Genomic DNA, 112,516 nt, shown 5'->3' on the forward strand with positions numbered 1-112,516 from the left:
GGCTGGCGACATGGGTGATGAGCGTGCGACGTCGTTCGGCGCCGAGGCGGGGAGCTACGAGGCGGGCCGTCCCGAGTATCCGTTCGAGGCCGTGGCCTGGATGCTGGAGACTATGCCGGAAGGCGTGAGACGGATCGCGGACGTCGGTGCAGGGACCGGAAAGCTCACCAGAGCACTCGCGAATGCGCCGGATGCCGAGGTCGTCGCGATCGACCCGGATCCGACGATGTTGGCGGCACTGCGAGACCGCGTCCCCGGCATCCCCACTTTCGCCGGGACGGCGGAGCATCTTCCCCTGCCCGATGCGAGCGTCGACGCGGTCGTGCTCGGCCAGGCCTGGCACTGGGTCGACCCCGTGGCGGCGTCCGCGGAGATCGGCAGGGCCGTGCGCCCGGGCGGAGTGCTCGGACTGATCTGGAACATCCGCGACGAGCGCGCCGACTGGGTGCGGCGCCTCACCGAGATCATGCACAGCAGTCCGGCGGAGAACATGGTGAACGGCCCGCACGGGCCTCAGGTCTCTGAGCCGTTCGGCGAACTCGAATCCGGGTCCTGGGAGTGGAACCGGGCGATGAGCCGGACGGAGCTGCACCAGATGGCGTTCTCGCGCAGCTACCTCATCACTGCTGCGGAGGATGAGCGGACGCTCATCCGGCGGCGCATGGACGATCTGTTCGACGAACTGGGTCTCGGCGACGGCACGATCGACTTGCCCTACATCACGACGGCGTTCCGCACGACACGGAGCTGAGCGGATGCCCCTGAGTCCACAGAGTCGGGGCATCCGCGCCAGGTAGACTCGTACCCCGTGGCTCTCACTATCGGCATCGTCGGCCTGCCCAACGTCGGCAAGTCCACCCTTTTCAACGCACTCACCAAGAACGACGTGCTCGCGGCGAACTATCCGTTCGCGACGATCGAGCCGAACATCGGCGTGGTGAACCTGCCGGACCCGCGACTGAACAAGCTTGCGGAGATCTTCGGCAGCGAGCGCATCCTCCCCGCCGCGGTGTCGTTCGTCGACATCGCCGGTATCGTGCGCGGTGCGAGCGAGGGCGAGGGCCTGGGCAACAAGTTCCTGGCGAACATCCGCGAGGCCGATGCGATCGCTCAGGTCGTACGCGGCTTCGCCGATGACGACGTCGTGCATGTGGACGGTGCGGTGAACCCGGCATCCGACATGGAGACGATCAACGCCGAGCTCATGCTCGCCGACCTCGAGACCGTGGACAGGGCGATCACCCGCTACGAGAAGGAAGTGCGCGGCAAGAAGGTCGAGCCGCTCGTGCTCGAGACGGCCGTCGCCGCGAAGGACGCGCTCGAGCGCGGCATCCTGCTCTCCGTCTCGGGTCTCGACCTCGCACCGATCCGCGAGCTGGGCCTGCTGACCTCGAAGCCGGTCATCTTCGTCTTCAACGTCGACGAGGGTGTACTGACGGATGCTGCGCGCAAGGAGGAGCTCGCGGCCCTCGTGGCGCCGGCGAAGGCCATCTTCCTGGACGCGAAGATCGAATCGGAGCTCATCGACCTCGACCCGGAGGATGCCGCAGAGCTCCTCGCGTCGACCGGTCAGGAGGAGTCCGGCCTCGATCAGCTCGCCCGCATCGGATTCGACACCCTGGGCCTGCAGACGTACCTGACCGCGGGGCCCAAGGAGGCTCGCGCCTGGACGATCGGCAAGGGCTGGAAGGCGCCGCAGGCCGCGGGCGTCATCCACACTGACTTCGAGAAGGGCTTCATCAAGGCTGAAGTCGTCTCGTTCGAAGACCTCGTCGAGACCGGCTCCGTCGTGGAAGCCCGCGCCAAGGGCAAGGCCCGCCTCGAGGGCAAGGAATACGTGATGCAGGACGGCGACGTGGTGGAGTTCCGGTTTAACGTCTAGTCCTCTCGCCAGGGCACCTGTCACAACACTACCGTTTTCGGTATAGTTGTGACATGGCTACTGACGTCAAGTACCGGGACATCGTGCGCGAGGTGGCGCTCGATCACTATGGCTATGTCACCACTCGGGATGCGGTCGAGGCTGGCGTGCCTGCCGTTGAGTTGCCCAAGCTTGCCGCTCGTGGCGGCGTGGAGCATGTTGCGTACGGTCTGTACCGCGTACCTGAGGTTCCTCCTACGAGACTCGACAAGTTCGCTGAGGCGCTCCTGCGCGCTGGTGAGACGGCGTACCTCCACGGCGAGTCGGTGCTGGCAGTATTCGGGCTCGCCAACGTGAACCCTCGGCGCATCAAGGTGGCGGTTCGCAGGCGCGCGCGCCCGGCGCTGCCAGCATTCGTCGAGTTGACGCAGCGGAGCGGTGACGTGAGCACCACGCTCTACGAGGGGCTCGAGTCGCAGACCGTCGCCGATGCGCTCCTCGAGTGCCGCGGACGCATCGAGACTGAACGTCTCCTGGAAGCCGCTAGGCAGGCGCGAGCAGAAGGCTTGCTCACCACTGTCGAATGGCAGCGGGTGGTGAAGGGGCTTCGACAGTGAGATATGCAGGTGCGCCGACGAGTGTGCGCTCTCTGGAGCAGCGGATCCGCAACCTCGAAGGCGACGATGGGCTGGCGCTGCGTCGCCGGGTCAGCATGGCGTTGGTTGTCGTAGGCCAGATGCTTCCCGGAGGGGTGGTGAAGGGTGGCAGTTCGATGGCGCTGCGCTACGGGCGTGGAACGCGCTTCACCCAGGACCTCGATGCCGCACGTGTGCAGACGCTTGCCTGTTTCCGTCAGGAGTTCGAAGAAGCGCTGGTGCGCGGCTGGGCGGGTTTCACTGGTCGTTTGATCGAGAGATCGGCACCGCGGCCGCCAGCTGTTCCGACCGCGTATGTCATGCAGCCCTTTGACGTGAAGCTCGACTATCGGGGCAAGTCGTGGTGCTCAGTGAAGTTCGAGCTCGGTCACAACGAGATCGGCGACGCCGACGAGCCTGAGTTTCATCTCGCGGGCGACTTGGCTGAGCTCTTCACCGAGGTCGGTTTGGAGTCGCCGCGGCCGGTGCCGGTGATGCGCGCCGACCACCAGATCGCACAGAAGCTGCACGCGGTCTCCGGCGAGTCGAGCGAACGCGCCCGGGACCTCGTCGACCTTCAGTTACTCGATGCGGATGAAGGGCTCGATCTGGAGCAGGTGGCTGTGACGTGCGCACGGCTCTTCGGCTATCGGCGGCAGCAAGTGTGGCCTCCGACCATTGTCGCGGGAGCGAGCTGGGGCTCCCTGTACGTTGAGGCCGCGGACGGACTGTCTGTTCTGCCCTCTGCTGCGGAGGCCGTTGCCTGGGCCAATGACTTCGTCCGACGCATCGCAGCGGCAGGCTCAAAGGATGTCCTGTGACCGGGGATGTATCGATTGCCGTGACCGACGTCGGAGGCGATGGCCCTAACCTGATCTTGCTGCATGGTCTCGCTGGCAGCTCGCGGGAGATGCTGCCGACCGCCGTAGCACTCCGTGACGAGTTCCGGGTGCTGCTCATGGATCAGCGGGGGCACGGCGCGAGCACTCGACGACCAGCGGATCTGTCCCGGGATGCCTATGTCCGTGACGTCACCGAGGTCATCGAGCGCTATGCGTCTGGCGAGCCGAGCATCCTCGTCGGCCAGTCGATGGGTGCGCACACGGCATTCCTCACTGCTGCCGCGCGCCCGGATCTTGTCGGACGCCTCGTCATGCTCGAGGGCCATGTCGCTGGCAGCGAAGACCCAGGTGAGGCAGTCTCGCTGGGGCGGTACTTCGCGTCGTGGCCGGTGCCATTCGCAGACGAGGACGCGGCACGCTCCTTCCTCGGATCGGATGCGGTCGTCGATGCGTGGATCGCCGACCTCGAAGCGACCCCCGATGGGTTGCGCCCGCGCTTCGACGCCGACGTCATGGAGCGCACCATTGAGACAGTGCACGAACCGCGCTGGGACGATTGGGAAGCGCTGCAGATTCCGACACTCGCGATCTTTGCAAAGGACGGGATGTTCACCGATGCGGACAAGGGCGAGTTGATCCGCCGACGGCCATCGACCGACCGGATCGACCTCGCTGCCGGCGGCCACGATGCACACCTCGATGCGTTCGATCTCTGGATCTCTGCGCTTCGAGGATGGCTGCTTCGCACCGACGATCGCGCCGAGACGTGATGATGTTCCGCAAGCAACGAAACTCGGTGGAGTTCCGCTTCAACAACTGACCGCGTTCGACTAACGCCTAGCGTCAATAACGCATCTCGTTATACCCTTGTCTCGTGATCAGATCGTTCGGCAGCAAAGACACCGAACGCATCTGGCATGAGCAGTACGTCAAACGAATCGACCGGACCGTCCAGCGGGCAGCCCTGCGGAAGATGGAGCTGATCCATGCGGCGAAGGATGTCGAGGATCTCCGGATCCCGCCAGGGAACCGGCTGGAGCAACTCGCCGGTGATCGGCGTGGGCAGCACAGCATCCGGGTGAACTCCCAGTGGCGTCTCTGCTTCGTATGGGGACAAGGAGGTGCAGAAGATGTCGAACTCGTCGACTACCACTGAGAGCGAGCTGATCGAGCCGATCCATCCGGGGGAGATCCTGATGGAGGACTTCATCGACGGCTTCGGGATCACGCAGAACAAGCTGGCGGTATCGATCGGAGTGCCACCGCGGCGGATCAACGAGATCGTGCACGGCAAGCGCGGCATCACGGCCGACACGGCCATCCGCCTCGCGAAGTACTTCGGCACGTCCGAGGAGTTCTGGATGAATCTGCAGTCGCACTACGAGCTGCGGATCGAGCGGCGGGCGCTCCGCGACAAGGTCTCGGAGATCACACCCCTGAAAGTCGCCTGAACGGCGGCCTTCTCAGACGGGACGGCACCCTTCACGGAGTCCGAAGCAATCCTGCCGGTGCAGCGAATTTTTGAAGTGAGCACTATGCGCTCTGCCGTCGCAGTTGCGAGTGTGTGTCGCAGAGAGTCCAGATCCATCCGCGGAGAGTGACCTGCTGGCCAGGGGCGCCGCATTCCTCGCAGATGTTGGTGCTCTCGTCTTCGGCGTTGTGGATGATCTCGTTGAAGGTCATCTGGCTGTCGATGTCGTCGATGTCTTCCGGGCGGGCGTAGTAGCGGAGGGTCCCATATTTGGTCTTCCATTGCTCGACGGCGTATCCGGGTGAGAGGTGAGCGAGTTGCGCGTCGAGGCGGGTGATGAGGTCGAACCAGCCGGGGCCGGCCTCGATGATCTCGCCCCAGCCGTCCGCGATGCGGTCGGCGATCGCCTGGACCGGCGGAGGCAGTCGCTCATCCATGTCAGAGTTCCGTGGGTGCGTCGGCAGCGATCGAGTCGCTCTCGTTGATGAACGCGAGGAAGTGCTGGCCCTTCGCGGAGGTACGGGATTCGAAGATGCCCTGACGGTAGAGATCTCGTGCCTGGAGCCAAGCTCTGGGGTTGGTGAAGTAGTGCAGGAGCCAGATGTGGAGGGCGTCGAACTCATCGACGAGGCGAGTGAACTGCTCTCGTTCGGTGGCGGCGAAGGGCGCCCAGCTGCCGCCGTTCGCGACCGCGGCAGCGAGGCGCTGCCGCTTCTGCTGGCTCGCCGTCTCTGCTGAAGCCCGTTGCGCCCGGGTGACTGCCGCGATGAACTCGTGTTGGCGCTGCGTCTGCCGGCTTTCGAGGGCGTGCGCGAGCGTCTCGGCCGCGAGCGGCCCGAGGACGGGGATCATCGACAGCGCTGCCTTTCCTGCGAACGCGAGTGTGTCCTCGTCTTCTTCCCGAAATCCATGCCCGGCCAGGCCCGTTCATCGAACGGGCTTTTTTTATGCCCGTAGGCCCCATAGCTCCGCAGCTGATCTCAGCCGCGGTTCTCGCTCGCCCATTGGCGAGCACCACCCTGAGGGGAGGTCGCTTGATGACGTTGCTCAACGACATCACGGCGCTCTTCGCTTCGCTGACAGGTCTGGTTCTTGCTGCGAACCAGACCATCTCTGCTCCGCAAGCCGAACGGCAAGCCGAAGCGCAAGGGCAGCCGTCGGCGTCGCTAGGAGCCTCGAAAGAGCGTCAATCGCCAATGGCTAGGGAGAACTCTGCCCAGAATCAGGCCTCAGGCTGGCGCCTGCCCAGAGCTCTCCGCGTCGTGTCGACGGCGTCAGGCAGTCAGGATCTCGTCGCGAAGGCGGGCGGTGACGGCTTCGCGGAGTGGGCGGACGTTCTCCGGGGTCCAGTCCGTCGGGTCTGGGAACGACCACTCGAGGAAACGGCCCGACGGTGCCGCGGGCAGCGCGAGGCCGGGCTTCATCGCGACGACGATGTCCGCCGTGGCGAGATCCTCGGGAGTGACAGCCCGCGGGATGCGGCTCGTGATGTCGAGGCCCACCTCGGCTATCGTGGCCGCGATCGCGGGGTTGACCGCGTCGGCGGGCGAGGTGCCGGCGGAGGTGACAGAGTAGTCGCCGGGGGCGAGGATCTCGAGCAGGGCTGCGCCGAGTTGGGAGCGGCCGGCGTTGTGCTGGCAGAGGAACAGGACGGTGGGGGTGCTCATGCGGGTGCTCCAAGCAGTGCGGGAAGGGAACGGGTCCAGGACTGGGTCGCGGCCTGGACGGCGTCCCAGGGCGATCCGAGCGGGGGCGTGTAGGAGAGGTCGAGGTCGGAGACCTCCGCGACCGTGAGGCCCGCGTGCAGGGCGGTGGCGAACGTGTCGACGCGTTTCGCGGTCTCGGTGCCGAGCCTGCCGACCAGCTGCGCGCCGAGGAGACGCCCGGTGCTGGTGTCGCCGGTGATCCGGAAGGTGATGGGCTGCGCTCCCGGGTAGTAGCGCTTGTGGTCATCCGCCGCCGACTGGACCGTAGCTGGGGAGTAGCTGGCGGCCGCGGCGTCCTGATCGCGCAGGCCGGTGCGGGCTGCCACGAGGTCGAAGACCTTCACGACCTGCGTGCCGACGGAGCCCGCGAACCGGGCGAGGCCGCCGACGGCGTTCTCACCGGCGACTCGGCCCTGCTTGTGCGAGGTGGTGCCCAGCGGCAGGTAGGTGGTGCCGAGGAGGCGGTGGTGGGTGATGATCCCGTCGCCGGCCGCGAACACGTGCGGGAGGCCGGTGCGCATCTGCTCGTCGACGACAACCGCGCGTCCCGCGCCGAGGCTCGCTCCGGCGGCTTCGAGGAGGGAGGTGTTGGGGCGGACGCCGACGACGGCGAGGACCAGGTCCGCCGTGTGCGTGACGGGCTGCCCGTTCCGGGTGCCGGTGACGACGAGCCCCGCGGATGTCTTCTCGACTCCGGCGACGAGGGTGCCGGTGTGGACGTCGACGCCGTGCTCTTCGAGTTCGGTGCGGACGAGACCTGAAAGTTCGGGGTCAAGGGTGGAGAGAACCTCGGGGCCGCGCTGCAGTTGCGTGACCTGCATGCCGCGGGCCACGAACGCCTCGGCCATCTCAAGGCCGACGTAGCCTGCGCCGATGATGATCGCCGACGCCGGGTTCCGTTCGGTCAGGTGCCGGTCGAGGGCGAACGTGTCGCCCATCGTATGGATGACGTGGACGCCGTCTTCGGGGCCGAGGTGGTCGAGCCCGGCGATGCCCGCGTGGGAGGGGAGGGCCCCGGTGCCGACGACGAGCTCGTCGTAGGCGATCGTCGACTCGAGGCCTGCCTGGTCGCGGACGGTGAGGCGGCGGCCGGCGACGTCGATGCTGGTGGCGAGCGTGTTCAGCCGCAGCCGCATGCCGGTCGCTTCGAGGTCCGCGTGGGTGCGATGTGCGAGGGACTGCCAGGGTACGACGTCGCCGGTGAAGTAGTAGGGGATCCCGCAGATCGAGTAGTTCGGGTAGGCGTCCGCGACGACCACCGTCACCTCGACCTCTGGGTCGAGTTCCCGGGCGCGGAGGGCGGCGGAGATGCCGGCATCGCTGCCGCCGATCACGGCGATGTGGGTCATGCGAGGGTCTCCTTCGAAACGGCGGCCGCGGGGTGCGAGCCGACCGGGGCAGACGGGGTGAACAGGACGACGGCCGCGGCGACGCCGATCGCTGCGCCGAGGATCTGTGCGGCGAGGAACGGCAGGACCGAGGTGTGGGCGATGCCGGCGAACGTGTCGGTGAAGACCCGCCCGATCGTGACGGCCGGGTTCGCGAACGACGTCGACGACGTGAACCAGTAGGCCGCGCCGATGTAGGCCCCGACCGCGGCTGCGATCACGGGAAGGGTCTGACCGGCCCGGGTGAGGCCGGTGATCAGCAGCACGAGGCCCGCGGTGGCTACGACCTCGCCCAGCAGCGTCCCCGCGGTCACCCGTTCCGTGATGGAGATCGCGGTGGGGATCTGGAACATCAGGTTCGCGAGCACCGCCCCGCCGATCCCGCCGGCCACCTGGGCGACGATATAGACGGCCAGGTCCCGGCCGGGAAGGCCCGTGCGGGTGCGGCGGCCGAGGATGGCGTCCGCGACGGAGACGACGGGGTTGAAGTGTGCGCCGGAGACCGGGCCGAGCAGCAGGATCAGCACCGCGAGACCGAACACGGTCGCCGTCGAATTCTCCAGCAGCTGCAGCCCGACATCCGCAGACAGGCGCTGCGCGGCAATCCCGGACCCGACGACGACCGTCACGAGCAGTCCGGTGCCCAGGAACTCCGCCAGCGCCCGACGAGCCAGGGCAGGGCGGGCGGTCATGCGTTGGTCGCCGTCGACGGCGGCAGCAGTTCGGCGAGCAGCTGCTCGACGTGCGCCTGGATCTGGTCGCGGACCGCGCGGACGCCATCCAGATCGAGACCGGACGGGTCGGTGAGCTGCCAATCCAGGTAGCGCTTGCCCGGATAGAGCGGGCAGGCGTCGCCGCAGCCCATCGTCACCACGGCATCTGCAGCCCGCACCACGTCATCGGTGAGGGGCTTCGGGAACTCCTCGCTGAGGTCGATCCCGGCCTCCTCGAGCACCGCCACGACCCCGGGAAGCAACCCGGCTGCGGGCTGGGAGCCGGCGGAGCGGACGTGGACGCGATCGCCGGCGAGCTGCCGGGTGATCGCCGCCGCCATCTGGGACCGGCCGGAGTTCTGGACGCAGACGTAGAGGATCTCGGGAACGGCCTTCGCGACCTGCCCGCGGGACTGGGTGAGGGCAACGAGCCGATCCCGAGCGAACTTCTCCGCCAGCGGCGGCAGATGGGAGGTGACCGTGGCGGTGCGGGCCAGCGCCGTGTAGGACTCGAACACGACCCGCTCGACGGTCTCCTCGCCGACCAGCCCGGTGAAGTGATGTGCGAGGCGCTCCGCGGCGCGGTGCAGCACCGAATCGGGTGAGAGCAGTCCGTCCTGCCCGCGCTGCGCGTTCATGCCGGACTCCCGGTCGGGAGCAGCACGCTGATGAGGGTCTCGACGCGGCCGCGGATCTCGTCCCGGATGCGGCGGACCGTGGCCTCGTCTTGGCCTGCCGGGTCATCCAGTACCCAGTCCTCGTAACGCTTCCCGGGGAAGATCGGGCAGGCGTCGCCGCACCCCATGGTGATCACCGCATCCGACTCCCGGACCGCCTCGACCGTGAGGAGCTTCGGGGTGTTCGAGGCGATGTCGATACCCTCTTCCGCCATCGCGGCGACCGCGATCGGGTTGATCTGGTCCTTCGGCGCGGAACCGGCCGAGAGTACCTCGATCCGATCTCCGGCCAGGGCCTGCAGGTAGCCGGCGGCCATCTGCGACCGGCCCGCGTTGTGCACGCAGACGAACAGCACGGTGGGCTTGTCGGTCATGGTCGGATCCTCTCGATACGCGATTCGCGTGTTCATCTTGACGAACCGACTATAGCTCAGTCAAGATTGAGTCAATGAACAGTGAGCGAATTTTCTCAGTGGAGGAGCGAGCCCGCAAGCACGCCGCTCTCGCAGACCCTGCCCGGTTGCGGATGCTGGACCTGCTGACCTTCGGCGACCTTTCGCCGACCGAGCTCCGCGAAGAGCTCGGCGTGCCCTCCAACCTGCTCGCCCATCACCTGAACGTCCTCGAACGGGAAGGGATCATCACACGTGGCCGCTCGGAAGGCGACGGGCGGCGGACGTATGTGAAGCTCGTCCCTGATGCGCTCCTGGGGCTCGGGTCATTCGCGGCCGCCGGGGCCCGGCGGGTCGTGTTCATCTGCTCCGCGAACTCCGCCCGCTCCCAGCTCGCCGAGGCCCTGTGGGCGTCCGTTAGCGACGTCCCCGTCGACAGCGCCGGAACTCACCCCGCGGTTCAGGTCGCTCCCGGCGCGATCGCCGCCGCAGCCCGGCATGGGTTCGATCTCACCGGTGCGGTGCCACGACTCGTCGACGACACGATCCGCGACGACGACTTCATCATCACCGTGTGCGACCGCGCCCACGAGGAGTACCCGACCGGGACCGTGCACTGGTCTGTGCCCGACCCCATCACCCTCGGGACCGATGCGGCGTTCGAGTCCGCGTTCACCGACCTAGAACGTCGCATCCACCAGCTCGCCCCGAGAATCCTTTCCGTCGCTTGACGGTCCAGGGGTGGCTTGTATGCCGCGTATCGTGAGTGCACCGCGGCTGCGGGGAGATCCGCGGCTCCACTTCAGGGGCGGCGCCGAATATCCCGTCGCCCATGTCGGAACCCGGTGCGAGGATGGACGCATGCCCGAGTCTCCGGAGGTGCAGGCGCTCGTCGAGTTCCTCGATGAGCGGATCGAAGGCCGTCTGATCGCAGAGCTGGACATCGCCGAGTTCCGTGTCGTCAAGACACGGGATCGTCCTCCCGCCTCGCTCGTCGGCGCCCGGATCGCACGGATGCGGCGTTTCGGGAAGCATCTCGGTTTCGACACCACAGCCGGCTGGCTGATGATCGGCTTCGGCCGCAACGGGTGGATCCGATGGCGGGCACCAGGGGCCGCGCCTGGCGATGAGCCCGCACCCGAGGTCGCCCGGATCGTCCTCGACGACGGTGCCGTGATGCAGGTCGTCGACACCGGCGACTTCCTCGCCGTCACCGCTTCGGTCGTCGACGCCCCGACCGACGTCGCCGGCGTCGCGGCACTCGGGCCGGATCCGCTCTCACCGGACTACTCCCGCGACGACTTCGAGCGTGCACTCGGTGCGCGGCGGAAGCAGATCAAGGCCCTGCTTCAGGAGCAGGCATCGCTCGCCGGAATCGGCAACGCCTACTCCGACGAGATCCTGCACCGGGCACGCCTGCCGCACGCCGTGCATGCGGCAGCTCTGGATGCAGTGGACAGATCTCGGCTCTTCGACGCCGTAGTCGAGGTCCTGCGGTGTGCGGTCGCCGACCGTCGCGGGCTGCCGCCCGGTCGTCTCAAGCAGGCGAAGGTCGAGGCGATGGCCGTGCACGGGCGTGGCGGGGAGGCGTGCCCGGTGTGCGGCACGACGATCGTCGACCACACCTCCGGGGGAGCATCCGCGCAGCTGTGCCCGCGCTGTCAGCCGGAACCCGCCGCAGGGTGACGCCGCAAGGTCGTCCCGCGCGGCGCGTTGGGCGCACCGCAACCTGAACCGCACTCGTCCGTGCTGTGGCACGATCTCCTGATGGCTTCGATCCAGACCCTCACCGATGAAGAGCGGCGCGTCGCTGCGCGCTGGGCGACCGACTGCGCCGAGCGCGTCCTTCCGCTGTTCCAGGCGGATGCGGCATCCGAGCAGGTGGTGAAGGATGCCCTCGCCCGCACGCGCGCGTACAGCGCGGGGGAGAGCACCGCCGCCGCGGAGATCAGCAGGCGGCTCGGGGCGGGGCGGGTCGCCAAGGCTGCGAGCACGCCGGCGGGAGCAGCGGCCGCGAGGGCCGTCGGCCAGGCATCGGCCGTGGCGCACATGGCGGCGCACGCGCTCGGGGCGGCGGGGTACGCGGTCAAGGCGGTCTCGCTCGCCCATCCGGAAGAGCCTGATGCGGTGCAGGACGAGATCGACTGGCAGCTGAGCCGGCTCACCGCTCGCGAACGATCCGTCCTCCGGCAACTCCCGCCCCTCGGCGAGAACTCGTCGGGCCCGCTCGGTCCCGGTCTGCTGTCGCAGGGGATCGTCGGCGCGACCATCCGCGAGCTCCAGGCGCGCATGGCGTGACGGCACGTGCGACGTGCCGGCTCCGCCCCCGGAATCACGACACAGGGGGTCTCGGGGCGGGGGAGACTACGCTTGATGGGGCTTCGCCCGATCAGACCAGCACAAGGAGACTGACGCAGATGACCGACACCCAGATCTTCGAGCCGGACGGCCGTGCGATTCCCTTCGTCGACGAGGGAGACGGTCCGGTCAAGCTCGTGCTGATCCAGGAGCACGGTCTCGCCGCCGACGTCCTCGGCGTCGTCTCGCACTACCTCGCGGAGGAGGCGGGCTTCCACGTGCTGCGGATCGGGCACCGCGCCGACGGCGCCGACGCGAGCTTCGACGAGCGTGTCGCGGACGCGCTCGCGGTCATCGATCACGCCGGCCTCCAGGAAACCTGGATCGGCGGGCACGGCTTCGGCGGAACCGTCGCGCGCGCGCTCGTCGAGGCGCACCCTGACCGGGCGAACGGACTGCTGCTGCTGGGCGTCGAGGGCACCGACATCCCCGTGCCTCCGGCGATCCCGGTGCTCATCATCCAGGGGACCGAGGACTCGATGACCCCGGCGGCGAACGCCGAGCGCCTGCAGTCCACTGTCCCCGATCGCTCGAGCATCAAGACGATCGCGGGCGACCACCTGTTCCCGATGACGCACCCGATCGAGACCGCGGTCGTCATCGAGGAGTACCTCGACTGGGACTAGAGCGAGGTCAGCGTCCCTGACGCTTCTTGTACGGCTTCGGCTGTCCCTTGACCGCAGGCGTGCGGCCCTTCCCCTTGGAGGCCTTCGCCTTGCCGCCGGACGGCGCGGGCTTCGGAGGCGGCGTCGGCGCGGCGGCGATCATCTCCCGCGCCTCCGGGAGCAGGGCCGTCCCGGCCGGAGTGAGCCGGGTCTCGCCTCCCCGAGTGATGAGCGGATGCCCGACCTCTTCCTCGAGCTTCTCGATCGACGAGTAGACGGCGGCGAGCGAGGTGCCGAGCGCCTCGGCGGCACGCGGGAAGTGGAGGGTGTCGGCGACGGCGACGAAACGCCGGAGATGGATGATCTTCACGGGGAGCTGTCCTTTCCCGCATGAGGCGCGGCCGGTATTCAGCGTACGCGGCCGATCCTCGATCGGCGTACGCTGTGCGTGTCAGCGAACGAAGGGATCCGCAGTGTCAGACCGCACCGAGCATCCTGCGCACGATCACGTTCCCGCTCCGGGGGAGCCGACGATCCCGGAGCTCGAGGACGACGAGACCATCGCGCCGCGTCCGGAGGAGGAGATCGCCGACGTGCTGCGCGCGGAGCCCGACATCGCGGACCACAGCGAGCACTCGGCGACCCCCTGAGGCACGCGCGTCCGTCCTACTTGAGCTGTCCGCGGACCTCTCCACCCGGGTACGTCGGAGTGTGCACGTTGACGTACCAGCCGCGCGGGTTCTCCTGGATCCCCGCGAGGATCGCCGGATCGGTGACCGTCGCGCAGTCATCCACCTCGAAGGAGGTCGCGCCGGGAACCGTGAGCGGGATGCGGACGGGACCGGCCGTTCCCTGCTCGCCGACGTGGATGTGCGCCGCGACAGCGGCCGTGGTCAGCCCCGTGACGTCGAGCGAGTAGCAGAACTGATCGCCCTCGATCGTGTAGCTGAACTTCCCGTGCGCGCCGCCCTCCGCCCCGGTGGTCTCCTGACCGTTGTTGACGGGGATCGCGGGGGCCGCGTTCGCGGCGCTGGCGCCGCCGCCGATGACGAGCAGCGCGAGGGCCGTTCCGGCGAAGGCGCGTGTGACGTTGTGCATGATGATGCTCACTTCCTTGTGGTCGCGCCCACGGCGCACCGCGGGCGATTGATCCGGCACCTGCTTCGGCGAGGCGCGCGTGACGCGCAGACCCGCTCATCATGGATCACGAGAACGAGGGCTCTGCGGTTCAGAATCCGCGCGTGCGATCGGTCCGCCCACCCAGTGACAGGATTGACCCATGACCGCAACACTCGTGGCCCAGGGCCTGGCCGGAGGGTACGGCCACCGCACCCTCTTCGATTCGCTCGATCTGACGGTCGCCCCGGGAGATGTCGTCGGGGTGGTCGGCGCGAACGGCGCGGGGAAGTCCACCCTGCTGCGGCTGCTCGCCGGTATCGACGAGCCGCAGGCGGGCAGCGTCGCCCTGGCTCCGGCCGACGCCTTCGTCGGCTGGCTGCCGCAGGAGCATGAGCGCGTCGCCGGCGAGACGGTCACCGGATACATCGCCCGCCGCACCGGGTGCGCGCAGGCGACGAGGGACATGGATGCCGCCGCCGCCGCCCTCGCCGACCCCTCGCTCGCGGCCTCCGGTGCCGAGCCGGCCGACACCTACTCGGCCGCGCTGGACCGCTGGCTGGCCAGCGGTGCCGCAGACCTCGACGAACGGGTCCCGGCCGTGCTCGCGGAACTGGGACTGGAGCTCGGAGCATCCGAGGCAGAGCAGGCGCTGATGACCTCGCTCTCCGGCGGCCAGGCGGCACGCGTCGGGCTGGCGGCCCTCCTGCTCTCTCGATTCGACATCGTGCTGCTGGACGAGCCCACCAACGATCTCGACCTCGACGGCCTGGAACGGCTCGAGTCCTTCGTTCGTGCGCTTCGCGGCGGGGTGGTGCTGGTCAGTCACGACCGCGAGTTCCTCGCGCGCTGCGTGACCCGCGTGCTCGAACTCGACCTCGCGCAGGGGTCGAACCGCGTGTTCGGCGGCGGGTACGACTCGTATCTGGAGGAGCGTGCCACCGTGCGCCGCCACCAGCGCGAGAAGTACGACGAGTACGCCGAGAAGAAGGCGGACCTCGTCGGACGCGCCAGGACCCAGCGGGAATGGTCGAGTCAGGGCGTGCGAAACGCGATGAAGAAGGCTCCGGACAACGACAAGATCAGGCGCAGGGCCTCGACCGAGTCCAGCGAGAAGCAGGCGCAGAAGGTGCGTCAGATGGAAAGCCGCATCGCGCGGCTCGAAGAGGTCGAGGAGCCGCGCAAGGAGTGGCAGCTCGAGTTCACCATCGCCGCAGCTCCCCGCTCGAGCTCGGTCGTCTCGACGCTCGGCTCCGCGGTCTTCCGGCAGGGGGCGTTCGCCCTCGGCCCGGTCTCGCTGCAGGTGAACGCGGGGGAGCGCATCGGCATCACCGGCCCCAACGGCGCAGGCAAGTCGACGCTGCTGCGTGCGCTGCTCGGACAGCAGCGTCCCGATGAGGGCACCGCGAGCCTCGGCGCGAGCGTGCGCATCGGCGAGATCGACCAGGCCCGCTCGCTGCTGGTCGGGACGCAGCCCCTCGCCGCCGCCTTCGAGGCACTGGTCCCCGAGATGGCGACCGGCGAGGTCCGCACGCTGCTGGCGAAGTTCGGGCTCAGGGCCGACCATGTGAACCGCCCGGTCGGCGAGCTGTCACCGGGGGAGCGAACGCGCGCAGGTCTCGCCCTTCTCCAGGCACGCGGCACCAATCTGCTCGTGCTCGACGAGCCGACGAACCACCTCGACCTCGCCGCGATCGAGCAGCTCGAGCAGGCACTCGAGTCCTATGAGGGGACGCTGCTGCTGGTCACGCACGACCGGCGGATGCTGGCGACGGTGCAGACCGACCGGCGATGGCGGGTCGAGGCCGGGCGGGTCTCCGAGCTCTGACGAGCGCCGTGCCGGCGCGTGCCCTCGTAATGCCCGCGGGGAGACCCCACCTGATCGGTAGAGTCGGAACCAGGGATGAGACGAGGGTGCCGTGGAAGTCATCGCGCTGACTCTGGTCGTCGCCGCGGTGTTCGGCACGGTCGCCCATCTGCTGCGCGTTCCGGCGCTCGTGGGCTTCCTCGCCGCCGGGTTCGTGCTGGGCGCGATGCACGTCGAGCCGTTCACCGGCATCGAGCGGATCGCCGAGATCGGCGTGACCCTGCTGCTGTTCACGATCGGGCTGAAGTTCGACGTCCGTGCGCTGCTGCGCCCCGAGGCGTATGGCACGACGACCGTGCACATGGTGCTCAGCGTGCTCGTCGGCGCGGGAGCGGTGGGGCTCGCGAGCGTGATCGGGCTCACCGGGGTCGACGGCTGGCGCACGCTCGCGCTGGTCGGATTCGCCCTGTCCTTCTCGTCGACGGTGCTCTGCGTGAAGGTGCTCGAAGACCGCTCGGACGACGGGTCGCTCTACGGGCAGACGGCGATCGCGATCCTCGTGCTCCAGGACGTCGCGGCAGTGACGTTCATCACGGTCAACGCCGACGAGCCGCCGAGCCCCTGGGCCTTCGCCCTCGTGCTGCTCCTCCCGGCGGCCTGGATGCTGCGCAGGCTCCTGGCGGTCATCGGCCACGGTGAGCTGCTCGTGCTCTTCGGCGTGGCGATGGCGCTCGGTCCCGGCTACTTCGCGTTCGAGGCCGTCGGGATCAAGGGCGACCTCGGTGCCCTGGTGATGGGTCTGCTGTTCGCCACGCACCCGCGCGCGATCGAGATGTCGAAGGCGCTGTTCAGCGTCAAGGAGCTGTTCCTGATCGGCTTCTTCCTGCTGATCGGGATGGGCGCCCGCCCCACCTGGGCGGATGCCGGGCTCGCTCTCCTGCTCTGCGTCGTCCTGCTGCCGCTGACCTTCATCGGCTTCGTCTGGCTCGGCCGGCTCTTCGGGCTCCGCAACCGCACCGCGATCAGGACCGGCCTGGTGCTCAGCAACTTCTCCGAGTTCTCGATCATCGTCGCGGCGTTCGGTGTGGCCGCCGGGCTGCTGACGGACCGCTGGCTGACCGTCATCGCGATCGCCGTCGCGCTGAGCATGGTGGTCTCGTCGATCGCCAACGCGCACGGGCTGCGGCTGATCACCGCGCTCACCTGGCTGCCCGCCCAGCAGATCTCGAAGCTGCGACCGGCCGATCGGCCGATCGACACCAGCGGATCCGACGTCGTCGTACTCGGCATGGGGCGCGTCGGGCGCGCGGCGTACGAGCGGCTCGCGGAGGAGGGCGGACTGCGCGTCCTCGGCATAGACAACGACCACGCGGTGATCGCCAGGCTCGAGGCCGACGGCCTCAACGTGCTGGAGGGCGACGCCACCGACCTCGAGTTCTGGAGCCGGCTCGTCAGCGGCGGGTTCGTGAAGACCGTGGTCCTGGCGATGGCGTTCCACGGCTCCAACTCGTTCGCTCTCGACCGGCTCCACGAGGCCGGTTTCGACGGTCGCGTCGTCGCCGTGGCGCAGCATCCGGACCAGGTGGAGCACCTGGCGACCAACGGCGTCGACGGCGTCCTCAACATCTACGCCGGAGCCGGGCACACGCTGGCCGGACTCGCCCTGGAGCCTCAGGACGAGGACCCGCCCTCGCCGACGACGGCCGGATAGCATCAGGCATGAGCATCTCCGCGCACACGATCGTGCGACTGCGCGCGATCCTGTCGGTCGTCGCCGGCGCAGCCGTCGGATGGCTCACCCTGACCGTCTTCGGATTCGCCGCCGGAGTCCTCGCCGCCTGGGGCGCATTCGCCCTCGTCAACGTGGTGTGGGTGCTCCTGCTCGTCTGGCCGATGGATGCCGCGGCCACACGTGCGCACGCGATGCTGGAGGCACCGGGGCGACGCGTGGCGCGACTGATCTCGATCGCCGGGAGCCTGGTGAGTCTCGGGGCGGTGCTCGTCGTGATCACCGAGGCGCGCCAGGCCCCCGGCCTCGACGAGTACGTGCTCGCCGGGATCGCGGTGGTCAGCGTCGCCGCGTCCTGGACGCTGATCCAGATCGACTACGTCCTGCGCTACGCGCGGATGTACTACACGGATCCGGTCGGGGGGATCCTGTTCAACCAGCAGGAGGATCCCGAGTACACCGACTTCGTCTACTTCTCGCTGGGGCTCGGGATGACGTATCAGGTCGCCGACACGAACGTGACCCGCAACGAGTTCCGGAGGGTCGTGATCGCGCAGACGGTTCTCGCGTACCTCTTCGGCACGGTGATCCTCGCGACCATCATCAATCTGGTCGCGGGTCTCGGCTGACACTCACGGGTCAGCCCCACACGGCCCGCGCCCCGGACTCGCCGATGAGCACCACCATGATCGTGCTCCCGGCCGCGACGACGAGCGACAGCACCGCGAACACGGCCGCCGCGATGCGATCCGCCCGAGCCGGCGGCCCCTGAACCGCCGTGCCCTCCGCGGTCCGGGCCTGCGCAGGCCGCGCTCCGAATCGGTACCAGCTCCATTGCGCCGCCGCGACCAGGAACAGCGAGATCGTCCAGGGCGGCAGCATCCGTCCCAGCGCCTCATGCTGCAGGACCTGCGGGATCGGCCCCACCTCCTCCATCAGCGACTCGCCGGCCAGGATCGTCACCGGCACGAGCGCCGCGACGATGAGCGCCGCCACCGGCGTCACGATCCCGAGCCGCCGGCGGACCGGAGGGAACAGCGCGCCGAGCACGAGCGCGAGGGCGGTCAGCGGGATCAGCACCACCACGGCGTGCACGATGAGCGGGTGGAGGGGGAGCCCGGCGATCTCGAACAGGTCCATACTCGTGACACGAGACGACGCCGTCCGCGGTTCAGATGAACCCTGCGCGCTTCGATCTCGTGTCCCTGCAGGGAGGTGGCGGATGCCGAGCGACGACGCGGCGCGACTGGGTGCGCTCTACGACGCCCACGCGACGCCGATCTGGCGCTACGTGGTGCACCTCACCGGGGACCACGCGGCGGCGGACGACGTCGTGCAGGAGACGCTGCTGCGCGCCTGGCGCACTCCGCACATCCTCGCCGAGGATCCGGAGTCGACGCGGTCGTGGATGTACACGGTCGCGAGGCACCTGGTCGTCGACGAGGCGCGAAGCGCGCGGCGCCGACGCGAGATACCCGTGGAGGAGCCGCCGGAGTCCGCGGTGCGCGACGCCACCGATGCGATCTTCGACGCCATGCTCATCGAGGAGGCGCTCGCCGGCCTCTCGGATGCGCACAGGGACGTCGTGGTGCGCGCGTACTACGGCGGGCTCACCGTGGCCGAGATCGCCGACGAGCTGACCGTCCCTGAGGGCACCGTGAAGTCGAGGCTGCACTACGGGCTGCGGGCGCTGCGCCTCGGCCTCCAGGAGAAGGGAGTGACGCGATGACCGCCGATCACCTGCGTTTCACCGACTGGGACGCCGCGTACCTCCTCGGCGCGCTCAGCCCCGCCGATCGCGCGCTCTACGAGTCGCATGTCGCCGAGTGCGAGCGCTGCCGCACGGCGATCGCCGAGCTCGCGCCGACGCTCGGCCTGCTGGCACGAGTCGATCAGGGCCGGGGCCGCACGCTGCTGCACTCCGCAGATGACGCGCAGGACGACGGGCCGGACGGCGGGCACCGAGCGCGGGTGATCTCACTGGGCGCCGCGCGCGCCAGGGCGCAGCGTCGTCGCCGACGGGTCGCGTCGGTCGCCGCGGCGGCCGCGATCGTGATCGCCGCCGTGGCGATCCCCGTCACGGCCTCCCTGCTCCGCCCGTCGCCGGAGACCGTGGCGCTCGAGCAGGTCGCGGACCTTCCGCTGTCGGCATCCGTCGAGCTCACCGACGTCGCATGGGGAACGCGGATCGAGATGTCCTGCGAGTACGGTGAGATCGCGGATGCCCCGGCCGAAGGCTGGGCGTACGCGCTCGTCGTGATCGGCGACGACGGCGCCGAGAGCGTGCTGTCGACCTGGCGCGCGCACCCGGGCTCCACGGCGAAGGTGAGTGCGGGCACCGCGCTCGCCGCCGCCGACATCGACTCGCTGGAGATCCGCGCGGTCCTGTCCGGCGATGTCCTGATGAGGGCGGACGGGGGAGCCCTCGGCGGCGATTGAACGCGGCGCGCGCTCCTCTCGTGTCCCCGATGACCGACTCGCGGTCACGCACAGGAGGTTCGACATGTTCGCCAAGGTCAGGAAACCCGCAATCGCCGCAGCCCTTCTCCTCACGCTCGCCATGGCGGGCTGCTCCTCGGCCGGCGGCACCGATCCCGGCTCCGGCGACCCCTACGGCGCGCCGTCCGCCGAGACCGCACCGTCCGAGGAGGCGCCCCCGGCCGCCGGGGAGGCCGAGCTGACGGTGGCGGATACCTCCCTCGGGGAGATCACCGTCGACGGCGAGGGCATGACGGTGTACATGTTCGACGACGACACCCAGGGAGCCGGCGCGAGCGCATGCGAGGGGCAGTGCCTGACGAACTGGCCGCCGGTGACGACCGAGAGCGCGGCGCCCGCGGTGGAGGGCGTGACCGGCGAGGTCGGCACGATCACCGCCGCGGACGGTTCGAAGCAGGTCACTCTCGACGGCTGGCCGCTCTACTACTTCGCCGGCGACCAGGCTGCCGGCGATGTCAACGGCCAGGGCGTGGGCGGCGTCTGGTGGGTGCTCTCTCCTGCGGGCGAGCGGATGGCCGAATAGACCGGCGCGAGGAAACGGCGGATGCCGCGGCTCGACCGAGCCGCGGCATCCGGAATCCTGCGTCAGGCGACCTGCGGGAGCACCGCGAACGACACGGCGCCCTGGTCGTCCACTCCGGCATCCAGGACCTTGTCGTCGAGGGCGATCGCGGCTGCCTCCTCGAGGAAGACGCGCGCTCCGGCAAGCTCCAGAACCTGGTCCTGGGGCTCCGGATGCTCGGCCACGAGCACCGAGAAGCGGGATGCGCCATCCGGCTCCTCGGCGGCGGCCGTGTGGATGCGCAGACCGGCGTCGACGGCGTCGCTCTGGCGATTGACCAGTGTCGTCACGATGGCGGTGGCGTTGTCGGTGAGGGTGAGCACGGGCTCTCCTTCCGGTTGGGGCATGCCGCGGTCGCGACATGTCCGGGCCACGATTCCGCAGATGCGGAGGCGCCTCAACCCCCACGCGCCGATTCGGAGGGTTCTCCCACCGAGGCCCGCATCGACCTGTCAAGCACCTCCGGGGCGCAGGGGCGCGGAGCGTACCGTCGAGGCAGCGACGGAGAGGAGCGACAGCGATGGCGGAGTCAGCCTGCCGGCGGTCGAGGGTCCTCCGGCGCGCGTGCGGTCAGCGGTGCGCCGCTCAGTCGCCGTCCCGCCGGCGCAGGGTGCGGCGGATGATCCACGGCAGCGTCACCCACAGCCCGACGACCAGCGCGATCGCCGAGACGAGCGCCACGAGGCCCGCAGTGCGGTTCACGGTGAAGTCGACGATGAGGGTCGTCACCCCGATCGTCAGCGCCGCGATCACGACGAGATCGATCTTCACGATCCGAGCGGCGACCCGCACCAGCTCGGGCTTGCGGCGCGTCCCGAACAGCATCCGATGCATGCCCACCGGTGTCAGCGCGAGGACCGTCGCGAGCGCGGCGAGAGCGACGAGGACGACGTACGCGTTGCGCTGCAGCGCGTCCATGTCGGTGAACCGCGGCTGGAAGGCGACCGCCAGCAGGAACCCGGTGAGGATCTGCGTGCCGGTCTGGGTCACCCGCAGCTCCTGCAGGAGTTCGTCCCAGTTGCGGTCCGCGCGCTCATTCGGCGTCTCGTCCCGCCCGTCGGCGCGATCATCGTGTTCTCTCACCTCGGCCGGCCCGTCCTGGGATCTCATGACCTCAGTCTCGTGCGGATCGTCAAGGCCTGTCCAGGCCGTTGCGGGAACCAGACGAAAGGAGTCATCATGACCATCCCCCCGATCCACGAATGGTGGCCGCACCTCTCCATCGAGGCGCGGCACGAGGTGCTCGGCAGCGGCACGTCGCTGCTGGGCGAGCGGGCGCGCGAGGAGATCCGCGAGATCACCGGTGCCGTCGTCGGCAGAGCCGAGGAGCTCACCGATCGCGATCTCGACTACGCCCGCACGCAGATGGAGTCGGTCGACTGACGGGAACCTCCGGCGCCGGAGGTCATGACGCCGGAGGCGAGGAGTCCTCCTCGCGGAGCCGCGGCTCGGTTCGCCGCTCCGGCCGGGCTCCCGCCTTGTCCGCGTAGAACGCGCGGATGCGACCCATGTCTGCGGCGACGTCGCCGGTGAGGTCGAACGTCGGGCCGAGACCGGTCGTCATGGTGGTGCGGTCGACGAAACCCAGCGTCACCGGCATCCCCGTCTCGCGGGCGATCCGGTAGAAGCCGGACTTCCAGTAGTCGTTGCCGCCGCGCGTGCCGTCGGGTGTGACGACCAGTCCGAACACCCCGCCGGCGTTGACCTGCGCCACCACGTCGTTCACGACGCGGGCGGGGTCGGCGCGGTCGACCGGGATCCCGCCGAGACGCCGCATGATGGGGCCACGCCATCCGCGGAAGAGGCTCTTCTTGCCGAGCCAGTGCACGTCGATCCCGAGACGCCAGGAGATGGCCAGCATCAGCACGAAATCCCAGTTGGAGGTGTGCGGTGCGCCGATCAGCACCGAGGGGCGCGTCGGCGCTTTCCCTCCTGCGAGCGTCCAGCGGCTGAACGCCCAGTACAGGCGGGCGAGGAATCGTCTGAGCATCTGTCCACCGTAGGGCAACCGCCGACCCGCTGTCGGCGAGGGCACGAGGAGCCGTCCGTCCGCAGCGGGCGTACCATCGAAGGATGACTGACACGCAGGCGGAGACCAGTGCCCCGCACGCACCCGAGGGGCTGCAGCCGCTGCTCGGCACCCTGAGCCTTCTCGCCGGCGACGCCGCGGGCTATTGCAGCGACGGCGTCTGCCACATCCCCGCGCAGAAGGCGCAGTAGCAGCAGACGCCGTCGGATGCGTCAGTGACCGGCGTGCGGAGCGCTCATCCCGTCGTCCGCCGGCTTGCGGATGAAGAACGCGCCGACGACCGTCAGAGTCGCGATCACCGCACCGATCAGGAACGCGGTCTGCGACCCGGTGGCGACGGCCTCCGGGACCTCGGTGCCGCCGTTCTCGTTCGTGATGACCGTGAACAGGGCCACCATCACCGCGATGCCCGCGGCGCCCGCCACCTGCTGGACCGTGCCGATCACGGCGCTGCCGTAGGAGTAGAACTTCGGCGTGAGCGAGGCCAGCGAGGCCGTGAACAGCGGCGTGAACGACAGCGCGAGACCCACGGACAGCACGATCTGCGAGATCATCACCAGCCACACCGGCGTGCTCACGCTGAGCGTGGTGTAGAACCACAGTGTGGCGGCGGCGAGGATCGAGCCGGGGATCAGCAGGACCTGCGTGCCGCGTGCGTCGTAGATGCGGCCGATGACGGGCCCGAGCAGGCCCATCGCGAGCGCACCGGGGAGCACGATGAGCCCCGAATCGAGAGTCGAGAGCTTCAGCGCGTTCTGCAGGTACAGCGGCACGAGGGTGATCGTGCCGAAGAACGCGAGCGACAGCAGGAACATCTGCGCCATCGACAGGGAGAAGCCGAGTGACTTGAAGACGCGGAGATCCAGGAGCGCGTCGTCCTCGCGCTGCAGGATGACCTGTCGCCACAGGAACACCGCGAAGGCGATCACGCCGACGGTCAGGGAGATCGCCAGCGGTGCCGGGTTCGCGTCGCCTTCGGCGAGCGAGCCGATCTGGCTGAGGCCGTAGACGATGCCGCCGAACCCGAACGCCGAGAGGATGATCGACAGCACGTCGAGCGGAGCCTTCGTGGTCTCGCCGACGTTGGTCAGCCAGCGCCAGCCGACGAACATCGCGACCAGCGCGATCGGCAGCACCACGACGAAGATCGCGCGCCAGCCGAAGTGGTCGAGCAGGAAGCCCGACATGGTCGGGCCGATCGACGGTGCGAGCGAGATCACGATGCTGACGCGTCCCATCATGCGTCCGCGCGACTCATTGGGCACGAGGTTCATGATCGTGGTCATCAGCAGCGGCATCAGCATCGCGGTGCCGCCCGCCTGCACGACGCGGGCGAACAGCAGCATCTCGAAACCGGCTGCCAGCGCCGCGAGCAGCGTGCCGCCGGAGAAGAGGGCGAGGGCGGCGAGGAAGACCTGGCGCGTCGTGAAGCGCCGCAGCAGGAACCCGGTCGTCGGGATGACCACGGCCATGGTCAGCATGAACGCGCTGGTGACCCACTGCGCGGCGATCGGGGTGATCCCGAGGTCCGTGATGAGATGCGGGATCGCCATCCCCATCGTGGTCTCGTTGAGGATGGCGACGAAGGCCGCGATCAGCAGCACCCAGATCACGCGCATGTCCCTGGGGGAGATGAAGCCTGAAGCGGGGGCAGGAGTCGTCGTGGTGGAACCGGTGTCGACGGCAGACATATGGCCTCCTGAGGCGTCATGCGGAAGGGAAGTGTGCGAGTGCACGAGAGTCACTCAGCGTAACGGGATCCACAGACATTTCGTTCCGCTCCCATGGGAATCCGCTCACGGCGGACGGATGCCGCGCCCGTGCCTCGCCCCGGTGTCCGAGCCGCTGGGTACGCTGGCGATATGAGCATGGGCGGCGGGCATCCGGGGTTCCGGGGTATGGACGAGGCCGCGCAGCGCCGGCGCAATGCCGAGGCCCCTCGGATCGCGGGCCTCAGCGCCCGCGTGATCGCGCTGTTCCGGCCCTACCGCTGGCGCATCCTGTTCACCGGGATCCTCGTGATCGCCGGCGCCGGCATCGCGGTGATCCCACCGCTGCTGGTCCAGCGGATCTTCGACGACGCGCTGTTCCCCATCACGGGAGGCGAGCCGCGTCTCGAGCTGCTGCTCGTCCTGGTGCTGGTCATGATCGGGCTGTTCCTGCTGTCCGCCGTGCTCGGCGTGGCGCAGACGTGGCTCACCTCCACCGTGGGCAACAGCGTCACCGGCGATCTCCGGGTGCGCCTGTTCGAGCATCTCCAGTCCATGGAGCTCGGGTTCTTCACCCGCACCAAGACCGGAGTCATCCAGTCCCGGCTGCAGAACGACGTCGGCGGCGTGTCCGGAGTGCTGACGAACACCGTCACCAGCATCCTCGGCAACGCCGTCACCGTCGCCGCCTCCCTCGTGGCGATGATCCTGATCGACTGGCGGCTCACGCTGATCGCCGTCGTGCTGATGCCCTTCCTCGTGCTCGTGCAGAGCCGGGTGGGGCAGGTGCGGGCGCGGATCGCGGGGGAGACGCAGGAGTCGCTCTCGGAGCTCACCTCCATCACGCAGGAGACGCTGAGCGTGTCCGGGATGCTGCTGTCGAAGTCGTTCAACCGCCAGCGCACCGAGTCGGAGCGGTACCAGGCCGAGAACCGCAACCAGGTGAAGCTGCAGGTGCGGCGCGCCATGAGCGGCCAGGGCTTCTTCGCGGTCGTCCAGGTGCTGATGGCGAGCGTTCCGGCCGTGATCTACCTGGTCTCGGGCTACCTGATCGCGGGCGGGACGGGGGCGATCACGGCCGGAACCGTGGTCGCGTTCACGACCGTGCAGGCGCGGCTGCTGATGCCGCTGATGGGGCTCATGCGGGTCTCGCTCGACCTGCAGACCTCCTCCGCCCTGTTCGCGCGCATCTTCGAGTACCTCGACCTGGTGCCCGAGATCACGGATGCCCCGGACGCGATCTCCGTCGAGCAGGCGCCGGGCCCGCGCGGGCGGATCGAGTTCGCGGATGTCGTGTTCCGCTATCCGGATGCCGCAACCGATGCGCGCGCGACGCTGCAGGGCATCTCGTTCGTGGCGGAGCCCGGCCAGCATGTGGCGTTCGTCGGCCCCTCCGGCGCGGGCAAGACGACCGTGCTGTACCTGGCTCCGCGTCTGTACGAGGCGCACGGCGGTGCCGTGATGTTCGCCGGCGCCGATGTGCGCGGTCTCACGCACGAGTCGCTCATCGATCAGGTGGGCATCGTGTCGCAGGAGACCTACCTGTTCCACGCCACGATCCGCGAGAACCTGCTCTACGCGAAACCGGGCGCCACAGAGGACGAGGTGATCGCGGCGTGCACCGCGGCGAACATCCACCACATCATCGCCGGGTTCGAGAAGGGCTACGACACCGTCGTCGGCGAACGCGGCTACCGCCTCTCCGGCGGGGAGAAGCAGCGCATCGCGATCGCGCGGGTGCTGCTCAAGGACCCGCCGGTGCTGCTGCTCGACGAGGCGACCTCGGCTCTCGACACGGTCTCCGAGCGAGTGGTGCAGGAGGCGCTCGACGAGGCGGCCCGCGGTCGCACCACCCTCACGATCGCGCACCGCCTGTCGACCGTGATGGGGGCCGACATGATCCATGTGCTCGACGCGGGGCGGATCATCGAGTCGGGCACGCACGCCGAGCTCCTCGCCCTCGGCGGGCTCTACGCCGAGCTCGCCCAGCAGCAGGTCGCGGCATCCCGGGTGCTGCAGACCGAGGCGGCCGTCGAGGCCGTCGTCGGCGGCATGGAGGCGGCGCTCGCCGGCCGGCGAGCCGACCGTGCACCTGCGGACTCGGCCGGGGCCGATGCCGTGGCCGCGCTCACCGCGCCGGTTCCGCTGCTCGACGCGGCGCATGCCGTCGAGAGGACGTACCCGCCGGAGGCGTGAGCGGGCGTGTGCGGGTCAGTGCGCCGAGAGGCCGCCGTCGACGAACAGCGAGTGCCCGGTGATGTACGCGGATCCCGCGCCCGCGAGGAAGACGGCCGCTGCGGCGAAGTCCGACGGCACTCCGTTCCGGCCGATCATGGTGCGCGCGGCGAGGGCCTCGATCTGGGCGGGATCCTCCTGGAGCCTCGCGTTGAGCGGCGTCAGCACGAAACCGGGCACGAGCGTGTTGCTCGTCACGCCGCTGCCGCCCCACGCCTCGGCCTCCGACCGCATGAGCGACTCCACCGCGCCCTTCGACACGCCGTAGACACCGCTGCCGACGAACGCGCGGTGCGCCTGCTGGGAGCTGATGTGGATCAGGCGGCCGTAGCCGCGCTCGGCCATGCCCGTGGCATAGCGCTGGCCGAGCAGGAACGGGGCGAGGGCGTTGACGGTCATCGTCGCGTCCCAGTCGGCCTCCGTGATTGCCGGGTACGGCGGGCGGATGTTGATGCCGGCGGAGTTCACCAGGATGTCGGGCTCGCCGAACGGCTCGGCTGCGGCCTCGGCCACGGCGCGGATCCCGTCGCGGGTGCCGAGGTCGCCGACGACGCCGGCCACGCGGCATCCGGCGTCGCTGAGCTCGCGCACGGTCTCCTCGACGCGCGCCGCCCCGCGGGCGACGATCACGGTGGCCGCGCCCGCACGGGCGAGCGCGGTGGCGATGCCACGGCCGATGCCGGAGCTGCCGCCCGTGACCACCGCGGTGCGGGCGTCGAGGCAGAAGAGGTCGGTGAGATAGGCGTTCATGATCCTCCTGAGGTGGCGGATGCCGAGCGCGCCGGCAGGGTGGCGCTCACCAGGCCAGTGCCGCGGCGAGCGTCGGATCCGGACGGGCGGCCGCGAACTCGGGCAGCGCCTGCAACTCCTCGACGAACGAGGCGACCTCGGCGGCATAGGCGGGATCGGGATGCTCTGCGGCGATCAGGTGCAGGGGCGGCATGTCCATCGCGAGGATGAGCTCGAGCCTGGCCGTCACCGCGCCGGCTGCGCCTGCGTCGTGCAGGACCCGGATGCCCCCGCGGAGCGCGGCGAGGTAGTCGCGGAGCACCGTCAGCTTCGCCTTGCCCTGCGTGATCGAGCTGCCGTCCGCGCGCATGCGCCAGCGCACCAGCGGGTCGGGGATCGTGTCGAACGCGCGGGCGCGGGTGTACATCAGCTGCGCGACGATCTGGTCCTCGTACGCGACGTGCTCCGGGAAGCGCAGATCATCCCAGAAGCCGGTGCGGCTCACCTTCGACCAGGCCACGATGTTCGCCGACGCGTGCGGATGCTCGAGGATCGTGGTGCCGACGCGCTCGGGCGAGGTCGCGGCGGCGACCCACGGCTGGATCCGCCCCGGGACGTATCTCTCGCCGTCGGATCGCGTGCGCACGTACGCCGCCGCCGCGAAGTCGCTTCCCGAGCGCGCGAGGGCACCGGTGAGGCGCTCCAATGCGGCGGGCGCGAGTTCGTCGTCGCCGTCGAGGAAGCCGAGGTAAGGGGTGTCGACGAGGGCGAGGCCCGCATTGCGTGCGGCTCCGAGCCCCTGCGGCTCCGGGTTGCGGATGATCCGGAAGCGCGGGTCGGACTCCGCGGCATCCGCGAAGATCGCGCCGGTGTCGTCGACCGAGCCGTCGTCGACGAGGATCGCCTGCCATCGGGTCTCTGTCTGCGCGCGGAGCGAGTCGAGCGCGCCGGTGGCGAAGGCGGCGATGTCACGTCCGGGGACGATCATCGTCACGATCGGGGCGGATGCGGTCACCGGTCGAGTCTATTGGCCGACCTTCGGCACTGGATCCGCCGGGGAACTCGCGGTCGGCTGTCACAACTCCGGAGAAATGGGCGCTGTGCGCCGGTAGAACCCCGGAATCACGAGGCGCCGTTCCGCGATGAGGGTCGGTTCTCCGGAGTCATGAACCGGAGACGGCGCGCACCGCGTCGGCGACCAGGGCGGCGAGCCGCTCGGGGGCGTCGTTCGGGAGGTGGTCTCGGCCGAACGTGAAGCGGACCGAGGTCTGCGCGATCTCCGGAGGGATGCCGCACGCCAGCAGCACATGCGAGGGCTCGTCGCTGCCGGCCGCGCACGCCGAGCCGCTCGACGAGACGATGCCGCGCCGCTCGAGCTCCAGCAGTACGGACTCTCCGCTGGTTCCCGCGAACGTGAAGCTGGCCGTGCCGGGCAGGCGCCGCTCCGCGTCACCGGTGAGCGCGGCCTGCGGCACGGATGCCAGCACCGCGTCGACGAACCGCCGGGTCGACGCGCCGACTCGCCCGGCGGTGGACTCCCGCTCCGCCTCGGCGAGATCGAGCGCGGTGGCCAGCGCGACGGCGCCGGCGACGTTCTCCGTCCCGGAGCGCCGTCCCCGCTCCTGCCCCCCGCCGTGCAGCAGCGGCTCCAGCGGCACACGACCGCGCACGCCCAGGGCCCCGATCCCCTTGGGGGCCCCGATCTTGTGGCCGGCGATGGACACGGCGTCCGCACCGAGCCGGTCCAGCGCGAGCCAGCCCGCGGACTGCACCGCATCCAGGTGCAGCGGCACTCCGGCACCTCGCGCGACGGTGCTCAGCTCCTCCGCCTCCTGCACCGTGCCGATCTCGTTGTTCGCGTGCCCGAGCGAAACCAGGGCGGTGTCGTCCCGCAGTGCGCCGGTGAGCGCCGACGGGCTGATCCGCCCCGCGGCATCCACGTCCAGACGCGTCACCGTCACGTCGTGGAAGCGCCGCAGATACTCCGCGGACTCGAGGATCGACTCATGCTCGATCGGGGAGATCACCAGATGCCGGCGTCCGCGCTCCCGCGCCGCAAGCACGATGCCCTTCACTGCCAGGTTGTTCGCCTCGGTCCCGCCGGCGGTGAAGACCACGTCGCCGGTGCGCATCCCGAGCACCCGCGCAACACGAGCCCTGGCGTCGTCCAGCGCGCTCGCCGCTGCCTCGCCGACCGTGTGATGGCTCGACGGGTTGCCGAACACCCCGGTGAGGTACGGGCGCATGGCCTCCAGCACCTCCGGCCGGACCGGCGAGGTGGCGGCATGGTCGAGGTACAGCATCAGTCGATCCGCACGTCCAGCCCGAGGTCGAGCGCCCGCGCGGAGTGCGTCAGCGCGCCGACCGAGATCACATCCACCCCGGTGGCCGCGATGCCCGCGACCGTGTCGAGGTTCACCCCGCCGGAGGCCTCTGCCTGCGCGCGGTCGCCGATCAGCTCGACGCCCGCGCGAAGCTCCTCGAGCGAGAAGTTGTCGAGCAGCACGGTGTGCGCCCCGCCGTCGAGCACCGCCGGGATCTGCTCGAGCCGGTCGACCTCCACCACCACGTGGGTCGTGTGCGGCAGCTGAGCGAAGGCCTCGCGCAGCGCGGTGGCCAGGTCGGCACCCGACCGCTGGAGCACGGCGAGGTGGTTGTCCTTCGCCATCACCGCATCGGAGAGGGAGTGGCGATGGTTGTGACCGCCGCCCGAGCGCACCGCGTGACGCTCGAAGGCCCGCAGGCCCGGCGTCGTCTTGCGCGTGTCGGCGATGCGCGCCGTCGTGCCCTCGATCGCGCGCACGTACGCCGCGGTCAGCGTGGCGATGCCGCTCATGCGCTGGGTGAAGTTCAGCGCGATGCGCTCGGCGGTGAGGATGGCGCGCGCCGAGCCCGACACCGACGCGAGGACGTCTCCTGCCGCGAACGCGTCCCCGTCGCCGAGGTGCACGTCGACCGTGACCCCGGGATCGGTGAGCGCGAACGCGGCGGTGAACACCTCGCCGCCGCTGAACACGCCGGGTTCACGCGCGACGAGATCGGCGGTGGCGGTGGCGTCGGCCGGGAGAAGCGTCGTGCTGGTGAGGTCGCCCCACGGGGCGTCCTCCTCGAGGGCCGCTCCGACGACGCGGGCGATGAGGGCGGGGGTGAGCATCAGACTCCGATCAGGGCGGGTTCGAGGTGGTGGGCGCCGACGCTCACGGTGCGCGCCAGCGCAGCGGATGCCGTAGCCTCGGCGAGCAGCAGCAGGTTCGCGTCCTCGTGCTCTGCCGCAGTCGACGGCGCGGCGGCCGTCGCGCGCCAGTCGCGGACGACCGCGAGCGCGTGCTCGAGCCCGTCGCGGGTGCGGATCAGGCCGACCTCCTCCCACATCAGTTGCTGCAGGGCGGTGCGGTCGAATGCGCTCCGGTCGCGATTCGGCACGGTTTCAGGCCGCGGAAGCCGTACAGATCGCGACCGGAGCCACGGACGGTCGAGCGCGGCCGCGGCGCGCGCGCCGAAGACCGCGCCCTCGAGCAGCGAGTTCGAGGCCAGCCGGTTGGCGCCGTGCACGCCGGTGCGGGCGACTTCGCCGACCGCGAACAGGCCGCGAACGCTGGAGCGCCCTTCGAGATCGGTGACGACGCCGCCCATCAGATAGTGCGCCGCCGGGGTCACCGGGATGGGCTCGCGCGCCCAGTCGAAGCCCCGCTTGCGGGTCACCCGGTCGATGGTCGGGAACCGGGCGGCGAGCATCCGCGCGCCCAGCATGGTGGCGTCGAGCCGCACCGGCGAGCCCTGGACGCCCGCCTGGCGCGCGATCGCCCTGGACACGACGTCGCGCGGTGCGAGTTCGCCGTCGGGGTGGCTGTCGAACGTGAAGCGCCGGCCCTCATCGTCGATCAGGGTCGCGCCTTCGCCCCGCACAGCCTCGGAGACGAGGAACGCGGGACCTTCGGCCAGGATCGTCGGGTGGAACTGCACGAACTCCAGGTCTGCGACCTCGGCGCCCGCGCGGAGGGCGGCGGCGATCCCGTCGCCGGTCGTGCCGACGGGGTTCGTGGTGTGCGCGTACAGGTGGCCGGCTCCGCCGGTCGCGAGGATCACCGCGTCCGCGACGAGGGCGCGAGCCGTGCCGTCGATCAGCAGGCGGATGCCGCGCACGGTGCCGTCCGTCACGATGAGATCGGCGAGGAATGCCTGCTCCGTCACGGTGATCCGCGTGCGCCGCACGGCGGCGACCAGAGCACGGGAGATCGCGGCGCCGGTGGCGTCGCCGCCGGCGTGCACGATGCGCGCGTGACTGTGCGCCGCCTCCCTGCCGAGGAGCAGCTCGTCATCGGCGCCCCGGTCGAAGGCGACGCCCCTGGCGATGAGCTCCGCGATGCGCGCAGCCCCTTCTTCGACGAGCACCTCCACAGCCACGGCATCCGACAGCCCCGCGCCCGCATCCATCGTGTCGGCGGCGTGCCGCTCTGCCGAGTCTCCGGGGCCGTAGACGCCCGCGACGCCGCCCTGAGCGAAGCCGGTGCACCCGTCGCCGAGCGCGCCCTTGGTGACGATCGTGACGATGTGGCCGGCTTCGTGCGCGTGCAGCGCCGCGGTGAGCCCGGCGATCCCTGAACCGACGACGACGACGTTCAAGAGTCCCTCCCGGCCCGCGAGACTTCACGAATGTCACCGTTTCCGCCGGAATTCGTGACATCTGTGAAGTCTCGCGGGCGGGTGACGACCGGGGGCTTCGCGGCGAGCATCCGCTCGAGTGAGAGGCGCGCGGGATCGGCGACGTCGGCGGGCACGGTGATCCGGTTCGGCGTGCGGCCGGCGACCAGCTCTTCGAGCACCCAGGCCAGGTAGCCGGGGTGGATGCGGTACATCGTCGAGCACGGGCACACGACCGGGTCGAGGCAGAAGATCTCGTGCTGCGGGTACTGCGCTGCCAGGCGTCGCACCAGGTTGATCTCGGTGCCGATCGCGAAGGTGGCGGGCTCGGTCGCCGCCTCGATCGCCCGGCGGATGTAGTCGGTGGACCCTGCCTCGTCGGCGGCGTCCACGACCTCCATCGGGCACTCCGGGTGGACGATCACCCGCACTCCGGGGTGCTCGGCGCGCGCCTGGTCGATCTGCGCCACCGTGAACCGGCGGTGCACCGAGCAGAACCCGTGCCACAGGATCACCTGCGAGTCGAGGAGGTCCGCAGCAGAGGAGCCGCCGAGCGGCCTGCGGGGGTTCCACATCGGCATGCGATCGAGCGGGACGCCCATCGCCTTCGCGGTGTTGCGGCCGAGGTGCTGGTCGGGGAAGAACAGCACGCGCCGACCGCGCTCGAACGCCCACTCGAGCACGGTCCGCGCGTTCGAGGAGGTGCACACGATCCCGCCGTGGCGGCCGACGAAGCCCTTGATCGCGGCCGAGGAGTTCATGTAGGTCACCGGGATCACGGGGACGCGGCCGTCTTCGTCGACCGCATCCATGTCGCCGTAGATCTCGGCGAGCTGCTCCCAGCAGTCCTCCACCTGATCGATGTCGGCCATGTCGGCCATCGAGCAGCCGGCCGCGAGGTTGGGCAGGATCACGGCCTGCTCCGGCGTCGACAGCAGATCGGCGGTCTCGGCCATGAAGTGCACGCCGCAGAACACGATCGCCTCGGCATCCGTGCGCCCCTTGGCGGCCGTCGCGAGCTGGAACGAGTCGCCGACGTAGTCGGCGTGCCGGACGACCTCCTCGCGCTGGTAGAAGTGGCCGAGGATCACGACGCGGTCGCCGAGCGTCTGCTTCGCGGCGCGGATGCGCGCATCGAGGTCCTCCTCGCTCGCCTCGCGGTACTCGGCGGGGAGCTCGCCCTGCCGCGGCGCGCCGGTGGGGATCACGTCGCCCATCGAGGAGCCGGGGCCGTAGCCGGGACGGGCGTCGAAGTCCCAGGGGCCCGCGGCGAGGTCGGTGCTGCAGGTCGCATCGGTCGATGCGCCGCTCACGATCGCCTGGATGGCGTGGTCGACCGAGGCGTCCGAACGGACGAGGGGAAGGCGGATGGGTTCCTGAGCCTGTCGAAGGATCATCGGGTACTCGTTTCCTCAGGGCCGAGCGGGCCGCGATCGGCCAGCGCGACATCGGTGTTGTAGCGGTACAGACGTGCGGGACGGTGGCTTCCGGTGCGGAAGCCGTCGGTGGGGATGAGGTTGCCCGCGGCCTCCACCTGGCGGCGGAAGTTCGCGGGATCCAGGTGCTTGCCGAGGATCGCCTCGTAGGCCTCTCTGAGGTCGGCCAGCGTGAACTCGGTCGGCAGGAATCCGTGCGCGACCCGGCTGTAGCCGACCTTGTTGCGCAGGCGCCACAGGGCGTACTCGATGATCTTGGCGTGATCGAAGGCGAGGTCGGGGAGCGAGTCGACGTCGAACCAGCGCACGTTCTCGGGGGCGTGACCGGATGCTCGATGCGCGGCGCTCTGCGCGTCGACCTCGTCCTGTCGCAGGAGCGCCCAGTACACGATCGAGACGACTCGTGCGGGGGAGCGGTCCACGGCGCCGAAGGCGTAGAGCTGCTCGAGATAGCTCGGCGCGAGTCCGGTGGTCTCGGCGAGCGTGCGTGCGGCCGCGTCGACAGGCGACTCGGCCTCGGTCAGCCATCCGCCCGGCAGCGCCCACTGGTCGGCGTAGGGCTCGCGGGTTCGCAGCACCAGGGGCAGCGCGAGGACGGCCTCGCCGTTCTCGGCGCGACGCAGCGTGAGGATCGCCGTCGAGACAGCCACGCGGATGCCCTGGCTTCGAGTCATAGTTACCTTAACCTCCCGCAACGATCTTAGTGTCATCTAGACCCTTAGGTCCACTCGATGACGTCATCCTTTCGCCGCGGGGCAGTACGGCTCTCGATCGCGCGGCGGCGGGCGGAGCGGGCTGAGACTTCGGGGGTTCCTCCCGCTAGACTGAGCCCACAACCGAACACGGGCCGAATGACCCCCGCGGGAGAGCCCCGGCGAACGCAGCCGGGCACCGAAGGAGCAAGCCTCCCCGCCAATCTCTCAGGTAACGCGTACCGCGCGGTTCCGGCCACTCTGAAAAGCGAAAACGAGCGAAGCAAGTTTTCGGGTTGAGCGAGGGCGCCCCGCGCCCGAGTCGAAACCTGGTGAGACGAGCTCCGCGAGTCTCCACTCACGTTTTCCGCCGACGGTGAAAGCCCCGCAGGGGTGAAGCTCTCAGGCCCATGACAGAGGGGGAGTTCCCAGGAACGGCGACGTCGCCGCTCCACCCGATCAAGCCCGGGAGAACTCCATGTCAGACCCCATCGCGCCGCGCGAGAGCGCGCCGCTGCCCAGCAGAGACACCCCGCTCCGCGAGCGCCATGAGGCGCTCGGAGCATCCTTCACCGACTTCGGCGGCTGGCAGATGCCGGTGCGGTACACGTCCGATCTCGCCGAGCACCATGCCGTGCGCCAGAACGCCGGCATCTTCGACATCTCGCACATGGCGGAGTTCACGGTCCGCGGCGAGGGCGCTGCCGCGTACCTCGACTACGCGCTCGCGGGCCGCCTGTCCGCACTGCCGATCGGCAAGGCCAAGTACTCGCTCCTGCTCGCCGAGACCGGCGGCATCATCGATGACGTCATCGTCTACCGTCTGGGCGACGACGACTACCTGATCATCTCCAACGCGGGCAACAGGGATGCCGTGCGCGAGGCGCTGTCCGCGCGTGCTGCCGGGCGTGAGGTCACCGTGGTCGACGTCTCCGACGACTACGCGCTGATCGCCGTGCAGGGCCCCCAGGCCGAGGCGATCGTCGCGGCGACCGCGGGCATCACCGACGTCAGTGTGCCGTGGGCCGAGCAGAAGTACTACGCCTGGGCTTCCGCGGACTACGCCGGTCGCCCCGTCCTGCTGGCGCGCACGGGCTACACCGGTGAGGACGGCTTCGAGCTCCTCGTCGCCGCGGGCGACGCCGCCTCGCTCTGGAACGCGCTGCTCGCGGCCGGCGAGACGCACGGGCTGGTGCCCGCGGGCCTCGCCGCGAGGGACACGCTCCGCCTGGAGGCGGGCATGCCGCTGTACGGCCACGAGCTGAACCTCGACACCAAACCGGTGCAGGCGGGCCTCGGTCGCGTCGTCGTCACGGCGAAGGACGACTTCGTCGGCAAGGACGGCGTGGACGCCGCCGCCGGCGCGCCGGTGCTCGTGGGCCTCACGGCCGAGGGCAAGCGCGCAGGCCGCGCCGGATACCCCGTCGTGGATGAGGACGGCACGGTGCTCGGCGAGATCACCAGCGGCGCGCTCAGCCCGACGCTCGGCCACCCGATCGCGATGGCCTACATCGATCCCACTTTCGCGGCGGAAGGTTCCGCAGTATTCCTTGATGTGCGGGGGACGAAGATCCCCGCGACCGTGACCGCCCTGCCTTTCTACCGGAGGACAAAATGACCGACCTCAACTCACTCAAGTACACCGAAGAGCACGAGTGGATCGCCGTCGACGGCGACTCCGTGACCGTGGGCATCACCGACTACGCGGCCGAGAAGCTCGGCGACGTCGTTTTCGTGGAGCTCCCCGCCGTCGGAACCGCGGTCACCGCGGGTGCCGTCGTCGGCGAGGTCGAGTCGACGAAGTCGGTCGGCGAGATCTACGCCCCCGTCACCGGAACGGTGGTCGAAGTCAATGACGCCGTCGTCGACGACCCGTCGCTCGTCAACGCCGAGCCGTTCGAGGGCGGATGGCTGATCAAGGTCTCCGTCGCCGAGGGCGCTCTCGACGACCTGATCGACCGCGACGCGTACGTCGCACTCACGGAGGGCTGATCCGCACGTGGTCTCTTTCGCCGATCGTCACATCGGACCCACCGCATCCGCCCAGCGCACGATGCTGGACGCGCTGGGGTTCGCCGCCGACCTCGAGGACGACACTCCCGTCGAGGCGCTGATGCGCCAGGCGGTGCCCTCCTCGATCTTCACCGCGCCCACCGCGGAGAGCATCATCCCCGCAGCCGCGAGCGAGACGCAGGCGCTCGCGGAGCTGCGGGCGATCGCCTCGCGCAACGCGGTCAACCGGCCGATGATCGGCCTCGGGTACTACGGCACGATCACCCCGCAGGTGATCCAGCGGAACGTGCTCGAGAACCCGTCCTGGTACACGGCGTACACGCCGTATCAGCCGGAGATCTCCCAGGGGCGCCTGGAGGCGCTCATCAACTTCCAGACGATGGTGTCCGAGCTCGCCGGTCTCACCACCGCGAACGCGTCGATGCTCGACGAGTCGACCGCCGTCGTCGAGGGGATGCTGCTCGCGCGTCGCGCGTCGAAGTCCGCCTCGAACGTGTTCGCCGTCGATGCCGACGCGCTCCCGCAGACCAAGGCGCTGCTGGCGACCAGGGCGGATGCCGTCGGCATCGAGCTCGTGCAGGTCGACTTCGAGGCGGGGGAGGAGCTTCCCGCTGAGCTGTTCGGCGTCTTCGTGCAGTACCCGGGTGCGTCCGGCCGGGTCTGGGACCCGTCCGCGGTCATCGACGCTGCTCACCTCGCCGGCGGTCTCGCGATCGCCGCGGCCGATCTGCTCGCGCTGACCCTGATCGCCTCGCCGGGCTCCCTCGGCGCGGATGTCGCGGTCGGCACCACGCAGCGCTTCGGCGTGCCGATGGGCTTCGGCGGTCCGCACGCCGGCTACATGGCGGTGCGCTCCGGCCTCGAGCGGCAGCTCCCCGGCCGTCTGGTCGGCGTCTCGGTGGATGCCGACGGCAAGCCCGCATACCGTCTCTCCCTGCAGACGCGCGAGCAGCACATCCGCCGGGAGAAGGCCACCTCGAACATCTGCACGGCTCAGGTGCTCCTGGCGGTGATGGCATCGATGTACGCGGTCTACCACGGGCCGGACGGCCTGCGGGCGATCGCCGCCGAGACCGCGGCCAAGGCCGCGCTGCTGCGCGACTGGCTGGTCGAGGCCGGCGTCGAGGTGCCGCACGACGCGTTCTTCGACACACTGCGGGTGCGGGTGCCGGGGCGCGCCGCCGAGTTCGCCGAGCAGGCGCATCACGGCTACGGCATCCTCCTTCATGTTGCGGATGCCGACACCATCGGCATCTCCGTCGACGAGACCACCTCGGTCGAAGAGCTGCATCAGGTCGCGATGACGTTCGGCGGCAAGAAGGAGCGCGCGTTCGGCATCATGGGCCGGCACGACGCTCTCCCCGATGCACTGCTCCGCCAGGACGAGTACCTCACGCATCCCGTCTTCCACGCGCACCGCAGCGAGACGGCGATGATGAGGTACCTGAAGAGCCTCGCCGACCGCGACTACGCACTCGACCGCGGCATGATCCCGCTCGGCTCGTGCACGATGAAGCTCAACGCGGCCACCGAGATGGCGGCGATCACGTGGCCGGAGTTCGCCGGCATCCACCCGTTCGCGCCGGCATCCGACGTGGAGGGCTACCTCGATCTCGTCGACCAGCTCGAAGGCTGGCTGGCCGAGGTCACCGGCTACGACGCCGTCTCGCTGCAGCCGAACGCCGGCTCGCAGGGCGAGCTCGCGGGACTCCTGGCGATCCGCGGCTACCACCTGGCGAACGGCGACGAGCAGCGCACGGTGTGCCTGATCCCGTCCTCCGCGCACGGCACGAACGCGGCATCCGCCGTGCTCGCCGGAATGAAGGTCGTCGTCGTCGCGTGCGACGAACTCGGCAACGTCGACCTCGGCGACCTGCGCGCGAAGATCGCGACGCACGCCGATGCGCTGTCCGCGCTCATGATCACCTACCCGTCGACGCACGGCGTGTACGAGCACGATGTGGTCGAGATCACTGCCGCCGTTCACGACGCCGGCGGTCAGGTGTACGTCGACGGCGCGAACCTGAACGCGCTGCTCGGCTACGCGCGCTTCGGAGACCTCGGCGGCGACGTCTCGCACCTGAACCTGCACAAGACGTTCGCGATCCCGCACGGCGGCGGCGGACCCGGCATCGGCCCGGTCGCCGCGAAGGCGCACCTCGCGCCGTTCCTGCCCGGGCATCCCCTCGCGCAGCGGGCCGAGCATTTCGGAGGATTCACCTTCGGCGGCGGCGCCGTGTCCGGCGCTCCCTACGGCTCTGCCGGCGTGCTGCCGATCTCGTGGGCGTACGTGCGGATGATGGGCGCCGACGGACTGCGTCGCGCCACGGCCGCAGCGGTGCTGTCCGCCAACTACATCGCGGCGCGCCTCGGCGAGCACTACCCCGTGCTGTACACCGGAGAGAACGGCCGGGTGGCGCACGAGTGCATCCTCGACCTGCGCCCGCTCAAGGAGGCCACGGGCATCACCGTCGACGACGTCGCCAAGCGACTGATCGACTACGGCTTCCACGCCCCGACCATGTCGTTCCCGGTCGCAGGCACGCTCATGGTCGAGCCCACAGAGTCGGAGGACCTGGGCGAGATCGAGCGCTTCATCGAGGCCATGATCGAGATCAAGGCCGAGGCGGATGCCGTGGCCGCAGGTCGCTGGCCGGCGGAGGACAACCCGCTGGTGGGCGCCCCGCACACGGCGGTCTCGCTGATCGCGGGGGAGTGGACGCACGCCTACACCCGCGAGGAGGCCGCGTACCCGGTGCCGGCGCTCGTCGCCGGCAAGTACTGGCCGCCGGTGCGCCGCATCGACCAGGCGTACGGCGACCGCAACCTGGTGTGCGCCTGCCCGCCGGTGGAGGCCTTCGCCTGAGCCCGCTCCGTTGAGCAGACGGCGCTTCCCCGCCCATACGGGCGGGGAAGCGCCGTCGTGCGTTCGGGCATGTTTCCAGCAGGTTTCAGTTGGTCACCACTCAGTAACGGTTCATTAACGGGAATGCGAGAATCGGCACTTGGGGGGTTAGTCTCAACTATCCCTGCACACTCGACGATGAGGGTGCGGACTTGACACTCCACAGGAGGATACAAAGTGAAGCGGAACAAGATCGCCCTCGCGGGCACCGCGCTGTTCGTGATCGGCGCACTGGCACTCGCCGGCTGCTCGTCAGGCGGAAGCCCCGAGCCAGGGGAGGAGACGACTGCCGGTGACCCCACGGCAGTGATCTCGGTCAACAACACCGAGCCGCAGAACCCGCTGATCCCGACCAACACGAACGAGGTGGGTGGCGGTCTCGTCATCCAGAGCATGTTCGCGGGCCTGGTCTACTACGACGCCGAGGGTGCTGTCCACAACGATGTCGCCGAGTCGATCGAGACCGACGACGCCCAGACCTACACGATCAAGATCAAGCCCGACCAGACGTTCACCAACGGCGACCCGGTCGACGCCGAGTCGTTCGTGAACGCATGGAACTACGGCGCCGCGCTCGACAACGCGCAGCTCTCGAGCTACTTCTTCGAGTCCATCGAGGGCTTCTCCTACGACGAGAACGTCCCCGAGCTCTCCGGCCTGAAGGTCGTGGACGACCTGACCTTCACGGTCAAGCTCAAGCAGCCCGAGTCCGACTTCCCGCTGCGCCTCGGCTACACCGCGTTCTTCCCGCTGCCCGCAGCGGCGTGGGACGACCTGGAGGCCTTCGGCGAGAACCCGATCGGCAACGGCCCGTACATGTTCGCCGAGGAAGGTGCCTGGAAGCACAACGAGAGCATCGACCTCGTCAAGAACGACGAGTACACCGGACCTCGCGAGCCCGCGAACGGCGGCGTCGACATGAAGCTCTACGCCGACGTCGAGGCGGCCTACGCCGACCTTCTCGGCGGCGAGCTGGACATCATCCAGGAGATCCCGGACAGCGCGCTCGAGACCTTCGAGAGCGACTTCGAGGGACGCACCGTCAACCAGCCCGCTGCGGCCAACGCCACCATCACCATCCCGGAGCGCCTCGAGCACTTCAGCGGTGACGAGGGCCAGCTCCGCCGCGCGGCGATCTCGCACGCGATCAACCGCGAGGAGATCACCGACATCGTCTTCAACGGCACCCGCACGCCGGCCAAGGACTTCACCTCGCCGGTGATCGACGGCTACTCCGAGGAGATCCCGGGTTCCGAGGTTCTCGAGTTCGACGCCGAGAAGGCGAAGGAGCTGTGGGCCGAGGCCGACGCCATCGCCCCGTGGACCGGCTCGTTCGAGATCCAGTACAACGCCGACGGCCCGAACCAGGGCTGGGTCGACGCTGTCGCGAACCAGATCAAGAACAACCTCGGCATCGAGGCGGCCGGCAAGCCGATCCCGACCTTCGCCGAGCACCGCACGCTGGTCACCGAGCGCCAGTCGACCACGGCCTTCCGAACCGGCTGGCAGTTCGACTACCCGTCGATGTTCAACGGCCTCGGCCCGATCTTCGGCACCGGCGCAGGCTCGAACGACGGCGACTACTCGAACCCCGACTTCGACAAGCTCCTCGACGAGGGCGCAGCGGCATCGGACGTCGAGGAAGGCATCAAGAAGTTCCAGGAGGCCCAGGAGATCCTGTTCACGGACCTGCCCGCGATCCCGCTCTGGTACACCAACGCCATGGGCGCCTGGGGTGAAGAGGTCGAGAACGTGCAGTTCGGCTGGGACACCTGGCCGATCCTCCACGAGGTCACGAAGGCCGGCGAGTAAGGCCTGACGACACTCACCTGTGAGGCGGTGACGATTCATTCGTCGCCGCCTCACAGGCTGTGCTCTTCACGTTCTTCTGCCTCCTCACAACAGGAAAAATCATGCTCGGCTACATCCTGAGACGATTCCTGCAGGTGATTCCGGTGTTCTTCGGAGCCACCCTGCTCATCTATTTCCTCGTGTTCGCCATGCCAGGCGACCCGATCCTCGGCCTGTTCGGCGACCGCACCCCGAATCCGGCGGTCGTCCAGCAGCTGCGCGAGCAGTACCACCTGAACGAGCCGTTCCTCGTGCAGTACTGGTACTACATCACCGGTGTGTTCCAGGGAGATCTCGGTAACACGTTCTCCGGCCGTCCCGTCTCGGCGGTGCTCGCGGAGACCCTCCCGGTGACCGGCCGGCTCGCGGTCATGTCGATCGCGATCGAGTTCGTGCTCGCGATCCTCATCGGCACGATCTCGGCGCTGCGCAAGGGGAAGATCTTCGATCACACGGCGCTCGTCGTGGCGCTCATCGCGATCGCGATCCCGATCTTCGTCGTGGCGTTCCTCGCGCAGTACTTCCTCGCGATCCAGTGGGGGCTGTTCAAGCCCACGGTCGGCTCGGACAACGACTGGGGCGGCCTCTGGCTGCCGGCGATCGTGCTCGGGTTCAGCCTGTATGCGGTGAGCATGCGCCTGATGCGGAGCTCCGTCATCGACACGCTCAACCAGGACTGGGTGCGCACGGCCTACAGCAAGGGGCTCTCGCGCGGACGCGTGATCCCGGTGCACGTGCTGCGCAACTCGCTGATCCCGGTGATCACCAACTCGGCGACCAACTTCGGCGTTCTGCTGGTCGGAGCGACCGTCACCGAGGGCATCTTCAACGTCCCCGGCGTCGGCAACACCCTGTACCAGGCCGCGATCCGCAACGAGGGGCCCACCGTGGTCTCCTTCGTCACGGTGTTCGTGATCCTGTACGTCCTGGTGAACCTCGTCATCGACCTGCTCTACGGTCTGCTCGACCCAAGGATCCGCTATGCCTGACCCCACCACGCAGAATCACTTCGTCGCGCCCGTCGAGACGGAGACCATCGCCGTCGACGCGGTGCGGATCGCCGAGAAGCCGAGCAACCTGTGGCGTGACGCGTGGGCCGATCTCCGCGGTCGACCGCTGTTCTGGTTCTCGGTCGTGCTCGCCCTCTTCTTCCTGGTGATGGCGCTGTGGCCGACGCTGTTCACGTCGGTCCCACCGAACAGCGACTGCCAGCTCGGCAACAGCAACGGCGGACCCGTGGACGGGCACCCGCTCGGATTCACGTTCCAGGGCTGCGACATCTACGCCCGGCTGGTGTGGGGTGCGCAGACGTCGCTGTCGGTCGGCCTGCTGGCGACCGCGATCTCCTCGGTCGTCGGACTCATCATGGGGGCACTCGCCGGGTTCTACGGAGGATGGCTCGACTCGCTGCTCTCGCGGGTCGGCGACATCTTCTTCGCGATCCCGTACATCCTCGCGGCTGTCGTCGTCATGACGGTCTTCTCGCAGTACCGCTCGGTGCCGGTGCTCGCACTCGCGATCGGCGGTTTCGCCTGGGCGTCGACTGCCCGCGTCGTACGCGCCGAGGTGCTGCGAGTCCGGCAGTCGGACTTCGTGGTCGCCTCGACGGCGCTCGGGCGCTCCAAGTTCGGCACGCTCGTCGGACACGTGATCCCGAATGCGCTCGCGCCGCTGCTCGTCATCACGACGCTCAGCCTCGCCGCCTCGATCGTGGCGGAGGCGACCCTGTCGTTCCTCGGCGTCGGGCTGGGAAGCTCCACCATGTCGTGGGGCAACGACATCAGCGCCGCGCAGTCGTCGCTGCGCGTCGCTCCGATGGCGCTCATCTATCCGTCGATCGCGCTCACTCTCGCGGTGCTCGCGTTCGTGACCCTGGGGGAGCTCATCAGAGACGCCCTCGACCCGAAGGCGAGGGCACGTCGATGAACGATCGCGGAACCGCACAGATCCCGCTGCTCAGCGTCCGCGACCTCACCGTCGCATTCCGCACGCAGGAGGGTGTCAAAGAGGTGCTCCACGGAGCGAGCTTCGACATCTTCCCCGGCGAGACCGTGGCCATCGTCGGCGAGTCCGGATCCGGGAAGTCCACGACGGCCTCGGCCATCGTGAACCTCCTCCCCGGCACCGGAGAGATCACCGGAGGCTCGATCACCCTCGACGGGCGCGAGCTGACCACGCTGAGTCGCACGGCGATCGAGAATGTCCGAGGCCGCGAGATCGGCTTCGTGCCGCAGGACCCGATGTCGAACCTGAATCCTGTGTGGAGCATCGGCTTCCAGGTGAAGGAGGCGATCCGTGCGAACGGCATCGCCCAGGGGCGCGCCGCAGTGAAGGCACGTGCCATCGAGGTGCTGCAGCAGGCAGGACTGGCGGACGCCGAGAGACGTCTGCACCAGTTCCCGCACCAGTTCTCCGGTGGCATGCGCCAGCGGGCGCTGATCGGCATCGGTCTGGCGGCCGACCCGAAGCTGCTCATCGCCGATGAGCCGACCTCGGCGCTCGACGTCACAGTGCAGCGCGTGATCCTCGACCACATGGCGTCCCTCACCCGGGACAAGGGCACCTCGGTGCTGCTGATCACGCACGATCTCGGCCTCGCGGCTGAGCGTGCCGAGAAGATCATCGTGATGAACAACGGCCACATCGTGGAGGCCGGTCCCAGCCGGGAGATCCTCGAGAACCCGCAGCATCCCTACACGAAGCGACTGGTGGCCGCGGCTCCCAGCATCGCGTCGCAGCGCATCCAGGCCGTTGTGGAAGACAGGGGCATCGAGACGCTCGAGGACCTTGCCGACATCGCGCCGACGGTGCGGGTGGCAGGGCTCACGAAGGACTACCGGATCCGTCAGGGCGGGTTCCGCAGCGAGGCCTTCCGGGCGGTCGACGACGTGACGTTCGAGATCCCGAGGGGCAAGACGCTCGCTCTCGTCGGCGAGTCGGGATCGGGCAAGTCGACGGTGGCGAAGATGCTCCTCAAGCTCGAGACGCCGACCAGCGGAACGATCGAGATCGACGGCAAGGACGTCTCGCGGCTTTCGAACGCGCAGGCGTTCGGGCTCCGCCGGCGGATGCAGCCGGTGTTCCAGGACCCGTACGGCTCCCTGGATCCGCTGCGCAACATCGGCAACACCATCGCCGAGCCGCTGCAGATCCACAGCGTCGGAGACCGTGCCTCGCAGCGCGCGCGGGTCGAGGAGCTCCTCGACCAGGTCGCCCTGCCGCAGGCACTCGCCTCGCGCTACCCGAACGAGCTCTCGGGCGGGCAGCGTCAGCGTGTCGCGATCGCGCGGGCGCTCGCGCTCAAGCCCGACATCGTCGTGCTCGACGAGGCGGTCTCGGCACTCGACGTGCTGGTGCAGGACCAGATCCTCAAGCTTCTCGCCGACCTTCAGGCGGAGCTCGATCTGACGTACCTGTTCATCACGCACGACCTCGCGGTCGTGCGCGTGTCGAGCGACCTCGTCTGCGTCATGGAGCAGGGGAAGGTCGTCGAGCAGGGAACGGTCGACGAGATCTTCGCCAACCCCCAGCAGGAGTACACGGATCGCCTCCTGCAGGCGATCCCGGGCGCCGCCATCACGCTCGGCGGTCGCTGACGGTGACGACCACCCCCGGTCCTGAGCGTGCACGGACCTACCGTGCACCCTCAGGACCTGTGCTGCTGGTCCTGAGCGTGCTGCTCGCGCTCTTCCTCCTTGGAGACGCCGTCGTGCGTGCCGGCTGGGGGGAGATGCTGCTGCTCGCGCCCTGGATCCTGCTCGGGCTGTGGATCGTGTACGAGATCGGCTACGCCTCCTCGGTGCGGCTGGATCGCGAAGGTGCCGTCGTGCAGAACATGCTCCGCAGCACCACCTTCGGCTGGAGCCGCGTGCGCGACATCGACATGCGATGGCAGCTGGAGTTCTCGCTCGACGACGACAGCAAGGTCGTGGCGTACGGAGGGCCGGCGCGCTCCCGCCCGCCGCGTGCACGGGCGGCCGGTGACGAGCCTGCCAGGGTGCCGGCCGGCGTTCGGCTGCTCACGGAGATCCGCGACCGCTGGGAGGCGGCCGCCGGTGTGCCGGCCTCCGCGCCGATCCGGCGCTCCTGGGACACCAAGGCGCTGATCGCCCTCGGCATCATCGCCGTGTGGGCCGCGGCATCCGTCGTCATCGCCGGCACCTGACGTCCGGACGGAGCCGATTCACAGACCGGCCTGGAAGTATCGTCCGCATGCAGTGTCCAGCAGATGGTTCCACCCTGGTGATGAGCGAGCGCAGCGGGATCGAGATCGACTACTGTCCGCAGTGCCGAGGCGTGTGGCTCGATCGCGGTGAGCTCGACAAGATCATCGATCGCTCGGTCGCGGCCCCGCAGCCGGGGCACCAGCCGGCGTCGCCGAGCTACGGCGAGCAGCCCCGTTACGATGCGCCGCCGCAGTACGGCGAGCAGCCCCGTTACGACGATCGCGGACAGCGCCCGCACAAGCGCAAGCGCGAGAGCTGGCTGAGCGACCTGTTCGACTGACCTGTCCGGCTGAGCTCAGCCAGGCAGCCCGAACAGATCGGGCCATGCGGCGGCCACCCACGGGTAGCCGACGAACGCGGTGGCGTCGATCAGGAAGTGCGCCACGAGGAACGGCATCAGGCGACCGGAGCGCTGGAACAGCCATCCGAACAGGAGCCCCATCGCGAAGTTGCCGATGAATGCGCCCGGTCCCTGATAGAGGTGATAGCTCGCGCGCAGCGCGGAGGTCGTCAGGATGATCGCCCACGGTCCCCAGCCCAGCTGACGCAGCCGCGCGAACAGGTACCCGAGGATCACGAACTCCTCCTGGATCGAGGCGCGCGCAGCGGCGAGCAGCAGCACCGGCACAGTCCACCAGTGCGCGCCGAGGCCTGCGGGGTCGACGGCCACGAACAGGCCGAGGGCGCGACCGCCGAGATACAGCCCAAGGCCGGGGACGCCGATGGCGAGCACGAGAAGGATGCCGCGCCCGGCATCCGACCCGAGGTTCCGGCCGTCCAGCCCGAGTCGTCCCAGATGCGGGCGCGACGATTGCCAGAGCAGGAAGCACGCCAGCAGTACCGGCACCAGCGAGAACCCGATCGAGAGGACCTGATAGATCAGGTCGAAGACCTCGCGGTCGCTGCGCGACGGGTTGAGCGTCGCGGTCTGCTGGGCCAGGGGAGTCGGATCGGTGAGGCGATACGCCAGCTGCACGGCGGCGTAGACGGCGGACTGGCCGAGCCCGAGCGCCAGCACGATGGCGATCTCCCACCACAGCCGGGATCGGGAGGGGGCGGCGGGGGCGAGGAGATCGGGTCCCTGAGCCTGTCGAAGGGTCACGATCCCGATCGTACGTCCTGCGCTCAGGAACCGTCTGCGTGCGTACGGTATCCTGGAACGTCGGCTTCCCGGCGCACCCCCATACCTCTTTAGGACTCCTGCATGGCGCACGCCCTCCGTTCAGACCTCCGCAACGTCGCAATCGTCGCCCACGTCGACCACGGCAAGACCACCCTCGTCGACGCGATGCTCCGCCAGACCGGGTCCTTCGGCTCCCACGAGCACATGGAAGAACGCGCCATGGACTCGAACGACCTCGAGCGCGAGAAGGGCATCACGATCCTCGCGAAGAACACGGCGATCACCTACAAGGGTGTCCACGCCAAGGGCAGCGAGGTGACGATCAACGTGATCGACACCCCCGGCCACGCCGACTTCGGCGGAGAGGTCGAGCGCGGCCTGTCCATGGTCGACGGCGTCGTGCTGCTCGTCGACGCGTCCGAGGGTCCGCTGCCGCAGACCCGCTTCGTGCTGCGCAAGGCGCTCGAGGCGAAGCTCCCCGTGATCCTGCTGGTCAACAAGACCGACCGCCCCGACGCTCGCATCGGCGAGGTCGAGGAGGAGGCGCACGACCTGCTGCTCGGCCTGGCCTCCGACCTGGTCGACGACGTGCCCGACCTCGACGTCGACGCGCTGCTCGACGTGCCCGTCGTGTACGCCTCCGGTCGCGCCGGCGCCGCGTCGCGCAACCGCCCCGCCGACGGCTCGCTGCCCGACAACGACGACCTCGAGCCGCTGTTCGAGGCGATCCTCGAGCACGTCCCGGCCCCGTCGTACGACGACGAGGCCCCGCTGCAGGCGTGGGTCACGAACCTCGACTCCAGCCCGTTCCTCGGTCGCCTCGCACTTCTGCGCGTCTTCAACGGCACGCTCAAGAAGGGCCAGACGGTGGCCTGGGTCCGTGCAGACGGCAGCACCAGCAACGCGCGCATCACCGAGCTGCTGAAGACCCGCGCGCTCGAGCGCTACCCGGCCGAGGAGGCCGGCCCCGGTGACATCGTCGCCATCGCCGGCTTCGACAACATCACCATCGGCGAGACCATCGCCGACCCGGAGGATGTCCGTCCCCTCCCCGCGATCACGGTCGACGACCCCGCCATCTCGATGACGATCGGCACCAACACCTCCCCGCTCATGGGCAAGGTCAAGGGCCACAAGCTCACCGCGCGCATGGTCAAGGACCGTCTCGACCGCGAGCTCATCGGCAACGTCTCGCTCAAGGTCGTCGACATCGGCCGTCCCGACGCGTGGGAGGTCCAGGGCCGCGGCGAGCTGGCGCTCGCCATCCTCGTCGAGAACATGCGCCGCGAGGGCTTCGAGCTCACGGTCGGCAAGCCGCAGGTGGTCACCAAGAAGATCGACGGCAAGACCTACGAGCCGTTCGAGCACCTCACGATCGACACGCCGGAGGAGCACCTCGGCGCGATCACGCAGCTGCTGGCGAACCGCAAGGGCCGCATGGAGAACATGACCAACCACGGCACCGGCTGGGTGCGCATGGAGTTCATCGTCCCGTCGCGCGGCCTGATCGGCTTCCGCAGCGAGTTCCTCACCACGACGCGCGGCACCGGCATCGCCAACGCGATCTCGCACGGCTACGAGCCGTGGGCCGGTTCCATCACGACCCGTCAGAACGGCTCGATCGTCGCCGACCGCATGGGCGTCGTCACGCCGTTCGCCATGATCGCCCTGCAGGAGCGCATGTCGTTCTTCGTGCAGCCCACGCAGGAGGTCTACGAGGGCATGGTCATCGGCGAGAACTCGCGCGCGGATGACATGGACGTGAACATCACGAAGGAGAAGAAGCTCACCAACATGCGTGCGGCGAGCTCCGACACCTTCGAGTCGATGACGCCGCCGCGTGTGCTGACGCTTGAGGAGAGCCTCGAGTTCGCCCGTGACGACGAATGCGTCGAGGTCACGCCCGAGGTGGTCCGCATCCGCAAGGTCAACCTCGACGCGAACACCCGCGCCCGCGAGACCGCTCGTCTGAAGCGTCAGGACGCCAACGCCTGAGAATCGTCTCCGAAAGAGGGCCCTGCACCGCCGAAAGGCGCGTGCAGGGCCCTCTTCTCATGAGATGCCCAGGTGAGGGGCAGGTTTCGTCCAGGTGGGCATACCAGACTCGGACACTTGCGCCTGGGACGAACTCCCGATGAGTCTCCTGCGATGGCGCACGACGACCCGAAAGTCGAATCCCATGCTCCAGAACACCCGTGCGCTCCGGCGCGCCTCCGCGGCCGCGGAAGCCCGATCCGCCGTCACCGCCCGCCGCCCGATGCTGATCCTCGGCACAGTTCTCGGCGCCGTTCTCGGCGTCACGCTCACCGTCGGAGTCATCTCGGCTCCTGCGGCAGGCGCCGAGGACATCACGGACCCGGTGGAGGCCGTCGCCCAGATGGTCTCCGGTGCCGAGTCTCCGGCCAGGATCGCCGATGAGGCCGCTGTCCCGCTGATGGAGGCGGCGGATGCCGTCACCGCAGCCGAGTCTCTGAACGCCGACGTCGCAGCATCCGGCCTGGACGTGCAGGCCGATGAGCTCGCCGTCGACACGAGCGGCATCGAGCAGAACATCCGCCGGCTCGCGGATCGCGCGGCGCTGTCGACGATGCTGGTCACGGTCCTCACCGTCGACACGGTCGAGAAGACGGCGCAGGTGATCGAGGGCACCGCGGTGCTCCAGCAGGCGCTGACGGCCGCCCAGGAGAAGAAGGCGGCGGATGACGCGGCACGAGCGGCGGCGGAGCAGGCCGCGGCCGCTGCGGCCGCACTCGCTGCGGCGAACACCGTGGACGGCGCCAAGGCCACGGCTCAGCAGATGGCGTCCGGCGAGTACGGGTGGGGCGGCGATCAGTTCTCCTGCCTGGAGTCGCTGTGGACCAAGGAGTCGGGCTGGAACTACCAGGCGTACAACCCGTCCGGCGCCACCGGCATCCCGCAGGCCCTTCCCGGCAGCAAGATGGCCTCGGCCGGCAGCGACTGGGAGTCGAACGCGGCCACCCAGATCGCCTGGGGCCTCGGCTACATCGCCGACGTGTACGGCACGCCGTGCAGCGCGTGGTCGCACTCGCAGGCGGTGAACTGGTACTGACGGGTGCTCAGCGCAGCTCTGAGATGAGCACCGCGCTCGTCCCGGCGGCGTCGGCCTGGAAGACGTGCGGCACGTCGCCCGCGTAGGTCAGGTAGTCGCCGGGATTCAGCAGCACCGGATCTCCGGCAGGGCCAACGAGTGCGCGGCCGGAGATCAGCACCACATGCTCGATCGTCCCCGGGTGGTGCGGATCCGAGCGGCGCGCGTCGCCAGGCTCGGCCTTGATCACGTAGATGTCCCGGCGCGCGCCGGGAGGGCTGGCGGAGAGCAGTGTCGCGCTGTAAGCAGCGGCGGCTGCGGGGACCCCGGAGAGGTCGTCGGCCCGGATGAGGGTCGGCGCGTTGGCCTGCTGGTCCACGAGCACCGCGAACGGGACGCCGAGGGCGACTCCGAGGGCCCACAGCGTCTCCACGCTGGGATTGCCCGCTCCCGACTCCAACTGGGACACGGTCGCCTTGGAGATGCCTGCGCGACGGGCGAGCTCGGACACGGACAGTGAGGCCCCTTCGCGCTCTCGGCGCAGCGTGCGGGCGATACGGGTGCGGAGATCCTCCATTCGTTCATCATGTCAAACGTTCGTTCACTTGACTATCCGCGCGGTGATGTTCAGAATGATGATCATGTGTTCACTGAATCGAACGACCTTCGCATGACCGCAGAGCGGGAGGTGTGGCGGGAGGCACTCGGAGTCGTGCTCGCCACCAGTGCGTACGGCATCTCGTTCGGTGCGCTCGCCGTGGCATCGGGTCTGGATGTCTGGCAGACCTGCGTGCTCAGCCTGCTGATGTTCACCGGCGGCTCGCAGTTCGCGTTCGTCGGAGTGTTCACCGCCGGCGGGCTCGGTGCGCTGCCGTCCGCCATCGCCTCCGCCGCTCTGCTCGGCGTGCGCAACGTCGCCTACGGCATGCGGATGTCGCCGCTCATCGGCGGAGGAGCGCGAACAAGAGCTCTCGCCGCACACTTCACGATCGACGAATCCACGGCGGTCGCGATCTCTCAGGACGACCCGCGGCTGCGCCGCGTCGGCTTCTGGGTGACCGGCGTCGGCATCTTCGTCGGCTGGAACATCACGACGCTGATCGGCGCGCTGGTGGGCGACGTCCTCGGCGACCCGCGGACGTGGGGGCTGGATGCTGCCGCTGCCGCCGCCTTCCTCGCGCTGCTGTGGCCGCGCCTGAAGCAGCGCCAGGCCGTCGCGGTGGGGATCGCCGCCGCGGTCGTCGCAGCATCGCTGACGCCGTTCATCATGCCGGGGCTCCCCGTTCTCCTCGCCGCTGCCGTGGCGATCGTGGTCGGCTGGTTCAACTGGCTGGGCCGCCCCGCAACCGCCGCTGCGGGCTCGGCATCCGCCGGCTCCGCGGCCCCGGGCGGGGCGGAGGACGCGCGATGAGCCTGTGGAGTGCGATCCTGCTGGCGGCCCTGATCTGCCTGTCGCTCAAGGCCATCGGCTACCTCGTGCCGCCGAAGGTGCTCGAGGCGCCTCGCCCGGCGCGGATCTCCGACCTGCTCACGGTCGCCCTGCTCGCGGCCCTCGTCGCCGTGCAGACGCTCGGCGACGGGCAGGCGGTCACGGTGGACGCCCGGGTGCCTGCCGTGCTCGTCGCCGCGGGCCTGCTGTGGCTGCGGCAGTCCTTCCTCGTCGTGGTGATCGCCGCAGCGGCCGTCGCCGCGCTGCTGCGTCTTCTCGGCCTCGCGGCCTGACCGCGGCCGCGTAGGATCGTCTGATGCACATCAGCTGGATCTCGAGGGTGCTGTCGTGGGTCGCGGCGGCGCTGGTCGGCGGTGTCTTCGGCATCGCCGGGACGATCGGGCACAGCCTGATGTGGGGGCCGATTCCGGTCGGGCTCGCCGTGGGGACGATCGCCTGCGGCGCCATCCTCGTCGCGATCCGCGGGCTCACGCACGATCGCGGGGCGACTCTCGCCGCCGGTCTCGGGATGCTCGGGATGCTCGTGCTGATCTCCGGGGTCGGACCGGGCGGCTCCGTCGTCGTCGAGGACACGCTCGCCGGCCAGGTGTGGACCTACCTCGTCGCCGGACTCGTGCTCGTCGCGGTCGCGTGGCCGTCATTCTCCCGACTCCCGGTGCGCACCCAGGCCGGCCGAGGGGCCGCAGGGCCTGTCGCGGACCCCGCCGCGCCCCTGATCACCGACGTGCCGAGAGCCGCCGGGGGAGAACCGACCGCCCGTGAGTCGTAGACTGAAGCCGTGACGTATGTGATCGCCCTTCCGTGCGTCGATGTGAAGGATCGTGCCTGCATCGACGAGTGCCCCGTTGACTGCATCTACGAGGGTGAACGCTCGCTGTACATCCACCCCGACGAGTGCGTGGACTGCGGTGCCTGCGAGCCCGTGTGCCCCGTCGAGGCGATCTACTACGAGGACGACCTCCCCGAGGAGTGGCAGGACTACTACAAGGCGAACGTCGAGTTCTTCGACGAGATCGGCTCGCCCGGCGGCGCCGCCAAGGTCGGCGTCTACACGTTCGACCACCCGATCATCGCCGCTCTCCCGCCCCAGGGCGAGTAGGCCGTGAGCGTCCGCGACCTCGCCGACTATCCGTGGGATGCCGTCGCACCGTTCCGCGAGCGCGCGGCACAGCATCCGCAGGGCCTGGTGGACCTCTCCATCGGCTCGCCGGTGGACCCGACGCCGGAGCTGATCCGCAGGGCTCTCGCTGAGGCGACCGACGCCCACGCCTACCCGCAGACCGTCGGGACTCCCGCACTGCGCGAGGCGATCGTGGACTGGTACGCGCGGCGCCGAGGCGTGCCAGACCTCCGGGTCGACAACGTGCTGCCCACGATCGGCTCCAAGGAGCTCGTCGCGCTGCTGCCGACCCTGCTCGGGCTCGGCGAGGGCGACATCGTCGTGCATCCGCGCGTGGCGTACCCGACCTACGACGTCGGAGCCAGGGTGGCCGGCGCCACCCCGTTTGCAGCCGATGACCCGGCCGAATGGCCGGAGGGTGCGAAGCTCATCTGGATCAACACCCCCGGCAATCCCGACGGGCGCACCTGGACCGTCGATCAGCTGTCCGCCGCCGTGAGCCGCGCTCGCGAGCTCGGCGCCACGCTCGCGAGCGACGAGTGCTACGCCGAGCTCGGCTGGGACGGGCCCTGGGCGACCGAGCCGATCCCGTCGATCCTCGACCCCCGGGTCACCGGCGGCAGCAGGGCGAACCTGCTCAGCGTGTACTCGCTCAGCAAGCAGTCGAACCTCGCCGGGTACCGCGCCGCGTTCGTCGCAGGATGCGAGCGGGTCGTCGGAGAGCTGCTCACCGCGCGCAAGCATCTCGGTCTCATGCCGCCAGCGCCGGTTCAGCATGCGATGGCGGTCGCTCTGCGCGACGACGAGCATGTCCGCACGCAGAAGGAGCTGTATCGCGCCAGGCGCGACACGCTCCGCCCCGCACTGGAAGCGGCAGGGTTCCGGATCGACGGGTCGGAGGCGGGCCTGTACCTGTGGGCGACGGAGGGCCGCGACGCCTGGGAGAGCATGTCGAGGCTCGCCGAGCTCGGCATCCTGGCCGGACCGGGACCGTTCTACGGCGAGCACTCCGCTGCGCACGTGCGGCTCGCACTGACGGCCCCGAGCGAGCGCGTCGATGAGGGCGCCCGTCGCCTGCGCGGAGCACTGTAGAGAATCTCCTCATGTGTCGCATCCTTTTGGCGGATGTCACAGTAGGCCGGCGCGGCTACTAGGCTGTAGAGGCGATTCGGTCGTCATCCCCCAGACCGAACTGAAGAGGAGGCCCGCGTGAGCGCAGCGGCAGACCAGCAGGCGACAGCGAAGCTGACCATCGGCGACACCACCGCGGAATTCCCGCTCGTGCGGGGCACGGCAGGGCACGACAGCATCGACTTCACGACGCTGACCCGCCAGACCGGCTACACGGGTCTCGACTACGGCTTCGTCAACACGGCATCCACGAAGTCGGAGATCACCTTCATCGACGGCGACAAGGGCATCCTGCGATACCGCGGCTACCCGATCGAGCAGCTCGCCGGCAACACCAGCTACCTCGAAGTGGCGTGGCTGCTGATCTACGGTGAGCTGCCCTCGGCATCCGAGCTCGCCGAGTTCGACGACAAGATCCGCCGACACACGCTGCTGCACGAGGATCTCAAGCACTTCTTCTCGGCGCTGCCGCACACCGCGCACCCGATGTCCGTCCTGTCCTCGGCCGTGGCCGCGCTCTCGACCTACTACGAGGGCCAGACCGACCCGCACAACCCCGAGCACGTCGAGCTGAACATGGTCCGGATGCTCGCCAAGCTCCCGGTGATCGCCGCTTACGCGCACAAGAAGAGCGTCGGCCAGGCGTTCCTCTACCCTGACAACTCGCTGAGCTTCGTCGACAACTTCCTCAAGCTGAACTTCGGAGTACACTCCGAGCCCTACGAGATCAACCCGGTCATGTCGAAGGCGCTCGAGCTGCTGCTCATCCTGCATGAGGACCACGAGCAGAACGCCTCCACGTCGACCGTCCGCCTCGTCGGCTCGACCGGAGCGAACCAGTTCGCCTCGATCTCCGCCGGCATCCAGGCGCTCTCCGGCCCGCTGCACGGCGGCGCGAACGAGGCCGTGCTGACGATGCTCGGCCAGATCCGCGACTCGGGACAGAGCGTCTCGCGCTTCGTCGAGCGGGTGAAGAACAAGGAAGAGGGCGTGAAGCTGATGGGCTTCGGGCACCGGGTCTACAAGAACTACGACCCGCGCGCCAAGCTCGTCAAGGAGGCGGCCGGCGAGGTGCTGTCCGAACTCGGCGTGACGGATCCGCTCCTCGATCTCGCGCAGGAGCTCGAGGAGCTCGCCCTCGCAGACGACTACTTCCGCGAGCGTCGCCTGTATCCGAACGTCGACTTCTACACCGGCGTCATCTACAAGGCGATGGGCTTCCCGACCCGGATGTTCACGGTGCTGTTCGCGATCGGGCGTCTTCCCGGGTGGCTCGCCCAGTGGCGCGAGCTGCAGAACGACCCGCAGACGAAGATCGGCCGCCCGCAGCAGCTGTACACGGGATCGCCCGAGCGCACCTTCCAGACGCGCTGACGCGGACCGGACCCGTGCCGGTCGTCACCGCAGAGGCCGTGGTCCCGGTGGATCCGGCGACGGCGTTCGCGATCTCCCAGACGACCGGCGCCGTGCGCCGCCGGTGGGATCCCTTCATCAGCGAGCAGCACTTCCTGGACGACGCGGATGCCGCAGCCAAGGGCGTGCGCACCTTCACGAGGCAGCGACTCGGCTTCGCGATGATCAGTCGCTACGTCTCCTACGCGCCGCCGACGAACGTCGGCATGATGATGGAGAGCGGCCCGTGGTTCTTCGAGAAGCTCGGTGGCGGCTGGCGGTTCACCGCAGTCCCCGAGGGCACTCTCGCCGTGTGGAAGTACAACTTCTCCTGCCGACCGGCCTGGCTCGCCCCGATCGCCGACTGGATCGGCATCCGGGTGCTCGGCTTCGAGGTCAGGAGGCGGCTCGCGGGTTTCGTCCGCGGATGCTCCGACCCGCTCGTGCTGCAGGCCGTGCGCCGCTGACATCCGCGCGGTCCCTCGGGGGATGACGACGGCGCCCCGCCTGCGTGTCCACGCCCCACTGCTCTGACGCGTGCCAGGTGGGGTGTGGGCGACCAGACGGGGCGCCGTGTGTGTGGAGGGTCAGCGGCCCTGGTAGCCGCGGCCGCCGCCCTGACGCGACTGACCGCCCTGACGAGCCTGGCCGCCGCCCTGACGGGAGGCGCCGGGCTGTCCCTGACCGCCCTGGCCGGAGCGGGGACGACGACGACGAGCGGGAGGAGTGGTGGCTCCGCTGCGCTCACCGCCGGCGGGGCGCTGCTTGGCCGGCTGGCGCTGCGGCTGAGCCTGGACCGGCGCGGGGCGCACGTGAGGGGCGCGCTCCGGCACGAGCTCGGTGACGGCGCTCGCCGTGACCTCCTCGAGCGGCGCCGTGATGGCGGCCTTGCGCAGCAGGTCCTTCACATCGCGACGCTGCTCGGGCAGGACGACGGTGACAACGGTGCCTGCGGCGCCGGCACGGGCGGTGCGGCCGGAGCGGTGCAGGTACGCCTTGTGCTCCATGGGCGGGTCGACGTGCACGACGAGGTCGACGTTGTCGACGTGGACGCCGCGCGCGGCGACGTCGGTGGCGACGAGCACGCGGACGCCGCCGTCCTCCGGGTCGGACGAGAACGCGCCGAGGTTGCGCTCACGGGCGTTCTGCGACAGGTTGCCGTGCAGATCGACGGCCGGGATGCCGGACGCGGTGAGCTGCTTGGCGAGCTTCTTCGCCTGGTGCTTGGTGCGAGTGAAGAGGATGCGGCGGCCGGTGCCGGACGCGAGGTCGCGCACGAGCGTGGTCTTGTTGTCGGTGGAGTCGACGACCAGCACGCGGTGGGTCATCTCGCCGACGGGCACGCTCGCCTCGTCGACCTGGTGGCTCACGGGGGAGTCCAGGAAGCGGCGGGCGAGGGTGTCGATGCCGCGGTCGAGCGTCGCGCTGAACAGCAGGCGCTGTCCGCCGGCCGGCGTCGCGGTCAGGATGCGGGTGACACCGGGGAGGAAGCCGAGGTCGGCCATGTGGTCGGCCTCGTCGAGCACGGTGACCTCGATACCGTCGAGCTGCACGACCCGCTGCTTCATCAGGTCCTCGAGACGGCCGGGGCACGCCACGACGATGTCGACGCCGTTGCGCATGGCCTGCTCCTGCGGACGCTGGCTGACGCCGCCGAAGACGGTGGTGACCTTCAGTCCGGCGGCTGCGGCGAGCGGGGCGATGGTCGCGGCGATCTGGGTGGCGAGCTCGCGGGTCGGGGCGAGCACGAGGCCGCGCGGGTGACCGGGGCGGCTCTTGCGTGCGGATGACGCGAGGCGGGCGACGAGGGGAAGCGCGAACGCGATGGTCTTGCCGCTTCCGGTGCGTCCGCGGCCGAGGAGGTCGCGGCCGGCGAGGGAGTCGGGGAGCGTGTCGCGCTGGATGGCGAACGCCTCCGTCTTGCCGTCGGCGGCGAGAACGGCGGCGAGGTCGGCGGGCACGCCGAGATCGAGGAAGGAAGTCATGGGGGTATCTCCGAAAATGCACGCGCGCAGAGGCCGGGTGCGGGGAAGGGTGGGCGACGGCGCGGGATCGCGCATCGTTTCGCCGTTCGAAATGGCCAGAACCAGCTAGTGGCGCGGGAGCGTGTCGACGACGCAGACGTCTCGCATGGCGAGTGGCGTCACGATGACACTATCACGCGCCGCCCGCGTTACCCTGTGAGCCCGCCCCGCCGCGCGTCAGGCGTGCAGCGCCTCGTTCAGGGTGACGCCGACGCCGGCGCGGCGCACAGCCTCGACCGCTCCGCTGAGCGAGTTGCGGCGGAACAGCAGACCGTCCTGACCGGAGAGGTCGGCGCCCTTGACGGTCTTCCTGGCGCCATCGGCGGTGACAGGACCGTCGACCAGCACGATCTTGGTGCCCGCCGTGACGTAGAGGCCGGCCTCTACGACGCAGTCGTCGCCGAGAGAGATCCCGATGCCGGCATTCGCGCCGAGAAGAGTCCGAGACCCGATCGACACGCGATGCGCGCCGCCGCCCGAGAGCGTGCCCATGATCGACGAGCCGCCGCCGATGTCGCTGCCGTCGCCGACCACGACACCCTGCGAGATGCGACCCTCCACCATCGAGGCTCCGAGCGTGCCGGCGTTGAAGTTGACGAAGCCCTCGTGCATCACGGTGGTGCCGGGGGAGAGGTGAGCGCCGAGGCGCACGCGCGAGGCGTCGGCGATCCGCACGCCGGCGGGCTGGACGTAGTCGGTCAGCCGGGGGAACTTGTCCAGGCCCTGGACCTGAATGCCGGCGCGCTGCAGCAGCGGCCGCAGCCGTGCGGCGTCGTCAGGGTGCACAGGGCCGGCGTTCGTCCAGGCGACGTTCGGCAGGTGGCCGAAGACGCCCTCGAGGTTCAGCTCGTTGGGGCGCACCACGAGGTGCGAGAGCGCGTGCAGTCGCAGGTACGCGTCGGCGGTCGATGCGGGGGCCTCATCGAGGTCGATCTCCAGCTGCACCGTCTCCACGGTGACGTTGCGGCGCTCGTCCGGGCCGGTGAGCGCCTCCAGCGCGGAGAGCGCGGCCGCGGCATCTTCGGCGGAGGGCGCCGTCGCGAGCACCTCGGGGAACCAGGCGTCCAGGACGGTGCCGTCCCCGGCGATCGTCGTGAGTCCGGTACCCCATGCCGTGCGCGCGTCAGTCATGCCACAACGCTACCGAATCCGGCGACGTCGTCCGGCCCGCGAGACTTCACGAATGTCACATTTCTCAGTCGGAACAGTGACATTCGTGAAGTCTCGCGGGCTGAGGGGCGCAAGTAGGCTGGGGGCATGGTGCTCGATCTGACCGCGTCCTCTCTCGACCTCACCCGTGCGATCTGCGACATCCCCAGCGTCTCGGGGGAGGAGAAGACCCTCGCAGACGCGATCGAGCAGGCGATCAGCGGCTATCTGCATCTGGAGGTGATCCGGCACGGCAACACGGTCGTCGCGCGCACGGATCTCGGACGCGAGCAGCGGGTCGCGATCGCCGGGCACATCGACACCGTGCCCATCAACGGCAACGTGCCCACCAGGGACGTCGAGGTCGACGGCGTCCCCGTGCTCTGGGGCCGCGGCACCGTGGACATGAAGGCAGGTGTCGCGGTGCAGCTGAAGCTCGCCGCAGAGCTGACCGATCCCGTGGTCGACATCACCTGGATGTGGTACGACAACGAGGAGGTCGAGGCGTCGAAGAACGGTCTCGGGCTGCTCGCCGCAGTGCGCCCCGACCTGTTCGAAGCCGACTTCGCGATCCTCGGCGAGCCCTCGAACGGCCAGGTCGAAGGCGGCTGCAACGGGACCCTCCGCGCCATCGTCCGCACCCGCGGAGTCAGAGCGCACGCCGCCCGCGCCTGGATCGGCGAGAACGCCATCCACCGTGCCGCCCCCGTCCTCACCAGGCTCGCCGAGTACCGCGCCCGAGAGATCCCTGTGGAGGGGCTGCTGTACCGCGAGAGCATGAGCGCCGTGCGGATCGCCGGCGGCGTCGCGGGCAACGTGATCCCCGACGCCTGCGAGGTCGAGGTCAACTACCGCTTCGCCCCGAGCAAGACGGCGGCTGACGCCGAGGCGCACATCCGCAGTGTCCTGGCGGGCTTCGAGGTGGAGATCACGGACGCAGCCGAGGGCGCGCGCCCTGGGCTCGACGCGCCGATCGCCCAGCAGTTCGTCAAGGCCGTCGGCGCCGAGCCGCGTCCGAAGTACGGATGGACCGACGTCGCGCGCTTCTCCGCACTCGGCATCCCCGCCGTCAACTACGGTCCGGGCGACCCGCATCTCGCGCACCATGACGAGGAGCGCGTGCCGATGGCGCAGATAGACGCCGTCGAGCGCGGGCTGCGCGCGTGGCTCACCTCGCGCTGAGCGCCGCGCGCCGGTGGGCGCAGCTGCCCGTCGCCGTGCGGATCGCCGGGGTGTACCTCGGCGCGCGGCTGATCACCACCGAGCTGCTCGTCGTGGCCGCCTCGCTGTCGACGTCGCTGTCGCGATTCGGCGCTGAACCGGGCCTCGTCGACTTCGTCCTCGGCTGGGACGCGCAGTGGTACTGGCTCGTGGCGGAGAGCGGCTATCCCGCCGAGCTGCCGCTCACCGATACCGGCGATGTCGCCGAGAACGCCTGGGCGTTCATGCCCGTGTTCGCGTACGCGGCCAAGGCGGTCGGGGTCGTGTTCGGATCATGGGGTGCCGGAGCGTTCCTGGTGTCCTTCGTCGCCGGCTACCTCGCCTGCCTCGCGCTGCACCGCCTGCTCAGAAACCGCATCGGCGGATCCGCCGCGATGTGGGCGGTGATCCTCTACGCCTCCGGTCCGATCGCGGCGATGTTCCAGGTGGGGTACGCCGAGACCCTGTTCCTGCTGCTGCTCTTCCTCGCGCTCGACGCGGTGACCCGACGCCGCTACCCCTGGCTGTACCTGATCATCCCGGTCATGGCGTTCACGCGGCCCGGCATCCTCGCGTTCGCGCTCTTCCTCGGCCTGCACGGCATCCTGCGATGGATGCGCCGCCGCGACGACCCTCTCGCCGCGCGTGAGGTCGTGCACATCGTCGCACTGGGCGCGCTCGCCACCGCGTGCGGCTTCGCCTGGCAGGTGATCGCCGCGATGGTCACCGGGGATCCGGGCGCGTACCTCGCGACGGAGCTCGCCTGGCGCCGGCACTGGGTCGCCGGAGGCGTCGAGACGTTCGTGCCCTTCGAGGGCTGGATCCAGGCCGCTCAGTTCTGGTTCGCGCAGTGGGGGCTGCCGCAGCCGTGGGGGCCGGTGGCGCTGGCGCTGCTCGTCGTCGCGGTCGGCGCGGCGCTGCTGTACTCGCCGCAGGTGCGCGCGCTCGGGGCCGACATGCGGCTGTGGAGCGCGAGCCACCTGCTGTATCTGCTCGCGGTCTTCTTCCCGCAGTCGAGCACGTTCCGCCTGCTGCTGCCGCTCAGCCCGCTCTGGGGTGCGGTTGCCGTGCCGCGCTCACGCTGGTGGCGCGTGGGCATCCTGCTGCTGTGCCTCGCGGGCCAATGGCTCTGGATATTCCACGTGTACGCGCTCGGGAACACGTTCTGGCAGGTTCCCTGATCGTGAATGCTTCGTGCATTTGTTCGCAGGTGACATCCAGGTCCCGGTGACACCCGATAAACTGGTTCCATACCACCGGAGGAAAAGGAGCCACGATGGCAGCGATGAAGCCGAGGACCGGAGACGGACCCATGGAGGCCGTGAAAGAAGGGCGACTCATCATCGTGCGCGTCCCGCTCGAAGGCGGCGGACGACTGGTCGTCTCCGTGAACGACGCAGAGGCCAAGGAGCTTCACGACGTGCTCGCAGCCGTCGTGGCGCCGGCCTGACACCTGACGAGCTGAGAAGGGCGACGGATCTCCGGATCCGTCGCCCTTCTTCGTGCGCGCGTGCGCTCGTGCTCGTCAGTCGCTGTCGGCGACGCTGATCAGCTGCAACAGGCCCTCGCCGGTCGTCGACACCGTCGCGAGGACGGCGGAGGACTCCTGGGTCTCCTGGATCAGCGAACGGTACGCCGTGGTGACCTCGTCGCGCTGCACAGGGTCGGCGACCCGCCCGCCAGCGAGGACGCGGGGGACGAGCACCATGCCGCCGGTGCGGACGAGGCGCAGGCCATGCTCGACGTAGTCGATGACGTTGTCGGCGTCGGCGTCGACCAGGACGATGTCGTACGACGCCTCGTTCATCCGGGGGAGCACGTCAGCGGCACGTCCCGTGATGAAGCGCGCCTTGGTCGCGGGCACCCTGGCATCGGCGAACGCCTGGCGGGCGGCGGCCAGGTGCTCCGGCTCGTTGTCGATCGAGGTCAGCACGGCCTGCGGGGCACCGCGGAGCAGCCAGAGGCCGGACACGCCGGCGCCGGTTCCGATCTCCACGATCGACCGGGCGCCGGTGGCGGCGGCCAGCACGGCGATCTGCGAGCCGACGGCTGCACTGACCGGCGCTGCACCCAGCTCGACGGCGTGTGCGCGGGCGCGGGCGATCGGATTCGGCTCCACGATCGATTCGCGGATGAAACGTGCGTTCGCGTCATGCTCGCTCATGTTCTCCAGGGTATGTGCTCGATGTGCATCGAGAGGGCAGGCGCGGCGGTAGCCTGGGGACATGACGTTCGGGCTCACCTTCGAGAAGCTGCTGCTGATCGGTCTGATCGCTGTGCTCATCATCGGGCCCGAGCGGCTGCCGAGGGTGGCCGAGGGCTTCGCGAAGACGGTGCGCCGGGCCGGTGAGTACATCCGCGACACGAAGTCCAAGATGCGCGACGAGATCGGCCCGGAGATCGACGACGTCGACTGGCGCAAGCTCGACCCGCGCCAGTACGACCCGCGGCGCATCATCCGCGACGCGCTCCTCGAGGACGCGCCCAAGCCGGTCTCGGCGCCCGCGATGGCTGCACTCGCCGAGCCGAAGGCCGCTCCGAAGGTGCTTCAGGAGTTCTCCCGCACCAGCCCGCCGCCGTTCGACCCCGAGGCGACCTGACCGCGATCGCTGCGGTCAGCCGATCGCGGTGCGCAGCCGGGCGATCTCGTCGTCGGTGAGCAGAGCGCGAGGGATCGCGGTCGCGGCGGACGTGCCGCGCAGCTTGAGGATCACGGCGTCCCTGCCCGCCCGGATGCTCTGGAACGTGTCGTACCGGATCTCGGAGGTGCGGCGTCCGGCGCCGACCTGCAGCACCTCATCGCCCACGGCGACCCACACGACCGTCTCCGGCGGCATCACCGCGCGCACGGCGCGCCGGGCGCCGGACACCGTCAGCACGACGGCATAAGCCATCAGGGCGACGCTGATCAGCGGCATCCACGCGGCGGTCCCCGCATCGTCGACGCCGGCAGCGGTCAGGGCGTTGAGATTCAGGATGCTGAGCACCAGTGCGCCCGCGAGCGCCACCCACATCACGATCGCCCACGGGCGCGTGAGCGAGTAGATCGCCGCATCTCGCGCCATCCGGCGCAGCAGTGATTCGTCGATGGTCAGCGAACGCGGCGAGGAGGGCACCGCGTCATTCTGCCACGGTCGCCGTCAGCGCAGCGTCATCGGAAGGGAGCGCCCGGCGAGACCGCGGCCCTGCTCGGCGAGCGTCCTGGCGAGATCGCGGATCGCGCTCGCCGCGGCATCCGACCGGTCGCCGGTGACCACGGGGACCCCCGCATCGCCGCCGGCACGCAGCGCGGGGCTCAGCGGGATCGACGCCAGCAGCGGCACCGCAGCGGATTCGGAGAGGGCCTCCGCGACCGCGGCTCCGCCGCCGGAGCCGAACAGGTCGACGACGGTGCCGTCCGGGAGCGTGAAGGCGGCCATGTTCTCCACGACCCCGATCACGCGCTGTCCGGTCTGGCGGGCCACGAGCCCGCTGCGGATCGCGACGTCGGAGGCCGCCGCCTGCGGCGTGGTGACGACGAGGACCTCGGCGTGCGGCAGCAGCTGTCCGACCGAGATCGCGATGTCGCCGGTGCCGGGAGGCATGTCGATCAGCAGGATGTCGAGATCGCCGAAGAACACGTCGGTGAGGAACTGCTGCACGGTGCGGTGCAGCATCGGGCCGCGCCAGGCGACGACGGATTCCCCGTCGCGCAGGAACATGCCGATCGAGATCGTCTTCACCCCGTGCGCCACCGGGGGGAGCATGAGGTCGTCGATGCGGGTCGGCTGGGTGCCGGCGGGGATGCCGAGGAGGCCGGGGATCGAGAATCCGTGGACGTCCGCGTCGACGAGACCGACGGCGAGGCCCTGCTCGGCGAGGGCGACGGCGAGGTTCGCGGTCACGGTGGACTTGCCGACCCCTCCCTTGCCGCTGGAGACCAGGATCACCCGAGTGAGCGAGTCGGGGCCGAACGGCATCTGCCGTGCGGGGCGGCCGTCGCGGAGCTTCTCGGTGAGGGCCTTCCGCTCGGCGGGCGTCATCACGCCCACCTCTACGTCGACCTCCGCGATACCGGGGACGGATGCCGCGGCCTGGCGGACGTCGGATTCGATCCTGGCCGCGGCCGGGCAGCCGACGATGGTCAGCACGATGCCGACCTGGGCCTTCGCGCCCTCGACTGTGATCTCGCGCACCATGTCGAGCTCGCCGATCGGACGCCGCAGCTCGGGGTCGCTCACCGCCGCGACTGCGGCGCGCACGGCGTCGACGGAGCTCATCAGGCGGGGCTGCCGCTCTTCTTGTCCGGCGACCTGTCCGGCGACCTGTCCTGCGCCCTGTCGTCGTGCTCGAGCTCGGCGAGCAGCGACTTCAGCTCCTGTCGCAGCACGTCGCGCGTCACCGCCTGCGTGTTGCGCTCCTCGAGCGACATGCGCAGGGCGACGATCTCCCGCGCCAGGTACTCCGTGTCGGCCAGGTTCCGCTCGGCGCGCTGACGGTCCTGCTCGATCTGCACGCGGTCGCGGTCGTCCTGACGGTTCTGCGCGAGCAGGATCAGGGGCGCGGCGTAGGAGGCCTGCAGCGACAGCATCAGGGTGAGCGCCGTGAAGCCGAGGGCGGCGTCATCGAAGCGAAGGTGGTCGGGCATGAGCGTGTTCCACACGATCCACAGCACGCAGAACAGGGTGAGGATCAGCAGGAACGCGGGGGTGCCCATCGCCCGCGCCACCCACTCCGTGAACCGCCCGAAGCGGTCGCGCGACGTCGACCGCTGACGAGTGGTCCCGCGGCCGAGGGGTGCGTCGAGGCGGGGCGAGCGTGCCATCAGCGCACCTCCTTCGAGGCGGGCTCGTCGTCGTCGTGGGTGCGCCAGTCGTCCGGCAGCAGGTAGTCGAGCACGTCGTCGACGCTGATCGCGCCGACGAGGCGGTGCGCGGCGTCGATCACGGGCAGCGAGACGAGGTCGTAGCTCGCGAGCATCCTGGCGACTTCCGCGGCCGACGCTGTCACGGGCACCGGCTCGAGGCTGTCGTCCATGATCGCGCCGAGCCGCTCGTGCGGCGGGTAGCGCAGCATCCGCTGGAAATGCACCATTCCGAGCAGGCGCCCGGTGGGGGTCTCGAACGGCGGCAGCGTCACGAACACCGCGGCGGCGAGCGCGGGGTGCAGCTCGTGACGGCGGATCAGCGCGAGGGCCTCGGCGACGGTCGCGTCGGCGGACAGGATGATCGGCTCCGGCGTCATGAGTCCGCCGGCGGTGTCGGGACCGTAGCGCAGCAGCATCCTGACGTCCTCCGCCTCCTCGGGCTCCATCAGCTCGAGGAGCTGCTCGAGCCGGTTCGGCGGAAGCTGTGCCAGGAGGTCGGCGGCGTCGTCCGGCTCCATCTGATCGAGGATGTCGGCGGCGCGCTCGTCGCCGAGGCGGTCGAGGATGTGCACCTGCTCGTCCTCCGGCATCTCCTCGAGCGCGTCGGCGAGGCGGTCGTCGGAGAGCTCCTCCGCGACCTCGATCATGCGCTGCTGCGGCAGGTCGAGCAGGGTGTTGGCGAGATCGGCCGCGTGCAGCTCGGCATAGGACGCCACGAGCTGCTCGGCCGACTGCGACTCGCCGGGGGCGCGCTGCTCGGCGACCTCGTTCCAGGCGGCGAAGGTCGTCGCCCCCTTGGCGAACGGCGAGGCGCTTGTCTTCGGTCGGCGCAGGAACAGCTGGCTGACCGCCCATTCCCCGAGGCGATTCGGCTCGATCGCGACGTCCTCGATCACGGCGCTGCCGCTGCCGTCGACGAGGCTCACGCGGCGGCCGAGGAGCTCGGCGAGCACGCGCACCTCGCCGGCGCGCGGCGAGAAGCGGCGCACGTTGATGAGACCGGTGGTGATCACCTGGCCGGCGCGGATCGAGGTGACCCGCCCGATCGAGAGGAAGACCTGACGGCGCCCCGGGATCTCGACCACGAGGCCGATCACGCGGGGGGAGGCCGTACTTCGGTACACGACGACGACGTCACGGACTTTGCCGAGCCGGTCGCCCACGGGGTCGAAGACGGCGCAGCCTGCGAGGCGCGCGGCGAATACCCGTTGTGTGCTCACGCTTCCAGCGTAGTGCGCGACCCCGCTGCGGTTCAGTTCCGTGGCGGTTCCGGGGAAGCTCATCGGAGGGCATGGAACAATGGCGAGATGAGCATGCTTAATCGTCCGGCCGACTCCAGCGACACCGGCGAGGTCGTCGCGTCGACCAGAGACTACGAGAGCGCGCAGAAGACCGTGTCGAAGCTGATCGCGTCGGAGGTGCCCGCGCGGGACATCGCGATCATCGGTCAGAGCGTGCGCACCGTCGAGCGCATCACCGGCCGGCTCGGCTACGCCGCGGCCGCTCGATCCGGTGCGATCAACGGCGTGCTGATCGGCCTGTTCCTGTCGGCGATCCTCGTTCTCGGCACGCCGGACGTGCCGATCCAGCTCTTCGTCGGTTTCGTGTTCATCGGCGTGGCCGTCGGCATGCTGCTCAGCCTCGTCACCTATGCGATCGTGCGTCGCCGTCGCGACTTCGCGAGCGTCACGCAGTTCGCGGCCGATCACTACGAGGTGACGGTGAAGGCGACATCGCTCGCGAAGGCGCGTCAGGCGCTCGGAGCGGTTCGCCCGACGACCGTGCGCCCTCCGGTGAACCTCGATGAGCCGCCGAGGTACGGCGAGCGCATCACGCCCGGTGGCGGTCAGACGCCGCCCGCCGTGCAGCCGGTGATCCCTCCGCGTCCTGCCGCTCCCGGCTCCGCGCCTGAGGCTGGGGAGGCGGAGACGCCGGCGCCGGCGGTCGATCCGGCGGACGACACGCCCGCGGACGGTCAGGCCGAGAACGGCCGATGATGCGCGGGTCGGTGAGATGACCGAGCTGCGGGTGGAGCTGCCGGCCGGGCCGACGACGGTCTCGGCGGACTGGACCGCCGGCGGCAACGGCGTGACGGTGATCGTCGCCCACGGCGCGGGAACGGGGAAGGACCATCCGTTCCTGACGGGGTTCACCGCTGGACTCGAGGTTCTCGGGTTCTCCACGCTGCGTTTCAACCTCCCGTACGTCGAGCAGGGCAGGCGGATGCCGGGCCCGGCGACGCACGCGGTCGCGACGTGGAATGCCGCCGTCGCCTATGCGCGCACCGCAGACCCCGCCGCGGCCGTGTGGGCGACCGGCAAGTCGTATGGCGGCCGGATGGCGTCGATGGCTGTGGCCGAGGGGCTCGTGGTCGATGGACTCGCCTACCTCGGCTATCCGCTGCATCCGCCGGGCAGGCCCGAGAAGCCGCGCGCCGAGCATCTGCCCGCCATCGCTGCGCCTCAGCTGTTCGTCGAGGGCACGAACGATCCGTTCATCCAGCCGCTGGCGCAGTTCGAGGAGGTCGTCGCGACCTGCCAGGACGCGCGCGTGGTGTGGGTCGAGGGCGGTGGCCACACTTTCGAGGTGAAGGGGCAGAAGCGCCCGGCATCCGAGATCGGCGCGTCCCTCGCGCCGTTCGTCGCGGAGTCCGCCCGTCCCTGACACGATGGCTGGGTGACCCTCGAACGCATCGCCCTCATCTCGGACGTCCATGGCAATCTGACGGCGCTCGAGGCTGTACTGGCCGACATCGAGCGCCGGGGGATCTCGCGCATCTTCAACCTCGGGGACACCGCGGGCAAGGGTCCTCGCGGCGACGCCACGGTTCGCCGCTGTCGCGAGGCGTGCGAGGTGAGCGTGCGCGGGAACTGGGACGACTTCCTCCCCGCGATCCCCGACGACGGCCCTCCCGAGATGCTCTGGTGGCGCGACGAGCTGTCACCCGAGAGCCGCAGCTGGCTGGCCGCGCTTCCGCTGAGCGTCGATCTCGAGCTCAGCGCACGACGCATCCGCCTGTTCCACGCGTCGGCTGAGAGCCCGCACGTGCGGGTGCATTTCCATCACACGCCGGAGCAGTTCGCGTCGATGTTCGAGAACACCGAGATGACCGGCGCAGGGCCGGTGCCGGACGTCGTCGGGTACGCCGACATCCACGATGCGTACATCGAGTCGGTGGACGGGCGGATGCTGTTCAACACCGGCAGTGCGGGCAACCCGCTCGACGATCCGGCGCCGTCCTACGTGATCCTCGAGGGCGGGCCCGACGAGTCGTGGCCCTTCGGCGTGCAGTTCGTGCGGGTGCCCTATGACGTGGAGGCCGAGATCGCCGTCGCCGAGTCGCTGAGGATGCCGACTCGGGATGTCTGGTCCGTCGAGCTTCGCACTGCCGTCTACCGCGGGCGGCAGCGATGAGGGGCCTGCACCACGTCGAGGTCTGGGTCGCCGATCTCCACGCGGCCACGGAGTCATGGGGCTGGCTGCTGGCTGCGCTCGGCTTCGAGTGCGCCGGCGAGTGGCCGGACGGACGGACCTGGGACGCCGGAGGGGCGTACGTGACGCTCACCACCTCACCGAACCTGTCGGCGTCGGAGCACGACCGTCGGCGTCCTGGCGTGAACCATCTGGCCTTCCGGGGAGGTTCGCCGGAAGAGGTGGATGCCGTCATGTCCGCCGCCGGCGCGCAGGGCTGGCGGCCGCTGTATCACGACCGGTATCCGCACGCCGGCGGCCCTGGGCACTATGCCGGCTGGCTGGAGAACGACACAGGGTTCAAGGTGGAGATCGTCGCGGAACCCGGCTGAGCGGCATCCGAGCAGTCAGCCCTGCTGCACGCGCGCGATCCACGCCTCGACCTCGTCGGCGGTGCGGGGGATGCCGGCCGAGAGGTTCACCGGGCCGTCCTCCGTCATCAGGATGTCGTCCTCGATGCGCGCGCCGATGCCGCGCAGCTCCTCGGGCACGGTGAGGTCGTCGATCTGGAAGTACAGGCCCGGCTCGATCGTGAACACCATGCCGGGTGCGAGCAGGCCGTCGTAGTACATCTCGCGTCGTGCCTGCGCGCAGTCGTGCACGTCCATGCCGAGGTGGTGCGAGGTGCCGTGCACCATGTACCGGCGGTGCTGGCCTCCGGCATCCGCGTCCAGTGCCTCTTCGGCCGTGACCGGGAGAAGACCCCATTCGGCGACGCGGGCCGCGATGACCTTCATCGCCGCGCCGTGCACCTCGCGGAAGGGAACGCCGACCTGCGCCGCCTCGAACGCGGCATCCGCAGCCTCGCGCACCGTCTCGTAGACCCTCCGCTGCACGTCGCTGAAGGTGCCCGAGATCGGGAGCGTGCGCGTGATGTCGGCCGTGTACAGGCTGTCGGCCTCCACGCCCGCGTCGAGCAGGATCAGCTCGCCCGGCACGACCGCGCCGTCGTTGCGCGTCCAGTGCAGGTAGCAGGCGTGGGGTCCGGATGCCGCGATCGTGTCATAGCCCTCGCCGTTGCCGTCCTCACGGGCGCGGCGGTGGAAGACACCCTCCACGACGCGCTCGCCGCGGGAATGCGCCACCGCCGCAGGCAGCGCACGGATGACATCGTCGAAGCCGTTCGCGGTGATCTCCACCGCTCGGCGCATCTCGGCGATCTCGAATTCGTCCTTGATCAGGCGGAGCTCCGAGACGAATCGGTCCAGCTCGTCCGACGCCCCGATCGTCAGCTCGCCCTCGGCGGCCTCGAACTCGTCGAGGTGCGCGGTCGCGATGCCGAGGTCGGCTGCGGTGCCGGCCAGCGACGGCCGAGGGCCGATCCAGAATTCGCCGACGGTGGCGTCGGCGTAGAACTCGGTCGTGGTGCGGTCGGCCCGCTCGCGGAAGTACAGGGTGACGTCGTGGCCGCCGTCGACCGGCTCGAAGACGAGCACCGAATCCGGCTCGGAATCCGATGCCCAGCCGGTGAGGTGCGCGAACGCGGAGTGCGGGCGGAACACGTAGTCCGTGTCGTTGCTGCGCTGCTTGAGGGAGCCGGCGGGAATCACGAGGCGCCTGCCGGGGAATGCGGCTGACACGGCGGTGCGGCGCACAGCGGCATACGGCGCCTGTGCGCGGGCGACCGGCATCGACTCTGTCCGCTCCGCCCAGCCCGTGGAGATGGTCTCGAGGAAGCCGCGGGGGAACGGATCCTTGCGGTTCTTCGTTCCTGTCTGCGCTGCGCGGTCGGACGGTTCTGCGGGGATCTCGACGGCGTCGTCGACGGGGGGCTCAGCGATCGTGTCGCGCTCTGCGGTGTTCATCCCACCAGTCTGTCACCTGGCGTGCCGGGGCGCGGGCGTTTCGTCTCGCTGCGCTCGCTCAACGACCGGGGGCGGGCTCGAGCTGCACGACCAGCGCACGGTGGTCGCTGCCGCCCGCGTCTTCGAGCACGACAGAGCCGGTCGGGGTCCAGTCTGCGGACGCCATCACATGGTCGATCGGCGCGCTCAGGAGCGCGGGCAGCGAACTCGGCCAGGTTCCGCTGAAGCCGTTGCCGGTGCGGGAGGCCGCGTCACGGCAGTTGCCCATGTCGCCGCCGTCGACGCCGAGGTGCGCCATGTGGTCGACGGTGGCGTTGAAGTCGCCGGCGAGGATGAAGTCCCCGGCCGGGCACTGATCCGCGATCCACTGCAGATCGCTGCGCCACTGGTCCATCTCCTCCTCGCGGGGAGCCACCGCGTGCACCGCGACGACCGTCGGGCCCTCGCCGGTCACCGGCATCAGCACCGCACTCGGCACCGAGCCCGTGTTGCTCGACCCGTCCTGCGACGACGCGATGACCGAGTACTCGCCGAGGTCGGGGGAGACCAGCACGGTGGTCTGCCAGGACTTCGGCCCGTCGACCACATCGGGTCTGAACTGCACGTGGTGCACCCACATCGGGTGGCCCTGCTCCCGCAGCATCACGGCGATCTGCTCTCCGACCGCCTCGGTGGTCTCCGGAAGGGCCACGATGTCGGCGCCCTGATCGAGGATCTGCCCCGCGATCTCCTCCGCGGTGACCGCCTCGCCCGCGGTGTTCCAGGTCAGCACCCTGAGGCTGGCCTCGGTCTCGGCCGGCAGGGTGTTCGCGCCGAATCCCCGCGAGAGCCCGACGACCCCCGTGGCACCGGCGCCGAGCAGGGCGACGATCAGGACGGATGCCGCGAACCCGCGCAGCGGTCGGGCCAGGAGCAGCAGCAGTGCGATCGCCGCGACCACCAGGAATCCGCCGAGCACCACGCCGCGAGCTGCGACGATCTGCGCGAACGGATACGTCCGCTCGAGGTCGAAGAACTGCGGCCACACCAGCACCGCCGTCACTATGGCGAGCAGGACGGTGAACAGGATCCCGAGGAGTCGAAGCATCCCCACAAGCCTAGGAGCGCCGGCTGTGAAGTGCCTGCCGCGAGGCGCGCGAGTCCCGCGCCGGCGTCGGTACGCTCAGAGGATGGCCTCAGCTCCCACCCCTCGCATCGCGGGTCCCGTCGACCTGCACATGCACTCCAACCATTCCGATGGCACGGAGTCGCCCGCGGAGGTCATGCGCCAGGCGCACGCGCACGGCGTGCGCACCGCGGCCCTCACCGACCACGACCGGACCACGGGATGGGATGAGGCCGCCGGTGCAGCAGCAGCCCTCGGCATGACCCTCATCCCGGGGATGGAGCTCTCCGCGAAGCACGAGTGGCGCAGTGTCCACGTGCTCGGCTACCTCTTCGACCCGCTCGACGCGGCGCTGCGCGCCGAGACCGACCGCATCCGCGGCGATCGCATCGGACGGGCTGAGCGGATCGTGCGCAACATCGGCCGCGATTACGACCTCCTCTGGGAGCACGTGGTCGAGCAGACGACGCTGGACGCGACGGTCGGCCGTCCCCACATCGCCGACGCCCTGATCGCGCGCGGCATCGTCCGCGACAGGACCGAGGCCTTCGACGGCATCCTGCACCCTCGTGAGGGGTACTACGAGCCGCACTACGCGCCGGATCCGCTGACCGCGGTCCGGCTGATCACGCGGGCCGGGGGAGTCGCGATCATCGCGCACCCGGTGACGTCCGGCCGCGACCGGATGATGCCCGTCGCCTTCATCGAGCGGCTGATCGCCGCAGGCCTCGGCGGGTTCGAGATCGACCACCGCGAGAACACCGCGGGCGGCAAGCGGATGCTGCGCGAGATCGCCGCCGCGCACGACCTCATCGTCACCGGCTCCAGCGACTACCACGGCAGCGGCAAGCCCAACCTCCCCGGCGAGAACACCACCTCGGAGGAGATGGCGGCGAGGCTCGTCGACCGGGCGACGGGCACGGCGCCGCGCTTCCCCTGACGCTCGGCGTTCTGTCGGGATACTCCCTGCCGGCTGTCGAGCTGGGCGGATACTGTTCCGGGCATGCAACGAGCGACGTCACTCGAGCAGCGCATCGATGCGGCCGCTCACCGCGTACTCCAGGAAGCCCCGGCGAACGGCATCCGCTCGGGCCTCGTCGAGGTGACCGTGTTCATTCTCAAGCAGGCATGGGCCTGTATCTTCGGGGCGACGCTCCTGGTCGTGATCGTCGCGGCCCGGCTCTGGTACCCGGACGATGCGACGATCGCGCGCAACGACGCGCTCACGATCACCGCGGTGCTGATCCAGATCGCGATGCTGGCCTTCCGCCTCGAGACCGGGCGTGAGCTGTGGGTGATCGTGCTGTTCCATCTCACCGGGACGGCCATGGAGCTGTTCAAGACCGATGCCGGCTCCTGGGCGTATGCGGCGGAGGGAATCCTCCGCATCGGCGGAGTGCCGCTGTTCAGCGGCTTCATGTACGCCGCGGTCGGCTCGTACATGGTGCGGGTGCACCGGCTGTTCGATCTCGGATTCACCCGCTATCCGCGTCGCTGGGTGACGACGGTCCTCGCAGCCGCGATCTACCTGAACTTCTTCGTCCACCACTTCTGGTGGGACGCGCGGTGGATCCTGCTGGCGCTGGTCGTGCTGCTGTGGCTGCCGACGATCATGCATGCGCGGCTCTGGCGTCGCACGCTGCGCCTGCCGCTGCTCGCGGTGTTCGCGGGCGTCGCGGTGTTCATCTATCTCGCCGAGAACATCGGCACCTGGGCCGGCGCCTGGGCGTACCCGGATCAGGTCGAGGCCTGGCAGCCGGTCTCGCCGAGCAAGCTCAGCTCCTGGTTCCTGCTGATGATCATCTCCGTCGTGATGGTCACCTGGATCCACCCGCCACGGGCGCCGCTGTCAGCGCGTGCGCAGACGGAAGAGGGTGCGGATGCCGCAGCATCCGCACCCTCGGAGTCCGTTCAGGCCCCGACGACGGGAGCCGCTCCGGCAGCGCCGGAACCGCCGCGGCGGCGACGACGACGGCGAGCCGGAGCCGGCTTGCCGTCGTGATGCTCCTTGCCCGCGCCGTCGTGCGTGCCGGCGCCCTCGGCGCTGCGGTCCGCGGCGGGCGCGGCGGGCGCATCGTCCGTCGACGTCTCTGCGCCCTCGACGAACGTGGACCCGACCGGCGTCGAGCCGCCGCGACGCCGGCGGCGACGACGGGTGCCGCCCTCCTCGGTGCCCTCGGCCGCGGCATCCGCTGCCCGCTCAGGGCGCGGCGTGCGCGGGGGCCTCTCGGCCTTCGGCGCCGTCACCAGGCGGCCCTTCGTCCCCTCCGGGATGTCGAGGTCGGTGTGCAGGTGCGGACTCGACGAGTAGGTCTCGACGGGCTCGGGCTGACCGAACTCGAGGGCGCGGTTGATCAGGGCCCACTTGTGCAGGTCCTCCCAGTCGACGAAGGTCACCGCGATGCCGGTCTTGCCGGCGCGGCCGGTGCGGCCGGCGCGGTGCAGGTACGTCTTGTCCTCATCCGGGATGGTGTGGTTGATGACGTGCGTGACGTCGTCGACGTCGATGCCGCGCGCGGCGACGTCTGTGGCGACGAGGACGTCGCGCTTGCCGGCCTTGAACGCGGCCATCGAGCGCTCGCGCTGGTCCTGCCCCATGTCGCCGTGCACGCCGCCGACATTGAAGCCGCGGTCGCCGAGCTCGTCGACCAGGCGCTGCGCCGCGCGCTTCGTGCGCGTGAAGATCACGGTCTTGCCGCGGCCCTCGGCCTGCAGGATCCGGGCGATGATCTCGTCCTTGTCGAGCGAGTGCGCGCGGTAGACGAGGTGCTTGATGTTCGCCTGCGTGAGGCCCTCGTCCGGGTCGTTCGCGCGGATGTGGATCGGGTTCGTCATGAACCGGCGGGCGAGCGCCACGATCGGCCCCGGCATGGTCGCCGAGAACAGCTGGGTGTGCCGCACCGAGGGGATCTTCTGGAAGATCTTCTCGATGTCGGCGAGGAAGCCGAGGTCGAGCATCTTGTCGGCCTCATCGAGCACGACCTCCGCCGCGTTCGACAGGTCCAGCAGACGCTGACCCGCGAGGTCGATGAGGCGGCCGGGCGTGCCGACGACGATCTGCGCGCCGGCCTTCAGCTGGTCGATCTGACCCTCGTAGGCCTTGCCGCCGTAGATCGCGACGACGCTGGTCGAGCGGTTGCTGGTGAGCAGGTCGATGTCCTCGTACACCTGCACCGCGAGCTCGCGGGTCGGGACGACGATCAGGGCCTTGACGCCCGGCGCGGGGTCGAGGCCCAGGCGCTGCACGACCGGGATGCCGAAGCCGAAGGTCTTGCCGGTTCCGGTCTTCGCCTGGCCGATGATGTCCTGGCCGGGCAGCCCGAGCGGGATGGTCTGCTCCTGGATGGGGAATGCGTCGATGATGCCTTTGGCGGCGAGCGCGTCGACGATGTCCTGATCGATGCCGAGATCAGAGAAAGTTGTCACTGTATTCAGATGCCTGTCCGGCGACCTCAGGAGGATCGCCACGTTCACGGATCCACGCCGTCTCTTGTGCCACAGGCGCGGGCCCCGCTCCGACGGCGGGGACAGCCCCAGCCTACCCGAGGGGTCGTGTGCGCCTGGAAGAGGGACCTTGCGCGAGTATTGTGAACCCCGTGGTGAACTGGTTCTGGAATCGCGGGAAGTCTCCCAGGCGGACTCTGACGCTGCGCAGCCGCGGTGATCAGGGCGGCGCGACCAGGGTCGACTTCGCCGAAATGGCCCCGGAGCTGAACCGCTTCCTCGGTCAGGCCGCGTACCTGCAGCTCGGCTACTTCGAGACGCTCACCCGGCTCATCCGGGCGACGCCGGAGCTGGTCGAGAAGGAGGCGCTGTCGCGTGCGGCGGGCGCGGCGCTGACCAAGCACCGCGAGATCGTCGACCTGATCGCGCAGCGCGGCGACGACCCGACCACGATCATGCTCCCGTTCCGGGAGAACCTCGATGCGTTCCGCCGCAAGACCATCGGCGCGCGCCCGCGGGAGACGCTCCTGGCGGTGTACATCACGGCCGGGATGCTGGACGACTTCTACCTCGCGCTGGCGTCGAGCTACGGCGACACCGGTGCGCGCGTGGCAGAGATCCTCAGCGAGGACGACGACCGGCACGAGATCGTCGCGATCATCCAGGAGACGATCGAGAGCGACGAGGAGTGGCGCTCGCTGCTGTCGATGTGGGCCAGGCGCCTGGTCGGCGACACGATCCTGGTCTGCCGTTCGGCATTGCGACCCGAGCACCTCGCGGTGGTGGACGACGAGCGCATCGAGCCGGTGTACACCGAGCTGATGGGCGCCCACGCGCGGCGGATGGACGCGATGGGGCTCGCCTCCTAGCCGTCTGGCGGCGGGCGCTCAGATGCCGAGCGCTGCCCTCTTGTCGGCATCCGACCTGCGCCGGAGGACGACGATCGCCACCGTTGCGACGGCGGCCACGGCGACTCCGCCGAGGATGCTCGCGAGCCACAGCCAGATGCTGTCCTGACCGACCCCGGCCCACTGCAGCGCGGCGTACACGGCGCCGGCGACGGCGGTGGCGATCGCGGGCGTCACGACGACGCCGCGCAGCTCACGACCGCCGATCAGGAAGTGGGCGCCGATGCCGAGAGCGCACGCTCCGATGAGTGCGAGGAGGATGTACATCCCGGGCTCAGGCGACGAAGCCGACTCGCCGCGACTCCTCGGTGCCGAGCTCGATGTACGCGAGGTTCGCGGTCGGCACGACGTAGGAGTTGCCCTTGACGTCGGCGAAGCTCACGTGCGCCGTGCCCTGTTCCAGAGCCGCGGTCACCTGGCTGCGGACGTCGTCTGCGCTCGCTGCGGTCTCGAAGCTCAGCTCGCGGCCGGTGTTGATGATGCCGATGCGGATTTCCACGCGTTGCTCCCTGCGGTTTGATGCGACGTCGGACGTCGAGGACTGCGCCCAACTCTACCGTGGGGGAGCGGGGAGGGATCGGTCGCAGCCGGCTGTTTCGCCGTGAGCGCACAGCCGCGGACGCGCCCGGCGGGCGGCCGATGTCGGCATGCCCCAGTAGCGTGGGTGACATGACACAGGACGCCGCTCAGGACGCCGTGGTCGGCGCCGCGGTGGCGGCGTCAGGGGTGATCATCGGGGCGCCGGGAACAGGCAAGACCCGCACGCTCATCGACCGCGTCGTGCACCTTCTCGGCGCGGAGTCGATGCGTCCTGAGGAGCTCCTGGTGCTGACGCCCAGCCGGCAGGCGGCGACCTCGCTGCGCGATCGCATCGGCGTGCGGATCGCCCAGGCGACGCCAGGGCCGCTCGCCCGCTCTCTCGGCTCTTTCGCGTTCCAGCTCGTCCGGGGGGCGATGGTGCGCAGGGGAGAGGAGCCGCCGGCGCTGCTCACCGGAGCCGATCAGGACCGGCTGGTCGCCGAACTGCTCGCCGGCGACGCCGACGACCGGCTGATCGCCTGGCCCGAGGCGCTGAGCCCATCCGTCCGCGCCTCCCGAGGATTCCGCTCGGAGCTGCGCGCGTTCGTCGCGGAGTGCGCCGAGCTCGGCGCGCATCCGGCCGAGCTGCGGGCCACGGGGGACGAGACGTGGGCCGCTGTCGCCGAGTTCCTCGTCGAGTACCGGACGGTGCTCGACTCCGCCCGCTCGGCCCACCGCGACGCCGCCGATCTGCTCGCGGAGGCCTGCACGATCCTGCAGACGGCGGATGCCGTCGATCTCGGCCCCCTCGCCGGCCTCCGGGTCGTGCTCATCGACGACGCCCAGGAGCTCACCCGAGGGGGAGTCGCGGTGGTCCAGGCGCTGCGGGCGCGGGGCGTCGCCGTGCTGGCGTTCGGCGATCCGGACATCTCGTCCGGGACGTTCCGCGGCGCGAGCCCCGAGCTCTTCGCCCAGCTGGCCGGAGCCCTGGGGGATGTGCACGTGCTGGATTCATCGCATCGCCAGGCCCCTGCGCTCACGCACCTCACCCGCACGGTCACACAGGCGATCGGCGTGGCGGGGCGCGTCGAGCATCGGCGTCCGCCGATGCCGGTCCCCGCGGAGGAGACGGATGCCGTGCTCGCCACGTTCATCGCCGCGTCCCCGTACGAAGAGCTCGACCGCGTCGCCGGCGTCATGCGCGACTGGCATCTCGGCGGCGGCGTCCCGTGGGACCGGATGGCCGTGATCGCGCACGACACCAGGCAGGTCACGCAGCTCGAGGCGGAGCTCGCCGCACGCGAGGTGCCGACGAGAGCGGCCGGTGTGCAGCGTCCGCTCGGCAGCGAGACCGCCGTCCGCGATATCGTCGGCATCGTGCGGCTCGCGCTCACGCCGGTCGGCGAGCGCACGCCGCAGGCGCTCGAGGAGGCGCTGCGCACGCCCTTCGGCGGCATGGATGCGATCGGGCTGCGCCGGCTGCGCGCCCGGCTGCGGCACATCGAGCTGGAGCAGGGCGGCTCCACCCCGGCGCGGGAGCTGCTCCGCCAGGCGTTCGCCGCTCCCGATCACTTCACACTGATCGACTCCGCCGAATCCCGCACGGCCGCGCGCTTCGCGCAGGCGATCGCCGAGGTCGCCGAGGGGGCAGCGCGGGGAGAGACGATCCACGACCTGCTCTGGCGGGTGTGGGACCAGGCGCGTGCGGTCGACGGGCGCCGCCTTCACGTCGCATGGCGCGAGATGTCGTTGCAGGCGGCCGGTGCCGAGACGGCCAGGGCTCTCGATGCCCTGGTCGCGCTGTTCGACGCGGCCAAGCGGTTCGTCGAGCGCCGGCCGAACGAGAACCCCGAGATCTTCGTCCGCGACATCCTCGACAGCGAGGTGCCTGAGGACTCCCTCTCCAGCCCCGAGCGCCCCGGCAGGGTCACGCTGCTCACTCCGGCCACGGCGCTCGGAACCGAGTTCGACGCGGTCGTGGTCGCCGGCGTGCAGGACGGTGTGTGGCCGAACGTCCGGCTGCGCGGAGGGATGCTGCAGACCTGGCGCCTCGCCGATGCGCTCCACGCCTCGCGCACCGGGGCCGCGAGCGAGCCGCCAGGGGCGCTGGACCGGCGTCGCGCGGCGCTCCACGACGAACTGCGGCTGTTCGTGCGCGCCGTGTCACGCGCCCGTCGTCGCCTGCTGATCACCGCTGTCGACGACGACGACATGACCCCGAGTCCGTTCTTCGCGTTCCTGCCGCAGCCGGATCCGCCGGAGCTGCACGTCTCGGCCGATCATCCGCTCACGCTGCGGGGACTCGTCGCCAGGCACCGGCGGACGCTGACGACGTCCGCGTCCGACCGCGCGCGGGCGGAGGCGGCGGCCCAGCTCGCCGTGCTCTCCCGCGAGGCGGTCCCCGGCGCCGACCCGGCTGACTGGTACGGAGTGACCCCGCCGTCGACGCTGGCGCCGCTGCGCGACCTCACGGTCGACGCGGCGCGCGTGTCGCCGTCCAAGATGGAGTCCTACGAGGAATGCGGCCTGAACTGGGCGGTGTCGGCACTCGGCGGCGACACCGTGATGCCGCCGACTGCCGGGATCGGCACGATCGTGCACGAGGCGATGGAGCGGGTGCCGGACGGCGACCTCGAGCGGATGCGCGCGATCGTCGCGGAGCACTGGCCTGAGCTCGACTTCGAGACCGAGTGGATCGGGCGCAAGGAGCGGCGCCGCGCCGACATGTTCGTCGACCGGCTGCACACCTATCTCGGTGACGTGCAGCGTGACGGCGGACGCGCGCTCGCGAGCGAGGTGGAGTTCCGCTTCGCGGTGGACCTCGCCGGGGAGACCGGCGACGCGGATGCTGTCGACGGGGAACGCGTCCCTGCGGTGCATCCGGTCGGCGAGGAGCGCGGGAACCAGGCCCTCATCCACGGCTATATCGACCGTGTCGAGATCTACCCGCCCGGCGCGGGCGATCACGGCCACGCCCGCGGGCAGAAGTGGCAGTCGATCGGTGCGGATGCCGGAGGACGCGAGCGCGTGGTCGTGGTCGACCTCAAGACCGGGAAGTCGGACCCGGAGTCGGATTCCGGCGTGATCGAGCACGCGCAGCTCGCGGCATATCAGATCGCCGTGCAGCAGGGGCTGATCGAGGGCGCGGCCCCCGACGCCCTCGCGGGTGCGCGCCTCGTGATCGTGTCGAAGACCCTCGCGAAGAGCGACTATCGGATCGCTCATCAGCACACCCTCGACGACGAGGGGCGCAGCGCCTTCCTCCGGCGGGTGGCGGAGGCCGCGCGCGGGATGTCGGCGTCGAGCTTCACCGCCCAGGTCGAATCGCACTGCGCCGACACCCAGCGGCGGGTGAACCCGTGCCGCATCCACACGGTGCCGGCGGTGAGCGCATGAGCATGACGACGGATACCAGCGTGGTCGCGGAGGGCGCCTGGGCTGGCGTACTGGAGATCAGCGCCACCGACGTCGCGGCGGCGCTCGGCCAGCCGATGCCGACCCCGGCGCAGCAGCGCGTGATCGAGGCTCCTCCCGCCCCAGCGCTGGTCGTCGCCGGCGCCGGCAGCGGCAAGACCGAGACGATGTCCGGGCGCGTCGTGTGGCTCGTCGCGAACGGCCACGTCAGACGCGATGAGATCCTCGGGCTCACGTTCACGCGCAAGGCTGCCGGTGAGCTCGCCGAGCGGATCGGCGCGCGCCTCGCCCTGATCGACGAGTACGGCCGCCGTGGCCTGCTGCCGCACCTGCCGGGGATCGTCGCCTCCGGTGCGCTTCAGCGCATCGACGACGCTGCCCCGGGGCGTCAGCGCGAGGTCGTGCGCAGGCACGTCCTCGACGAGCTCGCACAGCGCCACGCGACGGGCTGGGATCCGGCTGCTCCCCGGGCGGCTGAGGACCTGATGATCCGGCCGCGCGTGTCGACCTACAACGCGTTCGCCGACGGGATCGTGCGAGAGCACGCCGCCCGGATCGGCCGCGACGCCGATGTCGCGATGCTCAGCCAGGCGGCGTCATGGATGCTCGCCCGCGAGGTCGTGCTCCGGTCCGACCTTCCGGACCTCGAGGGGATCGACTACGCGCTCGGCACCGTGATCGACGCGGTCCAGCGGCTCGCGGGCGATGTCCTCGATCACCGGGTCGACCTCGACCTGGCAGTGCGGATCGCGCGCGATCAGGCGCGCGAGTTCGAGCCGTACCGCAGCAACGGCGACGTCGACAAGGCTGCGACGAACCTGCTCAGCCTGCCGGTGCTGACACAGCTGGTGCGCGATTACACCGCCGAGAAGGAGCGCCGCGGGGTCCTCGACTTCGCCGACCAGGTCGGCGGGGCCTACGACATCATCGAGACGGCGCCGGACGTGCGCGCCGAACTCCGAGAGCAGCATAGGGTCGTGCTCCTCGACGAGTATCAGGACACCTCGGTCATCCAGACGCGCTTCCTCGCCGAGCTGTTCCGGGATTCGGCCGTGATGGCCGTCGGCGACCCGCACCAGTCGATCTACGGCTGGCGCGGCGCGAGCGCAGACAACCTGTATGCGTTCTCGAGCGCCTTCGCGAGCAGCGCGGACGCGCAGACGTACAGCCTGATGACCAGCTGGCGCAACGACCGCAGCATCCTCGACATCGCCAATCGCGTGCTCGTGCCGCTGCGGCGGCCGGGGCTCGACGTCCCGCCGCTCGAGCCCCGCCCCGGGGCCGCACCGGGCGCGGTCGACGTGCGCTTCCCGTTCACGGTCGACGACGAGGCCGACGAGGTCGCGGCGTGGTTCGCCGAGCGCCGCGCCGCCCACGGCGATGCGGCCGACGGCGCGCATGATGTCTCCTCCCACGATGCGACGGCCCACACCGGCGCGATCCTGTTCCGCTCGAAGAAGCACATGCAGACGTTCGCGGCCGCCCTCGCGGCGCGCGGCATCCCGCATCGCATCCTGGGTCTGGGCGGGCTGCTCACCACGCCGGAGGTCGTCGACGTCGTCTCCACGCTCCGGGTCGTGCACGACCCGACCGCGGGGTCGGCGCTGATCAGGCTGCTCACCGGCCCCCGGTTCGGCGTGGGAGTGGCCGACATGGCGGCGCTCTACGACCTCGGCCGCACGCTGTCCGAGCGCGACACCTCGATGATGCCCCTGCCGGAGGAGGTGCGGCTGCGGCTTCGCTCCTCGCGCGGCGCCGACGAGGCCGTGTCGATCATCGACGCGGTCGACGTGGTGCGCGCCGTGCGGGACGACTACCGGATGCTGGAGGCCATCAGCCCGGAAGGGAGAGCACGGATCCGCGCGGCAGGCGAGATGCTCGAGCGCCTGCGCCGCGCGTCCTCGCAGCCGATCCCCGAGCTCATCCGCCTGATCGAGCTCGAGCTCCGGCTGGACATCGAACTCGCGGCGAACGAGACCCGCGGCCCGGCGAGAATCGCAGCGACCCAGCTCCGGGCATTCTCGGACGAGGTGCGCGCGTTCCTCACCGCCGACGAGCGGGGCACGATCGGCAGTCTCCTCGCCTGGCTGGACAAGGCCGAGAGCACCGACGAGCTGATGCCGCGCCCCGAGCCGCCGGAACGGGGCGTCGTCCAGCTGCTGACGATCCACGGGTCCAAGGGCCTGGAATGGGATGCCGTGGCCGTCGTGCGGCTCGTCGCCGACGAGCTGCCCAGCCGCGTGTCCGACACCTCGGGATGGTTCGGGTTCGGCGTCGTGCCGTTCGCGCTCCGCGGAGACCGCGACGCTCTTCCTCGCTTCGAGTGGGATCCCGCCGACGCGATCGCCGGTGAGACCGATCCGAGGAAGCGGCAGGCGCTCGCGCAGTCGTCGCTGTCCGGCGGCGTCTCGAAGGCGAACCCGCAGGGAGGCGCACTCCGGCGGTTCAAGGACTCCTACCGGGCGTACCAGCAGCAGGAGGAGCGCCGGCTCGCCTACGTGGCGGTCACTCGCGCCCGCACCGACCTGCTGCTCACCGGGGCGCACTGGGCCGGGCAGAAGTCCCCACGGGTGCCCAGCCCGTATCTCGCCGAGGCCATGGAGGTGCTCGGGGTCGAGCCGGTCGAACAGGTCGACGCCGATCAGAACCCCTACGACGGGCCCGGGGCCACACTGGCCTGGCCTCTCGATCCACTCGGCGCCCGCCGCGGGGCCGTCGAATCGGCGGCGCACGCGGTCCGCGAGGCCGCCACGGCCGACCCTGCACCGACCGCAGAGCTGGCACGGCTCCTCGCCGAGCGCGCGGCCCGGCTGCGGGTGACGGATGCCGCGCCCCCCACTCGCGTCCCCGCCTCGCGTTTCAAGGACTACGTGACCGATTTCGGCGGAACGCTGTCGTCGATCGTGCGGCCGATGCCCGAGCGGCCGTACCGGCAGACCAGGCTGGGCACGCTGTTCCACGCCTGGGTGGAGCGGCGCAGCGAGATCGTCGGCGTGGGGACACGCATCGACGAGGCGCTCTGGGAGCTCGACGAGGATGAGCCCGTCGCCGACGTGTCATCCGCCGACGCAGCGGACCTCGCGACGCTCCAGGAGACCTTCGAGCGCAGCGAATGGGGTGCGCTGCGGCCCATCGCCGTCGAGATCGAGATCGACTTCGCGCTCGGCGGCACCGACGGCGGCACTGACAACCGCGAGGCGCACATCGTGATCTGCAAGCTCGATGCCGTGTTCCGGCGCGCTGACAGGGGCGGTCGCATCGAGATCGTCGACTGGAAGACCGGCAAGGCGCCGCGCACGCAGGCGGAGCGCGAGGAGCGGATGCTGCAGCTCGCCCTCTACCGGCTCGCCTACAACCGGCGGTTCGACGTGCCGCTGGATGAGATCGACGTCGCGCTCTACTACGTCGCGGACGACCTGGTGATCAGGGGCGACCGCGTCTACTCGGAGTCGGAGCTCTTCCAGCGCTGGAGCGCCGCCCGGGCCGCGCGCTGAGCTTCGTCTTCGGGCGAGTCCTCGTGATCCCGGTCGGCCGGCGGCGGCTCCCGGTGGATCGCGCGGCCCGCGTCGCCACGCCCGGCCACCCCGGCATCCCGCGGCGAATCCGGGGACTGCGCGTCGCGGATGGCAGACAGGTCCTCGGTCTCCAGCCGGCTCACCTCGGCACGGTAGGAATCCTCCGAGGACTGCTCGTCGGGCTCATCGTCGCGCCACAGCTCGTTCGGGTTGTAGGCGTCCGTCTGCATCGAGGTGTCCGCGCCGGACGCGGCACCGGCGGGCACGCGGTCGAGGGCCTCCAACGCGGAGTCGACGCCTTCGCTGCGGGCCGTGATCACGGTGAGGTCGTCGTTGCGCAGCCCGTCGGCGAGCGACTCGAGAAGGGCGGCCGCATCGTCGACGATGTCGGTTCGGCGCAGCGAGTCGCCGTGCACCAGCCACCGCGCGAACTCGAGCTCGGCGAGCAGGCGCGCCCGCACCTCGAGCGCGGGGTCCGGGACGCGGTCCGCCGTGCGGGCGTACGCGGTGTGCACGTCGCTCGCGGCATCCGGAGCAGCCGACAGCCACGCCATGTCGACGGCCGGATCGCCGACCGAGAGCGAATGCCAGCCGACCAGGCCGGTGACCTCGGGCCCCCGGTCCGGGTCGTCGTGGAAGATGAAAGAGGTCGCCTGGACGCCGCCGAGCACGACGGTCGACTCGAAACGCCACAGGTCGTCATCCGCGACGGCGTCGCGCCAGCGGACGGTCAGCCGGGCCGGAACCCGTCCGGTCGCGGCGGCTGCGTCGACGAGACGGTTCACCTCGTCGCGACTCTCCTGGGCGGAGCGAGTGAGGAGCCCTGCTCCGCGCACCACGGAGGTCGGCAGCGCGTGCACCGCGGCGATCGCGGCACCCATCGACTGGGCGGCGCCGGGGCCTGGCGGCACGAGCGCCGGTTCGATCTGGAATCCGGGGAGCAGCTCGGTGACCAGCGCCCTGGCATCGGCGAGACGCGTCTCTCCGATGTACTCGGGGGCACGGAAGGGCAGCATCGCCCGGGCGCCGGCCGTCAGGGCGCGCAGCGCGAGCGCCTCGGCTGACAGCTCCCTGGCCGCCTCGTCGTCGTCTGCCACGCGGATCGCCAGCTCACGACCGTCGGCGAGCGTGGCGACGGCGGAGTCGAAGCGCGCGTCGCCGGCGGCGGTCAGGGCGCGCGCACCCGTCACCTCGGCCCCGGGCAGTGCGGCTGTCACCGCCGCGGCTAGAGTGAAAGCAGAGCGTCCCATACCCCCAGGGTAGGCGGGCGCAGGGGCGGTCCCGCCTCCGCCACGCCCGTGAGAGAGCGAGTCGATGACCATTCCGCGCACGTCCCTCGACCGCGCCGCCGACCTGCGTGCGGAGACGGGTGTCCTCGACCGGCTCCGGGCCGATCCGAGCACCCGGGTCATCGCGGTCCGCGACGGCCGAGTGCGGGTCGCGGGCGATTCGCTGCTCAGAGTGCCGGCATCCGACGTCGAACAGGCGACCTGGGCGCTCCTCGGCCGAGCGGCCGACGGGGGCGCGATTCTGCTCGCGGTCCTGCCGCCGGAGACAGACAGCATCGACGCGGCTCCGGAGGAGACCTGGTTCGGACTGCGCGACGTGGGCGCGCGGCTGGATGCCGGCGATGCCGAGCTGCTGATCGCGGCGCTCGCACTCGGCGGCTGGCTCCGCGACGCCCCGTTCTGCCCGGCGTGCGGTGGCGGCACCGAGCTGCGCCAGGCCGGATGGTCGAGGCGCTGCCTGGTCTGCGGGCGGGAGCACTTTCCCCGGACAGACCCCGCGGTGATCGTGGCAGTCGAGAGCGCTGACGGCGACCGGCTGCTCCTCGGTGCGAACGCGAACTGGGGAGGACGGATGTACTCGTGCTTCGCCGGGTTCGCCGAGGCGGGCGAGTCGCTCGAGCAGACGGCGCACCGGGAGATCGAGGAGGAGGCCGGAGTCGTCCTCGGCTCGCTGCGCTATGTCTCCTCGCAGGCCTGGCCGTTCCCCCGCTCGCTGATGATCGGGTTCCGGGCCGTCGCCGTCGACGAGCGCGACGCCCGCGCGGACGGCGAGGAGATCATCGACGTCCGCTGGTTCTCGCGTGAGGAGATCGGCTCCGCGCTCGCGGGTGACGGGCCGGTCGGACTGCCGGGCCCCGCCTCGATCGCCCGCGCCCTGATCGTCGAGTGGCACGAGGAGCGCGCGTGAGCGCGCTGGAAGCGCTCGACGAACGGCAGCGGGAGGCGGCATCCGTGCTGCGCGGCCCTGTCGCCGTCCTCGCCGGGGCCGGCACAGGGAAGACCCGCGTGATCACGCACCGCATCGCACACGGAGTCGACACCGGCGCCTACTCGCCGTCACGGGTGATGGCCGTCACGTTCACTGCGAAGGCGGCCGGCGAGCTCCGCGGGCGGCTGCGGGCGCTCGGGGTGGAAGGCGTCGCGGCGCGCACGTTCCACGCGGCGGCGCTCGCACAGCTGAACTTCTTCTGGCCGACGCTCGCAGGTTCCCCCGCGCCGTCGATCATCGACAACAAGGTGAGGATGCTGGGGCAGGCCGCCGACGCGATGCGGCTGCGTCCGAGCACCGCGACGCTGCGCGACATCGCCTCCGAGATCGAATGGCGCAAGGTCTCGATGCTTTCGGTCGACCAGCACGCGGCGCTCGGGCGCACCGTGAGCGGCATCGACTCCACCGCGCTCGTCGAGCTGCAGCAGCGGTACGAGGCGCTGAAGGACGAGCGGCACCAGCTCGACTTCGAAGACGTGCTCCTCGCCTGCGCGGGGATGCTCGAGGCCGAGCCGCGGGTCGCGGCGTCGGTGCACGAGCAGTACCGCCACTTCACCGTCGACGAGTTCCAGGACGTGTCGCCGCTGCAGAACCGCCTCTTGGAGCTGTGGCTCGGCGACCGCAGGGACATCTGCGTGGTCGGCGACGCGAGTCAGACGATCTACTCGTTCGCCGGCGCGGAGCAGCGGTTCCTGCTCGAGTTCGGGCGGCGCCACCCCGATGCGACCGTCGTGCGCCTGGAGACGAACTACCGTTCGCAGGCGCCCATCCTCGCCGCGGCCAACGCGCTGATGCGCGGGCGCCCCGGTGCGCTCGAGCTCGTCCCCGCGCGGGACTCGTTCTCGGCCGACGCCCCGACCGTCACCGCGTACGACACCGAGCGCGAAGAGGCCGAGGGCGTCGCCAGGTCGATCGCCGCGCGCATCGAGGCCGGCGCCTCACCCGCCGACATCGCGGTGCTGTACCGTGCACACGCCCAATCGGCCGCGCTGCAGCAGGCGCTCGCCGCCGAAGGGATCCCCACGACGGTGCTGGGCGGCACGCGGTTCTTCGCCATGCCCGAGGTGCGCCAGGCGATCCTCGCGCTGCGGGCGGCCGCCGTGTCGCCGACCGAGCACGGCTTCCTTCCCGGCGTCCAGCGCGTGCTGCGCGAGCTCGGCCTGACCGAGGAGCCGCCGGCGGCCGGCGGCGCCCAGCGCGACGGCTGGGAGGCGCGCCGTGCGATCCTCCGCCTGGCGGAGGACGCAGGACCGCAGGAGACCCTTCGGACCTTCAGCGATGCGCTGATGGCGCGGGCGAAGGACCAGCACGAGCCGACCATGCGCACGGTGACGCTGTCGACGCTGCACGCCGCGAAGGGTCTGGAATGGCCGCATGTGCACCTCGCCGGCTGGGCCGAGGGTGCGCTGCCGATCTCCTACGCGACCGGCTTCGAGGCGATCGACGAGGAGCGCCGGCTCGCCTACGTCGGCGTCACGCGGGCCGCGCGTACGCTCTCGCTGTCGTGGTCGCGCTCGGCTGGGAGAGGGGAGCGGGCTCCTTCCCGTTTCCTCGCAGAGATGGGGACCACAGCTCGCGGCACCGGCATTCTTCGTGAAACGTCACCGAACGCCACACGCGCTCGCCGTCCGCAGTGATCTCGACGCAGGACCCGTCTGCGTCGGGCCTGGCGAGGATCCTCGCGGCCAGCGTCGCGGCCTCGGCGATCCGCGCGGCACTGACCCTGGCATCGCCCCGGCCGATGAGCTGCGCGTGCATGCGCGGCCAGGCCGCATCGCGATCGCGCTCATGGCAGTCGCGGCAGGTGAGGCAGGGTGAGGCTCCCGGGACGACCAGCGGGCCGATGCTCGTCCGGCCGCGCTCGATCGCGACCGGCAGGTGCGGCGTGTCCTCGCGGAGATAGCGAGCCAGCTGCAGTGCGGCGGCGGCGCCCTGAACGAGGATCACGCCGACGTGATGCCGGTCGGAGCGGTCGCCCGCGGGAACGCCCTCGTCGGCCAGCGCCTCGCGCATGCGGTACTCGCTTCTCCCGTCCGAGAGGTCGATGCTCTCCACCCAGGCCGCCCGCGCAGCGGCGGGATCGTCGACGAGCAGCGGCTGAAGGCGTGCGAGCAGCATGCGCGCCTCCTGCCGCGGCGCACCCGCGGCGTGGGCGAGCACATCGAAGGAGCCGCGTCGGAATCCGGCCGCCATCCGCGTCAGCAGCGGCTCGACCCACGGGGCCGCGACGCTCACGCGGAGATCGCCGTCCACGCCGAACTGCAGCGTGTCGCCATCCCGCCAGAGCAGCGGCACAGCAGGGTCGAGGCGGGTGATCGTCTTCGGCGTCAGCGGCGGCATTCCCCGATTCTGGGCACTCAGGGGTCGTCGTGGGGGCCGAAACAGGCATCCGTGGACAAGATCACGTCCTGTCCACGGATGTGCAGAGGGAGTGGCTCAGACCGGGCGGTCGCCGCCCGGTCCCGATTCGCCACGATCCTCATCGGCGTCATCACCATCCGCTTCGGCACCGGTGCCGTCCGCGCTCTCCTCGGCGAAGTCGTCGCCGTCGAGCAGGCGCGCCAGCGCCTCGTCGAACTCGTCGGCGGCGGGCTGCTCTCCGCGCGCGACCGCCTGCAGGCGCGCGACCAGAGCGGACGGATCGTCGATGTCCTCGGGTGTCGGCATCAGGTCGGGGTAGTCCCACAGCGCGTCACGACCTGCTGCGCCGACGGCATCCGTCACCGCCTGCCACATCGCCGACGCCTCGCGCAGGCGGCGCGGGCGCAGCTTCAGCCCGACCAACGCGCCGAGTGCGTCCTCTGCCGGTCCGCCGACAGCGCGCCGACGGCGGGCGGCCTCTGCGATCCTGGCGCCGTCGGGGAGCCGGGAGGTCGCCTGTGCGGTGACGACGTCGACCCAGCCGTCGATCGTGGCGACGAGGTTCTCCAGCCGCGCGAGCGCCTCACGCTGCGCCTCCGTCTGCGCGGGGAGGAGGGCGCCGCCCTCTATCGCCGCACGCAGTTCTTCCGGATCGGAGGGGTCGAGCCTGCTGGCGACGTCCTCCAGCGCGTCCACATCGACCGTGACGCCGCGGGCGAAGTCGGTGATCTGCGCCATCACGTGCAGGTGCAGCCACTTCGCGTGACGGTACAGGCGCGCGTACGCGAGTTCGCGCGTCGCCAGGTACAGCGCGATCTGGTCCTCGGGGATCTCCAGGCCCTCGCCGAAGGCGGTGAGGTTCTGCGGGATCACCGCAGCGGTGCCGGCGGGGAGCACCGGGATGCCCACGTCGCCGCCCGACACGACCTCGAGGGAGAGGTTGCCGAGCACCTGGCCGAACTGCGCGGCGAACACGGAGCCGCCGAGCCCGCGCATCAGCTTGCCCGCACCCTCGACGACGCCGCGCATCTCCTCGGGCACCTGGGTGCCGAGCGCGGTCGTGAGCGCATCAGCGATGCTCGTCGACACCGGGCCCGCGATCTCCTTCCACACCGGGAGGGTCGCCTCGACCCATTCGCCGCGGGTCATCGCCCTGGGGCTCTCCGAGAGCTCCGAGATCGTGGTGGCCTCGCCGAGCCAGAGGTTCGCCAGCGCGAACGAGTCGGCGAGCGACGTGCGCGCGCCGTCGGAGATGCCGAGACCGTCGCGATTGGAGATGTGCAGCGCGTGCTTGAGCGCGTTCTCCCACGGGTCGGCGCCGAAGGCCCCCTGCAACTGGGACATGATCGTCTGCATCATCGCCGGGTCGAGCTGGAGGCCCTCCATTCCGGAGAACGCGTTCCTGAGTGCCTCCGGGTCGATGTCACCGGCGCCCTGGCCGGACATCATGCGTCGGAGGAACTCCTGGAAGTCCTCGGGGTTCGGGTCGTTGTCTGCCATCTCGATCGCCCTCTCAGCACGCCTATAGCCGTGGCATCTACGCTAGTCACCGGGACAGGTGTGCGACCCAGAAGCGAGCAGATCGCTGTACGCCGCCCGCGAACGACGGAGGACTGCTGTGGATCGGACCCGGCCTGTGAAGCTCGGACTCGGAGTCTGGGCGCTGGTCGTCGCGCTGATCGCGCTCGCCGTGCTGACCTTCCTGCCCACGCCCTACGTGATCCAGCGACCTGGGCCCGTGTACGACACGCTCGGCACCGCGGCGGGCACCGACGGCGAGCAGGTGCCGCTCATCAAGGTCGAGGGCGCGGAGACCTTCGAGACGGAGGGTTCCCTCGACCTCACGACGGTGCAGGTCATCGGCAACAGGGAGCGGACGCCGAGCTGGTTCGAGCTGGCTCTGGCCTGGACCGACTCGTCGCGCGCGGTCGTCCCCCTCGACTCCGTGTTCCCCGCGGGTGTCACCAGCGAGCAGCGCGATGAGCGCAACGCCACCCTGATGGTCGACTCGCAGCACGAGGCGACAGCCGCCGCACTGAACGAGCTCGGCTACGACACGGGCGCGCAGGTCGTCGTGGTCGAGACGGTCGAGGACATGCCGGCCGACGGCATCCTCGAGGCGGATGACGTCGTCACCGCGGTCGACGGCACGGAGGTGACCTCGGCCAAGCAGCTCAGGCAGGCGATCCAGGATGCCGAGGGGCAGCCGGTCGAGCTCACCGTGCTCCGCGCCGGCGAGGAGCAGACCGTCGAGGTCGCACCCGAGAAGCACACCGAGGGCGGTGAGACGACGTGGCTGGTCGGCATCACGCTGCGCACCGACTACGACTTCGAGATCGACGTCACGATCCAGCTCGACAACGTCGGCGGACCCAGTGCCGGCATGATGTTCGCGCTCGGGATCATCGACACTCTCACGGAGGGTCCGCTCAACGGGGGAGAGGACATCGCCGGCACCGGCACGATCGAGGCCGACGGCACGGTCGGCCCGATCGGCGGCATCCGCCAGAAGCTCTACGGGGCAAGCGGTGCCGGAGCCGAGTACTTCCTCGCGCCGGAGGCGAACTGCGACGAGGTCGCGGGTCACATCCCGGACGGGCTGACCGTGATCAGCACCGCGACGCTCGACGACGCCCTCGCCGCGCTCGCGGCGATCGCGGACGGCGGCGACGTCGACGCGCTGCCGACCTGCGAGGCCGCCGCGAGCTGAGGCGCTCAACCCCGCCGACCACCGTGACCTCCCCGTGATCGGTATGGAAGCCGCCGCATAGCAGGCGTGCCTAGGATGGGACCGTGACTTCGACCTCCGCTCCGAATCCGGCCACGCCTCGAACCTCACGAAGAATATTCGGCATCTCGCTGGCGCTCATCGCCGCGCTGATCGCGGCGTTCTTCGTCTTCTCGTCGCTCTACACCGAGTTCCTCTGGTACGACCAGGTGGGCTTCACCGGTGTGCTCACCACCCAGTGGATCGCCACGGCGGTGATGTTCGCCGTGGGCTTCCTCGGCATGGCCGTGCCCCTGTTCGTCGCGATCCAGCTGGCGTACCGGCTCCGCCCTGTGTACGTCCGCCTCAGCTCGCAGCTGGACCGCTACCAGGAGGTCATCGAGCCGCTGCGCCGGCTCTCGATGTGGGGCATGCCGATCTTCTTCGGCCTGTTCGCCGGCTTCTCCGCCGCGGCGCAGTGGAAGACCGTGTGGCTGTGGGCCAACGGCGTGGCGACCGACGCGGTGGACCCGCAGTTCGGCCTCGACACCGGGTTCTACATGTTCGCGATGCCGTTCTACTCGGCTCTGCTCGCCTTCGTGTCGGCGGTGCTGCTGCTCAGCCTCCTGGTCACCGCGCTGGTGTCGTACCTGTACGGCTCCGTGCGGGTCGGGCAGGGCGAGCTGCGGATCTCGAAGCCGGCACGCATCCAGCTCGCTGTGATCGCCGGGCTCTACCTGCTGGTGCAGGCCGCCAGCCTCTGGCTCGATCGCTACAAGACGCTCGTCGCTGAGGACGACCGCATCACCGGTGCCGCGTACACCGGCGCGAACGCGACGATCCCCGGCCTCGCGATCCTGGCGATCATCGCCGCGCTCGTCGCGATCCTGTTCTTCGTCACCGCGGTGATCGGGCGCTGGCGGTTCCCGCTCGCGGCGACCGCGCTGCTCATCGTCGCCTCCCTGGTCGTCGGCGTCGGCTACCCCTGGGCGGTCGACACTTTCCAGGTGGGCCCGAACCAGAACGCGCTGCAGGCGGAGTACTACCAGCGGAACATCGACGGCACCAAGGAGGCGTACGACGTCGCCGACCTCGAGACCACGCCGTTCACGGCCGAGACGAACGCCGAGGCGGGGCAGCTCCGCGAGGACGCGGCGACCACGGCATCCATCCGCATCGTCGATCCGAAGGTGATCAGCCCGACCGTGCGGCAGCTGGAGCAGTACCGCGGCTACTACCAGTTCCAGCAGACGCTCGACGTCGACCGCTACGAGATCGACGGCGTGATGCAGGACACCGTGGTGTCGGTGCGCGACCTCGACATGAACGGCGTCGACGTCGGCAACTGGAACAACCGGGCGGCCGTGTACACGCACGGCTACGGACTGGTCGCCGCAGCCGGCAACCAGCGCACTGGCAACGGCGAGCCGGTGTTCCTCGAGCGCGGCATCCCGTCGTCCGGCTTCCTGACGGAGACCGAGAAGTTCGAGCCGCGGGTGTACTTCGGCGAGACCTCTCCCGAGTACTCCATCGTGGGCGCCCCGGAGGGCGTGGACCCGGTCGAGATCGACTACCCGCGCGGCAAGGACGGCTCCAACGAGACGAAGACGACGTTCGAGGGCGACGGCGGTCCCCGCATCGGCGACACGTTCACCAAGCTCCTCTACGCCCTGAAGTTCCAGTCCGAGCAGATCCTGTTCTCGAACCTCGTGAACGGGGACTCGCAGATCCTGTACGACCGCGACCCGAAGACGCGCGTGCAGAAGGTCGCGCCGTACCTCGAGCTCGACAGCGACCCGTACCCGAGCGTCGTGGACGGCCGCATCGTCTGGATCATCGACGGCTACACCACGAGCTCGACGTACCCGTACTCGACGAGCGTGAGCCTCTCGGATGCGATCGCCGACTCGAACATCCCGACTCCGACGCTCGCGATCGACGAGATCAACTACATCCGCAACTCCGTCAAGGCCACCGTCGACGCGTACGACGGCTCGGTCACGCTGTACGCGTGGGACGACGAGGACCCGGTCCTCGAGGCCTGGCAGAAGATCTACCCGACGACTGTCGAGCCGATCAGCGAGATGTCGGGCGATCTGATGAGCCACGTGCGCTACCCGACCGACCTGTTCAAGGTGCAGCGGGAGATCCTCGGGACCTATCACATCGACAAGGCGGGCTCCTTCGCTCAGCAGGACAACCGCTGGCAGACGCCGGACGACCCTCGCGAGGAGTCGCAGCTGCAGCCGCCGTACTACCTGACCATGCAGATGCCGGGCCAGGATTCGCCGCGGTTCTCGATGTTCTCGACGTTCATCCCGTCGTCGCAGGGCGGGAACAACCGCGACGTTCTGATGGGCTACCTCGCGGTGGACTCGGATGCCGGGGCGGACGCGGGCAAGAAGGCCGAGGGCTACGGGCAGCTGCGGATGCTCGAGATCGACACCGACACGACGGTCCCGGGACCAGGGCAGGTGCAGAACACCTACAACTCGGACACCGCGGTGGTGCCGCAGCTGAACCTTCTGCAGCAGGGCGAGTCGCAGGTTCTCTACGGCAACCTGCTGACACTGCCGGTCGGCGGCGGCCTGCTCTACGTGCAGCCGGTCTACGTCCAGTCGTCCGAGGGCACCAAGCTGCCTCGGCTGCAGAAGGTCCTGGTCGCCTTCGGCGACAAGGTGGCCTTCGAGGACACGCTCACCGCGGCGCTGGACAAGCTGTTCGGCGGCGATGCGGGAGCGACCGGCGGTGACGACGAGGTCGAGCCGACCGAGCCGGATCCGGACGGCGGCGAGACCCCGGATCCCGACGAGGGCGCGACCCCGACGGAGCCGACGGATGCCATGGCCGAAGCCCTCGCAGCGGCCCAGCAGGCGCTGACCGATCGCGAGGCGGCTCTCCGGGAGGGCGACCTGACGAAGTTCGCCGAGGCCGACAAGCGGCTCACGGACGCGGTCGAGACGCTGCTCGAGCTGGAAGCGGCCGCAGGGGAGTAGCGGAACGGCCGGCTGCACCGGCGGTGTGATCACGGAAGAAGGCGGATGCTCTGCGGAGCATCCGCCTTCTTCGCGTCATGCGGGACCGTGCCGGGGCCGCGAATCGATCTGCCTGACGACACCGATCTGCCTGACGACATCGATCTGCCTGACGAAGGCGAAAGGCCCGCTGATCCGGATTTCTCCAGACCAGCGGGCCTTCCTCTTGTTGCGGGGACAGGATTTGAACCTGCGACCTCCGGGTTATGAGCCCGGCGAGCTACCGAACTGCTCCACCCCGCGGCACGTAGAAAAGCTTACGTGCCGTTCAGGGTCAAATCCAATCGGCTCCAGGTGGGCGTGTTGACGAGCTTCTATCGACTCGAACGAGGAATCCTGAGAATCATGACCGAAGGTGAACGCACGATCCAGGTGAGTCGCGAGGGGATCGTGCGCGATGCCACGGTCGCGTGGCGGTTCGACCGAACGAGTTGGATTGTGGAGATCGTCTCCGCGGGCTTCGGCACAGCGCAGGCCCGAGCAGATGACGCATTCGAGGCGCTGTGCCTCATCCGAGAAGAACTCGAGCCGTTCGGGTGGCGTATCGGCGTCGCAGGGGCACAGGCAGACGTATGGCCCAGCGGCATGGCGCGCGACCAGGGCGGCGGGCAGCGCGCATATCGGATGACGACTGAGCAGGTGGGGGATCTGGTGGATACGTTCGAACCCGTCGACCCGGAGACGGTGACCACGGTCGCGCTGCAGCGCGCCGAGTCCGACCGACTGTACGAAGCGATCCGACGCTCCGCACGCGTGGGATGAGCTCACGTAGGCAAAAGGCTCCTGATCGGGTTTTCACCTGATCAGGAGCCTTTTCTCTGTTGCGGGGACAGGATTTGAACCTGCGACCTCCGGGTTATGAGCCCGGCGAGCTACCGAACTGCTCCACCCCGCGGCACAAGAAGTAACTTATCACGGAATCAGAGGGTCCACGAATCGAGACGGTGCCGTCGCGGATGGGGGAGGATGAGGGCATGTCCGAGACCGCCGCGGTTCCAGTCGCCGTCTGCCAGTTCGCCCCGGTCGCTGACCGTGCGGACAACCTCGAGCGGATCGCGCGGCTCACCGCCGATGCCGCGGGGCGCGGGGCGAAGGTCATCGTGTTCCCCGAGTACTCCAGCTACTTCGTCGATCCGATGGACGCGACTCTGGCCGAGAACGCGGAGGGCCTCGACGGCGATTTCGTGACCACTCTCACAGCCGTGGCTGCCGAGTACGGCGTCGTGCTGGTCGCCGGGCTCGCGGAGCGGGCGAGCGACGGAGAGCGCGTGCGCAACACCGTCGTCGCGGTGCGCGGCGACGGCATCCTGGCGACCTACCGCAAGCAGCACCTGTACGACGCTTTCGGCCAGACCGAGTCCGACTGGGTCGAACCGGGGGATCTGGGCGACGCCGCCGCGTTCGACGTCGGAGGCCTGCGGTTCGGGCTGATGACCTGCTACGACCTGCGGTTCCCCGAGGTGTCGCGCACCCTCGTCGACGCGGGTGCCGACGTGCTCGTCGTGCCGGCCGAATGGGTCAGGGGACCGCTCAAGGAGCACCAGTGGACGACGCTTCTGGCCGCTCGCGCGATCGAGAACACGGCGTACGTGGTCGCGGCCGACCACCCGGCGCCGATCGGTGTGGGCCACTCGCAGATCATCGATCCGCAGGGCGTCGTGATCGCCGGGGTCGGCACGGCGGAGGGGATCGCGGTCTCCGCGGTCGAACGCGCCGCGATCGAGCGCGTCCGCGCGGTCAATCCGTCGCTCCGGGTGCGTCGCTACGCCGTCGTCCCTCGCTGAGCGCGGATCAGCGGCCGAACGCCGCCAGCCGGGCCGCGGCCTCCTCGAGCACTTCGACGCGCTTGCAGGCGGCGAAGCGCACGAGCCCCGTGTACGCGTCGCGGTGCGCCTCCGACACGAAGGCGCTGAGCGGGATCGCGACGACGCCGGCCGCTTCCGGCAGCGCCCGGCAGAACGCCGCCGAATCCGCGCCGCCGATGTCCGTCGCGTCCGCGACCGTGAAGTAGCCGCCCTGCGGAGGCAGCACAGTGAAGCCGGCTGCCCGCAGACCTGCGCCGAGGATCTCGTGCTTGCGCGACAGCGCTGCCGCGGCATCCGCGAAGTACGCGTCCGGCAGGCGCAGTCCCGCAGCGATCGCCGGCTGGAACGGCGAGCCGTTCACGTAGGTGAGGTACTGCTTGACCGTCAGGACCGCCGTGATGAGCGCCGCGGGCCCGTGGATCCAGCCGATCTTCCAGCCCGTCGTCGAGAAGGTCTTGCCGGCTGACGAGATCGTCAGCGTGCGCTCGGCAGCACCGGGCAGGGTCGCGATCGGCATGTGCGGGGCGTGGAATGCGAGGTGCTCGTACACCTCGTCGGTGATGATGACGGCGTCGTGCCGCTGGGCGAGCCGGACGACCTCCGTCAGCACCTCCGCCCCGAACACCGCGCCGGTGGGGTTGTGCGGGTCGTTGACGAGGATGATCCTGGTGCGGTCGGAGACGGATGCCGCGAAGCGGTCGAGATCGGGCTGGAAGCCGGGCGCGCGAAGCGGCACGGTGACGAGCTTCGCGCCGGCGAGTGCCACCGCTGCGGCATAGGAGTCGTAGTAAGGCTCGAACACCACCACCTCGTCGTCCGGGCCGTCGATCAGTGCGAGGAGAGCGGCGGTCAGCGCCTCGGTCGCACCGGCCGTCACGATCACCTCGCGGTCCGGATCGATGTCCAGCCCGTAGAAGCGCCGCTGATGCTCGCTGATCGCGGCCAGCAGGTCGGGCACTCCGCGGCCCGGCGGGTACTGGTTCGCGCCGCCGGCGATCGCCGCGCGCGCGGCCTCGAGGACCTCGACCGGGCCGTCCTCGTCAGGGAAGCCCTGACCGAGATTGATCGCGCCGGTGCGGGCCGCGGCCGCCGACATCTCTGCGAAGATGGTTGGCGCAACAGTTCCGTCAGCAGCGAGGAGTCCTGCGCCTGCCGCCGTGCGCCGCCATGCGCCGGGAATGACACTCATGAAGAACAGGCTAAGGCCATAGCGGAAACTCACCTTCGCCATAAGAAACGCACAGACACGGGCGTCAGTCTGTAAGAGCGTTGATGAAGGAGCACACCGTGAACGAAGACAGCAACCAGGACCACCCGGGACAGGCGTCGAACGACGCCGCCTGGCCCACCGAGGAAGCCTCCACCGCCGACCGCTCGACGACGGATGCCTCCGCTGACACGACCCGCAGCATCCCGACCGCACCGCACGGCCATCACATCCCGCCGACGTTCACGTCGGCGCCGGCGGCCACGCACCCGTACGGTGCTCCGGCCGCTCTGCAGCCCCAGCCGGGTGCGGCATCCGCCGGAGCGGCATTCGGGATCCACACCGACGTGCCGGCGGCGGTGAAGGAAAGCAAGCCCCGCACCGGCGTGAAGTTCGCGGCGATCGTCGTCGCCGCAGCCCTCGTCGGCGGCGTCGCCGGATTCGGCGGAGGGGCGCTCCTGAACGCCGTCACGAACCAGACCTCGACCGGCGTGGCCGAAGGACCCGAGACCGTCACCGTCAACAATCCGGGCTCCGTGAACGAGACGACCGCGGTCGCGACCGCGGCCCTCCCCTCAGTCGTCACGATCGAGGTCGCCGGCTCCGATGAGGCCGGCAGCGGATCCGGAGTCGTCATCAGCGACGACGGCTACGTGCTCACGAACACGCACGTCGTCACCCTCGGCGGCGCGGCCGCCGATCCGGCGATCCGCGTGACGACCTCGGACGGCCGCATCTACGACGCGACGATCGTGGGCACCGATCCGATCTACGACCTCGCAGTGATCAAGCTCGAGGATGCCGAGGACCTCACGCCGATCGAGTTCGCGAACTCCTCGAAGCTCAACGTCGGCGATACCGCCGTCGCACTCGGCGCGCCGCTCGGACTCTCGAACTCGGTCACCACCGGCATCGTGAGCGCCCTGAACCGCAGCATCCAGATCGCCTCCTCGGCGCTGCCCGATTCGTCGGCGGAGGACGCCCCGGAGGAGCAGGCCCCCGAAGAGGGCGAGGGCCCGTTCCAGTTCGACCTCCCGGGCAACACGGCACCCGGTTCCGCCACGATCTCGATCGCCGTCATCCAGACGGATGCCGCGATCAACCACGGCAACTCCGGCGGCGCGCTCGTCAACAGCAAGGGCGAGCTGATCGGCATCAACGTGGCGATCGCGAGCTCCGGCGGATCGGAGGACTCCGGCTCGATCGGCATCGGCTTCGCTATCCCGTCGAACATCGCCGAGCGCATCTCGAAGGAGATCATCGCCGACGGCGCCGCGACGCACGGGCTGCTCGGAGCATCCGTGCGCGACGCATCCGGCGTCGAGGACGCCGAGGTCGCGGGCGCGTACATCGCAGAGGTGACCGGCGGGGGGGCCGCGCAGGAGAGCGGCCTCAAGGCGGAGGACATCGTCACCGCCTTCAACGGCGTGCCGATCACCAGCGCGAGCGATCTCACCGCCCAGGTGCGCGCGGCGGCGGCGGGCAGCGATGCCACCGTCACCTACGTCCGCGGCGGCAAGGAGTTCGAGATCGACGTCACCCTGGGAGAGCTCGCCGGCTGACCCTCGTCCCTCGCCGGCATCCCTGTCCGGGACGCACGGCGACCACGGCTCCGACCTCGCAGAGAAGGACGCCACCCGCGCGATAGGCTCGCGTGGTGGCGTCCTTCTCTTTCGGCTCCGGCAACGTGGCGAAGCTGCTCCGGATCCCGCTGTACGTCGCAGGCCGGCTGGGCACGCTCGTCGTTCCGCGCGGCACCCGCTGGGTGTTCGGCTGCGGCGCCGGGATCGGCGACGGAGCGCTCGCACTGCACCGGCTCGTCACCGCGGAAGGGCACGAGACCGTCTGGCTGACCTCCTCGGATCGTCAGGCGCGCGACGCCGCGGCCCTCGGCATCCGCACTATCCCGAGGGACGGACTGCGCGGCTGGTGGGCGACCGCCAGGGCCGGCGTGCTCGTCGTCACCCACGGACTCGGCGACGTGAACCGCTACGCGAACTCCGGCGCCTTCCTCGTGCAGCTGTGGCACGGCATCCCGCTCAAGCGGATCGGCCTGGATTCCCCTGCCACGACGCAGGTGCCCGATGTCCCGGGGGCGTCTCTGCTCCGGCGCGTCATCGGCGCCCTCTATCGTGCCGCCGCCCAGCGCATCCGGGTGTTGCCTGCGTCGTCGCACCGTGCCAGGGGCCGGCTGGAGTCCGCATTCGGCCTCGGCGGCGATCGCGTCGTCGTCACCGGCGAACCCCGGGTCGACGTGCTCTCGGAGGGTCCCGTCGAGCAGCGGCGCGCCGCGGCATCCGCTGTACTCAGCCGGGCAGTCGGCGACCTGCCTGCCGGGGTCAGGACGATCCTCTACGCGCCCACGTGGCGTGACGGCGCGGCCGACCCCGCGGTGCCGACCGCCGCGCAGTGGATGCGGATCATCAGCGTCCTCGAGGAGGCGGATGCCGTCCTGCTGATCCGCTCGCACCCGCTGGGCGAGGGCGGCTACGCGCCGCCGCTGCCCAGCCGTCGGGTGCGCATGCTGGGTGCTGCGACGCTCCCCGACGTCACGCCCGCGCTCGCCGCGGTCGACGTGCTCGTCACCGACTACTCGTCCCTCGCCTACGACGTGGGACTGCTGCGGATGCCGGTGCTGTTCCTCGCCCCGGACACGCAGGAGTATGCCCGCACGCGCGGGTTCTACGGCCGCTTCGAGGACGTCGCGGGTGCCGACGCGGCCGGGACCTGGGAAGAGTTGCTGGAGCAGCTGTCGCTGCTGCTGCACGACGGCACCGCGTTCACCGCGCGGGCCGAGCGGTCCGCTACGCTCAGCGCGGAGATGCACGCGTATCGTGACGGCGGCAACACCCGCCGCGTGTACGCGGCGATCCGCGCGCGGGGGATCCCCGCACCGAAGGGAGCAGTATGACGACGGCCCGGATCGATGAGACGGCAGAGACGCTGATCATCGCAGGGGCAGGTGCCCGTCCGTCGGGCGCCGAGCTGATCGGACCGCGGGCGCGGGTCACCGCGCGGATGTCGGGCGGTGGCACGACCTGGAAGGCGGTGTTCCCCCTGCGGGCGTCGCGCTGGGGCGGGGCGGAGCTCCCGCTTCCGGCGGGCGACTACGAGCTGCGGATCCCGGATGCGGACCTGGACGATCTGACGATCGCCCCGAAGCTGCTGGCCGGTCTGCGCGTGGCCGTCGACGACGGCATCGTGCGGATCGCCGCGCCGGTCGACCCCGTCTACGAGACGGCGGAGGGGCAGTCGACGCTCGAGGAACGCTACGTCGCGCAGGCGGGCGGCACTGAGAACGCGGTGTTCTTCGAGAGCTTCTACGGACGCAGCGTCGGCTGCAACCCGCGCGCCATCGATCGGGCGCTCGCCGCGCAGGCGCCGGGAGTGCGGCGCTACTGGAGCGTCGTCGACCTCTCGGTCGCGGTGCCGGAGGGCGCCGTCGCGGTGGTCGAGGGCAGCCCGGAGTGGTGGCGAGCGCGGGCTTCGGCCCGGCTGCTCGTCGTCAACGACTGGCTGCGCCGCAGGTTCGCCCGAAAGCCCGGTCAGAGGGTGCTGCAGACGTGGCACGGCACGCCGCTCAAACGACTCGCCCTGCACCGGCCGGGGTTCGACCCGCGGCGCATGGCGGCGGTCGTGAAGGAGTCGCGCCGCTGGGACGTGCTGCTCGCACAGAACACCTACTCCGAGCGCATCCTGAAGAAGGCGTACGCGTTCCTCGGGCGTCCGATCTGGGTGGAGGGCTACCCGCGCAACGACGCTCTCGTGACGGGCGACGCCGCGGCGATCAGGGCAGCCCTGGGAATCGCCGCGGGCGAGCGCGTGCTGCTTTACGCGCCCACCTGGCGCGATGACCGCAGCGAGATGGTCGACTTCGTCGACCCGGAGGCGCTCGCGCGGCAGGCGGATGCCGTGGTGCTCGTGCGTGGGCACTCACGCACGATCGAGACGGACCGCGATCGGGCCGGCGCTCGGGTCATCGACGTGACCGGCTACCCCGAGACCGCGCAGTTGCTGCTCGCAGCCGACGCCCTCATCACCGACTACTCGTCCGTGATGTTCGACTTCAGCGTCACCGGCAAGCCGATGTACTTCCTGGTGCCGGACCTCGATCACTACCGCGGCCAGCTCCGAGGCTTCTACTTCGACCTCGCGACCAGGGCTCCCGGACCACTGGTGCGCACGCAGGAGGAGCTGGTGGCGGCGCTGTCGGATGCCGGGCACGAGCAGGCGTTCGCGTCGCGCTACGCGGCGTGGCGCGCGCAGTTCAACTCCCGGGACGACGGTCGCGCCGCCGAGCGCGTGGTGGCGCGGATCCTCGATCAGGGGTTCGTCAGCCGCTGAGCCGTGACGTCGCGTCGCCTGACTACGGCAGCGGCGTGTTGCGGGTGCCGAGTCGAGAGGCGTCGACCGTGTCTCCCGCGCCCTTGAGCACGCCTCCGAGGAAGCCGACGCCCCACGCGACATGCATCGTGGGGAGCACCAGCAGGGTCCACAGCCGCTGTCGGATGCCGCCGCCGCCCGGTGCGAGCGCGACCGCGAGCACCAGCAGCAGGTAGGCGGCAAGCGGCAGGTACACCGCGGACGCGATCAGAGACGCGACACCGCTCAGCGCCCCGGTGAGCTGCAGCACGCTGACGATCACTGCGAGGGTGAGCAGGAGCACGAGCGCGGGTGGGGCGAAGTAGCGGATGCCGTTGCGCCTCCCGAAGCGCCGCACGAGCTCACCGCGCCAGGCGCCGGTCGCCCGGAACTGCCGTGCCAGCCGCAGCCAGCTCTCGCGCGGCCAGTACGTGACCGACAGGCCCGGATCGAACCACACGCGGTGCCCTGCCTGGCGAATGCGGAGGTTCAGCTCCCAGTCCTCGCCGCGCCTGACCGTCTCGTCGAAGAGGCCGACCTCATCGAGCACTGATCGGCGCATCACGCCCAGGTAGGCGGACTCGGCCTCGCCCTCGTGCGCACCGCCGTGATAGGCGCCGCCGCCGAGGCCGACGGGGGAGTTGTACAGGCGGGCGACGGCCTTCTGGAACGGTGTGCGCCCCTCGGCGTGCATGACGCCGCCGACGTTCGCCGAGCCGGTCCGCTCGAGCGTCGCGAGCGCCCGCGCCGCGTAACCGGGCGCGAGCTCGGAGTGCGCGTCGACGCGGATGACGGTGGGGTGGCGGCTGGCCCGGATCGCCGCGTTCAGGCCCACCGGGATGTGCGCAGCCGGGTTGTCGACCAGGCGGATCCGGCGGTCGTCGCGGGCCAGAGCCTCCGCGAGCTCCGTGGTGCCGTCGGTGGACGGTCCGAGGGCGAGGACCAGCTCCGCGGGAACGTCGAGGTCCTGTGCGAGCACGGACTCGACGGCGTGCCGCAGATACGCCCGTTCGTTCAGCACGGGCATGACGAACGACACCCCGTTCTCGGGCACGGTCGTTCCGGCGTCATCCACCCGTCGATCATGTCACGGGCACCTCGGAGGTTCGCTGATTAGCGTCGTGGGATGGACGTGATCTCAGATTCGAAGAAGGCCTATCGACTGATCCGCCGCGCCGTTGCGTCCCGTGCGGCCGCGCGGCGGGTGCATCGCCGGGTCGACGAGCAGGCGTCCGGGGCGTTCCGGATCGCGGTGTACTTCGCCGACTCTGCGGTGAACATGTACCAGATCCGGCAGTGGTACCGGCCGCTGCACCAGCTCGCCGAGCAGTGGCCGGTCGTGGTGATCTCACGCTCCGCCGTCGGAGCGGAGGCGCTCCTCGACGACGCGGCTCTGCCCGTGGTCTACGCGCCCAAGATCCGCGACATCGAGGGCTTCCTCGCGGATCAGGACATCCGGATCGTGCTGTACGTGAATCAGAACACCCGGAACTTCCAGATGTTCCGCTACGGACGCCGCTGGCACGTCTTCATCAACCACGGCGAGTCCGACAAGGTCTATATGAGCAGCAACCAGTACAAGGCGTACGACTATGCGCTCATCGCGGGGCAGGCCGCCCGCGATCGCCTGTCGCAGGCGCTGTGGGACTACGACGTCGACCGCCGCGCGATCGAGATCGGCAGACCGCAGGCCGATCACTTCCGGGCGGCGACTCCGTATCCCGCCGATGATCGGATCGTGCTGCTCTACGCACCGACCTGGGAAGGCGACCGGGCGTCGATGAGCTACGGCTCGGTGCTCTCGCACGGTGAGAAGCTGGTGCAGGCGCTGCTCGCGACCGGTCGGCATCGAGTCATCTACCGCGCGCACCCTCGCAGCGGCGTGAACGACGACCGCTACGGCGCGGCGAGCCGGCGCATCATCGCGGCGATCGCCGCCGCGAACGCCGCTGATCCGTCGGCGCATCATGTGCATGACGACGGGCCGGACGTCGGATGGCAGATCGCAGCGGCCGACGTCGCCGTGCTCGATGTCTCGGCCATGGTCTACGACCGGCTGGCGGTGGGCAGGCCGCTGCTGGTCACGCGGCCCGCGGACCCCGAGGCGGTGCTCGACACCGACGGCTACCTGTCCGACTGCGAGTGGCTCACTGTGGCGGACGCAGGGAAGGTGGTCGCCGAGATCGACCGGGTCCGAGACGACGCCACCGCCATGGCACGGCTCGACCGCTGGGCTCGGCACTACTTCGGGGACACCGCGCCAGGGGCTGCCACCGCGCGATTCCATGCGGCGATCGAGCAGCTCATGGGGCGGTGGGAGCAGTTCCGTGCAGCCGACCGCCGCGGCGACGCAGCGGCGAAGGACTGACGTATCCCTTTCGTATCGTTCGAGTCTCCCGGGCGGGGCCGGGAACGGGAGACTCAGTATTCTGGAGGGATGGGTGCAGTTTCCGACGCGAAGAAGGCGTACCGTCTGCTGAGGCACGCGCTCGCGTCGCGCAGCGCCGTGCAGCGGGTCAGGCGGCGGATGGCCGCGCAGCAGCCTCATCCGCGCGACCACTATCAGATCGCCGTGTACTTCGCGGACGGCGCCGTGAACATGTACCAGATGCGGCAGTGGTACCGGCCGCTCGCCGAGCTCTCGAAGCGCTGGCCGGTCGTCGTGCTGTCACGCCAGGCCACCGGTGCGGAGAAGCTCCTCGACGAGGACGCCCCGCCGGTCGCGTTCGTGCCCACGGTGCGGAATCTGGAGAAGTTCGTCGCGAAGCAGGACATCCGCATCGTGCTCTACGTGAACCAGAACACCCGGAACTTCCAGATGTTCCGCTACGGGCGCCGCTGGCACGTGTTCATCAACCACGGCGAGTCCGACAAGATGTACATGACCACGAATCAGTACAAGGCCTACGACTATGCGCTGGTCGCGGGTCAGGCTGCACGTGATCGCCTGTCGCGCACGCTCTGGGACTACGACGTCGACCGCCGCACGATCGAGATCGGCAGGCCGCAGGCCGACCACTACTCGGGGACCCTGCCGTACACCCCCGACGAGCGGATCGTCGTCCTCTACGCCCCGACCTGGGAGGGCGATCGGCCGAGCGCCCACTACGGCTCGATCGCCACGCACGGAGAGTCCCTCGTCACAGCCCTCCTCGCGAGCGGCCGCCACCGCGTCATCTACCGTCCGCACCCGCGCAGCGGCGTCGTCGATGCCGCGTACGGTGCCGCGCACCGGCGGATCATCGCGGCGATCGGCGCGGCGAACGCGGCGGACAGGGCGGCGCAGCACGTGTACGACGACGGCGCGGATCTCGGCTGGCAGCTCGCCGCCGCCGACGTCGCGATCGTCGACATCTCGGCGATGGTCTACGACCGGCTCGCCGTCGGCAAGCCGCTGATGATCACCCGCCCGGCGGACGAGCGGGCCTCCATCGACACGAACGGCTACCTGTCCGATTGCGAGTGGCTCACGGTCGACGGGGCGCGAGGAATCGTCGCCGAGGTCGAGCGGGTCCGCGCGGACGAGGCGGCGATCGCGCGTCTGCGGATGTGGGTGCAGCACTACTTCGGCGACACGACCCCCGGCGTCGCGACCGAGAAGTTCCACGGCGCGATCGAGCAGCTGATGCAGGAGTGGGACGAGTGGCTCGCCCACGAGGTCGGCTTCGTCCGCAGCGACGAGGACGACGACGATGACGACAGCGACGACGAGGAGGACTGATCGTGGAGCTGTCCCGAACCCGCGCCGTCGTCGCGCGGCTGGAGATGCTTCCTGAGATCGGGTCGACCAACGCGGAGCTGCGGACGCACGTGGCGGATGCGGTCGCCTGGCCGCACCTGTCCGTCCTCGTCACGGAGAATCAGACCGCGGGCAGGGGGCGACTGGATCGCTCGTGGATCGCGCCTCCCGGAGCGTCGCTCGCGGTCTCGGTGCTGCTCCGCCGGCTGCCGGATGCGGGGGAGGCGCGGGGGTGGATCCCGCTGGCGGCCGGCCTGGCGATGGCGGATGCCGTCGCGGCGCAGCTGCCCGAGCATGACGTCGCCGTGAAGTGGCCGAACGACGTGCTCGTCGACGGGCGCAAGATCTGCGGGATCCTGGCGGAGGCGGCGGCGGACGCCGTGATCGTCGGCGCCGGCGTGAACACCGCGATGACGGCATCCGAGCTCCCTGTGCCCACCGCGACGTCGTTCGCCTCGCTCGGTGCGACCGCCGATGCGGATCGCCTTCTCGCGGACTACCTCGGTGGGCTGGACGCGCGGCTCTCGGCGCTCGCCGCATCGGGCGATGCGGTGTCCAGCGGGCTGCATGAGGCGGTGAGCGCGCGCTGCGCGACCCTCGGCCTCGATGTCACGGTCGCTCTCCCGGGTGAGCGGATGCTCGAGGGAACCGCGACGGCGCTGGATGCGGAGGGGCGGCTGGTGGTGCTCTCCGCGGGCTCGGAGCACCCGGTGTCGGCGGGCGACGTCGTGCACGTGCGCCCAGTACGACGCTGACACGCCCGGGACGCACGGCCGGTTGTCGGCGGCAGGGGGCACAATGGAGGCGTGACCCAGCCAGTGACTCTCGGCGGACGGCCGACCATGCCGCCGGCTGGTGTGCCGGCGGAGGAGCTTCTCATCGCTCGCTTCCGGGGCCACGCCCGCAGGCTCTTCTGGTCGGCTCTCGTGCTGATCGGCGTGTGCGGCGCCGCCGCATACTTCTACGGGAACCTCCCGGCGGGTCTCGAGGACTGGATGCTGCTCGCCGCAGCCGGAGCGCTCGTGGTGGCTCTCGTCGTCGTGCCTTTCGTGATCTGGTACTCGCGCACCGTCACCGTGACGACGCGTCGTGTGATCACGAGCCACGGGATCGGCGCGCGCAGCCGCGATGAGATGTCGCACGCCCGCGGCTACACGATCGGAGTGCGCCGAGGCATCCTGCAGAGGATGTGGGGCGTCGGCACGATCACGCTGTCGAACGGCGTCGATGCGCCGATGCGACTCCTCAACGTGCCGAACGTGACGCTCGTGCACGAGACGCTCGCCGACCAGATCGAGGTCAGCCAGATCCTCGCGCACCGTGACGCCCAGTCCGGGCAGGACGGCACGGCCCCGCTCTGACGCCTTGCATCGAGCGATGCGGTGCACCGCGGGCGCAGCCGATGCGGAACGGTGTTCGATGCTCGTGTCCGTGCGCGAGAATGGTCATGACGAATGGAGGCGGCACATGGCGCTGCGTGTTGGCGTGATCGGTGGAGGCCAGCTGGCCAGGATGATGATCGCCCCGGCGGTCGAACTGGGTCTCGAGCTGCGGGTCCTCGCTGAAGGCGAGGGCATGTCGGCGCAGCTGGCGGCCACGGCGGTGGGGGACTACCGCGATCTTGAGGCGGTGCGGGCCTTCGTCGCCGACGTCGACGTCGTCACGTTCGACCACGAGCATGTGCCGCAGGAGGTGCTGCGCGCGCTCGTCGCCGACGGGGTCGCTGTGCACCCGGGGCCCGATGCGCTGCAGTTCGCGCAGGACAAGCTCGTCATGCGCGCCCGCCTCGCCGAGCTCGGCATCCCGCAGCCGGACTGGGCCGCCGTGCGCAGCGCCGGCGAGCTGCAGGCGTTCCTGGACGCTCACGACGGCAGGGGAGTGGTGAAGACCCCGCGCGGCGGATACGACGGCAAGGGCGTGCGCGTGGTGCGCTCCGCAGGCGATGCGCAGGAGTGGCTGGACGCGCTCGCCGAGGACGAGGCGCTGCTGGTCGAAGAGCTCGTCGGATTCGTCCGTGAGCTCGCCCAGCAGGTGGCGCGGCGTCCGAGCGGACAGATGGTCGCGTACCCGGTCGTGGAGACCGTTCAGCGCGACGGTGTCTGCGCCGAGGTCATCGCGCCGGCCCCCGCTGCGCCGGAGCGTCTCGCCCGCGTCGCCGAGGGCATCGGCAGGTCGATCGCGGAAGGGCTCGGCGTCACCGGGATGCTCGCGGTCGAGCTGTTCGAGACAGACGACGAGCGGATCCTCGTGAACGAGCTCGCGATGCGACCGCACAACAGCGGCCACTGGAGCCAGGACGGCGCCGTCACCGGGCAGTTCGAGCAGCACCTCAGGGCGGTCGCGGATCTTCCGCTGGGCGACCCGTCGCCTCGTGCCGCGTGGTCGGTCATGGTGAACATCCTCGGCGGGCCTGCGGAGGGGACGCTCGAGGAGCGCTTCACGGCCGCGATGACCGAGCATCCGGCCGCCAAGGTCCACACCTACGGCAAGGCGCCGCGCCCCGGTCGCAAGGTGGGCCACGTGAACGTCTCCGGCGACGACCTCGACGACGCGGTGTACGAGGCCCGCGCCGCCGCCGCCCACTTCGCCTGAGCCGATTCTGCGTCACACTGCGCGCAGAGGCGTGCCGTTGGGGGTTTCTCCCAGCGCCAGACCATACCCTGTTCAGGTGACTGAGCCACTGCACTCCACCGACGCCCCGCTGCACTCTTCGGCTGCTCCGCTGGTCGGCGTCGTGATGGGGTCCGACTCCGACTGGCGCGTGATGAGCGACGCCTCTCAGGCGCTCACCGACTTCGGCATCGCCCACGAGGTCGAGGTGGTGTCCGCGCACCGCACCCCTGACAAGCTCATGTCCTACGCGCGCGAGGCGCGTGGTCGCGGCATCCGCGTGATCATCGCCGGAGCAGGGGGAGCCGCGCACCTGCCGGGGATGCTCGCGTCGATGACGGCGCTTCCCGTGATCGGCGTGCCGGTGCCGCTGGCGTATCTCGACGGCATGGACTCGCTGCTCTCGATCGTGCAGATGCCGGGCGGGATCCCCGTCGCGACCGTATCGATCGGCGGAGCGAAGAACGCCGGCATCCTCGCCGCGCGGATACTCGGGACCTCCGACGATGCGCTCGCCGACCGTGTCGAGGCCTACGCGCGCGACCTGGAGGCCCAGGTCGAGGAGAAGAACGATCGGCTGAAGGAGTCGCTGTGACCCTCGCCGCGCCGCGCTTCGCGGCGCGCCCGGTGATCGAGACCAAGCCGCTGCGGCATCCCGATGTCGCGGATGCGGGGGTCATGGCCAAGCGCGGCTGGTGGCTGGTGGTGCTCAACGTCCTCGTGCCGGGTTCGGCGCAGGTGCTCGCCGGCAGCCGGAGGCTCGGCCGGTTCGGACTCGGGGCGACCCTGCTGGGCTGGTTCCTCGTGATCGTGGCGGGTGGCCTGGCGCTGTTCGCGCAGCCCGTGTTCCTGTGGATGACGGTCGGGGCCGGATGGTTCTCATCTGTGGTGCTCACGGTCGTGCAGGCTCTGCTGATCGGCTATCTGGTGCTCTGGGCGGTGCTCACGTTCGACGCGCTGCGGCTCGTCCGCCTCGTGAAGGTCGGAGGCCTGTCGAAGCTCGCGATCCCGGTCGTCGCCCTGCTCCTGCTCGGCCTGATCGGCAGCGGCACCGCGTACGCGGCGACCTCCGTCGGCACCGCGCGCAGCACGATCAGCACGATCTTCGGCCAGAGCGGCCCGAGCGTCGAGCCGAGCGAGGGCTACTACAACATCCTCCTCCTCGGTGCCGACAGCGGCGAAGGCCGTGACTCCATGCGGTTCGACAGCATCTCCGTCGTGTCCGTGAACGCCACAACGGGCGCCGTGACGATCACCGGGATCCCGCGCGAGCTGCCGAACGCGCCGTTCAGCGAAGGCAGCCCGATGCAGGAGCTGTATCCGAACGGATTCGAGGGGCAGAGCTCCGACACGTGCGGCTGGAACGCCTGGATGAATCACGTCCGCAACGCGGCCGAGAGCTGCCGGGAGGATGCGGGATCGGCGCTGTACCCGGACGCGGCGGCGCACGGCTCCGAACCGGGAATCGAGGCGACCAAGGATGCCGCGGAGGGCGTGCTCGGCATCAAGATCCCGTACTACGTGTTCGTCGACATGCACGGCTTCGCGGCGCTCGTCGACGCCCTCGGCGGGGTGGACATCAACGTCACCGAGCGCCTGCCGAAGGGCGGGGGGCCTGCGTACGACGGGCAGCCCGTCGACGACTGGGCGTTCGGCTGGATCGAGCCGGGCCAGCAGACCATGGACGGCGAGACCGCACAGTGGTACGCCCGCTCGCGGTACACCACGAGCGACTGGGATCGCATGAAGCGCCAGCGCGAGCTGCAGGAGGCGATCCTGGCGCAGTTCACGCCGCAGACCGTGCTCACCCGCTTCAACGAGGTCGCATCGGCCGGGACGGCGCTGATCAGTACCGACCTCCCGCAGGACAAGCTGCCGGAGTTCTTCGACCTGATGACGAAGGCGAAGAAGCAGACGGTCGCGACCATCGAGCTGACGCCCGAGTTCGGAGTCGACGAGCACGAGCCCGGCTACGCGCACATCCACGACCTGATCGAGCAGACGCTGCACCCGCCGACCGAGACGCCGGCGCCGTGACGCTGCGGTTATGGTCCGCTCCCGGGTGGGTTCCCAGCCTGGGCCGGTGGCGCCGATTACCCTGAGATCATGAGTGCTCGGCTGCGTGTTGTCCTGGATCAGCTGATGCACGTCGTCGACGCGGATCAGGCCTCTGCGGCGCTCGATCTGGCCGCGGGGCTTGTCGCGACGGCGCCATCACGGTGCGAGGTCGAGGCGATCGTGCCTGCGGGTGCGTCGCCTTCGATGCCGGGTCTCGCAGACGTGCGCAGGCTGTCGCTGGCGCGGCGAGAGCTGGCCGCCGCCTGGCAGCTGGGCCTCGTCTCGGGTGTCGGCGGCGGCATGATCCACTCGGCGACGCTGATGGCGCCACTCGTGCGCCACGACAAGGTCCACGATCACGACCAGACGACGGTCACGCTGTGGACCCTGCGGCACTGGGAGGCGCCGGACGGGCTGTCCAAGTCCGCCGTGGCCTGGCACCGGGGGATGCTGCGCCGCGCCGTGAAGCATGCGGACGCGGTCGTCGTCCCCTCGCACGCCATGGCGGAGCGGCTGGCAGAGCTCACGAAGCTGGGGGAGCGCATCCGGGTGATCGCCGGGGCGGCGCCCGAGGGATTCGCCGTGCCGCTGGACGCTGTGGCCAGGCGACGGGCGCTCTCGCTCCCTGCGCGTTATGTCGTGCTGACCGGTGATGCGGGGGAGCTCGAAGCGGGATTCCGCGGCGCGCTCGCGGCCGGGGCGGATGCCGTGGTCCTCGACGCCCCGGAGGGCACGGAGCCGGGTCTCGCGGAGATCGCCTCCGCCGCGGGGCTGCCGGAGTCTCGCGCGCACGTGAGGGGCGTGCTGTCTGCGCAGGACAGGGCGGCCGTGCTGTCCGGCGCCGCCGTCTTCGTGGCGACGAGCGCTCTCCACGAGTGGCCGTGGCGTGCGGTCGAGGCGATGACGCTGGGTGTCCCGGTGGTGGCGGTCGACGGCGGTGTGCACCGCGATGTGATCGCCGACGGCGGGATGCTGGCGGCCGCGGAAGACATCCCGGATGCCGTCGCCGAGGCGGCGGGCGCGGGGGCGCGGCGGCTCAGCGTGCTCGGAGCCGACCGCTCGAGGGCGTTCTCGTGGACGGGTTCGGCCGAGCGCGTGTGGGGGCTGCACGCCGACCTGTGAGCCGCTGAGCAGTGGCTGTGTCTTTGCGCGACACGCCGTTTCTGTGCGGGCGATATTCAGCAACAGTGGCATCATCCTGCAACTTCAGTCACACTGGTCACATGTCTCGTCGTGCCCCCCCGCTCTCGAAACGCCCAGAGGCTGGCCCGTCTCCTCCTGACCTACGCCGCCGTCGCGGCGCTCGTGGTCGGTGTCTTCGCGCCGATTCCTGGCGCATCGGCCTCTGCTTCTGTCGCCGGTGGTGCCCGCATCGCGGCCGATCCCGCGGCCTCCGGGATCGTGAAGACGACGCTCGCCGGCTTCAGCGCGGGCAACATCATCAGCGACGCGGTGTTCACGAACAAGAGCACGATGACCGAGGCGCAGATCCAGACCTTCTTCAACAGCAAGGTCCCGAAGTGCCTGGGCGGCTCCGACAAGTACGGCCCCATCGTCTGTCTCAAGGACTTCAAGACCACTTCGGTCAACCGGCCGGCTGACGCCTACTGCAGCGGCTACACGGGCGCTGCCGACGAGTCGGCGGCGCGGATCATCCACCGGGTGGCGCAGGCCTGCAACATCAACCCGCAGGTGCTGATCGTCATGCTGCAGAAGGAGCAGGGCCTGGTCACCCACACGTGGCCGAGCGCCCCTCGGTACAGCGCCGCCCTCGGACAAGGATGTCCCGATGGCGGAGTCCCGTGCGATCCGAACTACGTCGGCTTCTTCCATCAGATCTACGGCGCCGCTCGCCAGATGCAGATCTACATGGAAGGCAGGTGGTTCACCTATTACGCACCGGGCAAGACCTGGAACATCAGGTACAACCCCGAGATCAGCTGCGGCTCCGCCCCCGTGTACGTGGCCAACAAGGCGACTGCCGCGCTGTTCTACTACACCCCCTACCAGCCGAATGCAGCCGCTCTCAGAGCGGGTTACGGTGAGGGCGACGCCTGCTCGGCGTACGGCAACCGGAACTTCTACAACTACTTCACTGATTGGTTCGGGTCTACGCAGGCTGTCGCGTCCGCTGCGCCTTCCCTGACATCTGTCAACACCTCTTCGTTCGTCGCCGGAGTGGACGCGGCGGGCAAGATCTGGGGCTATCCGTTCAACAAGGGAACGTGGGGTGCTCGTACGCAGATCGGCGCGACCGAAGTCGGCCTGAAGGCACTGCATGGGCTCGGAGACCTCGATGGGGACGGCAACCGCGACTTCGTAGCGGTGGGTCCGACCAATCGAATCTCGATCCTGAACGGGACAGGCACGACGAACCTCAGCGCGGGCGCCGAGGTGTCGCCTGCCGGTGGAGACGTTGTGCTCACAGCCGCCGCCGGTGACTTCTCCGGTGACGGTGTTCCGGATCTCTTCAGCACTAACGCCGCAGGCCAGCTCCTGCTCTGGCGTGGCGATGACCGCGGCGGATTCCGCGCACCGCTGATCATCGGCACCGGCTGGAGCGGGATGAACATGCTCATCGGCGGGACTGACTTCAACGGCGACGGTGCCACAGACCTCGTCGCCCGTGACCGTGCCGGATACCTTCGGCTCTACCTGGGAACGGGCCTCGGGAAATGGAAGGGCACCCAGCAGATCGGGATCGGATGGTCCCAGTTCGCCAAGGTCTTCACCCCGGGTGACTTCAACGGCGACGGTCGCGCCGATCTGCTCGCGGAGACCTCCACAGGAGTCCTGTCGCTCTATCCGGGTGCAGGAGACGGCTATCTGCGCTCCGGCACGAAGGTCGGTGTCGGCTGGAACATCCTCGCCGGCACCGGTGCAGCGGGGGCTGCCGCGGCGAAGCCACGTGCGTTCCTGCCCGGCGTGGGGGATCTCGACCGGTCGCAGGGCCGTGATGTCGTGGCCGTGACCGGGGCGGGCGCCCTCATGGCCTATGGCGGCAACGGAAGCGGCGGCTGGGCGGCCGCACGTACCGTCGGGCAGGGGTGGGCGTCCGGTGACGTGCTGCTGTCTCTCGGCGACTTCAGCGGCGACGGGAATGCCGACCTCGGACGGGTCAACGGTGCGGGTGATCTCCTCATGCTCCCCGGAAACGGAGCGGGCGGTTATGTCCAGCCGGTCGTCATCGGCCGGCAATGGGGTGACTTCGCCTGGCTCGTCGGCGGCATCGACTTCGATGGCGACCGCAGGGTCGACGTGTTGGCGCGAGCCTCCGACGGCAGGCTTCTGCTGTACCGCGGTGACGGCGAAGGCGGCTGGTCGGAGACCGGCATTCAGATTGGCAAGGGATGGGGTTCGTTCGTCTCGGCCACGAACGGCGGTGACTTCGACGGCGACGGCCGGGCGGATCTCGTCGCCCGGCACGGAGACGGGACCCTCTGGCTGTACGCTTCATCGGGCGACGGCGCATGGCTGAGCTCTCACGTGATCGGTTGGGGCTGGAGCGGCATGCGGGACATCTTCAGCCCGGGGGACTTCGACGGTGACGGCAGGATCGACGTGCTGGCGCGCGATCAGTCCGGTGTGATCTGGCTGTATCGCGGCGACGGCAAGGGCTCGTGGCGTGCGGTCTCGGCCATCGGACGCGGGTGGGCCAGCATGCTCAGCATTGGCTGATCGCCGACCGCGACGCTCCGAGCGGTGGGTGTCACTCAGGTCGTGAGGTGACTGGGGCCGTAAGATATCCGAGTACGCGATGGATCCGTCGTCGCGAATGAATGAGTGGGCCCGTGACAGACACCCGTGAGCTTTTCGCCGGCGTCCCGCGCTCGGAGTTCGACACCCCCGGCACGAGTCGGGGACTGATCGACGTCGTGCGCTGGCGCTATCTCCTGTACCTCCTCGTGAAGACCGGGGTCACCACTCGGTACCGGAATTCGGTTCTTGGCTGGACCTGGTCCTACGTGAGACCGGGAGCTCAGTTTCTCGTCTTCTGGATCGTGCTCGGACTCTTCCTGAGCCTGAACCGCGACATTCAGAACTATCCGGTCTACCTGTTCTCCGGCATCGTGGTGATCAACCTCTTCTCGGAGGCGTTCAAGAACGCGACGACGTCGATCGTGAACAACGCGGCACTGGTCAGGAAGGTCTTCCTTCCCCGTCAGCTGTTCGCGGTGTCCGCGGTGCTCGTCGCCTTCATTCATTTCCTCCCGCAGCTCGCGCTGCTGCTCATCGTCTGTCTCTTCATGGGATGGCTCACGAGCATCACGATCCTTTCGATTCTCGCGGTGCTCGCGGGTATCGTCATCGTCTCGCTGTTCGCGCTCGGGATCGGGCTCTTCTTCGGTGCTCTCAACGTGCGGTTCCGTGACGCCGAGAACATCGTCGAGCTTCTTCTCCTGCTCGCGACGTGGGCGTCGCCGGTGCTCTACGCGTGGACGATGGTGCAGGACGCGATGGTCAAGCTCGGCTGGCCCGAGTGGCTGACCAATCTCTATCTCCTGAACCCGATCACCCAGGGCGTCGAGCTGTTCCATTACGCGTTCTGGCGGCCGATCACGTCCACGACGATGGCGTTGCCGCCGGAACTCGCGTGGAACACCCTGTGGACCTTCGCGATCGCGGTCGGCACGCTCCTGCTCGGGCAGCTCGTGTTCCGGCGCCTCGAGGGAAGGTTCGCGCAAGACCTATGAGCACTGCAACCCAGATGCGTCCGAGCATCATCGTCGAGGGTGTCCGCAAGATGTTCACGCTCAACCACGCACTGTCCTTCAAGGACACCGTGGTCGCCTGGATCCGGCGGCGGAAAACCTCAAGCACTTTCGAGGCTCTCAAGGGGCTCGACCTCGTGATCAACGAGGG

The 112,516-nt window shown here is 69.9% G+C and carries 111 protein-coding genes, 2 tRNA genes and 1 riboswitch (1 of these 114 cut by a window edge); of the genes, 72 read left to right on the forward strand and 41 right to left on the reverse strand.

All coding sequences use genetic code 11. The annotated features are described in order from the left end of the window. The first annotated feature begins 10 nt into the window (after window positions 1-10). The 7 genes from IPV10_RS01685 (at window position 11) to IPV10_RS01715 (ending at window position 4,789) form a co-directional block, all read left to right on the forward strand. Window positions 11-751: a class I SAM-dependent methyltransferase gene (locus IPV10_RS01685; RefSeq protein ID WP_207479750.1), complete on the forward strand. Its 741-nt coding sequence runs from the start codon at window positions 11-13 to the stop codon at window positions 749-751. Between the two features lie 57 nt (window positions 752-808). Next, a complete protein-coding gene (gene ychF / locus IPV10_RS01690) occupies window positions 809-1,882 on the forward strand; it encodes a redox-regulated ATPase YchF (RefSeq protein WP_207479752.1) in 1,074 nt (357 codons plus the stop codon). Window positions 1,883-1,935: 53 nt separating this feature from the next. Beyond that, window positions 1,936-2,478: a type IV toxin-antitoxin system AbiEi family antitoxin domain-containing protein gene (locus IPV10_RS01695; RefSeq protein ID WP_207479754.1), complete on the forward strand. Its 543-nt coding sequence runs from the start codon at window positions 1,936-1,938 to the stop codon at window positions 2,476-2,478. Between the two features lie 23 nt (window positions 2,479-2,501). Next, window positions 2,502-3,317 (forward strand): nucleotidyl transferase AbiEii/AbiGii toxin family protein, encoded by an 816-nt coding sequence (locus IPV10_RS01700; RefSeq protein WP_207479756.1) that lies wholly within the window; start codon window positions 2,502-2,504, stop codon window positions 3,315-3,317. Beyond that, window positions 3,314-4,108, forward strand: coding sequence for an alpha/beta hydrolase (locus IPV10_RS01705; protein WP_307861026.1), 795 nt, complete (start codon window positions 3,314-3,316; stop codon window positions 4,106-4,108). Before IPV10_RS01700 ends, IPV10_RS01705 begins: the two co-directional genes overlap by 4 nt. Before the next feature lie 104 nt (window positions 4,109-4,212). Continuing rightward, a complete protein-coding gene (locus IPV10_RS01710; protein WP_207479758.1) occupies window positions 4,213-4,494 on the forward strand; it encodes a type II toxin-antitoxin system RelE/ParE family toxin in 282 nt (93 codons plus the stop codon). Then, a complete protein-coding gene (locus tag IPV10_RS01715; RefSeq protein ID WP_207479760.1) occupies window positions 4,469-4,789 on the forward strand; it encodes a HigA family addiction module antitoxin in 321 nt (106 codons plus the stop codon). Before IPV10_RS01710 ends, IPV10_RS01715 begins: the two co-directional genes overlap by 26 nt. An 82-nt stretch (window positions 4,790-4,871) precedes the next feature. Here the strand turns inward: IPV10_RS01715 and IPV10_RS01720 are convergent, their stop codons facing one another. The 7 genes from IPV10_RS01720 to IPV10_RS01750 form a co-directional block, all read right to left on the reverse strand. Then, a complete protein-coding gene (locus IPV10_RS01720) occupies window positions 4,872-5,246 on the reverse strand; it encodes a hypothetical protein (RefSeq protein ID WP_207479762.1) in 375 nt (124 codons plus the stop codon). A gap of 1 nt (window position 5,247) precedes the next feature. Beyond that, the gene (locus tag IPV10_RS01725; protein ID WP_207479765.1) at window positions 5,248-5,661 is read right to left on the reverse strand and encodes a hypothetical protein; all 414 of its coding nucleotides are present in this window, start codon (window positions 5,659-5,661) and stop codon (window positions 5,248-5,250) included. A gap of 422 nt (window positions 5,662-6,083) precedes the next feature. Beyond that, entirely contained in the window at window positions 6,084-6,476 is a 393-nt protein-coding gene (locus IPV10_RS01730; RefSeq protein WP_207479767.1) for a low molecular weight phosphatase family protein, read from the reverse strand. Continuing rightward, the gene (locus IPV10_RS01735; protein ID WP_207479769.1) at window positions 6,473-7,864 is read right to left on the reverse strand and encodes an FAD-dependent oxidoreductase; all 1,392 of its coding nucleotides are present in this window, start codon (window positions 7,862-7,864) and stop codon (window positions 6,473-6,475) included. The genes IPV10_RS01730 and IPV10_RS01735 overlap by 4 nt, the downstream gene beginning before the upstream one ends. Further along, window positions 7,861-8,595: an MIP/aquaporin family protein gene (locus IPV10_RS01740; RefSeq protein ID WP_207479771.1), complete on the reverse strand. Its 735-nt coding sequence runs from the start codon at window positions 8,593-8,595 to the stop codon at window positions 7,861-7,863. The genes IPV10_RS01735 and IPV10_RS01740 overlap by 4 nt, the downstream gene beginning before the upstream one ends. Then, the gene (locus IPV10_RS01745; protein WP_207479773.1) at window positions 8,592-9,254 is read right to left on the reverse strand and encodes an arsenate reductase ArsC; all 663 of its coding nucleotides are present in this window, start codon (window positions 9,252-9,254) and stop codon (window positions 8,592-8,594) included. Before IPV10_RS01745 ends, IPV10_RS01740 begins: the two co-directional genes overlap by 4 nt. Continuing rightward, a complete protein-coding gene (locus tag IPV10_RS01750) occupies window positions 9,251-9,667 on the reverse strand; it encodes an arsenate reductase ArsC (protein WP_207479775.1) in 417 nt (138 codons plus the stop codon). Before IPV10_RS01750 ends, IPV10_RS01745 begins: the two co-directional genes overlap by 4 nt. 98 nt (window positions 9,668-9,765) lie before the next feature. Between IPV10_RS01750 and IPV10_RS01755 the strand changes: the two genes are divergently transcribed. The 4 genes from IPV10_RS01755 (at window position 9,766) to IPV10_RS01770 (ending at window position 12,669) form a co-directional block, all read left to right on the forward strand. Further along, a complete protein-coding gene (locus tag IPV10_RS01755) occupies window positions 9,766-10,416 on the forward strand; it encodes a helix-turn-helix domain-containing protein (RefSeq protein WP_307861027.1) in 651 nt (216 codons plus the stop codon). 130 nt (window positions 10,417-10,546) lie between these two features. Continuing rightward, a complete protein-coding gene (locus IPV10_RS01760) occupies window positions 10,547-11,371 on the forward strand; it encodes a DNA-formamidopyrimidine glycosylase family protein (protein WP_207479780.1) in 825 nt (274 codons plus the stop codon). Between the two features lie 81 nt (window positions 11,372-11,452). After that, on the forward strand, window positions 11,453-11,983 hold the full coding sequence (locus IPV10_RS01765; RefSeq protein ID WP_207479782.1) for a putative immunity protein: 531 nt from the start codon (window positions 11,453-11,455) through the stop codon (window positions 11,981-11,983). A 119-nt stretch (window positions 11,984-12,102) separates the two neighbouring features. Continuing rightward, a complete protein-coding gene (locus tag IPV10_RS01770) occupies window positions 12,103-12,669 on the forward strand; it encodes an alpha/beta fold hydrolase (protein WP_207479784.1) in 567 nt (188 codons plus the stop codon). 7 nt (window positions 12,670-12,676) lie between these two features. Here the strand turns inward: IPV10_RS01770 and IPV10_RS01775 are convergent, their stop codons facing one another. Beyond that, window positions 12,677-13,018, reverse strand: a complete 342-nt coding sequence (locus tag IPV10_RS01775) for a LysR family transcriptional regulator (RefSeq protein ID WP_207479786.1) — start codon at window positions 13,016-13,018, stop codon at window positions 12,677-12,679. 103 nt (window positions 13,019-13,121) lie between these two features. Between IPV10_RS01775 and IPV10_RS01780 the strand changes: the two genes are divergently transcribed. Beyond that, window positions 13,122-13,298, forward strand: a complete 177-nt coding sequence (locus IPV10_RS01780; protein ID WP_207479788.1) for a hypothetical protein — start codon at window positions 13,122-13,124, stop codon at window positions 13,296-13,298. A gap of 16 nt (window positions 13,299-13,314) precedes the next feature. Here IPV10_RS01780 and IPV10_RS01785 read toward each other — a convergent pair whose 3' ends face one another. Next, complete coding sequence (locus IPV10_RS01785) at window positions 13,315-13,746, reverse strand: CHRD domain-containing protein (RefSeq protein WP_207479790.1); 432 nt, start codon at window positions 13,744-13,746, stop codon at window positions 13,315-13,317. 181 nt (window positions 13,747-13,927) lie between these two features. On the opposite strand from IPV10_RS01785, the gene IPV10_RS01790 reads away from it, so the two are divergent. The 3 genes from IPV10_RS01790 to IPV10_RS01800 all read left to right on the forward strand — a co-directional run bounded on the left by IPV10_RS01790 (window position 13,928) and on the right by IPV10_RS01800 (window position 17,929). Then, window positions 13,928-15,592: an ABC-F family ATP-binding cassette domain-containing protein gene (locus IPV10_RS01790; RefSeq protein ID WP_207479793.1), complete on the forward strand. Its 1,665-nt coding sequence runs from the start codon at window positions 13,928-13,930 to the stop codon at window positions 15,590-15,592. A 91-nt stretch (window positions 15,593-15,683) separates the two neighbouring features. Next, window positions 15,684-17,282, forward strand: a complete 1,599-nt coding sequence (locus tag IPV10_RS01795; RefSeq protein ID WP_207479795.1) for a cation:proton antiporter family protein — start codon at window positions 15,684-15,686, stop codon at window positions 17,280-17,282. Between the two features lie 8 nt (window positions 17,283-17,290). Next, complete coding sequence (locus IPV10_RS01800; protein ID WP_207479797.1) at window positions 17,291-17,929, forward strand: DUF1345 domain-containing protein; 639 nt, start codon at window positions 17,291-17,293, stop codon at window positions 17,927-17,929. A 10-nt stretch (window positions 17,930-17,939) separates the two neighbouring features. Here the strand turns inward: IPV10_RS01800 and IPV10_RS01805 are convergent, their stop codons facing one another. Next, a complete protein-coding gene (locus IPV10_RS01805; RefSeq protein ID WP_207479799.1) occupies window positions 17,940-18,440 on the reverse strand; it encodes a DUF2231 domain-containing protein in 501 nt (166 codons plus the stop codon). 82 nt (window positions 18,441-18,522) lie between these two features. Between IPV10_RS01805 and IPV10_RS01810 the strand changes: the two genes are divergently transcribed. The 3 genes from IPV10_RS01810 to IPV10_RS01820 all read left to right on the forward strand — a co-directional run bounded on the left by IPV10_RS01810 (window position 18,523) and on the right by IPV10_RS01820 (window position 20,322). Continuing rightward, entirely contained in the window at window positions 18,523-19,029 is a 507-nt protein-coding gene (locus IPV10_RS01810; RefSeq protein ID WP_207479801.1) for a sigma-70 family RNA polymerase sigma factor, read from the forward strand. Beyond that, entirely contained in the window at window positions 19,026-19,739 is a 714-nt protein-coding gene (locus tag IPV10_RS01815) for a zf-HC2 domain-containing protein (protein ID WP_207479803.1), read from the forward strand. The genes IPV10_RS01810 and IPV10_RS01815 overlap by 4 nt, the downstream gene beginning before the upstream one ends. Before the next feature lie 64 nt (window positions 19,740-19,803). Then, window positions 19,804-20,322, forward strand: coding sequence for a hypothetical protein (locus IPV10_RS01820; protein WP_207479805.1), 519 nt, complete (start codon window positions 19,804-19,806; stop codon window positions 20,320-20,322). Window positions 20,323-20,384: 62 nt separating this feature from the next. On the opposite strand, the gene IPV10_RS01825 is transcribed toward IPV10_RS01820, so the two are convergent. Continuing rightward, complete coding sequence (locus tag IPV10_RS01825; protein ID WP_207479806.1) at window positions 20,385-20,684, reverse strand: Fe-S cluster assembly protein HesB; 300 nt, start codon at window positions 20,682-20,684, stop codon at window positions 20,385-20,387. A gap of 262 nt (window positions 20,685-20,946) precedes the next feature. Then, window positions 20,947-21,471: a DUF6328 family protein gene (locus IPV10_RS01830; protein WP_207479808.1), complete on the reverse strand. Its 525-nt coding sequence runs from the start codon at window positions 21,469-21,471 to the stop codon at window positions 20,947-20,949. 69 nt (window positions 21,472-21,540) lie between these two features. Here IPV10_RS01830 and IPV10_RS01835 point away from each other — a divergent pair, with 69 nt between their 5' ends. Continuing rightward, the gene (locus IPV10_RS01835; RefSeq protein WP_207479810.1) at window positions 21,541-21,744 is read left to right on the forward strand and encodes a hypothetical protein; all 204 of its coding nucleotides are present in this window, start codon (window positions 21,541-21,543) and stop codon (window positions 21,742-21,744) included. Between the two features lie 22 nt (window positions 21,745-21,766). Here IPV10_RS01835 and IPV10_RS01840 read toward each other — a convergent pair whose 3' ends face one another. Next, complete coding sequence (locus IPV10_RS01840; protein WP_207479812.1) at window positions 21,767-22,351, reverse strand: 1-acyl-sn-glycerol-3-phosphate acyltransferase; 585 nt, start codon at window positions 22,349-22,351, stop codon at window positions 21,767-21,769. Window positions 22,352-22,434: 83 nt separating this feature from the next. Here IPV10_RS01840 and IPV10_RS01845 point away from each other — a divergent pair, with 83 nt between their 5' ends. Continuing rightward, complete coding sequence (locus tag IPV10_RS01845) at window positions 22,435-22,581, forward strand: hypothetical protein (protein ID WP_207479814.1); 147 nt, start codon at window positions 22,435-22,437, stop codon at window positions 22,579-22,581. Window positions 22,582-22,602: 21 nt separating this feature from the next. On the opposite strand, the gene IPV10_RS01850 is transcribed toward IPV10_RS01845, so the two are convergent. Next, window positions 22,603-24,081, reverse strand: a complete 1,479-nt coding sequence (locus IPV10_RS01850) for an MDR family MFS transporter (protein ID WP_207479816.1) — start codon at window positions 24,079-24,081, stop codon at window positions 22,603-22,605. Window positions 24,082-24,252: 171 nt separating this feature from the next. On the opposite strand from IPV10_RS01850, the gene IPV10_RS01855 reads away from it, so the two are divergent. Continuing rightward, the gene (locus IPV10_RS01855; protein ID WP_207479818.1) at window positions 24,253-26,295 is read left to right on the forward strand and encodes an ABC transporter ATP-binding protein; all 2,043 of its coding nucleotides are present in this window, start codon (window positions 24,253-24,255) and stop codon (window positions 26,293-26,295) included. A 15-nt stretch (window positions 26,296-26,310) separates the two neighbouring features. Here the strand turns inward: IPV10_RS01855 and IPV10_RS01860 are convergent, their stop codons facing one another. From IPV10_RS01860 to IPV10_RS01890, 7 genes are all read right to left on the reverse strand, one after another. Beyond that, window positions 26,311-27,084, reverse strand: coding sequence for an SDR family NAD(P)-dependent oxidoreductase (locus IPV10_RS01860; protein ID WP_207479820.1), 774 nt, complete (start codon window positions 27,082-27,084; stop codon window positions 26,311-26,313). A gap of 46 nt (window positions 27,085-27,130) precedes the next feature. Beyond that, on the reverse strand, window positions 27,131-28,078 hold the full coding sequence (locus tag IPV10_RS01865; protein WP_307861028.1) for a glycosyltransferase family 2 protein: 948 nt from the start codon (window positions 28,076-28,078) through the stop codon (window positions 27,131-27,133). A 148-nt stretch (window positions 28,079-28,226) separates the two neighbouring features. Continuing rightward, complete coding sequence (locus IPV10_RS01870; protein WP_207479822.1) at window positions 28,227-29,366, reverse strand: cysteine desulfurase family protein; 1,140 nt, start codon at window positions 29,364-29,366, stop codon at window positions 28,227-28,229. Further along, window positions 29,366-30,217: a carboxylating nicotinate-nucleotide diphosphorylase gene (nadC, locus tag IPV10_RS01875; RefSeq protein ID WP_207479824.1), complete on the reverse strand. Its 852-nt coding sequence runs from the start codon at window positions 30,215-30,217 to the stop codon at window positions 29,366-29,368. The genes IPV10_RS01870 and nadC overlap by 1 nt, the downstream gene beginning before the upstream one ends. Continuing rightward, window positions 30,217-31,686 carry an L-aspartate oxidase gene (nadB, locus tag IPV10_RS01880; protein ID WP_207479826.1) on the reverse strand — a complete coding sequence of 490 codons (1,470 nt, stop codon included), beginning with the start codon at window positions 31,684-31,686 and terminating at the stop codon, window positions 30,217-30,219. Before nadB ends, nadC begins: the two co-directional genes overlap by 1 nt. Then, on the reverse strand, window positions 31,683-33,101 hold the full coding sequence (gene nadA, locus IPV10_RS01885; RefSeq protein WP_242684522.1) for a quinolinate synthase NadA: 1,419 nt from the start codon (window positions 33,099-33,101) through the stop codon (window positions 31,683-31,685). The genes nadB and nadA overlap by 4 nt, the downstream gene beginning before the upstream one ends. Beyond that, window positions 33,098-33,814 carry an NUDIX domain-containing protein gene (locus IPV10_RS01890; RefSeq protein ID WP_207479828.1) on the reverse strand — a complete coding sequence of 239 codons (717 nt, stop codon included), beginning with the start codon at window positions 33,812-33,814 and terminating at the stop codon, window positions 33,098-33,100. The genes nadA and IPV10_RS01890 overlap by 4 nt, the downstream gene beginning before the upstream one ends. A gap of 177 nt (window positions 33,815-33,991) precedes the next feature. After that, window positions 33,992-34,087: riboswitch (glycine riboswitch) on the forward strand. A 223-nt stretch (window positions 34,088-34,310) separates the two neighbouring features. Between IPV10_RS01890 and gcvT the strand changes: the two genes are divergently transcribed. The 9 genes from gcvT to IPV10_RS01935 all read left to right on the forward strand — a co-directional run bounded on the left by gcvT (window position 34,311) and on the right by IPV10_RS01935 (window position 45,107). Then, entirely contained in the window at window positions 34,311-35,450 is a 1,140-nt protein-coding gene (gene gcvT / locus IPV10_RS01895; RefSeq protein WP_207479830.1) for a glycine cleavage system aminomethyltransferase GcvT, read from the forward strand. Beyond that, window positions 35,447-35,824, forward strand: a complete 378-nt coding sequence (gcvH, locus tag IPV10_RS01900; RefSeq protein WP_207479832.1) for a glycine cleavage system protein GcvH — start codon at window positions 35,447-35,449, stop codon at window positions 35,822-35,824. The genes gcvT and gcvH overlap by 4 nt, the downstream gene beginning before the upstream one ends. 61 nt (window positions 35,825-35,885) lie before the next feature. Further along, complete coding sequence (gene gcvP / locus IPV10_RS01905) at window positions 35,886-38,711, forward strand: aminomethyl-transferring glycine dehydrogenase (protein WP_242684554.1); 2,826 nt, start codon at window positions 35,886-35,888, stop codon at window positions 38,709-38,711. Window positions 38,712-38,927: 216 nt separating this feature from the next. Then, the gene (locus tag IPV10_RS01910) at window positions 38,928-40,562 is read left to right on the forward strand and encodes an ABC transporter substrate-binding protein (RefSeq protein ID WP_207479836.1); all 1,635 of its coding nucleotides are present in this window, start codon (window positions 38,928-38,930) and stop codon (window positions 40,560-40,562) included. A gap of 101 nt (window positions 40,563-40,663) precedes the next feature. Then, window positions 40,664-41,590, forward strand: coding sequence for an ABC transporter permease (locus IPV10_RS01915; RefSeq protein WP_207479838.1), 927 nt, complete (start codon window positions 40,664-40,666; stop codon window positions 41,588-41,590). Next, complete coding sequence (locus IPV10_RS01920) at window positions 41,583-42,527, forward strand: ABC transporter permease (protein WP_207479840.1); 945 nt, start codon at window positions 41,583-41,585, stop codon at window positions 42,525-42,527. Before IPV10_RS01915 ends, IPV10_RS01920 begins: the two co-directional genes overlap by 8 nt. Next, entirely contained in the window at window positions 42,524-44,197 is a 1,674-nt protein-coding gene (locus IPV10_RS01925) for an ABC transporter ATP-binding protein (protein WP_207479842.1), read from the forward strand. Before IPV10_RS01920 ends, IPV10_RS01925 begins: the two co-directional genes overlap by 4 nt. A 59-nt stretch (window positions 44,198-44,256) precedes the next feature. Then, window positions 44,257-44,766, forward strand: a complete 510-nt coding sequence (locus IPV10_RS01930; protein WP_307861029.1) for a PH domain-containing protein — start codon at window positions 44,257-44,259, stop codon at window positions 44,764-44,766. Between the two features lie 47 nt (window positions 44,767-44,813). Next, window positions 44,814-45,107 (forward strand): zf-TFIIB domain-containing protein, encoded by a 294-nt coding sequence (locus tag IPV10_RS01935; protein ID WP_207479846.1) that lies wholly within the window; start codon window positions 44,814-44,816, stop codon window positions 45,105-45,107. A gap of 15 nt (window positions 45,108-45,122) precedes the next feature. Here IPV10_RS01935 and IPV10_RS01940 read toward each other — a convergent pair whose 3' ends face one another. Next, a complete protein-coding gene (locus IPV10_RS01940) occupies window positions 45,123-45,929 on the reverse strand; it encodes a CPBP family intramembrane glutamic endopeptidase (protein ID WP_207479848.1) in 807 nt (268 codons plus the stop codon). Window positions 45,930-46,031: 102 nt separating this feature from the next. On the opposite strand from IPV10_RS01940, the gene typA reads away from it, so the two are divergent. Both typA and IPV10_RS01950 read left to right on the forward strand, forming a co-directional pair. Beyond that, window positions 46,032-47,945 (forward strand): translational GTPase TypA, encoded by a 1,914-nt coding sequence (typA, locus tag IPV10_RS01945; protein WP_207479850.1) that lies wholly within the window; start codon window positions 46,032-46,034, stop codon window positions 47,943-47,945. A 184-nt stretch (window positions 47,946-48,129) separates the two neighbouring features. Further along, window positions 48,130-49,020 carry a phospholipase gene (locus IPV10_RS01950; protein ID WP_207479852.1) on the forward strand — a complete coding sequence of 297 codons (891 nt, stop codon included), beginning with the start codon at window positions 48,130-48,132 and terminating at the stop codon, window positions 49,018-49,020. A 7-nt stretch (window positions 49,021-49,027) separates the two neighbouring features. Here IPV10_RS01950 and IPV10_RS01955 read toward each other — a convergent pair whose 3' ends face one another. Continuing rightward, the gene (locus IPV10_RS01955; protein WP_207479854.1) at window positions 49,028-49,576 is read right to left on the reverse strand and encodes a helix-turn-helix domain-containing protein; all 549 of its coding nucleotides are present in this window, start codon (window positions 49,574-49,576) and stop codon (window positions 49,028-49,030) included. A gap of 93 nt (window positions 49,577-49,669) precedes the next feature. On the opposite strand from IPV10_RS01955, the gene IPV10_RS01960 reads away from it, so the two are divergent. From IPV10_RS01960 to IPV10_RS01990, 7 genes are all read left to right on the forward strand, one after another. Beyond that, window positions 49,670-50,410 carry an AzlC family ABC transporter permease gene (locus IPV10_RS01960; protein WP_207479855.1) on the forward strand — a complete coding sequence of 247 codons (741 nt, stop codon included), beginning with the start codon at window positions 49,670-49,672 and terminating at the stop codon, window positions 50,408-50,410. Continuing rightward, window positions 50,407-50,721: an AzlD domain-containing protein gene (locus IPV10_RS01965; RefSeq protein ID WP_207479856.1), complete on the forward strand. Its 315-nt coding sequence runs from the start codon at window positions 50,407-50,409 to the stop codon at window positions 50,719-50,721. Before IPV10_RS01960 ends, IPV10_RS01965 begins: the two co-directional genes overlap by 4 nt. Window positions 50,722-50,744: 23 nt before the next feature. Next, a complete protein-coding gene (locus IPV10_RS01970; RefSeq protein ID WP_242684523.1) occupies window positions 50,745-51,218 on the forward strand; it encodes a histidinol dehydrogenase in 474 nt (157 codons plus the stop codon). Between the two features lie 9 nt (window positions 51,219-51,227). Next, window positions 51,228-51,548, forward strand: coding sequence for a ferredoxin (gene fdxA, locus IPV10_RS01975; protein WP_207479858.1), 321 nt, complete (start codon window positions 51,228-51,230; stop codon window positions 51,546-51,548). A 3-nt stretch (window positions 51,549-51,551) separates the two neighbouring features. Then, window positions 51,552-52,661, forward strand: coding sequence for a succinyldiaminopimelate transaminase (dapC, locus tag IPV10_RS01980; protein ID WP_207479860.1), 1,110 nt, complete (start codon window positions 51,552-51,554; stop codon window positions 52,659-52,661). Window positions 52,662-52,778: 117 nt separating this feature from the next. After that, the gene (locus IPV10_RS01985; protein ID WP_207479862.1) at window positions 52,779-54,074 is read left to right on the forward strand and encodes a citrate synthase; all 1,296 of its coding nucleotides are present in this window, start codon (window positions 52,779-52,781) and stop codon (window positions 54,072-54,074) included. A 14-nt stretch (window positions 54,075-54,088) separates the two neighbouring features. Continuing rightward, window positions 54,089-54,559, forward strand: a complete 471-nt coding sequence (locus tag IPV10_RS01990) for an SRPBCC family protein (RefSeq protein WP_207479864.1) — start codon at window positions 54,089-54,091, stop codon at window positions 54,557-54,559. 120 nt (window positions 54,560-54,679) lie between these two features. Here the strand turns inward: IPV10_RS01990 and IPV10_RS01995 are convergent, their stop codons facing one another. Together IPV10_RS01995 and dapD are read right to left on the reverse strand one after the other, a co-directional pair. Next, complete coding sequence (locus IPV10_RS01995; RefSeq protein ID WP_207479866.1) at window positions 54,680-56,077, reverse strand: DEAD/DEAH box helicase; 1,398 nt, start codon at window positions 56,075-56,077, stop codon at window positions 54,680-54,682. A gap of 216 nt (window positions 56,078-56,293) precedes the next feature. Then, a complete protein-coding gene (gene dapD / locus IPV10_RS02000; protein WP_207479868.1) occupies window positions 56,294-57,247 on the reverse strand; it encodes a 2,3,4,5-tetrahydropyridine-2,6-dicarboxylate N-succinyltransferase in 954 nt (317 codons plus the stop codon). A 126-nt stretch (window positions 57,248-57,373) separates the two neighbouring features. On the opposite strand from dapD, the gene dapE reads away from it, so the two are divergent. The 3 genes from dapE to IPV10_RS02015 all read left to right on the forward strand — a co-directional run bounded on the left by dapE (window position 57,374) and on the right by IPV10_RS02015 (window position 59,915). Next, window positions 57,374-58,447, forward strand: a complete 1,074-nt coding sequence (gene dapE, locus IPV10_RS02005; RefSeq protein ID WP_207479870.1) for a succinyl-diaminopimelate desuccinylase — start codon at window positions 57,374-57,376, stop codon at window positions 58,445-58,447. Further along, window positions 58,429-59,646, forward strand: coding sequence for a hypothetical protein (locus IPV10_RS02010; protein WP_207479872.1), 1,218 nt, complete (start codon window positions 58,429-58,431; stop codon window positions 59,644-59,646). The genes dapE and IPV10_RS02010 overlap by 19 nt, the downstream gene beginning before the upstream one ends. Window positions 59,647-59,741: 95 nt before the next feature. After that, window positions 59,742-59,915 (forward strand): DUF3117 domain-containing protein, encoded by a 174-nt coding sequence (locus tag IPV10_RS02015; RefSeq protein ID WP_017203323.1) that lies wholly within the window; start codon window positions 59,742-59,744, stop codon window positions 59,913-59,915. 75 nt (window positions 59,916-59,990) lie between these two features. Here the strand turns inward: IPV10_RS02015 and IPV10_RS02020 are convergent, their stop codons facing one another. Continuing rightward, window positions 59,991-60,629 (reverse strand): O-methyltransferase, encoded by a 639-nt coding sequence (locus tag IPV10_RS02020; RefSeq protein ID WP_207479874.1) that lies wholly within the window; start codon window positions 60,627-60,629, stop codon window positions 59,991-59,993. A 61-nt stretch (window positions 60,630-60,690) separates the two neighbouring features. Between IPV10_RS02020 and IPV10_RS02025 the strand changes: the two genes are divergently transcribed. Next, complete coding sequence (locus tag IPV10_RS02025; protein WP_207479876.1) at window positions 60,691-61,065, forward strand: twin-arginine translocase TatA/TatE family subunit; 375 nt, start codon at window positions 60,691-60,693, stop codon at window positions 61,063-61,065. A gap of 15 nt (window positions 61,066-61,080) precedes the next feature. Here the strand turns inward: IPV10_RS02025 and IPV10_RS02030 are convergent, their stop codons facing one another. From IPV10_RS02030 to IPV10_RS02045, 4 genes are read right to left on the reverse strand one after another with little or no spacing between them, the layout of a single operon-like run. Next, complete coding sequence (locus tag IPV10_RS02030; protein ID WP_307861030.1) at window positions 61,081-61,581, reverse strand: YcxB family protein; 501 nt, start codon at window positions 61,579-61,581, stop codon at window positions 61,081-61,083. Window positions 61,582-61,605: 24 nt separating this feature from the next. Continuing rightward, window positions 61,606-62,724 (reverse strand): Mrp/NBP35 family ATP-binding protein, encoded by a 1,119-nt coding sequence (locus IPV10_RS02035; RefSeq protein WP_207479878.1) that lies wholly within the window; start codon window positions 62,722-62,724, stop codon window positions 61,606-61,608. Beyond that, window positions 62,724-63,269 carry a DUF1003 domain-containing protein gene (locus IPV10_RS02040; protein WP_207479880.1) on the reverse strand — a complete coding sequence of 182 codons (546 nt, stop codon included), beginning with the start codon at window positions 63,267-63,269 and terminating at the stop codon, window positions 62,724-62,726. The genes IPV10_RS02035 and IPV10_RS02040 overlap by 1 nt, the downstream gene beginning before the upstream one ends. Continuing rightward, the gene (locus IPV10_RS02045; RefSeq protein ID WP_207479882.1) at window positions 63,269-64,531 is read right to left on the reverse strand and encodes a magnesium transporter MgtE N-terminal domain-containing protein; all 1,263 of its coding nucleotides are present in this window, start codon (window positions 64,529-64,531) and stop codon (window positions 63,269-63,271) included. Before IPV10_RS02045 ends, IPV10_RS02040 begins: the two co-directional genes overlap by 1 nt. A gap of 87 nt (window positions 64,532-64,618) precedes the next feature. Here IPV10_RS02045 and IPV10_RS02050 point away from each other — a divergent pair, with 87 nt between their 5' ends. The 4 genes from IPV10_RS02050 to IPV10_RS02065 are packed head-to-tail and all read left to right on the forward strand — an operon-like array spanning window position 64,619 to window position 67,114. Continuing rightward, on the forward strand, window positions 64,619-65,308 hold the full coding sequence (locus tag IPV10_RS02050) for a general stress protein (RefSeq protein ID WP_242684525.1): 690 nt from the start codon (window positions 64,619-64,621) through the stop codon (window positions 65,306-65,308). A 16-nt stretch (window positions 65,309-65,324) separates the two neighbouring features. Then, complete coding sequence (locus tag IPV10_RS02055) at window positions 65,325-65,975, forward strand: alpha/beta family hydrolase (RefSeq protein WP_207479885.1); 651 nt, start codon at window positions 65,325-65,327, stop codon at window positions 65,973-65,975. A gap of 12 nt (window positions 65,976-65,987) precedes the next feature. Then, window positions 65,988-66,725 (forward strand): metallophosphoesterase, encoded by a 738-nt coding sequence (locus IPV10_RS02060; RefSeq protein WP_207479887.1) that lies wholly within the window; start codon window positions 65,988-65,990, stop codon window positions 66,723-66,725. Continuing rightward, window positions 66,722-67,114, forward strand: coding sequence for a VOC family protein (locus tag IPV10_RS02065; RefSeq protein WP_207479889.1), 393 nt, complete (start codon window positions 66,722-66,724; stop codon window positions 67,112-67,114). Before IPV10_RS02060 ends, IPV10_RS02065 begins: the two co-directional genes overlap by 4 nt. A gap of 15 nt (window positions 67,115-67,129) precedes the next feature. Here the strand turns inward: IPV10_RS02065 and IPV10_RS02070 are convergent, their stop codons facing one another. After that, complete coding sequence (locus IPV10_RS02070; protein WP_207479891.1) at window positions 67,130-68,587, reverse strand: aminopeptidase P family protein; 1,458 nt, start codon at window positions 68,585-68,587, stop codon at window positions 67,130-67,132. 58 nt (window positions 68,588-68,645) lie between these two features. After that, a complete protein-coding gene (locus tag IPV10_RS02075; protein WP_207479893.1) occupies window positions 68,646-69,674 on the reverse strand; it encodes an endonuclease/exonuclease/phosphatase family protein in 1,029 nt (342 codons plus the stop codon). Between the two features lie 82 nt (window positions 69,675-69,756). On the opposite strand from IPV10_RS02075, the gene IPV10_RS02080 reads away from it, so the two are divergent. Both IPV10_RS02080 and IPV10_RS02085 read left to right on the forward strand, forming a co-directional pair. After that, window positions 69,757-70,632, forward strand: coding sequence for a PHP domain-containing protein (locus IPV10_RS02080; protein WP_207479895.1), 876 nt, complete (start codon window positions 69,757-69,759; stop codon window positions 70,630-70,632). Window positions 70,633-70,695: 63 nt separating this feature from the next. Next, window positions 70,696-71,694 carry a DUF817 domain-containing protein gene (locus IPV10_RS02085; protein ID WP_207479897.1) on the forward strand — a complete coding sequence of 333 codons (999 nt, stop codon included), beginning with the start codon at window positions 70,696-70,698 and terminating at the stop codon, window positions 71,692-71,694. On the opposite strand, the gene IPV10_RS02090 is transcribed toward IPV10_RS02085, so the two are convergent. After that, window positions 71,604-73,118, reverse strand: coding sequence for a DEAD/DEAH box helicase (locus IPV10_RS02090; protein ID WP_207479899.1), 1,515 nt, complete (start codon window positions 73,116-73,118; stop codon window positions 71,604-71,606). The two genes, IPV10_RS02085 and IPV10_RS02090, sit on opposite strands and share 91 nt — an antisense overlap. 170 nt (window positions 73,119-73,288) lie before the next feature. Here IPV10_RS02090 and IPV10_RS02095 point away from each other — a divergent pair, with 170 nt between their 5' ends. Next, on the forward strand, window positions 73,289-74,005 hold the full coding sequence (locus tag IPV10_RS02095; protein ID WP_207479901.1) for a ferritin-like fold-containing protein: 717 nt from the start codon (window positions 73,289-73,291) through the stop codon (window positions 74,003-74,005). Between the two features lie 18 nt (window positions 74,006-74,023). Here the strand turns inward: IPV10_RS02095 and IPV10_RS02100 are convergent, their stop codons facing one another. Together IPV10_RS02100 and IPV10_RS02105 are read right to left on the reverse strand one after the other, a co-directional pair. Next, entirely contained in the window at window positions 74,024-74,311 is a 288-nt protein-coding gene (locus IPV10_RS02100) for a hypothetical protein (protein ID WP_207479903.1), read from the reverse strand. Between the two features lie 7 nt (window positions 74,312-74,318). Further along, entirely contained in the window at window positions 74,319-74,543 is a 225-nt protein-coding gene (locus tag IPV10_RS02105) for a DUF3107 domain-containing protein (RefSeq protein WP_207479905.1), read from the reverse strand. Between the two features lie 170 nt (window positions 74,544-74,713). Between IPV10_RS02105 and IPV10_RS02110 the strand changes: the two genes are divergently transcribed. Beyond that, window positions 74,714-77,959 (forward strand): ATP-dependent DNA helicase, encoded by a 3,246-nt coding sequence (locus IPV10_RS02110; RefSeq protein WP_207479907.1) that lies wholly within the window; start codon window positions 74,714-74,716, stop codon window positions 77,957-77,959. Between the two features lie 2 nt (window positions 77,960-77,961). Then, window positions 77,962-81,471, forward strand: a complete 3,510-nt coding sequence (locus IPV10_RS02115; protein ID WP_374192214.1) for a UvrD-helicase domain-containing protein — start codon at window positions 77,962-77,964, stop codon at window positions 81,469-81,471. Here IPV10_RS02115 and IPV10_RS02120 read toward each other — a convergent pair. Continuing rightward, window positions 81,417-82,742, reverse strand: a complete 1,326-nt coding sequence (locus IPV10_RS02120; RefSeq protein WP_242684526.1) for a phosphotransferase — start codon at window positions 82,740-82,742, stop codon at window positions 81,417-81,419. The two genes, IPV10_RS02115 and IPV10_RS02120, sit on opposite strands and share 55 nt — an antisense overlap. Before the next feature lie 64 nt (window positions 82,743-82,806). On the opposite strand from IPV10_RS02120, the gene nudC reads away from it, so the two are divergent. Both nudC and IPV10_RS02130 read left to right on the forward strand, forming a co-directional pair. Then, window positions 82,807-83,688 (forward strand): NAD(+) diphosphatase, encoded by an 882-nt coding sequence (nudC, locus tag IPV10_RS02125; protein WP_207479912.1) that lies wholly within the window; start codon window positions 82,807-82,809, stop codon window positions 83,686-83,688. Further along, window positions 83,685-85,406 carry an ATP-dependent helicase gene (locus IPV10_RS02130; protein WP_207479914.1) on the forward strand — a complete coding sequence of 574 codons (1,722 nt, stop codon included), beginning with the start codon at window positions 83,685-83,687 and terminating at the stop codon, window positions 85,404-85,406. Before nudC ends, IPV10_RS02130 begins: the two co-directional genes overlap by 4 nt. 799 nt (window positions 85,407-86,205) lie before the next feature. Here the strand turns inward: IPV10_RS02130 and IPV10_RS02135 are convergent. Beyond that, window positions 86,206-87,630 (reverse strand): zinc-dependent metalloprotease, encoded by a 1,425-nt coding sequence (locus tag IPV10_RS02135; RefSeq protein ID WP_207479916.1) that lies wholly within the window; start codon window positions 87,628-87,630, stop codon window positions 86,206-86,208. Window positions 87,631-87,748: 118 nt separating this feature from the next. Between IPV10_RS02135 and IPV10_RS02140 the strand changes: the two genes are divergently transcribed. Both IPV10_RS02140 and IPV10_RS02145 read left to right on the forward strand, forming a co-directional pair. Beyond that, window positions 87,749-88,840: a PDZ domain-containing protein gene (locus IPV10_RS02140; protein WP_207479918.1), complete on the forward strand. Its 1,092-nt coding sequence runs from the start codon at window positions 87,749-87,751 to the stop codon at window positions 88,838-88,840. 83 nt (window positions 88,841-88,923) lie between these two features. Then, on the forward strand, window positions 88,924-91,833 hold the full coding sequence (locus tag IPV10_RS02145) for a UPF0182 family protein (RefSeq protein WP_207479920.1): 2,910 nt from the start codon (window positions 88,924-88,926) through the stop codon (window positions 91,831-91,833). Between the two features lie 208 nt (window positions 91,834-92,041). Here the strand turns inward: IPV10_RS02145 and IPV10_RS02150 are convergent. Beyond that, window positions 92,042-92,115: transfer RNA gene (locus IPV10_RS02150), tRNA-Met, on the reverse strand. A gap of 18 nt (window positions 92,116-92,133) precedes the next feature. Between IPV10_RS02150 and IPV10_RS02155 the strand changes: the two genes are divergently transcribed. Beyond that, complete coding sequence (locus IPV10_RS02155; RefSeq protein WP_307861031.1) at window positions 92,134-92,634, forward strand: hypothetical protein; 501 nt, start codon at window positions 92,134-92,136, stop codon at window positions 92,632-92,634. A 59-nt stretch (window positions 92,635-92,693) separates the two neighbouring features. On the opposite strand, the gene IPV10_RS02160 is transcribed toward IPV10_RS02155, so the two are convergent. Further along, window positions 92,694-92,767 (reverse strand) — tRNA-Met (locus tag IPV10_RS02160). Between the two features lie 79 nt (window positions 92,768-92,846). Between IPV10_RS02160 and IPV10_RS02165 the strand changes: the two genes are divergently transcribed. Then, on the forward strand, window positions 92,847-93,656 hold the full coding sequence (locus tag IPV10_RS02165) for a carbon-nitrogen hydrolase family protein (protein ID WP_207479922.1): 810 nt from the start codon (window positions 92,847-92,849) through the stop codon (window positions 93,654-93,656). Window positions 93,657-93,663: 7 nt separating this feature from the next. Here the strand turns inward: IPV10_RS02165 and IPV10_RS02170 are convergent, their stop codons facing one another. Then, on the reverse strand, window positions 93,664-94,866 hold the full coding sequence (locus IPV10_RS02170) for an aminotransferase class I/II-fold pyridoxal phosphate-dependent enzyme (RefSeq protein ID WP_207479924.1): 1,203 nt from the start codon (window positions 94,864-94,866) through the stop codon (window positions 93,664-93,666). 83 nt (window positions 94,867-94,949) lie between these two features. Between IPV10_RS02170 and IPV10_RS02175 the strand changes: the two genes are divergently transcribed. From IPV10_RS02175 to IPV10_RS02185, 3 genes are all read left to right on the forward strand, one after another. Next, on the forward strand, window positions 94,950-96,446 hold the full coding sequence (locus IPV10_RS02175; RefSeq protein WP_207479926.1) for a trypsin-like peptidase domain-containing protein: 1,497 nt from the start codon (window positions 94,950-94,952) through the stop codon (window positions 96,444-96,446). Window positions 96,447-96,541: 95 nt separating this feature from the next. Continuing rightward, complete coding sequence (locus IPV10_RS02180) at window positions 96,542-97,795, forward strand: CDP-glycerol glycerophosphotransferase family protein (protein ID WP_207479928.1); 1,254 nt, start codon at window positions 96,542-96,544, stop codon at window positions 97,793-97,795. Continuing rightward, window positions 97,792-99,228 carry a CDP-glycerol glycerophosphotransferase family protein gene (locus IPV10_RS02185; RefSeq protein ID WP_207479930.1) on the forward strand — a complete coding sequence of 479 codons (1,437 nt, stop codon included), beginning with the start codon at window positions 97,792-97,794 and terminating at the stop codon, window positions 99,226-99,228. Before IPV10_RS02180 ends, IPV10_RS02185 begins: the two co-directional genes overlap by 4 nt. 22 nt (window positions 99,229-99,250) lie before the next feature. On the opposite strand, the gene IPV10_RS02190 is transcribed toward IPV10_RS02185, so the two are convergent. Beyond that, window positions 99,251-100,273, reverse strand: a complete 1,023-nt coding sequence (locus IPV10_RS02190; RefSeq protein ID WP_207480021.1) for a glycosyltransferase — start codon at window positions 100,271-100,273, stop codon at window positions 99,251-99,253. Window positions 100,274-100,372: 99 nt separating this feature from the next. On the opposite strand from IPV10_RS02190, the gene IPV10_RS02195 reads away from it, so the two are divergent. The 11 genes from IPV10_RS02195 to IPV10_RS02245 form a co-directional block, all read left to right on the forward strand. Next, a complete protein-coding gene (locus tag IPV10_RS02195; RefSeq protein ID WP_207479932.1) occupies window positions 100,373-101,614 on the forward strand; it encodes a CDP-glycerol glycerophosphotransferase family protein in 1,242 nt (413 codons plus the stop codon). Window positions 101,615-101,683: 69 nt separating this feature from the next. After that, window positions 101,684-102,967, forward strand: a complete 1,284-nt coding sequence (locus IPV10_RS02200; protein WP_207479934.1) for a CDP-glycerol glycerophosphotransferase family protein — start codon at window positions 101,684-101,686, stop codon at window positions 102,965-102,967. Between the two features lie 2 nt (window positions 102,968-102,969). Then, window positions 102,970-103,740: a biotin--[acetyl-CoA-carboxylase] ligase gene (locus tag IPV10_RS02205; protein ID WP_307861033.1), complete on the forward strand. Its 771-nt coding sequence runs from the start codon at window positions 102,970-102,972 to the stop codon at window positions 103,738-103,740. A gap of 87 nt (window positions 103,741-103,827) precedes the next feature. After that, window positions 103,828-104,346: a PH domain-containing protein gene (locus IPV10_RS02210; protein WP_207480025.1), complete on the forward strand. Its 519-nt coding sequence runs from the start codon at window positions 103,828-103,830 to the stop codon at window positions 104,344-104,346. 106 nt (window positions 104,347-104,452) lie between these two features. Continuing rightward, window positions 104,453-105,577 (forward strand): 5-(carboxyamino)imidazole ribonucleotide synthase, encoded by a 1,125-nt coding sequence (locus IPV10_RS02215; protein ID WP_207479936.1) that lies wholly within the window; start codon window positions 104,453-104,455, stop codon window positions 105,575-105,577. A gap of 145 nt (window positions 105,578-105,722) precedes the next feature. After that, on the forward strand, window positions 105,723-106,190 hold the full coding sequence (purE, locus tag IPV10_RS02220; protein WP_207480027.1) for a 5-(carboxyamino)imidazole ribonucleotide mutase: 468 nt from the start codon (window positions 105,723-105,725) through the stop codon (window positions 106,188-106,190). Next, window positions 106,187-107,632: an LCP family protein gene (locus IPV10_RS02225; protein WP_207479938.1), complete on the forward strand. Its 1,446-nt coding sequence runs from the start codon at window positions 106,187-106,189 to the stop codon at window positions 107,630-107,632. The genes purE and IPV10_RS02225 overlap by 4 nt, the downstream gene beginning before the upstream one ends. Window positions 107,633-107,701: 69 nt before the next feature. After that, window positions 107,702-108,775: a glycosyltransferase gene (locus tag IPV10_RS02230; protein WP_207479940.1), complete on the forward strand. Its 1,074-nt coding sequence runs from the start codon at window positions 107,702-107,704 to the stop codon at window positions 108,773-108,775. A gap of 111 nt (window positions 108,776-108,886) precedes the next feature. After that, the gene (locus IPV10_RS02235; protein WP_207479942.1) at window positions 108,887-111,331 is read left to right on the forward strand and encodes a VCBS repeat-containing protein; all 2,445 of its coding nucleotides are present in this window, start codon (window positions 108,887-108,889) and stop codon (window positions 111,329-111,331) included. A gap of 113 nt (window positions 111,332-111,444) precedes the next feature. After that, window positions 111,445-112,347 (forward strand): ABC transporter permease, encoded by a 903-nt coding sequence (locus IPV10_RS02240; RefSeq protein ID WP_307861034.1) that lies wholly within the window; start codon window positions 111,445-111,447, stop codon window positions 112,345-112,347. Further along, window positions 112,344-112,516: the 5' end (the start) of an ABC transporter ATP-binding protein gene (locus IPV10_RS02245; RefSeq protein WP_242684527.1), read on the forward strand. It continues 565 nt past the right edge of the window; only the first 173 of its 738 coding nucleotides appear in the window; the start codon lies at window positions 112,344-112,346; its stop codon lies off the right edge, out of view. The genes IPV10_RS02240 and IPV10_RS02245 overlap by 4 nt, the downstream gene beginning before the upstream one ends.

It is taken from the genome of Microbacterium sp. SD291 (genome assembly GCF_017355365.1).
Taxonomy (GTDB): Bacteria; Actinomycetota; Actinomycetes; order Actinomycetales; family Microbacteriaceae; genus Microbacterium.

Excerpts from the sequence above, each read along its gene's own strand:
- IPV10_RS01685 (WP_207479750.1), top strand. The coding sequence starts at position 11 with ATGGGTGATGAGCGTGCGACGTCGTTCGGCGCCGAGGCGGGGAGCTAC.
- IPV10_RS01695 (WP_207479754.1), top strand. The coding sequence starts at position 1,936 with ATGGCTACTGACGTCAAGTACCGGGACATCGTGCGCGAGGTGGCGCTC.
- IPV10_RS01715 (WP_207479760.1), top strand. The coding sequence starts at position 4,469 with ATGTCGAACTCGTCGACTACCACTGAGAGCGAGCTGATCGAGCCGATC.
- IPV10_RS01720 (WP_207479762.1), bottom strand. The coding sequence starts at position 5,246 with ATGGATGAGCGACTGCCTCCGCCGGTCCAGGCGATCGCCGACCGCATC.
- IPV10_RS01725 (WP_207479765.1), bottom strand. The coding sequence starts at position 5,661 with ATGATCCCCGTCCTCGGGCCGCTCGCGGCCGAGACGCTCGCGCACGCC.
- IPV10_RS01730 (WP_207479767.1), bottom strand. The coding sequence starts at position 6,476 with ATGAGCACCCCCACCGTCCTGTTCCTCTGCCAGCACAACGCCGGCCGC.
- IPV10_RS01735 (WP_207479769.1), bottom strand. The coding sequence starts at position 7,864 with ATGACCCACATCGCCGTGATCGGCGGCAGCGATGCCGGCATCTCCGCC.
- IPV10_RS01740 (WP_207479771.1), bottom strand. The coding sequence starts at position 8,595 with ATGACCGCCCGCCCTGCCCTGGCTCGTCGGGCGCTGGCGGAGTTCCTG.
- IPV10_RS01745 (WP_207479773.1), bottom strand. The coding sequence starts at position 9,254 with ATGAACGCGCAGCGCGGGCAGGACGGACTGCTCTCACCCGATTCGGTG.
- IPV10_RS01750 (WP_207479775.1), bottom strand. The coding sequence starts at position 9,667 with ATGACCGACAAGCCCACCGTGCTGTTCGTCTGCGTGCACAACGCGGGC.
- IPV10_RS01760 (WP_207479780.1), top strand. The coding sequence starts at position 10,547 with ATGCCCGAGTCTCCGGAGGTGCAGGCGCTCGTCGAGTTCCTCGATGAG.
- IPV10_RS01765 (WP_207479782.1), top strand. The coding sequence starts at position 11,453 with ATGGCTTCGATCCAGACCCTCACCGATGAAGAGCGGCGCGTCGCTGCG.
- IPV10_RS01770 (WP_207479784.1), top strand. The coding sequence starts at position 12,103 with ATGACCGACACCCAGATCTTCGAGCCGGACGGCCGTGCGATTCCCTTC.
- IPV10_RS01785 (WP_207479790.1), bottom strand. The coding sequence starts at position 13,746 with ATGCACAACGTCACACGCGCCTTCGCCGGAACGGCCCTCGCGCTGCTC.
- IPV10_RS01790 (WP_207479793.1), top strand. The coding sequence starts at position 13,928 with ATGACCGCAACACTCGTGGCCCAGGGCCTGGCCGGAGGGTACGGCCAC.
- IPV10_RS01800 (WP_207479797.1), top strand. The coding sequence starts at position 17,291 with ATGAGCATCTCCGCGCACACGATCGTGCGACTGCGCGCGATCCTGTCG.
- IPV10_RS01805 (WP_207479799.1), bottom strand. The coding sequence starts at position 18,440 with ATGGACCTGTTCGAGATCGCCGGGCTCCCCCTCCACCCGCTCATCGTG.
- IPV10_RS01810 (WP_207479801.1), top strand. The coding sequence starts at position 18,523 with ATGCCGAGCGACGACGCGGCGCGACTGGGTGCGCTCTACGACGCCCAC.
- IPV10_RS01815 (WP_207479803.1), top strand. The coding sequence starts at position 19,026 with ATGACCGCCGATCACCTGCGTTTCACCGACTGGGACGCCGCGTACCTC.
- IPV10_RS01820 (WP_207479805.1), top strand. The coding sequence starts at position 19,804 with ATGTTCGCCAAGGTCAGGAAACCCGCAATCGCCGCAGCCCTTCTCCTC.
- IPV10_RS01830 (WP_207479808.1), bottom strand. The coding sequence starts at position 21,471 with ATGAGATCCCAGGACGGGCCGGCCGAGGTGAGAGAACACGATGATCGC.
- IPV10_RS01835 (WP_207479810.1), top strand. The coding sequence starts at position 21,541 with ATGACCATCCCCCCGATCCACGAATGGTGGCCGCACCTCTCCATCGAG.
- IPV10_RS01840 (WP_207479812.1), bottom strand. The coding sequence starts at position 22,351 with ATGCTCAGACGATTCCTCGCCCGCCTGTACTGGGCGTTCAGCCGCTGG.
- IPV10_RS01845 (WP_207479814.1), top strand. The coding sequence starts at position 22,435 with ATGACTGACACGCAGGCGGAGACCAGTGCCCCGCACGCACCCGAGGGG.
- IPV10_RS01850 (WP_207479816.1), bottom strand. The coding sequence starts at position 24,081 with ATGTCTGCCGTCGACACCGGTTCCACCACGACGACTCCTGCCCCCGCT.
- IPV10_RS01855 (WP_207479818.1), top strand. The coding sequence starts at position 24,253 with ATGAGCATGGGCGGCGGGCATCCGGGGTTCCGGGGTATGGACGAGGCC.
- IPV10_RS01860 (WP_207479820.1), bottom strand. The coding sequence starts at position 27,084 with ATGAACGCCTATCTCACCGACCTCTTCTGCCTCGACGCCCGCACCGCG.
- IPV10_RS01870 (WP_207479822.1), bottom strand. The coding sequence starts at position 29,366 with ATGCTGTACCTCGACCATGCCGCCACCTCGCCGGTCCGGCCGGAGGTG.
- nadC (WP_207479824.1), bottom strand. The coding sequence starts at position 30,217 with ATGCTCACCCCCGCCCTCATCGCCCGCGTCGTCGGAGCGGCCCTCGAG.
- nadA (WP_242684522.1), bottom strand. The coding sequence starts at position 33,101 with ATGATCCTTCGACAGGCTCAGGAACCCATCCGCCTTCCCCTCGTCCGT.
- IPV10_RS01890 (WP_207479828.1), bottom strand. The coding sequence starts at position 33,814 with ATGACTCGAAGCCAGGGCATCCGCGTGGCTGTCTCGACGGCGATCCTC.
- gcvT (WP_207479830.1), top strand. The coding sequence starts at position 34,311 with ATGTCAGACCCCATCGCGCCGCGCGAGAGCGCGCCGCTGCCCAGCAGA.
- gcvH (WP_207479832.1), top strand. The coding sequence starts at position 35,447 with ATGACCGACCTCAACTCACTCAAGTACACCGAAGAGCACGAGTGGATC.
- gcvP (WP_242684554.1), top strand. The coding sequence starts at position 35,886 with ATGCTGGACGCGCTGGGGTTCGCCGCCGACCTCGAGGACGACACTCCC.
- IPV10_RS01915 (WP_207479838.1), top strand. The coding sequence starts at position 40,664 with ATGCTCGGCTACATCCTGAGACGATTCCTGCAGGTGATTCCGGTGTTC.
- IPV10_RS01920 (WP_207479840.1), top strand. The coding sequence starts at position 41,583 with ATGCCTGACCCCACCACGCAGAATCACTTCGTCGCGCCCGTCGAGACG.
- IPV10_RS01925 (WP_207479842.1), top strand. The coding sequence starts at position 42,524 with ATGAACGATCGCGGAACCGCACAGATCCCGCTGCTCAGCGTCCGCGAC.
- IPV10_RS01935 (WP_207479846.1), top strand. The coding sequence starts at position 44,814 with ATGCAGTGTCCAGCAGATGGTTCCACCCTGGTGATGAGCGAGCGCAGC.
- typA (WP_207479850.1), top strand. The coding sequence starts at position 46,032 with ATGGCGCACGCCCTCCGTTCAGACCTCCGCAACGTCGCAATCGTCGCC.
- IPV10_RS01950 (WP_207479852.1), top strand. The coding sequence starts at position 48,130 with ATGCTCCAGAACACCCGTGCGCTCCGGCGCGCCTCCGCGGCCGCGGAA.
- IPV10_RS01955 (WP_207479854.1), bottom strand. The coding sequence starts at position 49,576 with ATGGAGGATCTCCGCACCCGTATCGCCCGCACGCTGCGCCGAGAGCGC.
- IPV10_RS01960 (WP_207479855.1), top strand. The coding sequence starts at position 49,670 with ATGACCGCAGAGCGGGAGGTGTGGCGGGAGGCACTCGGAGTCGTGCTC.
- IPV10_RS01965 (WP_207479856.1), top strand. The coding sequence starts at position 50,407 with ATGAGCCTGTGGAGTGCGATCCTGCTGGCGGCCCTGATCTGCCTGTCG.
- IPV10_RS01970 (WP_242684523.1), top strand. The coding sequence starts at position 50,745 with ATGCACATCAGCTGGATCTCGAGGGTGCTGTCGTGGGTCGCGGCGGCG.
- IPV10_RS01995 (WP_207479866.1), bottom strand. The coding sequence starts at position 56,077 with ATGACTTCCTTCCTCGATCTCGGCGTGCCCGCCGACCTCGCCGCCGTT.
- dapD (WP_207479868.1), bottom strand. The coding sequence starts at position 57,247 with ATGACTGACGCGCGCACGGCATGGGGTACCGGACTCACGACGATCGCC.
- dapE (WP_207479870.1), top strand. The coding sequence starts at position 57,374 with ATGGTGCTCGATCTGACCGCGTCCTCTCTCGACCTCACCCGTGCGATC.
- IPV10_RS02015 (WP_017203323.1), top strand. The coding sequence starts at position 59,742 with ATGGCAGCGATGAAGCCGAGGACCGGAGACGGACCCATGGAGGCCGTG.
- IPV10_RS02020 (WP_207479874.1), bottom strand. The coding sequence starts at position 60,629 with ATGAGCGAGCATGACGCGAACGCACGTTTCATCCGCGAATCGATCGTG.
- IPV10_RS02025 (WP_207479876.1), top strand. The coding sequence starts at position 60,691 with ATGACGTTCGGGCTCACCTTCGAGAAGCTGCTGCTGATCGGTCTGATC.
- IPV10_RS02035 (WP_207479878.1), bottom strand. The coding sequence starts at position 62,724 with ATGAGCTCCGTCGACGCCGTGCGCGCCGCAGTCGCGGCGGTGAGCGAC.
- IPV10_RS02040 (WP_207479880.1), bottom strand. The coding sequence starts at position 63,269 with ATGGCACGCTCGCCCCGCCTCGACGCACCCCTCGGCCGCGGGACCACT.
- IPV10_RS02050 (WP_242684525.1), top strand. The coding sequence starts at position 64,619 with ATGAGCATGCTTAATCGTCCGGCCGACTCCAGCGACACCGGCGAGGTC.
- IPV10_RS02055 (WP_207479885.1), top strand. The coding sequence starts at position 65,325 with ATGACCGAGCTGCGGGTGGAGCTGCCGGCCGGGCCGACGACGGTCTCG.
- IPV10_RS02065 (WP_207479889.1), top strand. The coding sequence starts at position 66,722 with ATGAGGGGCCTGCACCACGTCGAGGTCTGGGTCGCCGATCTCCACGCG.
- IPV10_RS02070 (WP_207479891.1), bottom strand. The coding sequence starts at position 68,587 with ATGAACACCGCAGAGCGCGACACGATCGCTGAGCCCCCCGTCGACGAC.
- IPV10_RS02075 (WP_207479893.1), bottom strand. The coding sequence starts at position 69,674 with ATGCTTCGACTCCTCGGGATCCTGTTCACCGTCCTGCTCGCCATAGTG.
- IPV10_RS02080 (WP_207479895.1), top strand. The coding sequence starts at position 69,757 with ATGGCCTCAGCTCCCACCCCTCGCATCGCGGGTCCCGTCGACCTGCAC.
- IPV10_RS02085 (WP_207479897.1), top strand. The coding sequence starts at position 70,696 with ATGCAACGAGCGACGTCACTCGAGCAGCGCATCGATGCGGCCGCTCAC.
- IPV10_RS02100 (WP_207479903.1), bottom strand. The coding sequence starts at position 74,311 with ATGTACATCCTCCTCGCACTCATCGGAGCGTGCGCTCTCGGCATCGGC.
- IPV10_RS02110 (WP_207479907.1), top strand. The coding sequence starts at position 74,714 with ATGACACAGGACGCCGCTCAGGACGCCGTGGTCGGCGCCGCGGTGGCG.
- IPV10_RS02115 (WP_374192214.1), top strand. The coding sequence starts at position 77,962 with ATGACGACGGATACCAGCGTGGTCGCGGAGGGCGCCTGGGCTGGCGTA.
- IPV10_RS02120 (WP_242684526.1), bottom strand. The coding sequence starts at position 82,742 with ATGGGACGCTCTGCTTTCACTCTAGCCGCGGCGGTGACAGCCGCACTG.
- nudC (WP_207479912.1), top strand. The coding sequence starts at position 82,807 with ATGACCATTCCGCGCACGTCCCTCGACCGCGCCGCCGACCTGCGTGCG.
- IPV10_RS02135 (WP_207479916.1), bottom strand. The coding sequence starts at position 87,630 with ATGGCAGACAACGACCCGAACCCCGAGGACTTCCAGGAGTTCCTCCGA.
- IPV10_RS02165 (WP_207479922.1), top strand. The coding sequence starts at position 92,847 with ATGTCCGAGACCGCCGCGGTTCCAGTCGCCGTCTGCCAGTTCGCCCCG.
- IPV10_RS02170 (WP_207479924.1), bottom strand. The coding sequence starts at position 94,866 with ATGAGTGTCATTCCCGGCGCATGGCGGCGCACGGCGGCAGGCGCAGGA.
- IPV10_RS02175 (WP_207479926.1), top strand. The coding sequence starts at position 94,950 with ATGAAGGAGCACACCGTGAACGAAGACAGCAACCAGGACCACCCGGGA.
- IPV10_RS02185 (WP_207479930.1), top strand. The coding sequence starts at position 97,792 with ATGACGACGGCCCGGATCGATGAGACGGCAGAGACGCTGATCATCGCA.
- IPV10_RS02190 (WP_207480021.1), bottom strand. The coding sequence starts at position 100,273 with ATGCCCGTGCTGAACGAACGGGCGTATCTGCGGCACGCCGTCGAGTCC.
- IPV10_RS02195 (WP_207479932.1), top strand. The coding sequence starts at position 100,373 with ATGGACGTGATCTCAGATTCGAAGAAGGCCTATCGACTGATCCGCCGC.
- IPV10_RS02200 (WP_207479934.1), top strand. The coding sequence starts at position 101,684 with ATGGGTGCAGTTTCCGACGCGAAGAAGGCGTACCGTCTGCTGAGGCAC.
- IPV10_RS02210 (WP_207480025.1), top strand. The coding sequence starts at position 103,828 with ATGCCGCCGGCTGGTGTGCCGGCGGAGGAGCTTCTCATCGCTCGCTTC.
- IPV10_RS02215 (WP_207479936.1), top strand. The coding sequence starts at position 104,453 with ATGGCGCTGCGTGTTGGCGTGATCGGTGGAGGCCAGCTGGCCAGGATG.
- purE (WP_207480027.1), top strand. The coding sequence starts at position 105,723 with ATGGGGTCCGACTCCGACTGGCGCGTGATGAGCGACGCCTCTCAGGCG.
- IPV10_RS02230 (WP_207479940.1), top strand. The coding sequence starts at position 107,702 with ATGAGTGCTCGGCTGCGTGTTGTCCTGGATCAGCTGATGCACGTCGTC.